The sequence below is a fragment of the Streptomyces sp. NBC_01803 genome (genome assembly GCF_035917415.1).
GTDB lineage: Bacteria > Actinomycetota > Actinomycetes > Streptomycetales > Streptomycetaceae > Streptomyces.
In genome coordinates this window covers 3,544,422-3,640,000 of the sequence record NZ_CP109073.1, presented here as the reverse complement: position 1 = coordinate 3,640,000, position 95,579 = coordinate 3,544,422, and the positions used below count along the sequence as shown (strand labels likewise).

General features: G+C 72.7%; 97 protein-coding genes, 4 pseudogenes and 1 riboswitch (1 of these 102 only partly in view). Of the genes and pseudogenes, 41 read left to right on the top strand and 60 right to left on the bottom strand.

What is annotated here, in order from left to right; all coding sequences use genetic code 11:
* Positions 1 to 188 precede the first annotated feature (188 nt).
* Complete coding sequence (locus tag OIE51_RS26990) at positions 189 to 269, bottom strand: ArsR family transcriptional regulator (RefSeq protein ID WP_442812058.1); 81 nt, start codon at positions 267 to 269, stop codon at positions 189 to 191.
* A gap of 649 nt (positions 270 to 918) precedes the next feature.
* On the opposite strand from OIE51_RS26990, the gene OIE51_RS16485 reads away from it, so the two are divergent.
* The 5 genes from OIE51_RS16485 (at position 919) to OIE51_RS16465 (ending at position 6,970) form a co-directional block, all read left to right on the top strand.
* Positions 919 to 1,731 (top strand): ABC transporter permease, encoded by an 813-nt coding sequence (locus OIE51_RS16485; protein WP_326598460.1) that lies wholly within the window; start codon positions 919 to 921, stop codon positions 1,729 to 1,731.
* Between the two features lie 31 nt (positions 1,732 to 1,762).
* On the top strand, positions 1,763 to 2,527 hold the full coding sequence (locus OIE51_RS16480) for an ABC transporter permease (RefSeq protein WP_326600658.1): 765 nt from the start codon (positions 1,763 to 1,765) through the stop codon (positions 2,525 to 2,527).
* 5 nt (positions 2,528 to 2,532) lie between these two features.
* Entirely contained in the window at positions 2,533 to 3,537 is a 1,005-nt protein-coding gene (locus OIE51_RS16475) for an ABC transporter ATP-binding protein (RefSeq protein ID WP_326598459.1), read from the top strand.
* A gap of 122 nt (positions 3,538 to 3,659) precedes the next feature.
* Positions 3,660 to 4,415 (top strand): ABC transporter ATP-binding protein, encoded by a 756-nt coding sequence (locus OIE51_RS16470; protein ID WP_326598458.1) that lies wholly within the window; start codon positions 3,660 to 3,662, stop codon positions 4,413 to 4,415.
* Complete coding sequence (locus tag OIE51_RS16465) at positions 4,412 to 6,970, top strand: ABC transporter permease (protein WP_326598457.1); 2,559 nt, start codon at positions 4,412 to 4,414, stop codon at positions 6,968 to 6,970. Before OIE51_RS16470 ends, OIE51_RS16465 begins: the two co-directional genes overlap by 4 nt.
* A 238-nt stretch (positions 6,971 to 7,208) precedes the next feature.
* Here the strand turns inward: OIE51_RS16465 and proC are convergent, their stop codons facing one another.
* The 3 genes from proC to OIE51_RS16450 all read right to left on the bottom strand — a co-directional run bounded on the left by proC (position 7,209) and on the right by OIE51_RS16450 (position 9,072).
* Positions 7,209 to 8,015 (bottom strand): pyrroline-5-carboxylate reductase, encoded by an 807-nt coding sequence (gene proC, locus OIE51_RS16460; RefSeq protein WP_326598456.1) that lies wholly within the window; start codon positions 8,013 to 8,015, stop codon positions 7,209 to 7,211.
* A 70-nt stretch (positions 8,016 to 8,085) separates the two neighbouring features.
* Positions 8,086 to 8,244, bottom strand: a complete 159-nt coding sequence (locus OIE51_RS16455; protein WP_326598455.1) for a hypothetical protein — start codon at positions 8,242 to 8,244, stop codon at positions 8,086 to 8,088.
* A 276-nt stretch (positions 8,245 to 8,520) separates the two neighbouring features.
* Entirely contained in the window at positions 8,521 to 9,072 is a 552-nt protein-coding gene (locus OIE51_RS16450) for a hypothetical protein (protein WP_326598454.1), read from the bottom strand.
* Positions 9,073 to 9,215: 143 nt separating this feature from the next.
* Between OIE51_RS16450 and OIE51_RS16445 the strand changes: the two genes are divergently transcribed.
* Positions 9,216 to 11,357: a protein kinase domain-containing protein gene (locus OIE51_RS16445; RefSeq protein ID WP_326598453.1), complete on the top strand. Its 2,142-nt coding sequence runs from the start codon at positions 9,216 to 9,218 to the stop codon at positions 11,355 to 11,357.
* A 13-nt stretch (positions 11,358 to 11,370) separates the two neighbouring features.
* On the opposite strand, the gene ilvD is transcribed toward OIE51_RS16445, so the two are convergent.
* The 5 genes from ilvD to OIE51_RS16420 form a co-directional block, all read right to left on the bottom strand.
* The gene (gene ilvD / locus OIE51_RS16440) at positions 11,371 to 13,215 is read right to left on the bottom strand and encodes a dihydroxy-acid dehydratase (RefSeq protein ID WP_326598452.1); all 1,845 of its coding nucleotides are present in this window, start codon (positions 13,213 to 13,215) and stop codon (positions 11,371 to 11,373) included.
* Between the two features lie 101 nt (positions 13,216 to 13,316).
* Entirely contained in the window at positions 13,317 to 14,189 is an 873-nt protein-coding gene (efeU, locus tag OIE51_RS16435) for an iron uptake transporter permease EfeU (protein WP_326598451.1), read from the bottom strand.
* A complete protein-coding gene (efeB, locus tag OIE51_RS16430; protein WP_326598450.1) occupies positions 14,189 to 15,478 on the bottom strand; it encodes an iron uptake transporter deferrochelatase/peroxidase subunit in 1,290 nt (429 codons plus the stop codon). The genes efeU and efeB overlap by 1 nt, the downstream gene beginning before the upstream one ends.
* 39 nt (positions 15,479 to 15,517) lie before the next feature.
* Positions 15,518 to 16,657, bottom strand: coding sequence for an iron uptake system protein EfeO (efeO, locus tag OIE51_RS16425; protein WP_326598449.1), 1,140 nt, complete (start codon positions 16,655 to 16,657; stop codon positions 15,518 to 15,520).
* Between the two features lie 94 nt (positions 16,658 to 16,751).
* The gene (locus tag OIE51_RS16420; protein WP_326598448.1) at positions 16,752 to 17,678 is read right to left on the bottom strand and encodes a hypothetical protein; all 927 of its coding nucleotides are present in this window, start codon (positions 17,676 to 17,678) and stop codon (positions 16,752 to 16,754) included.
* Between the two features lie 36 nt (positions 17,679 to 17,714).
* Between OIE51_RS16420 and OIE51_RS16415 the strand changes: the two genes are divergently transcribed.
* Positions 17,715 to 18,647: a Ppx/GppA phosphatase family protein gene (locus OIE51_RS16415; RefSeq protein WP_326598447.1), complete on the top strand. Its 933-nt coding sequence runs from the start codon at positions 17,715 to 17,717 to the stop codon at positions 18,645 to 18,647.
* Between the two features lie 593 nt (positions 18,648 to 19,240).
* Here the strand turns inward: OIE51_RS16415 and OIE51_RS16410 are convergent.
* Complete coding sequence (locus OIE51_RS16410; RefSeq protein WP_326598446.1) at positions 19,241 to 19,978, bottom strand: ABC transporter permease; 738 nt, start codon at positions 19,976 to 19,978, stop codon at positions 19,241 to 19,243.
* Complete coding sequence (locus OIE51_RS16405; protein ID WP_326598445.1) at positions 19,975 to 20,775, bottom strand: ABC transporter ATP-binding protein; 801 nt, start codon at positions 20,773 to 20,775, stop codon at positions 19,975 to 19,977. The genes OIE51_RS16410 and OIE51_RS16405 overlap by 4 nt, the downstream gene beginning before the upstream one ends.
* Before the next feature lie 60 nt (positions 20,776 to 20,835).
* Between OIE51_RS16405 and OIE51_RS16400 the strand changes: the two are divergent.
* Both OIE51_RS16400 and OIE51_RS16395 read left to right on the top strand, forming a co-directional pair.
* Positions 20,836 to 21,648, top strand: a pseudogene (locus tag OIE51_RS16400) (sugar phosphate isomerase/epimerase family protein); the annotation flags it as partial.
* Between the two features lie 248 nt (positions 21,649 to 21,896).
* Positions 21,897 to 22,568, top strand: coding sequence for a TetR/AcrR family transcriptional regulator (locus OIE51_RS16395; protein WP_326598444.1), 672 nt, complete (start codon positions 21,897 to 21,899; stop codon positions 22,566 to 22,568).
* 17 nt (positions 22,569 to 22,585) lie between these two features.
* Here OIE51_RS16395 and OIE51_RS16390 read toward each other — a convergent pair whose 3' ends face one another.
* Positions 22,586 to 24,229, bottom strand: coding sequence for a BACON domain-containing protein (locus tag OIE51_RS16390; RefSeq protein WP_326598443.1), 1,644 nt, complete (start codon positions 24,227 to 24,229; stop codon positions 22,586 to 22,588).
* A gap of 128 nt (positions 24,230 to 24,357) precedes the next feature.
* Between OIE51_RS16390 and radA the strand changes: the two genes are divergently transcribed.
* Together radA and disA are read left to right on the top strand one after the other, a co-directional pair.
* Positions 24,358 to 25,755, top strand: a complete 1,398-nt coding sequence (gene radA, locus OIE51_RS16385; protein WP_326598442.1) for a DNA repair protein RadA — start codon at positions 24,358 to 24,360, stop codon at positions 25,753 to 25,755.
* 42 nt (positions 25,756 to 25,797) lie between these two features.
* Positions 25,798 to 26,928, top strand: coding sequence for a DNA integrity scanning diadenylate cyclase DisA (gene disA, locus OIE51_RS16380; protein ID WP_326598441.1), 1,131 nt, complete (start codon positions 25,798 to 25,800; stop codon positions 26,926 to 26,928).
* Positions 26,929 to 26,981: 53 nt separating this feature from the next.
* On the opposite strand, the gene OIE51_RS16375 is transcribed toward disA, so the two are convergent.
* Positions 26,982 to 27,797, bottom strand: a complete 816-nt coding sequence (locus tag OIE51_RS16375) for a hypothetical protein (protein ID WP_326598440.1) — start codon at positions 27,795 to 27,797, stop codon at positions 26,982 to 26,984.
* Positions 27,798 to 27,953: 156 nt separating this feature from the next.
* On the opposite strand from OIE51_RS16375, the gene OIE51_RS16370 reads away from it, so the two are divergent.
* Together OIE51_RS16370 and OIE51_RS16365 are read left to right on the top strand one after the other, a co-directional pair.
* On the top strand, positions 27,954 to 28,946 hold the full coding sequence (locus OIE51_RS16370) for an A/G-specific adenine glycosylase (protein ID WP_326598439.1): 993 nt from the start codon (positions 27,954 to 27,956) through the stop codon (positions 28,944 to 28,946).
* 4 nt (positions 28,947 to 28,950) lie between these two features.
* Positions 28,951 to 29,790, top strand: a pseudogene (locus tag OIE51_RS16365) (AraC family transcriptional regulator); the annotation flags it as partial.
* A 190-nt stretch (positions 29,791 to 29,980) separates the two neighbouring features.
* Here the strand turns inward: OIE51_RS16365 and OIE51_RS16360 are convergent.
* Together OIE51_RS16360 and OIE51_RS16355 are read right to left on the bottom strand one after the other, a co-directional pair.
* Positions 29,981 to 30,406, bottom strand: a complete 426-nt coding sequence (locus OIE51_RS16360) for an ATP-binding protein (protein WP_326598438.1) — start codon at positions 30,404 to 30,406, stop codon at positions 29,981 to 29,983.
* A 214-nt stretch (positions 30,407 to 30,620) separates the two neighbouring features.
* Positions 30,621 to 31,007, bottom strand: coding sequence for a hypothetical protein (locus OIE51_RS16355; RefSeq protein ID WP_326598437.1), 387 nt, complete (start codon positions 31,005 to 31,007; stop codon positions 30,621 to 30,623).
* A 135-nt stretch (positions 31,008 to 31,142) separates the two neighbouring features.
* Between OIE51_RS16355 and OIE51_RS16350 the strand changes: the two genes are divergently transcribed.
* A complete protein-coding gene (locus OIE51_RS16350; protein WP_326598436.1) occupies positions 31,143 to 32,096 on the top strand; it encodes an AraC family transcriptional regulator in 954 nt (317 codons plus the stop codon).
* A 159-nt stretch (positions 32,097 to 32,255) separates the two neighbouring features.
* On the opposite strand, the gene OIE51_RS16345 is transcribed toward OIE51_RS16350, so the two are convergent.
* From OIE51_RS16345 to OIE51_RS16335, 3 genes are all read right to left on the bottom strand, one after another.
* Complete coding sequence (locus OIE51_RS16345) at positions 32,256 to 32,735, bottom strand: tetratricopeptide repeat protein (protein WP_326598435.1); 480 nt, start codon at positions 32,733 to 32,735, stop codon at positions 32,256 to 32,258.
* The gene (locus OIE51_RS16340; protein WP_326598434.1) at positions 32,732 to 33,319 is read right to left on the bottom strand and encodes a DNA-3-methyladenine glycosylase I; all 588 of its coding nucleotides are present in this window, start codon (positions 33,317 to 33,319) and stop codon (positions 32,732 to 32,734) included. The genes OIE51_RS16345 and OIE51_RS16340 overlap by 4 nt, the downstream gene beginning before the upstream one ends.
* Positions 33,320 to 33,386: 67 nt before the next feature.
* The gene (locus OIE51_RS16335; protein ID WP_326598433.1) at positions 33,387 to 33,608 is read right to left on the bottom strand and encodes a hypothetical protein; all 222 of its coding nucleotides are present in this window, start codon (positions 33,606 to 33,608) and stop codon (positions 33,387 to 33,389) included.
* 132 nt (positions 33,609 to 33,740) lie between these two features.
* Between OIE51_RS16335 and OIE51_RS16330 the strand changes: the two genes are divergently transcribed.
* From OIE51_RS16330 to OIE51_RS16320, 3 genes are all read left to right on the top strand, one after another.
* Positions 33,741 to 34,019 (top strand): type II toxin-antitoxin system Phd/YefM family antitoxin, encoded by a 279-nt coding sequence (locus tag OIE51_RS16330; protein WP_326598432.1) that lies wholly within the window; start codon positions 33,741 to 33,743, stop codon positions 34,017 to 34,019.
* A gap of 7 nt (positions 34,020 to 34,026) precedes the next feature.
* Positions 34,027 to 34,437, top strand: a complete 411-nt coding sequence (locus OIE51_RS16325; protein WP_326598431.1) for a type II toxin-antitoxin system VapC family toxin — start codon at positions 34,027 to 34,029, stop codon at positions 34,435 to 34,437.
* 79 nt (positions 34,438 to 34,516) lie between these two features.
* Positions 34,517 to 37,663 carry an NACHT domain-containing protein gene (locus tag OIE51_RS16320; RefSeq protein WP_326598430.1) on the top strand — a complete coding sequence of 1,049 codons (3,147 nt, stop codon included), beginning with the start codon at positions 34,517 to 34,519 and terminating at the stop codon, positions 37,661 to 37,663.
* 63 nt (positions 37,664 to 37,726) lie between these two features.
* On the opposite strand, the gene OIE51_RS16315 is transcribed toward OIE51_RS16320, so the two are convergent.
* The 13 genes from OIE51_RS16315 to OIE51_RS16255 form a co-directional block, all read right to left on the bottom strand.
* Positions 37,727 to 40,252 carry an ATP-dependent Clp protease ATP-binding subunit gene (locus tag OIE51_RS16315; protein ID WP_326598428.1) on the bottom strand — a complete coding sequence of 842 codons (2,526 nt, stop codon included), beginning with the start codon at positions 40,250 to 40,252 and terminating at the stop codon, positions 37,727 to 37,729.
* A 551-nt stretch (positions 40,253 to 40,803) separates the two neighbouring features.
* On the bottom strand, positions 40,804 to 41,154 hold the full coding sequence (locus OIE51_RS16310; RefSeq protein ID WP_326598427.1) for a histone-like nucleoid-structuring protein Lsr2: 351 nt from the start codon (positions 41,152 to 41,154) through the stop codon (positions 40,804 to 40,806).
* Between the two features lie 161 nt (positions 41,155 to 41,315).
* Complete coding sequence (locus tag OIE51_RS16305; RefSeq protein WP_326598426.1) at positions 41,316 to 41,834, bottom strand: amino-acid N-acetyltransferase; 519 nt, start codon at positions 41,832 to 41,834, stop codon at positions 41,316 to 41,318.
* 10 nt (positions 41,835 to 41,844) lie between these two features.
* Positions 41,845 to 42,255 carry a BlaI/MecI/CopY family transcriptional regulator gene (locus OIE51_RS16300; RefSeq protein ID WP_326598425.1) on the bottom strand — a complete coding sequence of 137 codons (411 nt, stop codon included), beginning with the start codon at positions 42,253 to 42,255 and terminating at the stop codon, positions 41,845 to 41,847.
* A gap of 113 nt (positions 42,256 to 42,368) precedes the next feature.
* A complete protein-coding gene (locus OIE51_RS16295) occupies positions 42,369 to 42,569 on the bottom strand; it encodes a hypothetical protein (RefSeq protein ID WP_326598424.1) in 201 nt (66 codons plus the stop codon).
* A 45-nt stretch (positions 42,570 to 42,614) separates the two neighbouring features.
* The gene (locus OIE51_RS16290; RefSeq protein ID WP_326598423.1) at positions 42,615 to 42,836 is read right to left on the bottom strand and encodes a hypothetical protein; all 222 of its coding nucleotides are present in this window, start codon (positions 42,834 to 42,836) and stop codon (positions 42,615 to 42,617) included.
* A gap of 131 nt (positions 42,837 to 42,967) precedes the next feature.
* Entirely contained in the window at positions 42,968 to 43,765 is a 798-nt protein-coding gene (locus OIE51_RS16285) for a type III pantothenate kinase (RefSeq protein ID WP_059010786.1), read from the bottom strand.
* Positions 43,766 to 43,767: 2 nt separating this feature from the next.
* A complete protein-coding gene (gene nadC / locus OIE51_RS16280) occupies positions 43,768 to 44,793 on the bottom strand; it encodes a carboxylating nicotinate-nucleotide diphosphorylase (protein WP_326600657.1) in 1,026 nt (341 codons plus the stop codon).
* Between the two features lie 23 nt (positions 44,794 to 44,816).
* Entirely contained in the window at positions 44,817 to 46,574 is a 1,758-nt protein-coding gene (locus OIE51_RS16275; protein ID WP_326598422.1) for an L-aspartate oxidase, read from the bottom strand.
* A complete protein-coding gene (panC, locus tag OIE51_RS16270) occupies positions 46,571 to 47,437 on the bottom strand; it encodes a pantoate--beta-alanine ligase (protein WP_326598421.1) in 867 nt (288 codons plus the stop codon). The genes OIE51_RS16275 and panC overlap by 4 nt, the downstream gene beginning before the upstream one ends.
* On the bottom strand, positions 47,434 to 48,399 hold the full coding sequence (locus tag OIE51_RS16265; protein ID WP_442811938.1) for a Rossmann-like and DUF2520 domain-containing protein: 966 nt from the start codon (positions 48,397 to 48,399) through the stop codon (positions 47,434 to 47,436). The genes panC and OIE51_RS16265 overlap by 4 nt, the downstream gene beginning before the upstream one ends.
* Before the next feature lie 74 nt (positions 48,400 to 48,473).
* Positions 48,474 to 49,151 (bottom strand): response regulator transcription factor, encoded by a 678-nt coding sequence (locus tag OIE51_RS16260; protein ID WP_326598420.1) that lies wholly within the window; start codon positions 49,149 to 49,151, stop codon positions 48,474 to 48,476.
* An 18-nt stretch (positions 49,152 to 49,169) separates the two neighbouring features.
* Complete coding sequence (locus OIE51_RS16255) at positions 49,170 to 50,381, bottom strand: sensor histidine kinase (RefSeq protein WP_326598418.1); 1,212 nt, start codon at positions 50,379 to 50,381, stop codon at positions 49,170 to 49,172.
* Between the two features lie 104 nt (positions 50,382 to 50,485).
* Between OIE51_RS16255 and OIE51_RS16250 the strand changes: the two genes are divergently transcribed.
* Positions 50,486 to 51,463: an SAM-dependent methyltransferase gene (locus tag OIE51_RS16250; RefSeq protein WP_326598417.1), complete on the top strand. Its 978-nt coding sequence runs from the start codon at positions 50,486 to 50,488 to the stop codon at positions 51,461 to 51,463.
* A 4-nt stretch (positions 51,464 to 51,467) separates the two neighbouring features.
* On the opposite strand, the gene OIE51_RS16245 is transcribed toward OIE51_RS16250, so the two are convergent.
* Positions 51,468 to 52,619, bottom strand: a complete 1,152-nt coding sequence (locus tag OIE51_RS16245; protein WP_326598416.1) for an NADH-quinone oxidoreductase subunit D — start codon at positions 52,617 to 52,619, stop codon at positions 51,468 to 51,470.
* A gap of 64 nt (positions 52,620 to 52,683) precedes the next feature.
* Between OIE51_RS16245 and OIE51_RS16240 the strand changes: the two genes are divergently transcribed.
* Positions 52,684 to 53,229: a PH domain-containing protein gene (locus OIE51_RS16240; protein ID WP_442811937.1), complete on the top strand. Its 546-nt coding sequence runs from the start codon at positions 52,684 to 52,686 to the stop codon at positions 53,227 to 53,229.
* Positions 53,230 to 53,234: 5 nt separating this feature from the next.
* Positions 53,235 to 54,575, top strand: a complete 1,341-nt coding sequence (locus OIE51_RS16235) for a PH domain-containing protein (protein WP_326598415.1) — start codon at positions 53,235 to 53,237, stop codon at positions 54,573 to 54,575.
* 244 nt (positions 54,576 to 54,819) lie between these two features.
* Here the strand turns inward: OIE51_RS16235 and OIE51_RS16230 are convergent, their stop codons facing one another.
* The 8 genes from OIE51_RS16230 to folP form a co-directional block, all read right to left on the bottom strand.
* A complete protein-coding gene (locus OIE51_RS16230; protein ID WP_326598414.1) occupies positions 54,820 to 55,170 on the bottom strand; it encodes a hypothetical protein in 351 nt (116 codons plus the stop codon).
* Positions 55,167 to 55,775, bottom strand: coding sequence for a hypothetical protein (locus OIE51_RS16225; RefSeq protein WP_326598412.1), 609 nt, complete (start codon positions 55,773 to 55,775; stop codon positions 55,167 to 55,169). The genes OIE51_RS16230 and OIE51_RS16225 overlap by 4 nt, the downstream gene beginning before the upstream one ends.
* Positions 55,768 to 57,132: a hypothetical protein gene (locus OIE51_RS16220; protein WP_326598411.1), complete on the bottom strand. Its 1,365-nt coding sequence runs from the start codon at positions 57,130 to 57,132 to the stop codon at positions 55,768 to 55,770. Before OIE51_RS16220 ends, OIE51_RS16225 begins: the two co-directional genes overlap by 8 nt.
* Positions 57,129 to 58,640: a putative T7SS-secreted protein gene (locus tag OIE51_RS16215; protein ID WP_326598410.1), complete on the bottom strand. Its 1,512-nt coding sequence runs from the start codon at positions 58,638 to 58,640 to the stop codon at positions 57,129 to 57,131. Before OIE51_RS16215 ends, OIE51_RS16220 begins: the two co-directional genes overlap by 4 nt.
* On the bottom strand, positions 58,640 to 58,927 hold the full coding sequence (locus OIE51_RS16210; RefSeq protein ID WP_326598409.1) for a hypothetical protein: 288 nt from the start codon (positions 58,925 to 58,927) through the stop codon (positions 58,640 to 58,642). The genes OIE51_RS16215 and OIE51_RS16210 overlap by 1 nt, the downstream gene beginning before the upstream one ends.
* A 37-nt stretch (positions 58,928 to 58,964) precedes the next feature.
* The gene (locus OIE51_RS16205) at positions 58,965 to 59,621 is read right to left on the bottom strand and encodes a hypothetical protein (protein ID WP_326598408.1); all 657 of its coding nucleotides are present in this window, start codon (positions 59,619 to 59,621) and stop codon (positions 58,965 to 58,967) included.
* 93 nt (positions 59,622 to 59,714) lie between these two features.
* A complete protein-coding gene (locus tag OIE51_RS16200; protein ID WP_326598406.1) occupies positions 59,715 to 60,191 on the bottom strand; it encodes a nuclear transport factor 2 family protein in 477 nt (158 codons plus the stop codon).
* Positions 60,188 to 61,099: a dihydropteroate synthase gene (gene folP, locus OIE51_RS16195; protein WP_326598405.1), complete on the bottom strand. Its 912-nt coding sequence runs from the start codon at positions 61,097 to 61,099 to the stop codon at positions 60,188 to 60,190. Before folP ends, OIE51_RS16200 begins: the two co-directional genes overlap by 4 nt.
* A 158-nt stretch (positions 61,100 to 61,257) precedes the next feature.
* Here folP and folB point away from each other — a divergent pair, with 158 nt between their 5' ends.
* The 3 genes from folB (at position 61,258) to OIE51_RS16180 (ending at position 62,920) form a co-directional block, all read left to right on the top strand.
* Entirely contained in the window at positions 61,258 to 61,617 is a 360-nt protein-coding gene (gene folB / locus OIE51_RS16190) for a dihydroneopterin aldolase (RefSeq protein WP_326598404.1), read from the top strand.
* Complete coding sequence (folK, locus tag OIE51_RS16185; RefSeq protein WP_326598403.1) at positions 61,614 to 62,222, top strand: 2-amino-4-hydroxy-6-hydroxymethyldihydropteridine diphosphokinase; 609 nt, start codon at positions 61,614 to 61,616, stop codon at positions 62,220 to 62,222. The genes folB and folK overlap by 4 nt, the downstream gene beginning before the upstream one ends.
* Positions 62,223 to 62,413: 191 nt before the next feature.
* Positions 62,414 to 62,920, top strand: coding sequence for a DUF3180 domain-containing protein (locus OIE51_RS16180; RefSeq protein WP_326598401.1), 507 nt, complete (start codon positions 62,414 to 62,416; stop codon positions 62,918 to 62,920).
* Positions 62,921 to 62,950: 30 nt separating this feature from the next.
* On the opposite strand, the gene OIE51_RS16175 is transcribed toward OIE51_RS16180, so the two are convergent.
* Entirely contained in the window at positions 62,951 to 64,114 is a 1,164-nt protein-coding gene (locus tag OIE51_RS16175; RefSeq protein ID WP_326598400.1) for an ABC transporter ATP-binding protein, read from the bottom strand.
* A 41-nt stretch (positions 64,115 to 64,155) separates the two neighbouring features.
* On the opposite strand from OIE51_RS16175, the gene OIE51_RS16170 reads away from it, so the two are divergent.
* The 4 genes from OIE51_RS16170 (at position 64,156) to OIE51_RS16155 (ending at position 67,450) form a co-directional block, all read left to right on the top strand.
* Positions 64,156 to 64,893, top strand: coding sequence for an ABC transporter permease (locus OIE51_RS16170; protein ID WP_326598399.1), 738 nt, complete (start codon positions 64,156 to 64,158; stop codon positions 64,891 to 64,893).
* A 1-nt stretch (position 64,894) separates the two neighbouring features.
* A complete protein-coding gene (locus OIE51_RS16165) occupies positions 64,895 to 65,650 on the top strand; it encodes an ABC transporter permease (protein WP_326598398.1) in 756 nt (251 codons plus the stop codon).
* On the top strand, positions 65,647 to 66,624 hold the full coding sequence (locus OIE51_RS16160) for an ABC transporter substrate-binding protein (RefSeq protein WP_326598397.1): 978 nt from the start codon (positions 65,647 to 65,649) through the stop codon (positions 66,622 to 66,624). The genes OIE51_RS16165 and OIE51_RS16160 overlap by 4 nt, the downstream gene beginning before the upstream one ends.
* Positions 66,625 to 66,721: 97 nt before the next feature.
* A complete protein-coding gene (locus OIE51_RS16155) occupies positions 66,722 to 67,450 on the top strand; it encodes a hypothetical protein (protein WP_326598396.1) in 729 nt (242 codons plus the stop codon).
* Positions 67,451 to 67,598: 148 nt separating this feature from the next.
* Here the strand turns inward: OIE51_RS16155 and folE are convergent, their stop codons facing one another.
* The 6 genes from folE to dacB all read right to left on the bottom strand — a co-directional run bounded on the left by folE (position 67,599) and on the right by dacB (position 74,935).
* Positions 67,599 to 68,240 (bottom strand): GTP cyclohydrolase I FolE, encoded by a 642-nt coding sequence (folE, locus tag OIE51_RS16150; protein WP_326598395.1) that lies wholly within the window; start codon positions 68,238 to 68,240, stop codon positions 67,599 to 67,601.
* Positions 68,241 to 68,345: 105 nt separating this feature from the next.
* On the bottom strand, positions 68,346 to 70,364 hold the full coding sequence (ftsH, locus tag OIE51_RS16145; protein ID WP_326600654.1) for an ATP-dependent zinc metalloprotease FtsH: 2,019 nt from the start codon (positions 70,362 to 70,364) through the stop codon (positions 68,346 to 68,348).
* A gap of 193 nt (positions 70,365 to 70,557) precedes the next feature.
* Positions 70,558 to 71,112: a hypoxanthine phosphoribosyltransferase gene (hpt, locus tag OIE51_RS16140; protein WP_326598394.1), complete on the bottom strand. Its 555-nt coding sequence runs from the start codon at positions 71,110 to 71,112 to the stop codon at positions 70,558 to 70,560.
* A gap of 35 nt (positions 71,113 to 71,147) precedes the next feature.
* Entirely contained in the window at positions 71,148 to 72,173 is a 1,026-nt protein-coding gene (tilS, locus tag OIE51_RS16135) for a tRNA lysidine(34) synthetase TilS (RefSeq protein ID WP_326598393.1), read from the bottom strand.
* Between the two features lie 153 nt (positions 72,174 to 72,326).
* On the bottom strand, positions 72,327 to 73,457 hold the full coding sequence (locus tag OIE51_RS16130; protein WP_326598392.1) for a zinc-dependent metalloprotease: 1,131 nt from the start codon (positions 73,455 to 73,457) through the stop codon (positions 72,327 to 72,329).
* Positions 73,458 to 73,522: 65 nt separating this feature from the next.
* Positions 73,523 to 74,935 carry a D-alanyl-D-alanine carboxypeptidase/D-alanyl-D-alanine endopeptidase gene (dacB, locus tag OIE51_RS16125; protein WP_326598391.1) on the bottom strand — a complete coding sequence of 471 codons (1,413 nt, stop codon included), beginning with the start codon at positions 74,933 to 74,935 and terminating at the stop codon, positions 73,523 to 73,525.
* Between the two features lie 90 nt (positions 74,936 to 75,025).
* Here dacB and OIE51_RS16120 point away from each other — a divergent pair, with 90 nt between their 5' ends.
* Both OIE51_RS16120 and OIE51_RS16115 read left to right on the top strand, forming a co-directional pair.
* The gene (locus tag OIE51_RS16120) at positions 75,026 to 75,520 is read left to right on the top strand and encodes an inorganic diphosphatase (RefSeq protein ID WP_326598390.1); all 495 of its coding nucleotides are present in this window, start codon (positions 75,026 to 75,028) and stop codon (positions 75,518 to 75,520) included.
* 30 nt (positions 75,521 to 75,550) lie between these two features.
* A riboswitch (guanidine-III (ykkC-III) riboswitch) is annotated at positions 75,551 to 75,614 on the top strand.
* A 9-nt stretch (positions 75,615 to 75,623) separates the two neighbouring features.
* A complete protein-coding gene (locus OIE51_RS16115) occupies positions 75,624 to 75,938 on the top strand; it encodes a DMT family transporter (RefSeq protein ID WP_326598389.1) in 315 nt (104 codons plus the stop codon).
* Positions 75,939 to 76,008: 70 nt separating this feature from the next.
* On the opposite strand, the gene OIE51_RS16110 is transcribed toward OIE51_RS16115, so the two are convergent.
* From OIE51_RS16110 to OIE51_RS16095, 4 genes and pseudogenes are all read right to left on the bottom strand, one after another.
* Positions 76,009 to 77,643 carry a threonine/serine ThrE exporter family protein gene (locus OIE51_RS16110; protein WP_326598387.1) on the bottom strand — a complete coding sequence of 545 codons (1,635 nt, stop codon included), beginning with the start codon at positions 77,641 to 77,643 and terminating at the stop codon, positions 76,009 to 76,011.
* A 71-nt stretch (positions 77,644 to 77,714) separates the two neighbouring features.
* Positions 77,715 to 78,019, bottom strand: a pseudogene (locus OIE51_RS16105) (MerR family transcriptional regulator); the annotation flags it as partial.
* 63 nt (positions 78,020 to 78,082) lie between these two features.
* Positions 78,083 to 78,898 carry an ABC transporter permease gene (locus OIE51_RS16100; protein ID WP_326598385.1) on the bottom strand — a complete coding sequence of 272 codons (816 nt, stop codon included), beginning with the start codon at positions 78,896 to 78,898 and terminating at the stop codon, positions 78,083 to 78,085.
* Positions 78,898 to 79,869, bottom strand: a complete 972-nt coding sequence (locus tag OIE51_RS16095) for an ATP-binding cassette domain-containing protein (RefSeq protein WP_326598384.1) — start codon at positions 79,867 to 79,869, stop codon at positions 78,898 to 78,900. Before OIE51_RS16095 ends, OIE51_RS16100 begins: the two co-directional genes overlap by 1 nt.
* A gap of 175 nt (positions 79,870 to 80,044) precedes the next feature.
* Between OIE51_RS16095 and OIE51_RS16090 the strand changes: the two genes are divergently transcribed.
* Positions 80,045 to 80,656, top strand: coding sequence for a PadR family transcriptional regulator (locus OIE51_RS16090; protein ID WP_326598383.1), 612 nt, complete (start codon positions 80,045 to 80,047; stop codon positions 80,654 to 80,656).
* A gap of 260 nt (positions 80,657 to 80,916) precedes the next feature.
* Here OIE51_RS16090 and OIE51_RS16085 read toward each other — a convergent pair whose 3' ends face one another.
* A complete protein-coding gene (locus tag OIE51_RS16085; RefSeq protein WP_326600653.1) occupies positions 80,917 to 82,374 on the bottom strand; it encodes an aldehyde dehydrogenase family protein in 1,458 nt (485 codons plus the stop codon).
* A 45-nt stretch (positions 82,375 to 82,419) separates the two neighbouring features.
* Positions 82,420 to 83,313, bottom strand: a complete 894-nt coding sequence (locus OIE51_RS16080; RefSeq protein ID WP_326598382.1) for a helix-turn-helix domain-containing protein — start codon at positions 83,311 to 83,313, stop codon at positions 82,420 to 82,422.
* 295 nt (positions 83,314 to 83,608) lie between these two features.
* Between OIE51_RS16080 and OIE51_RS16075 the strand changes: the two genes are divergently transcribed.
* Positions 83,609 to 84,097, top strand: coding sequence for an ATP-binding protein (locus tag OIE51_RS16075; protein ID WP_326598381.1), 489 nt, complete (start codon positions 83,609 to 83,611; stop codon positions 84,095 to 84,097).
* Here the strand turns inward: OIE51_RS16075 and OIE51_RS16070 are convergent.
* The 4 genes from OIE51_RS16070 to rpmG all read right to left on the bottom strand — a co-directional run bounded on the left by OIE51_RS16070 (position 84,094) and on the right by rpmG (position 86,240).
* The gene (locus OIE51_RS16070) at positions 84,094 to 84,330 is read right to left on the bottom strand and encodes a DUF397 domain-containing protein (RefSeq protein ID WP_326598380.1); all 237 of its coding nucleotides are present in this window, start codon (positions 84,328 to 84,330) and stop codon (positions 84,094 to 84,096) included. The genes OIE51_RS16075 and OIE51_RS16070 overlap by 4 nt on opposite strands.
* A gap of 268 nt (positions 84,331 to 84,598) precedes the next feature.
* Positions 84,599 to 85,777 carry a CobW family GTP-binding protein gene (locus OIE51_RS16065; protein ID WP_326598379.1) on the bottom strand — a complete coding sequence of 393 codons (1,179 nt, stop codon included), beginning with the start codon at positions 85,775 to 85,777 and terminating at the stop codon, positions 84,599 to 84,601.
* Positions 85,777 to 86,049, bottom strand: coding sequence for a type B 50S ribosomal protein L31 (locus OIE51_RS16060; protein ID WP_326598378.1), 273 nt, complete (start codon positions 86,047 to 86,049; stop codon positions 85,777 to 85,779). Before OIE51_RS16060 ends, OIE51_RS16065 begins: the two co-directional genes overlap by 1 nt.
* 26 nt (positions 86,050 to 86,075) lie before the next feature.
* Positions 86,076 to 86,240: a 50S ribosomal protein L33 gene (rpmG, locus tag OIE51_RS16055; protein WP_326598377.1), complete on the bottom strand. Its 165-nt coding sequence runs from the start codon at positions 86,238 to 86,240 to the stop codon at positions 86,076 to 86,078.
* Between the two features lie 52 nt (positions 86,241 to 86,292).
* On the opposite strand from rpmG, the gene rpmB reads away from it, so the two are divergent.
* The 9 genes and pseudogenes from rpmB to lpdA all read left to right on the top strand — a co-directional run bounded on the left by rpmB (position 86,293) and on the right by lpdA (position 94,275).
* On the top strand, positions 86,293 to 86,529 hold the full coding sequence (gene rpmB / locus OIE51_RS16050; protein WP_326598376.1) for a 50S ribosomal protein L28: 237 nt from the start codon (positions 86,293 to 86,295) through the stop codon (positions 86,527 to 86,529).
* Positions 86,529 to 86,834, top strand: a complete 306-nt coding sequence (rpsN, locus tag OIE51_RS16045) for a 30S ribosomal protein S14 (protein ID WP_326598375.1) — start codon at positions 86,529 to 86,531, stop codon at positions 86,832 to 86,834. The genes rpmB and rpsN overlap by 1 nt, the downstream gene beginning before the upstream one ends.
* A 115-nt stretch (positions 86,835 to 86,949) precedes the next feature.
* Positions 86,950 to 87,900 (top strand): DUF3048 domain-containing protein, encoded by a 951-nt coding sequence (locus tag OIE51_RS16040; protein WP_326598374.1) that lies wholly within the window; start codon positions 86,950 to 86,952, stop codon positions 87,898 to 87,900.
* Between the two features lie 332 nt (positions 87,901 to 88,232).
* Entirely contained in the window at positions 88,233 to 90,212 is a 1,980-nt protein-coding gene (locus OIE51_RS16035; protein WP_326598373.1) for an ABC transporter ATP-binding protein, read from the top strand.
* A 101-nt stretch (positions 90,213 to 90,313) separates the two neighbouring features.
* Positions 90,314 to 91,309 (top strand): annotated as a pseudogene (locus OIE51_RS16030) (rod shape-determining protein); the annotation flags it as partial.
* A 300-nt stretch (positions 91,310 to 91,609) separates the two neighbouring features.
* The gene (gene crcB, locus OIE51_RS16025; protein ID WP_326598371.1) at positions 91,610 to 92,062 is read left to right on the top strand and encodes a fluoride efflux transporter CrcB; all 453 of its coding nucleotides are present in this window, start codon (positions 91,610 to 91,612) and stop codon (positions 92,060 to 92,062) included.
* On the top strand, positions 92,059 to 92,412 hold the full coding sequence (locus tag OIE51_RS16020) for a DUF190 domain-containing protein (protein ID WP_326598369.1): 354 nt from the start codon (positions 92,059 to 92,061) through the stop codon (positions 92,410 to 92,412). Before crcB (OIE51_RS16025) ends, OIE51_RS16020 begins: the two co-directional genes overlap by 4 nt.
* Positions 92,409 to 92,783: a fluoride efflux transporter CrcB gene (gene crcB, locus OIE51_RS16015; RefSeq protein ID WP_326598368.1), complete on the top strand. Its 375-nt coding sequence runs from the start codon at positions 92,409 to 92,411 to the stop codon at positions 92,781 to 92,783. Before OIE51_RS16020 ends, crcB (OIE51_RS16015) begins: the two co-directional genes overlap by 4 nt.
* Before the next feature lie 82 nt (positions 92,784 to 92,865).
* Entirely contained in the window at positions 92,866 to 94,275 is a 1,410-nt protein-coding gene (lpdA, locus tag OIE51_RS16010) for a dihydrolipoyl dehydrogenase (protein WP_326598367.1), read from the top strand.
* 140 nt (positions 94,276 to 94,415) lie between these two features.
* Here the strand turns inward: lpdA and OIE51_RS16005 are convergent, their stop codons facing one another.
* From OIE51_RS16005 to OIE51_RS16000, 3 genes are all read right to left on the bottom strand, one after another.
* Complete coding sequence (locus OIE51_RS16005) at positions 94,416 to 94,625, bottom strand: DUF6009 family protein (protein ID WP_326598366.1); 210 nt, start codon at positions 94,623 to 94,625, stop codon at positions 94,416 to 94,418.
* Positions 94,597 to 94,728 (bottom strand): hypothetical protein, encoded by a 132-nt coding sequence (locus OIE51_RS26985; protein ID WP_442811936.1) that lies wholly within the window; start codon positions 94,726 to 94,728, stop codon positions 94,597 to 94,599. The genes OIE51_RS16005 and OIE51_RS26985 overlap by 29 nt, the downstream gene beginning before the upstream one ends.
* Positions 94,729 to 94,854: 126 nt before the next feature.
* A complete protein-coding gene (locus OIE51_RS16000; protein ID WP_326598365.1) occupies positions 94,855 to 95,415 on the bottom strand; it encodes a TetR/AcrR family transcriptional regulator in 561 nt (186 codons plus the stop codon).
* Positions 95,416 to 95,499: 84 nt separating this feature from the next.
* Here OIE51_RS16000 and OIE51_RS15995 point away from each other — a divergent pair, with 84 nt between their 5' ends.
* Positions 95,500 to 95,579 carry the beginning of a hypothetical protein gene (locus OIE51_RS15995; protein ID WP_326598364.1) on the top strand. 499 nt of this gene lie beyond the right edge of the window, so only the first 80 of its 579 coding nucleotides appear in the window; its start codon is at positions 95,500 to 95,502; the stop codon falls past the right edge of the window.

Genomic DNA, 95,579 nt, shown 5'->3' with positions numbered 1-95,579 from the left:
GCTTACTACCGTAGAGGATTCTGTCGGCCGAGCCAAATCGGCGTTGGAGTCCGTATTCCGGGCAAGCTCGAAGGACCCTACGGACCGGCTCCTACGGTGTCAAGTTGGGGCTGATCAGCGCCGGATCGACTCCAGGAGTTCGCCGCCGAGGCGGGCCACCGCCGTCATTGTCCCGCCGGTGCTGGGGCCTAGCGTCCGCGCCGACTCGTCGTCACCAGGCCCGCGTTGCGCATGACCGCCAGATGGCGGGAGACCTGGGGCGCGGACATCCGGGGTGACGACGAGGTACTGGATGAGGGACCGTCGGCCCACGGCGTGCGGGCCCAGCGGGTGCGGGCTGCCGAAGAGCGGGGGGAGGAAGGCGACGCCTCGCCCGGCGCGCGGATCGGTCGCGGTGGTCCGCCCGTCCGCGAGGATCCGGGGGCGGTATCGACCGACGGCCGTTCGCCGAAAGACAGGGTCAACCGGCCTCGCGCGGGTGCCCGTTCGCGTGCCCGGTCCCGTTCGGCCGGCTCGGTGGGGATGAGGGACCGCTGCCGCGGGCGGTGTCCGGGCGGAAGATCTCCAGGCCGCTGTGACGTATGGCTCATCGGGCATCGGGCATCGGGTCGAGCGAGTCCAGCTGAGTTCGCGCGCGATCGGTGCCGGGTGGTCCGCACCGGTGGGGGCTCGTGCCATCCGTGCCGCGTCGCGGGCGGGGGGCGGGAGAGGCGTACGGGGACGTGTTCCCTCAACACCTCCGACGGCTCCGGCCTCCGCTCCGGCGACGGCGACGGCGACGGCGACGGCGACGGCGACGGCGACGGCGACGGCGACGGCGACGGCGAAAAGCGGTAGCCGTCGACGGGCGCCCGCCGCTAAGCTCTGCCGCTTTGTGGTGGTGGTCCCGAGTACGGGAATCGGCGCGGGGAGAAGGCGATGCGGCAGGCGTCCGGGCTCTACCGGGCAGTTTCGGCCAGCGGTTTCCGGCGTTACGCGACCTATCGGATCGCGACGGCGGCCGGGATTTTCACCAATACCGTCTTCGGTTTCATCTTCGCCTACACGTTTATCGCCCTCTGGTCGCAGCGCCCGGGGCTCGGCGGCTACGACCAGGCGGAGGCGCTCACGTTCGTCTGGGTCAGCCAGGCGCTGATCGGCGCGGTGTCGCTGCTGGGCGGCGGATTCCAGGAGGAGCTGCAGGAACGCATCCGCACCGGGGACGTGGCCATCGACCTTTACCGGCCCGCCGATCTGCAGATGTGGTGGCTGGCGTCCGACCTGGGGCGCGGGGCGTTCCAGTTTCTGGGGCGGGGCGTGGTGCCGCTCGCGGTGGGCGCGGTCGCGTTCGAGCTGGCGCTGCCGACGCGGCCGGGGCCATGGGCGCTGTTTCTCGGCTCGGTGGCGCTGGCGGTCCTCGTCAGTTTCGCGATCCGGTATCTGGTGGCGCTCGCCGCGTTCTGGCTGCTGGACGGGTCCGGTGTGAACATGCTCGGCACACTGCTGGCCATCTTTTTCTCGGGGATGCTGCTACCGCTGACGGTGTTCCCGGGGGTGCTCGGCGAGGTGGCGCGCTGGCTTCCGTGGTCGGCGCTGCTCCAGGTGCCGGCGGATGTGCTGCTGGAGCGACACGAGGGGCCTCGGCTGGCCGGTGCGCTGGCGTTCCAGGCGGGGTGGGCGGTGGTGCTGCTCCTGGTGGGGCGGGTGGTGCAGTCCCTGGCGACGCGCAAGGTGGTGGTCCAGGGTGGGTGAGGGGCTGCGTGCCTACGGGCTGATCGTGGCGATGTGGATGCGGTCGGCGATGGCGTACCGGGTGTCGTTCGCGCTGATGACGCTGGGCAGCGCGGTGTCGTCGCTGCTGGATTTCGTCGCCATCCTGATCATGTTCGCGCACGTGGAGGAGTTGGGCGGCTTCACGGTCGAGGAGGTCGCGCTGCTGTACGGCACGACGAGCGTCTCGCTGGGGCTGGCCGATCTGTCGCTGGGGAATCTGGATCGGGTCGGTAGCCGGGTCAGGGACGGCACGCTGGATGTGTTGCTGGTGCGGCCGGCGCCGGTGTTCGCACAGGTGGCGGCGGACCGGTTCGCGCTGCGGCGGATCGGGCGGGTGGCGCAGGGACTCTTCGTGCTGGGCTGGGCGTTGGTCGGGCTGGAGCTGGACTGGTCGGTGGGGCGGGTGCTGCTGCTGGTGGTGATGGTGGCGGCGGGTGCGGTGATCTTCGGAGCGGTGTTCGCGATCGGGGGCGCGTTCCAGTTCTTCGCGCAGGACGCGGCGGAGGTGCAGAACTCGTTCACGTACGGCGGGAACACGCTGCTCCAGCATCCGCCGACGATCTTCGCGAAGGAGCTGGTGCGCGGGGTGACGTTCGTCGTGCCGCTCGCCTTCGTCAACTGGCTGCCCGCGCTGCGGCTGCTGGGCCGGGGCGATCCGCTGGAGCTGCCGGGATGGGTGGACTTCGCGTCCCCGGCGGTGGCGGCGGTGATGTGCGCGGTGGCCGCGCTGGTGTGGCGGGTGGGTGTGCGGAGCTATCGGAGTACGGGGAGTTGAGCGGTGTGGGCGAGGGTGACGGCGGCGAGGCGCTGATCGAGCTGGAGGGGCTGGAGAAGGTGTTCCAGGTCCGTCGTCGGCGGCGGGGCGGCGGGCTGCGGCGGGTGCGGGACGAGGTGCGGGCGGTGGACGGGATCTCGTTCCGGGTGGCGCCCGGGGAGATGGTGGGCTACATCGGGCCGAACGGCGCGGGGAAGTCCACGACGATCAAGATGCTGACGGGCATTCTGACCCCGAGCGGCGGGCGGCTGCGGGTGGCCGGATTCGATCCGTCGCGGGAGCGGACCAAGCTTGCGCGGCGGATCGGTGTGGTGTTCGGGCAGCGGACGACGCTGTGGTGGGATCTGCCGCTGCGGGATTCCTACGGTCTGGTGCGGCGGATGTACCGGGTGGAGGAGGCGCGGTTCCGGCGGAATCTGGACCGGTGCGTGGAGCTGCTGGATCTGGGGGCGCTGCTGGAGGTGCCGGTGCGGCAGCTCTCGTTGGGTCAGCGGATGCGGGGGGACATCGCGGCGGCGCTGCTGCACGATCCGGAGGTGCTGTATCTGGACGAGCCGACGATCGGGCTCGATGTGATCAGCAAGGCGAAGGTGCGGGGGTTCCTGCGGGACCTGAACGCCGAGTTGGGCACGACGGTGCTGCTGACGACGCACGATCTGACGGACATCGAGCAGCTGTGCCGCCGGGTGATGGTGATCGACCACGGACAGCTGATGTACGACGGGGCGCTGGCGGGGCTGCACGAGGTGGGTGAGAGCGAGCGGACGCTGGTGGTGGATCTGGAGCGGGAGCTGGCGCCGATCGAGGTGGCGGGGGCGCGGACGGTGCGGGTCGAGGGACCGCGGCAGTGGCTGGCGTTTCCGGCGTCGGCGAGCGCGGCGCCGTTGGTGGCGCGGATCGCGGAGGGATATCCGCTGGTCGACCTGTCGCTGCGGGAGCCCGACATCGAGGACGTGATCGCGCGGATGTACGCGCTGGGTGGGGCTGCCGGGGGCGAGGAGGTGGGGTAAACCCCCGGCCGGATACGGCGACGCGCACCATCGTGCGCGGATCCCGCTGAACGGCACTGTTGCGTGCGTACCTGACAAGGCGTTTCAGCAGCAGTAGAGGGGATCCGGTCGTGGCGACGGTTATGAGGGGGACTCGTACGGCGGTGGCCGCGCGGGCCGAGGGTGTGGTCAAGGCGTACGGAACGGGTGAGACGCGGGTTGTGGCGCTGGATGGCGTGTCGGTGGATGTCGAGCGTGGGGTGTTCACGGCGATCATGGGTCCGTCGGGGTCGGGGAAGTCGACGCTGATGCACTGCCTGGCGGGGCTGGACACGGTCACGAGCGGCCGGATCTGGGTGGGGGAGACCGAGATCACCGGGCTGGGGGACAAGAAGCTGACGAGGCTGCGGCGGGACGGCATCGGCTTCGTCTTCCAGGCGTTCAACCTGCTGCCCACGCTCAGCGCCGGCGAGAACATCACCCTCCCGATGGACATCGCCGGCCGCACACCCGACCCCGACTGGCTGCGGCGGGTCGTGGAGACCGTCGGTCTCACCGACCGCCTGCGCCACCGGCCCGGCGAGCTGTCCGGCGGCCAGCAGCAGCGCGTCGCCGTCGCCCGCGCCCTCGCCGCCCGCCCCGGGATCATCTTCGCCGACGAACCCACCGGCAACCTCGACTCCCGCACCGGCGCCGAGATCCTCGGCTTCCTGCGCCGCTCCGTCGACGACCTCGGCCAGACCATCGTCATGGTCACCCACGACCCCGTCGCCGCCGCCCACGCCGACCGCATCGTCTTCCTCGCCGACGGCCGCGTCGTGGACGAGATGCGCGAGCCGACCGCCGACCGGGTGCTGGACCGCATGCGCCGCTTCGACGCGCGGGGGAGGGCGGCATGACGGTCATGCGGACGTCCCTGCGGAGCTTCTTCGCGCACAAGGGACGCATGGTGCTGTCGGGCATCGCGATCGTGCTGTCCGTGGCGTTCGTCTGCGGAACGCTGATCTTCACCGACACGCTCAACAAGACGTTCGACACGTTCTTCGACGCCGTCTCCGCCGATGTGACGGTCGATCCGGCGGAGGAGGAGCACGCGCAGGACACCGGCCGCGAGGCGACGCTGCCCGCGGAGGTGGTGGAGCGGGTGCGCGCCGTCGACGGCGTGGAGCGGGCCGACGGGCTGGTCCTCACCGACGACGTCACGGTGGTCGACGCCGACGGCGACGACATCGGCGCCTCGGCCGGACCGACGTTCGGCGGCGACTGGGGCGCCGCCGCGCAGCGCACGATGGAGCTGGCGTCCGGCGAGGCGCCGGGCGGGCCGGGCGAGGCGCTCGTGGACGTGGACACGGCGGAGCGGCACGATGTGGCGATCGGCGACGAGCTGGAGATCATCGCGGTGCCGGGCCGGTTCCGGGTGGAGGTGACGGGCTTCGCGGAGTTCCGCAGCACGAACCCGGGCGCGGCGTACGTGCTGCTGGAGCCGGAGACGGCGCGGACCGAACTGCTCGGCGGGCCGGGGCTGATCAGCTCGATCGACGTGCTGGCGGCCGACGGCGTCGCCGACGACGAGCTGAAGCGCCGGATCGGGGAGGGCCTCGGCGCGGACTTCGACGTGGAGACGCGGGCGGAGAACATGGAGCAGATGAACGAGGACCTCGGCTTCCTCGACATCATCCGCTACGCGATGCTCGGCTTCGCGGGGATCGCGGTGCTGGTGGGCATCTTCCTGATCGTCAACACCTTCTCGATGCTGGTCGCGCAGCGGACCCGGGAGATCGGGCTGATGCGGGCGATCGGCGCCGGGCGGCGACAGGTGACCCGCTCGGTGCTGATCGAGGCGTTGCTGCTCGGGGTCATCGCGTCGGCGGTCGGCGTCGGCGCGGGCGTCGGGCTCGCGATCGGGCTGATGCGGCTGATGAGCGGGCTCGGGGTGAACGTGGACACGTCCGAGCTGACGGTGACCGCCACCACGCCGGCCGTCGGCGTCGCGGTGGGTGTGCTGTCCACGGTGGTCGCGGCCTGGCTGCCGGCGCGGCGGGCGAGTCGGGTGTCGCCGATGGAGGCGCTGCGGGACGCGGGCACGCCGGGGGACGTGGCGACCGGGAAGGTGCGGGCGGCGCTGGGTCTGCTGCTGACCGGCACGGGCGTGGCGGCGCTGTTCGAGGCGGGGTCAGCGGACGAGGCGTCGGAGGGGTCGCTCTATCTGGCGGCCGGTCTGCTGCTGACGCTGATCGGCGCGGTCGTGGTGGGGCCGCTGCTGGCGAGCGGTGTGGTGCGGGTGCTGAGCGCGGTCGTACTGCGGATGTTCGGCCCGGTGGGCCGGATGGCCGGGCGGAACGCGCGGCGCAACCCGCGGCGTACGGGGGCCACGGCGGGCGCGCTGATGATCGGGCTGGCGCTGGTCGGGTCGCTGTCGGTGGTCGGCTCCTCGGTGGTGGCGTCGGCGTCCGACCAACTCGACCGGTCGGTGGGCGCGGACTTCATCGTGGACACGACGTCGGAGCAGCTCATCACGCCGGAGGCGGCCGAGGCGATCCGGTCGACGCCGGGGCTGGCCCATGTCACGGACTACACGTCGGTGATGGTGGAGCTGACGACGGCGGACGGCGGGACGTCGGTGGAGGAGATCGTCGCGGCGGATCCGACGTACGCGGAGGATCTGCGGACGGACACGGTGGCCGGCGAGCTGTCGGCGGCGTACGCCCCGGACCACATGTCGGTGAGCGAGTCGTTCGCCGAGGACCACGGGCTGGTGGTGGGCGACGGGCTGACCGCGCGCTTCGTGGGCGGTGAGACGGTGACGCTGACGCTGGGCGCGATCACCTCGGAGGACACGGTCTTCGACAAGGGCGCGATGTATCTGAGCCAGGACACGGCGCGGGCGCATCTGCCGGCGGAGCTGATGCCGTTGAACGAGGTGATGTTCGCCAGCGCGGAGGAGGGCCAGGAGGCGGCGGCGTACGCGGCGCTGAAGGAGAGCCTGGAGCCGTTCCCGCAGTACGAGGTCTCCGACCAGGCCGACTACAAGCAGCTGCTGGAGGACGAGATCGGGGGGTTGCTGAACCTGGTCTACGGGCTGCTGGCGCTGGCGATCATCGTGGCGGTCCTGGGCGTGGTGAACACCCTGGCCCTGTCGGTCATCGAACGGACCCGGGAGATCGGGCTGATGCGGGCGATCGGCCTCTCGCGCCGCCAACTGCGGCGGATGGTGCGGCTGGAGTCGGTGGTGATCGCCCTCTTCGGCGCGCTGCTCGGCCTCGGCCTCGGCCTGGCCTGGGGGGCGACGGCGCAGCGGGTGCTGGCGCTGGAGGGCTTCGGGGTGCTGGAGATCCCGTGGGTCACGATCGCGGTGGTCTTCGCCGGCTCCGCGGTGGTGGGCCTGGCGGCGGCCCTCCTCCCGGCCTTCCGGGCCGGTCGGATGAACGTGCTCCGCGCGATCGCGACGGACTGAGATCCCCCGCCCACCCTCCCTTCACGGGGAGGGTGGGCGGGCTTTTTCGTTGGTGGGGAGGGCCGCAGGCCGAACCAGACCGCAGGCCGAACCAGACCGCAGGCCGAACCAGACCGCAGGCCGAACCAGACCGCAGGCCGAACCAGACCGCAGGCCCGCCCGGGCTTCGCCGGGCGGGCCCGCGGGCGCTTCGCGCGCAGCCCACCGACCGGGGCCGGGAAAGGGCGGGGGGTGGGGGCTACTTGCCGGTGGCCAGTTCGCGGCTGCGGTCGCGGGCCGCTTCCAGGGCGGCGATCAGGGCGGCGCGGACGCCGTGGTTCTCCAGTTCGCGGATCGCGCTGATCGTCGTGCCGCCCGGGGAGGTGACCGCCTCGCGGAGGGTCACCGGGTGTTCGCCGCTGTCGCGCAGCATCACGGAGGCACCGATCGCCGCCTGCACGATCAGGTCGTGGGCCTTGTCACGCGGCAGGCCGAGGAGGATTCCGGCGTCCGTCATGGCCTCGACCAGGTAGTAGAAGTAGGCCGGTCCCGAGCCGGAGAGCGCGGTCGCCGCGTCCTGCTGGGACTCGGGCAGCCGCATGGTCTTGCCGACGCCGTTGAAGATTTCCTCAGTGTGCGCGAGGTGTTCCTCGGTGGCGTGCGTGCCGCCGGAGATGACGGACATCGCCTGGTCGACCAGGGCCGGGGTGTTGGGCATCACCCGCACCACCGCGGTGCCCGGCGTGAGGCGGGACTCCACGGAGGCCGTGGTGATCCCGGCAGCCGCGGAGATGATCAGCCGGTCGGCGGGGATGTGCGGGGCCAGTTCGTCCAGCAGCGTGCCCATGTCCTGCGGTTTGACGGCGAGGATGAGGGTGTCGGCGGTCTTGGCGGCCTCGGCGTTGCTCACGATCTCCACGCCGTGCCGGGCCCGCAGCGCCTGGGCCCGGTCGGCCCGGCGCACGGTGGCCAGCAGGTCCGCGGGTGCCCGGCCGGCCCGGAGCATGCCGCCGAGCAGCGCCTCGCCGATCTTTCCGGTGCCGAGGACGGCGATCTTGTGGGTCATGACGCGGCTCACCTTGTCCGTGCGGAGGAAGAGGGAGGGGCTGTGCTGCGCTCATCCTCCCACGCGCCCCTCAGGCCGGATCGGCTCCCGGGGACGGCCGCCCGGTGTCACGCGGCTCGGCGCCGCGGCCCGGCCGGCGGCGGGGGTGTTCGACGGGGAAGCCGTCGTTGGCGTAGTCGCCGCGCGGTGTGGGCCGCAGGCGGCGGACGAGTCTGTTCAGGCCGCGCATGGTTTCCTCTCCTCCCCCGCGAGCGTCTCGGCCGCCTCCGCGACGGTGTACGGGGTCGGTTCGTGGAGAAAGGGCGCCACTTCGAAAAGACTCATGGCCTTGCCCCGGTGCACGGCGGAAGGCGGCTCACGCCGATCCGACGGCGAGCGTCGTACCCGCTCATCGCGACCCTTCCGTTCCCAGGCGGTGCCGCTTCAGGCTGGCAGCGCGCCGGGGGGCGTGTCAATCGGAGCCGACACATGTGGGGGTCCGCTCAGGGGCGTTCCCCGAGAGTCCCTAAGAGGTCGTGCGCCTCTTCCGCCGGGCGGGGTTCCGTGACCGCTTCGCGGTCAGCCGCAGGTGGCGCGTGAGCGCCTCGTCGTAGTCCATGCGCCGCAGCTTCTCGCCGGGCGCTTCCACCAGCGTGCGCAGCGCGTACGCCAGGAGCACGCCGACGAAGCCCACCACCTTGATGCTGCGGAACGCCGACTCGTCCACCGCGTTGTCGGCGGGCCGGGCGTACGCGGCCCAGGTGCGCATGAACGCCATGACCGCGCAGACCACGAACGCCAGCACCACGAGGGCGCGCAGCCACCCGGCCGTCCCGGAGTCGCGCAGCCCGAGGTAGCCGAGCCACAGCACCAGCGCGCCCGCCGCCGTCAGCAGGAGGGTCCCCACGGCCAGCCCGGCGCGGCGTACCGCGTAGCCGTCGGTGTGCTCGACCCACGAGGTGCCGTAGAACCGGATCGGGTCCGGCCGGGGTTCGTCGTCGGGTCCGTCGGGCCCGACGGGCCCGACGGGCCCGACGGTGCGTGGGGTCCGGGGGCTCTGCGGCTGCGAGGTGGACATGCGGTCGATTATGACCGGCGCCTTCCGGCCTCCCGACACCACCGCCTTCACACCGGCTTCGCACCAGCTTCGCACCGGCCCCGGCACCCGTCTCGGCGCGCGTCGTAGGCTGTCCCGGGTAGATGGGCACTTCGGGGGGCGCCATGACGGAGCACCGCGGCACGGCGGGCGGCGGTGCGCCGCCCGAGCGGCTCGGCGACTACGTGCTGGAACGGCGGCTGGGCAGCGGCGGCATGGGCGTCGTCTACCTCGCCAGAACCGTGGCGGGGCGGCAGTTGGCGGTGAAGGTGATCCGCCGCGAGTACGCCGAGGACCCCGGCTTCCGTGACCGGTTCCGGCGCGAGGTGGCGGCGGCCCGGCGCGTGAGCGGGGCGTTCACCGCGCCCGTCGTCGACGCCGACCCCGAGGGCGATCCGCCGTGGCTGGCGACGCTGTACGTGCCGGGCGGCTCGTTGACCGACCGGGTCCAGCACGAGGGCCCGATGACCGCGCGCGAGGCGGCCCGTGTCGGCGCGCAGCTCGCCGAGGCGCTCCAGGACATCCACCGCTGCGGGCTGGTGCACCGGGATCTGAAGCCGGGGAACGTGCTGCTCGCCAAGGACGGTGTGCGCGTCATCGACTTCGGGATCTCCCGGGCGCTGAGCGACAGCCACCGGCTGACGGAGCGCGGCGCGGTGCTGGGTTCGCCGCCGTTCATGGCGCCCGAGCAGCTCACCGGGGAGAGTGAGGTGACCACGGCGGCGGACGTCTTCGCGCTGGGCGCGGTGGTGGCGTTCGCGGTGACCGGGCACAGCCCGTTCGAGGCGGGCGGGCTGCCGGGCGGCGACCCGCTGGCGGTGGCGTACCGGGTGGTGCACGAGGAACCGGACCTGGGCGATCTGCCGGACTCGCTGCGCGATCTGGTGAGCCTGTGCCTCGCGAAGGACCCCGAGCGGCGGCCGGAGGTGTCCGCGCTGCTGCGGATGGCGGAGTGGGCGGACACCCGCGCGCAGGCGGCGGTGATCCGCGCGTCGCCGGTGTGGCGCGGCGGGCAGGCGGAGCGGCGTCAGGACGACACCCCGGCGCGGGCCACGCCGCGGGCGCGCCGTCGGCGACGCCTGATGATCGGCGCCGCGGCGCTGGCGGTGGCCGTGGCGGGGTTCGGGGGCTGGCTGGCCGGGGTCTCGAACACGGACGCGGACGCCGACGGCGACATGAGTGCGGGTACCGGGCCGCCCCGGGCCACGCCGGTCGAGCCGTGGGAGCTGGCCCTCCAGGACATCGGGGTGCGGGACGCGGCCACCGAGGGCTTCTCCTGCCGGCCGACGACCACGTACCTGCTGTGCTCGGCGGGCGGCGCGCTGGCCGTGGTGCTGGACCGGGACGGCACGGAGCTGTGGCGGCACACCGGTCCGCGCGACGCGATCGGCGGCCCCTCCGCCTTCACCACGGGCGGGGCCGTGCTGGTCCGCTCGGACAAGGGTGTCGCGACGTTCTCCGAGGCCGGTGACGAGCTGTGGGAGATCGACGCGCCGGAGCTGACCGGCGAGCTGCTGCGCGTGCGGGGCACGCTGGTGCTGCAGAACGGCGACAGCACGCTGCGGTTCTACTCCGTGGACTCCCCGGCGCAGGTCGGTGAGTGGTCGACGCCCGGTCGCTATCTCACCGAGGCGGTGAGCAGCGGCTCCTACGCGCTGGTGGAGAGCCGCACCGAAGAGACGGGGGCCGATCCGCAGTTGATGCTGCTCGACGCGGACGGCCGGGAGGCGTGGACCGCGCCGCGCCGCCCGCCCGCAGAGGTCACCGGCTATCTGGAGACGATCGGCATGGACCAGGAGGCGGCGTACTTCCAGGAGCTCGACGCCGATCTGCCGGTCGTGACGGCCGTCGTGCGCCTCGATCTGTCGGACGGCACGTGGACGCGCACCGAGCTGTCGCGGTCCGCCGATCCGCGCGGTGTGGTGGCGGACGGTGTCGTCTACGCCTCCGACACGGCGGGCGTGATCACCGCCGTGGACGCGGCGGCGGGCGAGGAGCTGTGGACGGCGGAGACCGGCATCGGGACGGCCTCGGAGCCGGCGGTCGCGGACGGCCGGCTGTACCTGTCGGACGGCGAGGGCCGGCTCTACGAGGTGAACGCGGCGGACGGCGAGGTGCTGCGGAGCGGCGAGGTCCACGCGGGCACGCCGGGTCCCGGCTCCGACGCCTGGGCGCCGGCCCCGGTGATCGCGGACGGCGTGGCGTACGTGGTGACCCTGGGGAACACGCTGTACGCCACGCCGCTGGACGACCTGCGGGAGCCGTGAGGCCCCCGGCCGGTCAGCCCTCCAGCTTGCTGACGTCCCGGACCGCGCCCTTGTCCGCGCTGGTGGCCATCGCCGCGTACGCGCGCAGTGCCAGGGACACCTTGCGGTCGCGGGCGACCGGCGCGTACCGGTCGGCGAGCGCCTCACGGCGGGCGGCCAGCTCGTCCTCGGGGACCAGCAGCTCGATGGCCCGGCCGGGGATGTCGATGCGGATCCGGTCGCCGTCGCGGACCAGGGCGATGGTGCCGCCGGCCGCCGCCTCGGGCGAGACGTGGCCGATGGACAGCCCGGAGGTGCCGCCGGAGAACCGGCCGTCGGTGATCAGCGCGCATTTGGCGCCCAGGCCGCGGCCCTTGAGGAACGCCGTGGGGTAGAGCATCTCCTGCATGCCGGGGCCGCCGCGCGGGCCCTCGTAGCGGACGACGACGACGTCGCCCTCCGTGACGCGCTTGGTGAGGATCGCGTCAACGGCCTCCTCCTGGGACTCCACGACCACGGCCGGTCCCTCGAAGGTCCAGATCGACGGGTCGACGCCGGCCGTCTTGACGACGCAGCCGTCCGCCGCGAGGTTGCCGTGGAGGACCGCGAGGCCGCCGTCCTGGGAGTAGGCGTGCGCGACGTCGCGGATGCAGCCGTTCCCGGCGTCGGTGTCCAGCGACTCCCACCGCTCGGACTGCGAGAAGGCGGTGGCGGACCGGACGCAGCCGGGGGCCGCGTGGAACATCTCGACCGCCTCGGGCGAGGGCGAGCCGCCGCGGATGTCCCACCGCTTGAGCCACTCGGCGAGCGAGTCGGCGTGGACGGTGTGGACGTCCTCGTTCAGCAGCCCGGCGCGGTGGAGCTCACCCAGGATGGCGGGGATACCGCCGGCCCGGTGGACGTCCTCCATGTGGTAAGCGCCGTTGGGGGCGACCTTGCAGACGCACGGCACGCGGCGGGAGACGGCGTCGATGTCGCTCAGGGTGTAGTCGAGTCCGGCCTCCTGGGCGGCGGCCAGCAGGTGCAGCACCGTGTTGGTGGAGCCACCCATGGCGACGTCGAGCGCCATCGCGTTCTCGAAGGCGGCGCGGCCGGCGAGGGCGCGCGGCAGGACCGTGGTGTCGTCCTGGTCGTAGAACCGCTTGGTGATCTCCACCACCGTGCGGCCCGCCGCCTCGTACAACGCGCGGCGGGCGGTGTGGGTGGCGAGCACCGAGCCGTTGCCCGGGAGGGCCAGGCCCAGCGCCTCGACCAGGCAGTTCATCGAGTTGGCGGTGAACATGCCGGAACAGGAGCCGCAGGTGGGGCAGGCGGCTTCCTCGATGCGCAGCAGGTCCTCCTCCGACGTGGTGTCGGCGACCGCCTCGGACATCGCGGAGATCAGATCCAGGTTGGAGCGGACCGTGCCGTCGACCAGCGTGGTCTTGCCGGCCTCCATCGGGCCGCCGGAGACGAAGACGGTCGGGATGTTCAGCCGCAGGGCGGCCATCAGCATGCCCGGGGTGATCTTGTCGCAGTTGGAGATGCAGATCAGGGCGTCGGCGCAGTGCGCCTCGACCATGTACTCCACGGAGTCCGCGATCAGGTCGCGGGACGGCAGCGAGTAGAGCATGCCACCGTGGCCCATGGCGATGCCGTCGTCGACGGCGATCGTGTTGAACTCGCGGGGGATGCCGCCCGCCGCCGCGATCGCCTCCGAGACGATCCGGCCGACCGGCTGGAGGTGGGTGTGGCCGGGGACGAACTCGGTGAAGCTGTTGGCCACGGCGATGATCGGCTTGCCGAAGTCCTCACGCGCTACGCCGGCGGCCCGGAGGAGGGCGCGGGCGCCCGCCATGTTGCGGCCGTGGGTGACTGTGCGGGACCTCAGCGTCGCCATGATCTTGTGTCCTCTCCTGGGGAGGCCGGTGCGGCTACCCGTCCGAGGCTACGCCTCCCGCCCGGCTTTCGGGACGCCGATACCGGGATGCGAGACGGCGCTCAGCCGGCCGCGGTGGCCTCCTGGCCGGCCGCGGACGCGGACGCGGGCGCCGGGGCCGGTGCCGGGGGCTGCTTTCCCGGCGAGGGCCGGAAGTACAGCACGAGCACCGGGACGAGGTACAGCGTCCACATCACGACCTGGAGGACGGTCGGGTCGGGCTGGAAGTTCACCGTGCCCTTCAGCAGGGTGCCGTACCAGCTGTCCGGCGGGATCTGTTCGCTGATGTCGAACGCCTTGGTGGACAGACCCGGCAGGAACTCGGCCTCCTGGAGGTCGTGGAAGCCGTACGCCAGGACGCCCGCCGCGACGACGATCAGCGCGCCGCCGGTCCAGGTGAAGAACGTGGCGAGGTTGATCCGCACCGCGCCCGTGTAGAACAGCCAGCCCAGCGCCACCGCCGTCAGGAGGCCGAGGACCGCGCCGATCAGCGGGTCGGTGCCGTTGCCCGTGGCGTCGACCGCCGCCCAGATGAACAGCGCCGTCTCCAGGCCCTCCCGGCCGACGGCCAGGAAGGCGGTGAGGACCAGGGCGCCGGTGCCGATGGCGAGCGCCTCGTCGAGCTTGCCGTGCAGTTCGGCCTTGAGGTGGCGGGCGGTGCGCCGCATCCAGAAGACCATCCAGGTGACCAGGCCGACGGCGATGATCGACAGACTGCCGCCGAGGAGCTCCTGCGCCTCGAAGGTGAGCTGCCGCGAGCCGAACTGGAGCGTCGCGCCGAACGCCAGGCTGATGGCGACCGCGATGCCGACGCCGGTCCACACCGGAAGCAGCGCCTCGCGTCGGCCGGTCTTCACCAGGTAGGCGATGAGGATGCTGACGACGAGCGCGGCCTCCAGTCCCTCGCGCAGCCCGATCAGGTAGTTGGCGAACATCAGGAGAACAGCCCCTTTCCCCACCAGTCATCGGTGTCCCGGACGCCGGGCGGGATCGCGAAGACAGCGGAACCGACGTGCTGGATGTACTCGTTGAGGACGTCCGCGCGGGCCAGCGACTGCTGGACCGGGACGAAGCCCGTCCTGGGGTCGCGCTGGTAGGCGAGGAAGAACAGGCCGGCGTCGAGCCGGCCGAGGCCGTCCGTCCCGTCGGTGAACGAGTAGCCGCGGCGCAGCATCCGCGCGCCGCTGTTGCTGTCCGGGTGGGCGAGCCTGACGTGGGCGGTGGGGAGCATCGCCTGGAGGTCGGGCTCGTCGCGCTCGCGCGTCCCGCCGATCGGGGCGCCCTCGCCCTTGTCCCGGCCGATGATCGACTCCTGCTCGGCGAGCGAGGTGCGGTCCCAGGTCTCGATGTGCATCCGGATGCGGCGCGCCACGAGGTAGGAGCCGCCCGTCATCCACTCCGGGCCGTCCGGCGCCGCGACCCAGACGTCCTGGCCGAGGGCGTCGGTGTCGGTGCCGGCGATGTTGCGGGTGCCGTCCTTGAAGCCCATGAGGTTGCGCGGGGTCTGGGCCTCGGGGGTGGTGGACGACGTCTTGCCGAAGCCGAGCTGGGACCAGCGGACGGAGACCTTGCCGAAGCCGAGCCGGGCCAGGTTGCGGATGGCGTGCACGGCGACCTGCGGATCGTCGGCGCACGCCTGGACGCACAGGTCGCCGCCGCTGCGGGCCGGGTCGAGGTTGTCGCCGGGGAAGCGCGGCAGGTCGATGAGCGCCTCGGGTCTGCGGTCGGCGATGCCGAAGCGGTCGGTGCCGTCCTTGGTGAAGAGGGTCGGGCCGTAGCCGATGGTGAGCGTGAGGCGGGACGGGGGCAGCCCGAGGGCCTCGCCGGTGTCGTCCGGCGGGGCCTCGGGCGTGCCGCCGGCCGCGCCCGCGCCGACGGTGGCGCCGGCCGTCATCAGCTCGGCGGCCCGCGACCAGTCCTTCAGCAGCTCGGCCAGCTCGGCCGGATCGTCGGTGCCGACGTCGAACGCGGCGAAGTGCAGGCGGTCCTGGACGGGAGTGGCGATCCCGGCCTGGTGGGCGCCGTGGAACGGCACCTCCTCGCCGACCGGTCCCGCCGTGTCCGTGCCGTCGCCGCCCACGGCCGCCGCGGCGGCTCCGGCGGCGCCCGCGCCGAGCGCGATGCCGGCGCCGCCCCAGCCGAGCAGCGCCCGCCGGGACGGGCTGCGCCAGCCGGTCTTCTCTTCCGTTCCGGCCCGGTTTCCGGTGCTCTCGGTGTCGCTCATGGACCGCCCTCCCGTCCTGTTGGATGCCGCCCGGTCCGGCTAGACGACCACGGCGGCGGCGAGGTTCGACAGCGGCTCCGCGAGGGCGTTGACCGCGTCGGAGAGCGTCCGGCGCTCGGCGTCGCCGACCGTGTCGTAGGAGACGAAGTCATAGGGGTCGTCGCTCTGGGTGTACTCCTCCAGGAGCACGTAGAGGTCCGCGAACGCCGCGTCCAGCTCCTCGGTGAGCTCGGAGTCGTTCTCGGCGGCGGTCGGCTTCAGCAGCAGGTACGCCTGCTCGGCGCCCTCCACGTTGGCCCGGAAGTCGACCAGGTCCGTGTGGCTGTACCGCTCCTCCTCGCCGGTGACCTTGCCGGTCGCCACCTCGTCCAGCAGCTCCTTGGCGCCGTTGGCCATGCTGGTCGGGGTGATCTCGGCGGAGCCGACGCGCCGCTGCCAGTCCTCCAGGTCGGTCACCAGCCGGTCCGCGAGCGCGCGGTCCTCGTCGGTGATCTCCTCCTGCTCCCACAGGGCCCACTCCAGCCGGTGCCAGCCGGTCCAGTCCTGGCCCTCCTCCAGGCCGTCCTCGCGGAGGTCGACCAGGGGGTCGATGTCGCCGAAGGACTCGGCGACCGGCTCGGTGCGCTCCCAGCCGATCCGGGAGATGGCGTAGGCGGCCCGGGCGGCCTCGATGTCGCCGGCCTCGACGGCGTCGCGGAACTCGTGGACCAGCGGCAGCGTTTCGTCGGCCTGGGCCTGCACGTAGGCGCGGTACTCGGCGACGGCGTCGGCCAGTTCGGGCGCGATCTCGGCCTCGGTGCTGTCGCCGGTGGCGGTCACGTCCTGGCGGATGCCGTCGCCGACCATGCCGGGCTTGCAGGCGATCTGGTACGAACCGGCGGAGACCTCGGCGGTGATGGTGGCGGAGGTGCCGGGGCCGATGTTCTCGCGCTCGGTCACGATCCGGTCGCCGGGGGCGTAGATGTAGACCTCGGTGACCTTCGAGCCGTCGTTCTGGATGGCCAGCTCCACGACACCGGCGGGGAATTCGGTCGCCGAGACCTCACAGGAGTCGTCCGAGGCGGTCACGGAGATCGTCCCCTCGCCCTCCGCGTCCGCGTCGCTCTGCTCGGTGCAGCCGACGACCGCGGTCAGGGCGACCGCGGTGACTATGACACCGGGGATGCGGGCCGCTCTCATATGTGCTCCAGACGTGAAGGCGCCACGATGTGGGTAAGGCGGCCCTAATTTAGCTGAGGCTTACCTAATACGTTTTCCGTCCGGCTGTGATTTGTCACACATCTGAGCGCTCCGGCCCGGGTTCCGGGCCGCGCTCCGGCCCATGCTCCGGGTCGGCGGGATGCGACGCGAGGAGCGGCAGCGGCCTGACCCCGGCGGGGAGCACGGCGGTCTGGGCGGCCAGGCGCGTGGCGCACAGGTCGGCGAGCCGGTCGTATCCCTCCTTGCCCATCAGCTCGGTCAACTCGGGGCGATACGTGACATACAGCGGCTCACTCGCGCCGTGCGCGGCGGGCGCGCCGGTGCACCACCAGTGCAGATCGTGACCGCCCGAACCCCAACCGCGCCGGTCGTACTCGCCGATCGACACGTACAGGAGCTGCTCGCCGTCCGGCTGTTCCACCCACTCGTACGTCCGCCGGACCGGGAGCTGCCAGCAGACGTCGGGCTTGGTCTCCAGCGGCTCGCGGCCCTCGCGCAGGGCCAGGGTGTGCAGCGAGCAGCCCGAGCCGCCGGGGAATCCGGGCCGGTTGAGGAAAATGCAGGCGCCCTCGTGGCGACGGGTGCGGCGTTCGCCCTCGTCGTCCAGCTCGACCCAGCCGCCCTCGCCGGTGCCCGCGGCGTGGAACTGCCAGGTCTCGGGCGTCAGCCGGGCGGCGTGCCCGGCCACCCGGCGTTCGTCGTCCTCGTCGGAGAAGTGCGCCCCGAGGGTGCAGCAGCCGTCGTCGGCGCGGCCGGCTTCGATGCCCTGGCAGCCGCGCCCGAAGACGCACTGCCAGCGGGAAGTCAGCCAGGTGAGGTCGCAGCGGAACACCTGCTCGGCGTCGGCGGGGTCGGGGAACTCGATCCACGCCCGCGCGTGATCGAGCGCCACCTCGTCCCCGGCCGCCCTGCGCCGCGCGCCGTCGAGCTGTTCGACGACCGTGACCGCCTTGGCCGGCTTGGCTGTTCTGCCCGGCTTCGCCCTCTTCGTCTTCGCCACACCGCCAGGGTAGAGGGCGGGGTAGCGTTGACGTTCATGAGGCTCGGTGTTCTCGACGTGGGTTCCAATACCGTCCACCTGCTGGTCGTCGACGCGCACCCCGGTGCACGCCCGCTGCCCGCGTACTCGCACAAGGCGGAGCTGCGGCTCGCCGAGTTGCTGGACGAGGACGGCGCGATCGGCGCGGAGGGTGTGGACCGGCTGGTGGCCACGGTCCGGGAGGGGCTGGAGGTAGCGGAGGACCAAGGCGTCGCGGAGCTGCTGCCGTTCGCGACGTCCGCGGTGCGGGAGGCGACCAACGCGGACGCCGTCCTGGCGCGGGTGGCCGAGGAGACCGGGGCGGAGCTCCAGGTGCTCTCGGGGGCCGAGGAGGCCCGGTTGACGTTCCTGGCGGCGCGGCGGTGGCTGGGCTGGTCGGCGGGGCGGCTGCTGATGTTCGACATCGGCGGCGGCTCGCTGGAGATCGCGCTCGGCGTGGACGAGGCCCCGGACGTGGCGGCCTCGCTCCCCCTCGGCGCGGGCCGCCTGACGGCGTCCCGGCTCCCCGGCGACCCGCCGTCTTCGGCGGACGTACGGTCGCTGCGGCGCGACGTGCGCTCCGGGATCGCGGGCGTGGTCGGCGACTTCGCCCGCTTCGGGACGCCGGACCGGGTGGTGGGCACATCGAAGACGTTCAAACAGCTCGCGAGAATCGCCGGCGCGGCCCGCACGGGCGACGGCCTGTACCTCCGGCGGGAGTTGAGCCGCCAGGACCTGCGCGTCTGGGGCCCGAAGCTGGCGGAGCTGTCCGTACGGGAACGCCGCGAGCTCCCCGGCGTCTCCGAGGGCCGGGCCCACCAACTCCTGGCGGGCGCGCTGGTGGCTGAGGCGACGATGGACCTGTTCGGCGTGGAAACCCTGGAGATCTGCCCCTGGGCCCTGCGCGAGGGCGTGATCCTCCGCAACCTGGACCACATGCGCCCCGCCTGACCGGCGGACGTGCCCGGCAGGCCACGAGGCCCCGGCCGGGCACGCGCCGCGGAACGGCGGTGGTCCCGGCCCGAGCCGACCCACGAGCACGGCCGTCAGGGCCGGAGCCACCACGGCGCCGACGACGCGCGGGTGACGGCGACCACGAGGCGAACGCGCCCGGACCGAACGACCCGGGACGCCGCCGAAGGGGTTCGGGCACCGCGGCCCGCGACCTGCCTCGGGATGCGGCGATCACGCACGGGACCTCCCGGGACCCCCGGCCCGCGGGGCGTCGGCCTCGGCCTCGGCCTCGGCTACGGCTACGGCTACGGCTACGAACCGACTGGCGGGCACGAGCCATGGGAGGCGGAGCCACCCAAGCCCCCACCGCCGGCCGACCCACGCCGGACACCAGGAGAACGTCGCCCGGCCCGAACGGTGAAGCCCCCGCCGGAAGGCGGGGACGTCGACCCGCGACCGGCCCGAGGGCCGACGGTCACGCGACGGACCCGCCCGGACCGGAAGGCGACGGTCACCACCGGGACGACGGCCGGGCAGCGGCGGGCGCCAAGAGGCCCCGCCCGGCCGGGCCGTCGCGGGGCTAGGCCGGGCTAGGCCGTGCGGCGGCGCAGCGTCACCGCGCCCAGGGCCAGGACTCCCAGCGCCACCGCCGTGACCACGATCACGTCCCGGACGAAGTCGCCGGTGACGTCCGTGCTGTGCAGAACCTCCGTCATGCCGTCCACCGAGTACGACATGGGCAGCACGTCGGAGGCGTACTCCAGCACCGGCTGCATCGTGTCGCGCGGCGCGAAGAGGCCGCACAGCAGCAGTTGCGGGAAGATCATCGCGGGCATGAACTGCACCGCCTGGAACTCCGAGGCGGCGAACGCCGAGACGAACAGGCCGAGCGCCGTGCCCAGCAGCGCGTTGAGCAGCGCGACGAGCAGCAGCAGCCAGGGCGAGCCCGCGATGTCCAGGTCCAGGAACCACAGCGCCACGCCCGTGGCCAGGCCGGCCTGGGCGACCGCGAAGACCCCGAAGGCCAGCGCGTACCCGGCGATCAGGTCGCCGCGCCCCAGCGGCATGGTCATCAGCCGCTCCAGCGTGCCCGAGGTGCGCTCCCGCAGCGTGGCGATCGACGTGACCAGGAACATGGTCACCATCGGGAAGATCCCTAGCAGCGAGGAGCCGATGAAGTCGAACGAGTCGCGGTCGGCGTCGTAGACGTAATACAGCAGCACCAGCAGCAATACGGGCACCAGCAGCAACAGCGCGATCGTGCGCGGGTCGTGGCGGAGCTGCCGCAGCACGCGCCGGGCGGTGGCGAGGGTCCGGGTCGCGTTCATCGGGTGATCATCTCCGTCTCGTCCAGCCTCGCGTCCGCGTCCACCAGCCGCAGGAACGCCTCCTCCACCGAGGCCCCGCCCGTCCGCCGGCGCAGCTCGTGCGGGGTCCCCTCGGCGAGAATCCGGCCGGCGCGCATGAGCAGCAGCCGGTCGCAGCGGTCGGCCTCGTCCATCACGTGCGACGAGATCAGCAGCGTCGTACCGCGCTCGGCGGCGAGCCGGTGGAACAGCTCCCACAGGCCGCGCCGCAGCACCGGGTCCAGGCCGACGGTCGGCTCGTCCAGCACCAGCAGCTCGGGGGTACCGAGCAGGGCGACGGCGAGCGAGACGCGGGAGCGCTGGCCGCCCGAGAGGTTGGCGGCCAGGGCGTCGGCGCGGGCGGTCAGGTCCACGTCGGCGAGCGCCGCGTCGACGGCGGCCCGCCGCCCCGTGCGCGGGACGCCGAGGACGGCCGCGTAGTAGTCGAGGTTCTGCCGGATGGTCAGGTCCAAGTAGACCGACGGCGCTTGCGTGACATAGCCGAGTCGGTGCCGCAGCTCCGGGCCGCCCGCCGGCCGGCCGAGCGCTTCCAGCGAGCCGGTCACCTTCGCCTGGGCGCCGACGACCGCCCGCATCAGGGTGCTCTTCCCGCACCCGGACGGCCCGAGCAGCCCGGTGACGCTGCCGCGTTCCACCGTGAAGTCCAGCCCCTTGAGCACCTCGGCGCCACCCCGCGCGACCCGCAGCCCGCGCGCCGCCACGGCGGGCGGCGCCTCGGCCCGCCGTTCCCCGGCGCCCCTCCGCGTTTTATTAATCATGTGTTTAATATCTCCCCGCGCACCGGCTCCGGTCAAGCGGGTGCACGTAGGCTTGGCGCCGTGGCACATCAGGTACACGTTCCGGACGCCAAGGTCGCCCTGTCGACCGCGTCCGTGTATCCGGAGAACACGGCGGCGGCCTTCGAGATAGCCGCTTCGCTCGGCTACGACGGCGTCGAGGTCATGGTGTGGACGGACCCGTTGAGCCAGGATCTCGACGCCCTGCGACGCCTCTCCGACGACCACGGCGTCCCGATCCTCGCGATCCACTCGCCCTGCCTGCTGATCACCCAGCGTGTGTGGGGCACCAACCCCTGGCGCAAGCTGCTCCGCACCCGCGACGCCGCCCGGCGGCTGGGCGCGACCACCATCGTCGTCCACCCGCCGTTCCGCTGGCAGCGCGGCTACGCGCGCGACTTCGTCCGGGGCGTCCAGCGCCTCCGGAACGAGACGGACATCAGGTTCGCCGTGGAGAACATGTATCCCTGGCGCTACCGGGACCGCGAGATGCTCGCCTACGCGCCCGGCTGGGACCCCACCGAGGAGGACTTCCCGCACTTCACGATCGACCTCTCGCACACCGCCACCGCGCGCAACGACGCCCTGGCGATGGTCTCCCGGATGGGCGACCGGCTCGGGCACGTGCACATCGCCGACGGCAGCGGGTCGGGCAAGGACGAGCACCTCGTCCCGGGGCGCGGCAGCCAGCCCTGCGCCGCCCTGCTGGAACAGCTCGCCGCCACCGGCTACGACGGGCACGTCGTGGTCGAGGTCAACACCCGCCGCGCCTTGTCCGCCGCCGCCCGCCGCGCCGACCTCGCGGAGGCGCTGGCGTTCACCCGGCTGCACCTGGCCACGGCCGCGCCGTCGTGGAACGGGGACACACCGACCCCGGGCAAGGACATCCCATCGTGGGACGGGGACACACCGACCCCGGGCAAGGACATCCCATCGTGGAGCGGAGACACACCGACCCGGGGCAAGGACATCCCATCGTGGGACGGGGACACACCGACCCCGGGCAAGGACATCCCATCGTGGAGCGGAGACACACCGACCCCGGGCAAGGACATCCCATCGTGGAGCGGAGACACACCGACCCCGGGCAAGGACATCCCATCGTGGGACGGGGACACACCGTGACCTCCGCCTCGGCCGCTCCCGACCGGCCCGCCCGCAGGCGCGGCCGTCCCTCGCGCGCGGAGACCGCCGAGGGCGCGCCCGGCGCCAGGGACCTGATCCTGGACTCGGCGCGCACCGAGTTCGCCGAACGGGGCTACGACAAGGCGTCGATCCGCGCGATCGCGCGCGGCGCCGGGGTGAACCCGGCGCTCGTCCACCACTACTTCGGCACCAAGGAGCACGTCTTCGCCGCCGCCGTGGCCGACGCCGCCGCGCCCGCCACGGAGAACCTGCCCGCCGCCACCCGCTACCCGGTCGAGGAGCTGGGCGAGCGTCTCACCCGGGTGTTCTTCGGGGTCTGGGAGAACCCGGCGACCCGTCGCCCGCTGCTGGCCGTCGTCCGCTCGGCGGTCAGCAACGAGACGGCCGCCGCCATCTTCCGCACCTTCGTCGCCCGCCAGCTGCTGGGCCGCGTCACCGACACCCTCGACGCCCCCGACGCCGAGCTGCGCACCGAGCTGGCCGCCGCGCAGCTCATCGGCGTCGCGTTCCTGCGCTATGTCTTCCAGGCCGAGCCGATCGCCGGCGCCGACGCGGAGGAGCTGATCCGCCGCGTCGCCCCCGTCGTCCAGCACCACCTGACCACCGAGGCGCTGCCGCCGCCGGCCTAGCTCCCGCGCCTGACCAGCTAGGGAGTGTCCGCGCCGGGCTCCGGGGCCGGGTCGTGTGGTCCGGTGGGCGGCGGCTCGGAGGGCCCGGGCTCGGCCGGAGGCGGCTCGGAGGGCTCGCGAGCGGCCGGACCCGCGCCCTCGACGGTGATGACGGCGGCGGCCGGCTCGACCGTGATCCGGCCCTGCCACGGTCCGGAGGGCTCGCGCGCGTGGTCCACGGTGACCATGATCACGGCCGTCTCGCCCGGCCGCAGGGTGCCCGAGGTCTGGTTCAGCGCCAGCCAGTCCGCGTCCGTGGCCGCCGTCCAGCGCACGGGCTCGTCACCCGAGGCGGTCAGCGTGATCCTCGTGCCCGTCTCCGTCGGCACCGCGTCCACCGCGAGCCGGCCCGGCACGACCGGCCCGTCGCCCCCGGCGTCCGCGCCTTCCTCGTCCCCGCCGCGCTGCCCCGGCTCCGTACCGTCGGCGCCGGAGGGGTCACCGGCCTCGTCGTCGCGCCGCCCGTCCCCGTCCCGTTCTCCGTCCGCGTCCCCGTCCCGGCGGTCCCGCTCCGCGTCCGCCCCCGCACGGCCGGGCTCGGAGCGGCCCGCGTTCTCGTACGGATACTCCTGAACGACGTCCGCGCGGTACTCGCCGTCCTCGGCCGCCGCCGCGGCGGGGTCGTCCCGGCCGGCCGTCTCGCCGATGACCGGCACCGCGCGGCCGACCGCCCAGAGCGCGAGCACCGGCGCGGCCAGCGCGGCGGCCACCACGGTGGTGGTGACGGCCCGGCCGCGCAGCCGCTCCCCGCGCGCGGCCCGGTCCCGGTCCACGAACGGGAAGCCGGCCCGGTCGTAGCGCGGCGCGTGCTGCGCGCGGGCGCGCCGGACGGCGAGCCGGGCCGCGTGCACGGCCGCGCGCGGGGCGGGCAGCACGACCAGCCGGGACGCCCCGGCGGCCCCCGCCGCGCCCGCGCCGGCGATCGCCCGCTGGGCGAGCAGCCGGCACGACGGGCACTCGGCGACGTGCCGCAGCAGCTCGCGACGCAGGCCCGGGCCGAGCAGCAGGGCCGGGTCGTCGCCGGAGAGCGCGGCGGCGGCCGGGCAGCTCCCGGCCGACACGGCGGCCAGCGCCGCCCGGGTGCGCTCCACCTCGCGGGCGCCGCCGGTCAGCAAGGTCCGCACGGCCTGCTCCGGCAGCCGCAGCACGCGGGCCACCTCGTGCGGGGCGAGCTGGTGCCGCACGGCCAGCTCCAGCGCCTCCCGCTGCTCAGGGGTGGTGCCCGCGGCCTCCGGCCAGCCGAGCGTGGCCAGCTCGCGGCGGCGGTGCTGGGCGTCCTCGCCGGCGGCGCGCGGCACGGCCCGGCCCGCCGCGCGCCCGTCACCCGTGCCGAGGCGGCGCAGGCACGCCCAGCGGGCCAGCGCGTACAGCCAGGGGCGCAGCAGCGCGGGGTCGGCGGGGCACCGGCCGCGCTCCTGCCGCCGCTCGGCCTGGGCCAGGGCCTCGCCGAGCGCGGCGGTGGCCGCGTCGTGCTCGCACATGACGGACAGGCAGTAGGTGAACAGGCCGTCCAGATGGGCGTCGTCGTAAGCCGCGGTGGCACGGTCCCGGGACGGGAGCGTGGTGTCCGAGCCGCGCGAGGCGCGGGCGGCGTGCGTGGGGCGTTCGCGGCGACCGGTCATCACCCGGTGACGTTAAGCGCCCGCCGGGCGCCCGCCCGCGCCACCGCCGCCAGGTTCCCCCTATCGGGTGATGCGGGGGGAGTCGCACGGGGCGTCGGCTGTCAGTGGCGGGCGGTAGCGTTCCGGACATGGCACGTAAAACTGACCGCCCGTCGTATCGGTGCAGCGAGTGCGGCTGGTCGACCGCGAAGTGGCTGGGCCGCTGCCCCGAGTGCCACGCCTGGGGCACGGTCGAGGAGGTCGGCGCCACGCCCGCCGTGCGCACGGTGCCGGCCGGCCGGGTGGCGCAGCCCGCCGTGCCCATCGGGGAGGTGGACGGCCTCGCGGTGGCGGCGCGCGGCACGGGCGTGCCGGAGCTGGACCGGGTGCTGGGCGGCGGACTGGTGCCGGGCGCGGTGGTGCTGCTGGCCGGGGAGCCGGGGGTGGGGAAGTCGACGCTGCTGCTGGACGTGGCGGCCAAGGCCGCGTCGGCGACGCACCGGACGCTGTATGTGACGGCTGAGGAGTCGGCCGGGCAGGTGCGGATGCGGGCCGACCGGATCGGCGCCATCCACGACCATCTGTTTCTCGCGGCGGAGACGGACCTCGGCTCGGTGCTCGGGCAGCTGGACGTGGTGAAGCCGTCGCTGCTGGTCCTGGACTCGGTGCAGACGGTCGCCTCGGCCGAGGTGGACGGCGCGCCGGGCGGGGTGGCGCAGGTGCGGGAGGTGGCCGGGGCGCTGATCCGGGCGTCCAAGGAGCGCGGGATGTCCACGCTGCTCGTCGGGCACGTCACCAAGGACGGCGCGATCGCGGGGCCGCGCCTGCTGGAGCATCTGGTCGACGTGGTGCTGCAGTTCGAGGGCGACCGGCACGCGAGGCTGCGGCTGGTGCGCGGCGTGAAGAACCGGTATGGAGCGACCGACGAGGTGGGCTGCTTCGAGTTGCACGACGAGGGCATCACGTCGCTGGCCGATCCCTCGGGCCTGTTCCTCACCCGCCGCGACGAGCCCGTGCCGGGGACGTGCCTGACGGTGACGCTCGAAGGGCGCCGGCCGCTGGTGGCCGAGGTGCAGTCGCTGACGGTGGCCAGCCAGATCCCGTCGCCCCGGCGCACGACGTCGGGTCTGGAGACGTCCCGGGTGTCGATGATGCTGGCCGTGCTGGAGCAGCGCGGCCAGATATCGGCCCTGGGGAAGAACGACATCTATACCGCGACCGTGGGCGGCGTGCGGCTGTCGGAGCCGGCCGCGGACCTGGCCGTGGCGCTGGCGCTGGCCAGCGCGGCGAGCGACACCCCCCTCCCGAAGAACCTGGTGGCGATCGGCGAGGTCGGGCTCGCGGGCGAGGTCCGCCGGGTGACCGGCGTGCAGCGGCGGCTGGCGGAGGCGGCGCGGCTGGGCTTCACGCAGGCGCTGGTGCCGGCCGACGCGGGTGGGGCCCCGCCGGGGATGCGGGTGCTGGAAGTCGCGGACATCGGGGAGGCGCTCAGGGTGTTGCCCGCCCGCTCCCCCGAGTCAAGCAGGCGTGAGGAGGTGCGCCGGTAGACTCGTGTGCGCACAGCGCGGAATCGTCCCCCGGAGGATTGCATGGCAGCCAGCGATCGGCCGGCGAGTCCGGGCAGGGCGGGGAGCGGTCTCGGAGGCGATGGCCTGCTGCGGGCCACGCTGAGCGCGGTCGCCCCGGGCACGCAGTTGCGCGACGGCCTGGAGCGGATCCTGCGGGGGAACACGGGCGGGCTGATCGTGCTGGGTGTCGACCGCACGGTGGAGTCGCTGTGCACGGGCGGTTTCGTGCTGGACGTGGAGTTCACGGCCACGCGGCTGCGTGAGCTGTGCAAGCTGGACGGAGCGGTCATCGTGGACCGGGACATCTCCCGGATCGTGCGGGCCGGTGTGCAGCTCGTGCCGGACCCGAGCATCCCGACCGAGGAAACCGGCACCCGGCACCGCACGGCGCAGCGGGTCTCGATCCAGACCGGCTTCCCGGTGGTCTCGGTCAGTCAGTCGATGCGGCTGGTCGCGCTCTATGTGGACGGCCAGCGTCGGGTGCTGGAGGACTCGGGCGCCATCCTGTCCCGGGCCAATCAGGCGCTGGCGACCCTGGAGCGGTACAAGCTGCGGCTGGACGAGGTGACCGGCACGCTGTCCGCGCTGGAGATCGAGGACCTGGTCACCGTGCGGGACGTGGCGGCCGTGGCCCAGCGCCTGGAGATGGTGCGGCGGATCGCCGCCGAGATCGCCGAGTATGTGGTGGAGCTGGGCACGGACGGGCGGCTGCTGTCGCTCCAGCTGGACGAGCTGATCGCGGGTGTGGAGCCGGAGCGGCAGCTCGTCGTCCGGGACTATCTGCCGGACACGGGCGGCGGCGGCAAGCGGTCGCGCAAGGTCAGCACGGCGCTGGCCGAGCTGGACGGCCTCGGCCACGGGGAGCTGATCGAGCTGTCGCTGGTGGCGAGATCCCTGGGGTACAGCGCCTCCCCCGAATCGCTCGACACGGCCGTCTCGCCACGCGGCTTCCGGCTGCTGGCGAAGGTGCCGCGTCTGCCCGGCCTGGTCATCGACCGCCTGGTGGACCACTTCGGCGGGCTGCAGAAGCTGCTGGCCGCCAGCGTGGACGACCTCCAGGCGGTGGACGGCGTGGGCGAGACGCGGGCCCGCTCGGTGCGCGAGGGCCTGTCGCGGCTGGCCGAGTCCTCGATCCTCGAACGGTACGTGTAGCCGGCCCGGCGAGCCCGTCCGCTCGGCCCGTCCGCTCAGTCCGCTCAGTCCGCTCAGTCCTCGTCGAGGCGGAAGGACGTGGCCACCACCGGATAGCCGGACAGCTCGGCCTCCGCCAGGTAGGTGCCGGACTCCGCCGCCTGCCCCCGGGCGTCGCAGTCATCGGCACTGTGCCGCCGGTCCCAGGTCACGGGGTGGGTGGCCGAGCGACCGCCCGGGATGACCTCGGGGGCGGAGTCGGCGCCCTGGGGGCAGTCGGCCGAGGACCAGACGCGCTCGTCGGCGGCGTCCGCGAGCGTGAGGGTCAGGGCGTCGTGGCCGAAGTCCACCCGGCAGGCGCTGCCCGAGGAGTTCTGCACGGTGAGCCGCAGCTCGGGCTCCTCGCCGGGGGCGTAGGCGTTGGCGTCAGACCGCAGCGAGAGCGTCACGTCGGACTGCTCGCACACCGGCACCCCGGCCGGGTCGAGGCCGCCGTCGCCGCTTCCGCCGTCGCCGTTCCCGCCGTCGTCGGGCGCCGCCTCGTCGTCCTCGCCGTCTCCGGCCCGCGCGCCGCCGTCCGTCTGCCCGCCGTCGCCGGCCTCGCCGCTCCCGCTGCCGCCGTCCTCGCCCCCCTCGTCCGGGGACTCGTCACGGCCGCCCGGCCGTTCGTCGATCAGGGACTCCGAGGGGGTGGGACCCGGAGTGATGGACTCGGCGGGACCGCCCGCGCCGTCGTCGTGCCCGGCCGGTTCGTCGTCTCCGCCGCCCCCGGAGCGCAGCGCCCAGAAGACGAGCAGCACGACCAGCGCGATCAACAGCAGCACGACGGCCCTCCGCCGCCAGTAGATGGAGGAGGGCAGCGGGCCGACCGGAGTGCGCAGAGATCCCACGCGGAAACCTTACGAGACTTCGGTCACCCCGTAGCGCCCTACCCTGGGCTTGCCAGGGCACCGTTCTGTATCAACAACCGCCAACACGCGCGTCAACACGCGCGGAAGGCGGACCGCTTTGTGCCGTGCCCGCGCCGTGCCAGGATCGGCTTTGCCATGACTGCGACGACATCGACGACAGCGACGACGACAGTGACAGCCGCGGCGACGGCGACGGTCACGGAGATCGCGGCCGGGACCGCGACCCCGGACACCGACGCCCCCGCGCCCGCCCCCACCACCCTGCACGCCCCGGTCATCGAGTGGTTCGACGAGCATGCCCGCGACCTGCCCTGGCGCCGCCCCGAGGCGGGCGCCTGGGGCGTCATGGTCAGCGAGTTCATGCTCCAGCAGACGCCCGTGAGCCGCGTGCTGCCGGTCTACGAGGAATGGCTGCGCCGCTGGCCGCGCCCCGCCGACCTGGCCACCGAGGCCCCCGGTGAAGCCGTCCGCGCCTGGGGCCGCCTGGGCTACCCGCGCCGGGCCCTGCGCCTGCACAGCGCCGCCGCCGCCATAGCGGAACGGCACGGCGGCGAGGTCCCGACGGACCATCACCAGCTCCTCGCGCTGCCCGGCGTCGGCGAGTACACGGCGGCGGCGGTCGCGTCGTTCGCCTACGGGCAGCGGCACGCGGTGCTGGACACCAATGTGCGGCGCGTGTTCGCCCGCGCGGTCGCCGGCACCGAGTACCCGCCGAACGCGACGACCGCCGCCGAACGCAAGCTGGCCCGCATGCTCCTGCCCGAGGACGCCCCGACGGCGGCCCGTTGGGCGGCGGCCACGATGGAGCTCGGCGCCCTGCTGTGCACGGCGCGCGGCCCCGAGTGCGGGCGCTGCCCGATCGCCGAGCAGTGCGCCTGGCGTCGCGCCGGCTCCCCCGCCCACCAGGGTCCGCCCCGGCGCGGCCAGACCTACGCCGGAACGGACCGGCAGGTGCGCGGCAAGCTGCTCGCCGTGCTGCGGGAGGCGGTCGCTCCGGTGCCGCGCGCCGTGCTCGACCGCGTGTGGCACGACCCGGAGCAGCGGGCCCGCGCCCTGAACGGACTGGTCGGCGACGGTCTGGCGGAGCGCCTGCCGGACGGCAGGTACCGGCTGCCGGGAGCGGACTGACCCGGCTCACCCTTTCGACGATCTCCTGCGGGGCGTGCGCACCGAGGGCGCCCTGTTCGGCCGCTCCGAGCCGGCCCCGCCCTGGACCCGGCGCTTCGCGGACGGCGCGTCGATGACGCTGTACGTGCCGCTGCGCGGTGAGGGTCGGCTGGCGGGGCGGCCGATACGGCTGGGGCGAGGCGGCGATCGTGCGCGGGCCGGAGCCGTTCGACGCGATGGGGGACATGACGCTGCGGTCGGCGCCTACCGGGTGCGGGGGGAGGTACCGGGCCGCCTGCTGCGGGTGCTGCCGCCGGTGCTCGTGGTTCCGGACGAGCACGACTGCGCGGCGATGCGCGACTGTCTGGAGTTCCAGCTCGCCGAGGGGCGTCCGGGGCGGCAGATCGTGCTGGACCGGCTGCTCGACTGGCTGCTGGTGTGCACGCGGCGGGACTGGTTCGACCGGCCGGAGGCCGAACCCCCGTTCTGGTAGCGGGCGTTGGGCGACGACGTGGTGGGTCCCGCGCTGCGCGCGACGTACGCCGCGCCGTGGACGCTGGCGGCGCTGGCGGCGGAGGCGGAGGCGGAGGCGGAGGCGGAGGCGGGGGTGGCGCGCACGACGCTGGCGAAGCGGTTTCCCGAGCTGGTGGGCGCATCGCCGCTGGCATAGCTCACGGGCTGGCGGATGGCGTTGGCGGCGGATCTGCTGGCCGCCCTGGGAACGACGGTCGCGGCGGTGGCGCACCGGGTCGGGTACGCGGACCCGTTCGGCTTCAACGCGGCGTTCAAACGGGTGCGGGGCGTGAGCCCGAGCGCGTACCGCGCGACGGTCGCGGCTCCTGCCGTGACTCCCGTGGGCGGGTGACCTCGGAGTTCCTGGATGAGGAGTTCTCCGCCGAGCGGATTCCCGGCGGTCCCCGGCACCTCGCTGGTCCTCATCGACGAGCGGACGGATCTCCACGGCCTCGAAAGGGATGGGGCCGCGGGGCGGGCGCGCGTACCGCGTCACCCCGCCTTCCCTCACGTCGCCGACAGCCGGCTCCTACAGCCGGCTCCTACAGCTGGAACCACACCATCTTCCCCGGCCCCGGCGCGTGCCGGCAGATGTCCCACTTGCGCGCGCAGCGCGTCAGCAGCAGCAGTCCTCGGCCGTGCTCCTTGTCATCCGAGGGGGACCGCTCCGGAACGTTCGGCTCCCCGGGGGCGCGGTCGTAGACGTTGACCTGGAGGTCGCCCTCCGGTGACCAGCAGGCGTGGATGTCGACCGGTGGCGGGGTCGGGCAGCTCCGGGACGCGCGGATCGCGTTGCTCACCACCTCCGACGTCAGCAGGACGGCGGTATCGATGAGCTCGTCGTTCCCCGGAACCGCCGTGCTCAGCGCCGTCCGCATCGCGTCGCGGGCGTTGCGCACCCACACGGGATGGGCCGGGAAGCGCAAGGCGAAGTCGGCGGTCCCGGACCGCACAGGGACAAGGCACATGCCACGCTCCTCAGTTACTCATCCGTCAACCTCCCTACGAGTTTCATCTCTTGCCCGAACCAACCCGCCTTGCCCGCTTCCTGGCCAGAATTTCTACCGGAGAGTGAACTTCCCCCTCCGGGGCCGCTCGGCCGCATAGCCGCGAGTATCCGTGCCGGACGGCCCGACACCCGCTCCACCGTGTCCGTGACCGGCGCGTTCCCGCCCGCCCGCATCAGGTCGAACGGTGCCAGCTGCCAAGCGATCGCCCGCTCCCCGGCACCGGCCGCCCGCACGTCCGCCGGCCAGTCCCCTCCGGCGCGCGCGCCTCGTAGCGCGGCTCCCGCCCGGCCGCCGCGCCCCGCACCGACAGCAGCAGCGGGCGCGGCAGCGCCTCCGCGTCCGGCTCGGCGAACGGGCCCACGACGTACAGCGCTTCGGCCCCGTCCAGCGCCGACTCCGATGTCCGCCGGTCGGCCCAGTCACCACGCATCGCTCCCCGCCCGCCCTCCCCGCAACGGAGGTGGCGGCCGGCCGCGCACACCTTCGCGCCACCCGCCCGCAGCGCCTCGGCGACCGGCCGTCCGGTCTTCCCCGTGGCCCCGATCACCAGAAAAGTCATGACCCCAGCCTTCATCGTGTGATGACCTCGTGCGGCCAATCCGGGGACACCTTCACGGACGATGAATGTCTCCACATCCTTACTTCATATCCAATCCTCCGAGAGCAGTGGATCGTTGACCGTAGAATTACCCTCATGGATGTCCTGGCTGATGCCTTGTCCGTGATGCGCGTCGGCACCTCCGCCTCGGCCAGGACCGAGGCGCGCGCGCCGTGGGGGCTGCGGTTTCCCGCGATCAACGGGGCCTCGTTCCACGTCGTCCTCCAGGGCACCTGCTGGCTCGTGCCCGAGGGCGACCGCGAGCCGCTGCCGCTGACCTCGGGCGACATCGTGTTCCTGCGCGAGGGAAGCGCGCACGGGCTGGCCGACGACCCGGCCACGCAGCTGGCCGACTTCGCGCCGAGCCGCCAGGACCCGTCGTCCCCGATCGGCCAGGTCACCGTCGACGGCCCGGGAGCGCGCACCATGCTGCTGTGCGGCGCCTACCAGCTCGGCAACGCCCGGCCGCACCCGCTGCTCCGCGAGCTGCCGGAGATCGTGCACCTGCCCGCCCGGCCGGGACGGCACGGCGCGCTGCACTCGATGATCGGGCTGCTCGGCGCCGAGTTGGACGAGCGGCGGCCGGGACGGGACGGCGTGGTGCCCGCGCTGGTGGACGCGATGCTGCTGTACATCCTGCGCGCCTGGGTGGACGACCGGGCGGCGGAGGAGGCGCGGCAGCGCGTGGCGGACGGCCGGGGGCCGGCGGGCTGGGCCGTCGCGCTCACCGACCCGGCGATCGGCCGCGCGCTGGAGGGCATCCACGCCGAGCCCGCCCGCCCCTGGACGGTGGAGGAGCTGGGCACGCGCGGCGGGCTGTCGCGGTCGGTGTTCGCCCAGCGCTTCACCACGCTCGTGGGCGAGTCGCCGCTGGCCTACCTCACCTGGTGGCGCATGACGATCGCCGGGCGGCTGCTGCGCGAGTCGGACGCGCCGCTCAGCACGGTGGCCCAGACCGTCGGGTATTCCTCGGAGTTCGCCTTCGCCAAGGCGTTCAAGCGCGAATACGGCCTGGCTCCTGGCCGCTACCGACGCGGCGCCGCGCACTGAGCCACCGCTTTCCCCGCCCGTCGGTGCCGGACGATCGCCCCGGGCCGGTGGCCAGGAGAAACGGCAGCCCGGCGCGCGGCGGTCCCGTGCCGGGGGTCGTCCGACGGCCGGTCAGGCGATCCGACGGCGGGTCAGTCAGCCGGTCAGGCGGTCAGGCGGTCAGGCGGTCAGGCCAGACGCTCGGCTCTCCACCGGATCGCGGTAGCGCGGCAGGTGCGGGGCCAGGGCGCGCAGCAGCAGGGCCACCGCCTCGCGCTCACGACCCGCGTCCGTGAGCGCCAGGGCGAGGAAGGCGTCCACCGCGCCATCCAGCTCGTCCGAGCCGGCGGCCCGCTCCTCGCTCAGCAGCGCGATGCTCTCCCCGGCCTGCCCCAGATTCCGCAGAGTGCTGGCGAGCTGGATCACCGCCTGTCGCCGCAGGTCCGCGCCCAGCCCGGCGGCCAGCGCCCGCCGGTACAGCACGGCGGCCTCGGCCTCCCGGTCCGTGGCGTCGTGCGCCGAGGCCAGCTCGAACAGCCCCACCGGATCGCCCACGGGCAGCTCGGCGACGAGCCGCCGCATCGCCTCCCGGAACCCGGCCGGGCCGTGCGCGTCGAAGGCCGCCCACAGCCGCGCCGCACGCTCCTGCCAGTCGCTCACACCCGCACCCTGATGTGGCAGTCGGCAAGGTGGTCGTTGACCAGCCCGCATGCCTGCATCAGGGCATACGCCGTGGTCGGCCCGACGAAACGGAAGCCGCGCTTCTTGAGCGTCTTGGACAGCGCCTCGGACTCCGGCGTCGTCGCCGGTATCTCCCCCGGCCCGCGCGGCATCGGGCGGGCCGCCGCGTCCGGCGCGAAGGACCAGACCAGCTCGGTCAGCTCGCCCTCGGCCCACCCGGCGGCCACCCGGGCGTTCCCGAGGGTGGCCTCGATCTTCGCGCGGTTCCGGATGATGCCCGGGTCGCCCAGCAGGCGCGTCACGTCGGCGTCGGTGAACGCCGCCACCTTCGCGATGACGAAGCCGTCGAACGCGGCCCGGAAGCCGTCTCTGCGACGCAGGATCGTCAGCCACGAGAGCCCGGACTGGAACGCCTCCAAGCACAGCCGCTCGAAGAGCGCGTCGTCCCCCCGCACCGGGCGCCCCCACTCCGTGTCGTGATACTCGCGGTAGTCCTCGGGGGCCACGCCCCACGGACAGCGCGGCAACCCGTCGGCCCCGGCAACGGCCAGCGTCGTTTCCATGCCCCGCAGTCTGCCAGCGGGGTCTGACAGTCGTCCCCCACCCGGAGGTGGCGGGGGTGTGGGCGGCTCAGGGCACCTCGCGCAGATACAGCGCGCCGCAGGTGTGGCAGAACGGCTCCGCCGTCCGGCCCCACTCCTCGTCCGACAGCGCCTCGGCCCCCGGCTGGAGCACCCGCCCGCACATCGCGACGGCATCCTCGCCCCGGACCATGTGCCAGGTCTTCACCGGCCCCGGCCGGCCGGTCCCCGGTTCGGCGTCCTCGTACTCGGCACGCATCAGATGCCGCATGGCGACCGACCTCCGTCCCTCAGCGTCCGGCCCTCTCCCATCCTCGGCCCACTCCAGCGCCACCGCACCCTGCTAGAGTGGGTTCAGGTCTGTCTAGACTGGACAGAAGAGGGGGTGAAGGAGGTGGGCGCGGTGCACTGGCAGGTACAGGAAGCCAAGCAGCGGTTCAGCGAGGTGCTCCGGCAGGCGAGCGGCGGAGAGCCCCAGCTCGTCACCCGGCACGGCGAGGAGGTCGCCGTGATCCTCGACATCAGGGAGTATCACCGGCTCCGCGGCGAGCGCCTCGACCTGCGGGACTTCCTGCTGGAAGGCCCGGACGACGAGCTGGCGGCCGAGTTGGAGGCCACGGTGGCCGCCCGGGATCTGCCGCGCCACGTGGACTTCGGACACGTGGACTTCGGAGAGGACTGAGCGCGCGATGTATCTGCTCGACACGAACGTGGTGTCCGAGCTGCGCAGGCACCGCCCCGATCCGCACGTCGCCGCGTGGATCCGCGAGGTCCCGGACCGTTCGGTCTTCCTCAGCACGCTGATCATCGGCGAGATCCGCAAAGGCATCGAGAACGTCCGGCACCGGGACGGCGCGCGGGCGAGGACGCTGGATCTCTGGCTGGAGGACCTCCGGCACCGTTACGCGGACCGCGTCCTGCCGGTGACCGCCGACATCGCCGAGGCGTGGGGACGGCTCAGCGCCCCGCACCGGGTGCCCGTCATCGACGGCCTGCTCGCGGCCACGGCCCTGGTCCACGACCTGACGCTGGTCACCCGGAACGTGAAGGACGTCCGACGCACCGGAGTCCGCCTCCGCGACCCCTTCCAGCCCGGCTGAACGGCCAGCCCGGCTGAACGGCCAGCCCGGCTGAACGGCCGACCCGGCTGAACGGCCACCCCCGCCGTACCCTTCTGCCATGGAACTCACGGGGGCGGGGCTGCGGTTGGCGTCGAGCGCGTTCACGCCGCTGATCAAACGCCTCTTCCGCCAGGACGGCCCGGGAGCCGCCCTGGTCGACAAGCCGGTCCGGATAGCGGCGCTGGTGTCGTTCGGGGGCGAGAAGCGGTCCCTGACCGAGCGGGATCTGCGCACGCTGTGCGACGCGCTCGTCCGCCGGGCCGTCCGGGAGATCGGCCCGCACGACGCGCCGTCGGAGGACGAGCTCATCGAGGCGACGGGGCTCCTGGCACGCTCACTGCTGCGCCTGGGCGAGCTGGACATGGATGACATCCAGGCGGTGCGGCTGGGCCACCGGACCTGGGCCCGCCAGCTCATGATCCCCCTCGGCCACGGCCGACCGTGGGAGCTCGACAGCTCTTCCATGCCCGCACACGCCCTGTACGCCCGGGTGCTGGAGTCCACCTGCCTGCACATCCTGAACTTCTTCACCCAGCGCTCCACCTTCGTCGCCCGCACCCTCGTGGAACAAAGCCGCGACCTCGACCGGCTGATCCGCACCGTCGACCTGCTCATCGAGCGCGTCCCCCACCAGTCCGTCGAGGACGCCGCCTTCGAGACCCGCTACGCCGACTACGTCCGGCGGGAGCAGGGCCGTCTCGCCGTCTACGGTCTCGACCTCCGGCAGGCCCGTGAATGGCCGCTGGACGACGCCTACCTGAGCCTGGAGACCCACCACACGTCCGGTGCGGCGGACGCGCCACCGCAGCGCGCCGAGCAGGCGCTCAGCGGCCACAGCCGCGTCCTGCTGCGCGGCCACGCCGGATCGGGGAAGACCACGCTGGTCCAGTGGCTGGCCGTGGCGACCGCCCGCCGGGACCCCGGGGACGGCCTGACCCACCTCATCGGCCGCGTCCCCTTCGTTCTGCCCATGCGCACACTCACCCGCGACCGACGCCGGCTGCCCGACCCGGACGGGTTCCTCGCCGCCGTGGACTGCCCGCTCGCCGCCGGCCAGCCCGAGCGGTGGGCCCACCGGGTGCTGACGGCGAAGCGTGGCCTGCTCCTCGTGGACGGCATCGACGAGATCCCGGAGGCCGAACGCGAGGAGGTCCGCCGCTGGCTGCGCCGCCTGGCCGCCTCCTACCCCGGCAATCTCTGGCTCGTCACCGCCCGCCCGTCCGCCGTCGCCGAGGACTGGCTGAGAGCCGAGCAGTTCACCGAGCTGTCGCTCGCGCCGATGAGCCCCACCGACGTCGCCGCCTTCGTCCACCGCTGGCACGGGGCGGTCGGTGCCACGCGCGAGGAGGCCGGCACCCTCCTCGACCTCGTCGGCGCCCGCGCGGATCTGGCCACGCTGGCCACCAATCCCCTGATGTGCGCGCTGATCTGCGCCCTGCACCGGGAGCGGAACGGCTACCTGCCGCGCGGCCGGAAGGCCCTGTACGACGCCGCGCTCGCGATGCTGCTCGAACGCCGCGACCGCGAGCGCCCCGACCCGCCCCGCGGCGGTGTGGAGCTGGACGCCGAGACGCAGATATCGCTTCTCCAGAAGCTGGCCTACTGGCTGATCACCAACGGCCGCTCCGAGATGACCGCCTCCCTGGCGACCACGCTCATCGACAACGCCCTGCCCGCCCTGCACCGGGGCGACCGGCTCGGCCCGGCCCAGGCCGTGCTGCGACACCTGATCGAACGCTCCGGCGTCGTACGCGAACCCGTTCCCGGCGCGATCGATTTCGTGCACCGGACATTCCAGGACTATCTCGGCGCCCGCGAGATCGTGGAATGGCAGCACTTTCCCGCGCTGGTCGAAAAGGCCCACGAGGACCAATGGGAGGACGTGGTCCGGATGGCCGTCGCGCACGCCCAGCCGATTCAGCGCGGCGAGCTCCTCACCGACCTGATCGAACGCGGCGACCGCGACCCCGGGCACCGCGTCCGGCTCCACCTTCTCGCGACGGCCTGCCTCGAACACGCCAGCCAGCTCCGCCCGGAAATCCGCGCCGCGGTGGTGAGCCGCGCCGAACGCTACATTCCTCCCCGGGTGCGCGCCGAGGCCGTCAAGCTGGCGGAGATCGGCTCGGTGGCACTGGACTTACTGCCGGGTCCGGATGAGCTCACCGACGCGGAGGCCCTGGAGGTGGTATTCACGGCGGCCCGCGTCGGCACGGACGCCGCGCTCATCAAGCTGCGCGCCTTTCGCCACCATTCCTCGACCCTCGTGCGCCATCTGCTGGCGGTGAGCTGGTATCGGTTCGACACCACCCGCTACTTCACCGAGATCGTCTCTCATCTTCCTCGCGACGACGCCGACCTGACCTTTCCGGCCACCACCGGGGAAGAGCTCGGATATCTCGGCACGCTGACCGGTCTGGCACGGGCGGATCTGCGCGGCGACTTCACGGCGGAGGACATCCTCTCCGCCCTGGCCGACCGACCGCTCGTGTCCCTGTCGCTCCGGGATTGCGCGACGATCGGTGATCTGGACTTCGTCGGCCGATTGCCCGGCCTCCGATCGCTCCTGCTGGACAACTGCCCGCACATCCCCGATCTCGCTCCCCTGGCCGGGACATCGGTGCGGGTCCTGAATCTCTACCCCAGGACCGAGGGCTGGGAGCCCGAGGGATTGCCGGGGCTCGACGGGTTGGAGGGCCTCATCATCGGTTCTCCGGGCCGGCTCGATTCACTGCTCGATCTGCCACAACGGGCGCCCCTGAAGTCACTCGGCCTGCCGTCCCACGTTCCGGACCTCACCGGGATCCGGACGTGGCCCGGGCTGACGGAATTGGCGGTGCACCACACCGACCGCGCTCTCGCCCGGGAGGAATGGCACGCGATCGCCGGATTGCCGTCCCTCCGGAACCTCCTGCTCCATGAGCGGGTGCTGAGCGATCTCACGTCCACCGACGCGGACTTCCCCACCGTGGAAAGGCTGCTGCTCTTCCGGAACGCCCAGGAAGAGCGGCGCTTCTCCGCCGACCTGGACATCCTGCCCACGGTGTTTCCCGGCCTCCGCACACTGGCGCTGAGCCACGGCTCGGAGGACTTCTCCCCGCTTTCCGGACTTCCGGAGCTGCGGTCGGTCCAGGTCCATCAGCCGTCGGCCGGACCCGGCCTCCCCTCCCACGTCCAGTTCACCGCCCCGCCGGCTCCCCGGTACTGAAACGCCGACGCCCCCCGTGGCCCTGATCGGGCCACGGGGGGCGTCGCGGTGGGTCAGCTAGCGCTACTCACCCTTGGACAGGTTCGGACCGCCCTTGGCCGCCTGCTCCACGAGCGGGGCGTCCGGCAGGGAGGACTTCTCCTCACCCCGGAAGGTGAAGATCTGCTCCTTGCCCTCACCCTCGGTGTCCACGACCACGATGTGGCCGGGACGCAGCTCACCGAACAGGATCTTCTCCGACAGGATGTCCTCGATCTCCCGCTGGATCGTCCTGCGCAGCGGCCGGGCGCCCAGCACCGGGTCGTAGCCACGCCTCGCCAGGAGCTGCTTGGCCTCGGTGCTGAGCTCGATGCCCATGTCCCGATCCCGCAGTCGGTCGTCCACCTGGGCGACCATCAGGTCGACGATCTTGATGATGTCGTCCTGCGTGAGCTGGTGGAAGACCACCGTGTCGTCCACCCGGTTGAGGAACTCCGGCCGGAAGTGCTGCTTCAGCTCATCGTTGACCTTGGCCTTCATACGCTCGTACCCGGTGGTCACGTCGCCGGCCACCGCGAAGCCCATGTTGAAGCCCTTGGAGATGTCCCGGGTGCCGAGGTTCGTCGTCATGATGATGACGGTGTTCTTGAAGTCCACGACCCGGCCCTGGGAGTCGGTCAGGCGACCGTCCTCCAGGATCTGGAGCAGCGAGTTGAAGATGTCCGGGTGGGCCTTCTCGACCTCGTCGAACAGCACGACCGAGAACGGCTTCCGGCGCACCTTCTCCGTGAGCTGGCCGCCCTCCTCGTACCCGACGTAGCCGGGCGGGGAGCCGAAGAGCCGGGAGACCGTGTGCTTCTCGCCGAACTCCGACATGTCGAGGGAGATCAGCGCGTCCTCGTCGCCGAACAGGAACTCCGCCAGCGTCTTGGACAGCTCCGTCTTACCGACACCGGACGGGCCGGCGAAGATGAACGAGCCGCCGGGCCGCTTCGGGTCCTTCAGACCCGCACGGGTCCGCCGGATGGCCTGGGAGAGGGCCTTGATGGCGTCCTCCTGGCCGATGACGCGCTTGTGCAGCTCGTCCTCCATGCGGAGCAGGCGCGAGGACTCCTCCTCGGTGAGCTTGAAGACCGGGATGCCGGTGGATGCGGCCAGGACCTCGGCGATGAGCTCCTCGTCCACCTCCGCCACGACGTCCATGTCGCCGGACTTCCACTCCTTCTCCCGCTGTGCCTTCGCGGCGAGGAGCTGCTTCTCGTTGTCGCGCAGCGACGCGGCCTTCTCGAAGTCCTGCGAGTCGATCGCGGACTCCTTCTCGCGGCGCACGTTGGCGATCTTCTCGTCGAACTCCCGCAGGTCCGGCGGCGCGGTCATCCGGCGGATGCGCATCCGGGAGCCGGCCTCGTCGATGAGGTCGATGGCCTTGTCCGGCAGGAACCGGTCCGAGATGTACCGGTCCGCGAGCTGGGCCGCGGCCACCAGCGCCGCATCGGTGATGGAGACCCGGTGGTGCGCCTCATACCGGTCGCGCAGACCCTTCAGGATCTCGATCGTGTGCGGCAGGGACGGCTCCGCGACCTGGATCGGCTGGAAGCGGCGCTCAAGGGCCGCGTCCTTCTCCAGGTACTTGCGGTACTCGTCCAGCGTGGTGGCACCGATGGTCTGGAGCTCGCCACGGGCCAGCATCGGCTTGAGGATGCTGGCGGCGTCGATCGCGCCCTCCGCGGCACCCGCGCCCACCAGGGTGTGCAGCTCATCGATGAACAGGATGATGTCGCCGCGGGTGCGGATCTCCTTGAGCACCTTCTTCAGGCGCTCCTCGAAGTCACCGCGGTACCGGGAGCCGGCGACCAGGGCACCGAGGTCCAGGGTGTAGAGGTGCTTGTCCTTGAGGGTCTCGGGCACCTCGCCCTTGACGATGGCCTGGGCCAGCCCCTCGACGACTGCGGTCTTGCCGACGCCGGGCTCGCCGATGAGAACCGGGTTGTTCTTCGTGCGGCGCGAGAGCACCTGCATGACCCGCTCGATCTCCTTCTCGCGCCCGATGACCGGGTCGAGCTTGGATTCGCGGGCGGCCTGGGTGAGATTGCGGCCGAACTGGTCCAGCACCAGGGAGGTCGACGGAGTGCCCTCGGCGGGGGCGCCCGCGGTCGCGGCTTCCTTGCCTCCGGAGTACCCGGAGAGCAGCTGGATGACCTGCTGCCGGACCCGGTTGAGGTCGGCGCCCAGCTTCACGAGGACCTGGGCGGCGACGCCCTCGCCCTCGCGGATCAGGCCGAGCAGGATGTGCTCGGTGCCGATGTAGTTGTGGCCGAGCTGGAGGGCCTCGCGGAGCGAGAGCTCCAGCACCTTCTTGGCCCGGGGGGTGAAGGGGATGTGACCGGACGGGGCCTGCTGGCCCTGGCCGATGATCTCCTCGACCTGCTGTCGGACCGCCTCAAGCGAGATCCCGAGGCTCTCCAGGGCCTTAGCGGCGACACCCTCACCCTCGTGGATCAGGCCCAGGAGGATGTGCTCAGTGCCGATGTAGTTGTGGTTGAGCATCCGGGCTTCTTCCTGAGCCAGGACGACAACCCGCCGCGCGCGGTCGGTGAACCTCTCGAACATCGTTAATCGCTCCTCAGAGCGGTCAGGCAGTAAAGGGGTCGGTCCCCTCCCTGTCCTTCCGCAGCTTAGTCCCGCAACGGGGGACCGCTCATTCCAACTGTCCGCTCCTGTCCCCGGCGGCGTGCCCCGAACAGGCGACAACAGTTCCAACCCGATGGTGCGAGACGATGTTCCCGCAGGCCAAGCATCAGCACTCCGAATGACTACGCCGTCGGCGAACGCCACCGTGCGTCACATCCGGACCCACCGCTACCGCCCCCTTGTCATGAGTGGCCCATCGTCCGTTATGAACTGCCTACCCCTCCAGGCTGACACTCCATGCCGTGTCAGCCATGGACATCCGCTACAGGCGAACGTGAACACCTGGTGCGGTCGGACGCAGACACGGCGTAACTCTTCCGTACCGGAGCGGGTCGCTCACCGTATGACACTCGCGATTCGGCCCCCGGACACACCTCGGAGGGCCGCCCACCGGGTGCGGCCCCCCGGACACGGGCACGGCCGAGAGGCCGGGCCCGGCTCGCCGGACGCGCTCCGGCCGGTGTGCGACTTCAGACGCCTGCCTTCTCGTATGCCTCACGAATGTTGGCGGGAACACGGCCCCGGTCATTGACCTCGTATCCGTTTTCCTTGGCCCAGGCACGGATTTTCGCGGTGTCCTGTCCCGCGGCGCCACCGGCGGCGGGAGCCGCGGGCGTACGGGTACGACCGCGGGCGGCCCGCGCCCCACCGGCGCGACGGCCGGCCTTGACATAGGGCTCAAGGGCCTCACGGAGCTTGTCCGCGTTATCGGAGTTGAGGTCGATCTCGTAAGTCTTGCCGTCGAGCGCGAACGTTACTGTCTCGTCCGCCTCGCCGCCGCTGAGGTCATCGAGGAGAAGGACCTGAACCTTCTGTGCCACGGGGCTGCTCCTCATTCATGTCGCCGAATACCACTGTTGTTGTACTGCGGATGTAATCAAACCGCTATTGCCGGGAAAACACAAACCCCCGGCTCGGGATTACCGGGTATCCGATAAGACACGATAGGACGATCCGGACATAACGACCATCGACCCATCAATCAGAGATGCAGCAGCATCCTGCTGTTACCCAATGTGTTGGGCTTGACCCGTTCCAGCCCCAGGAACTCCGCCACACCCTCGTCATAGGAACGCAGCAGCTCGCTGTAGACATCGCCGTCGACCGGGGCCTCCCCGATCTCCCGGAAGCCGTGCCGAACGAAGAACTCCACTTCGAAGGTGAGGCAGAAAATACGCCGGACACCGAGCCACCGGGCCGTCTGGAGCAACTTCTCCAGCACCCGATGCCCCACTCCGTGCCCCTTCAGCAGCGGATCGACGGCAAGTGTGCGCACCTCGGCCAAGTCTTCCCACATCACATGCAGCGCGCCGCACGCGACTACCTGCGCATCATGGTCCCGCTCCGCCACCCAGAACTCCTGAATGTCCTCGTAAAGCGTCACCGTCGCCTTGTCGAGCAGGAACCCGTCGCGTGAGTAGACATCGATGAGGCGGCGCACCGAGCGGACATCTGTAGTCCTGGCACGGCGGACAGTGACTTCTGCTGAGGTTTCCGACACAAACGAGAGGCTATCGCTGTACGGCTTCCCCTTCGCCTTCGGGGGCGGCGACCTGCACTCCGGCGACATCCACGACGCGCAGCGCGTCGCGCAATGCCTCGGTCTGCTCGGCCGACATCATCCCGAAGAAAGCGACGAGCGCCGCCGCCGCGTTGTCGCTCTCGGACCAAGCGTCATTCATCAAAGCCGCCGAGTACGCGGCGCGCGTGGAGACCGCCTCATAGCGATAGGCCCGGCCCGCCTGCTCGCGGCGGACCCAGCCCTTCTGGTGGAGGTTGTCCAGGACGGTCATCACCGTCGTATAGGCGATCGAACGCTCACGCCGCAGATCTTCGAGAACTTCCCGCACGGTGACGGGCCGGTTCCACTCCCATACGCGAGTCATCACCGCGTCTTCCAGTTCTCCCAAAGGCCGTGGCACATGAGGAAGAATAGCCGCGTGGCGACAAAACGGGCGTGTGTGACGTTTGCGGCCACGCGGTATCGAAGCGGGCGGAAGGGGTGGGGCGTGCGAGGGGGGCGGGCAGGAGAGGGTCAGGAGTGACCGGCGGCCGGCTCCTCGCCGTTCCCGGCGGGGTGGGCGGCCTGGGCCGCGCGGGCCGCGAAGGCCGCGTCCACGGCGGCGTCCTCCTTGTACTTGTTGCTGCCGCCCTGGGATCGCACGATGGTCACGATCAGCCAGGTGAAGGCGACGGCCATCACGGTGGGCGGGAAGAGTGCGGCGACGTAGTCCACAGCGGTCGGCCTCCTAGGACGTGCTCGGGCGAGCCGCCTGACAGCCTACCGACCGCTCTGGGCGGAGCTCTCCCCGCGCCCCTCGCCCTCCCCCTCCTGCCCCTGCGGCGGCGGCCCGGGCGGCGCGACCGGGGCGGCCGGGCGCTTGCGGCGCGGCGGGAAGACCTCCGCCGGGGTCGGCACGGGGCGGCGCGGGCGCTGCTGGGCGTTCTGGTCCCCGTCACCGCCTGGCGTGGGGGAACCCTGGGAACCGTTGGACGTAACCATAAACCGACATTAAGTGGTAAGCAGACAAATCGCCCGCCATTGCGTGGTGACGGCGTGTTCCAGCGGCTCCCCGGGAGGGGAGCCCCGGGAGCGGGCGACTCAGGAACGAGCGACTTCAGGAGGGGGAGACTTCAGGAGCGGGAGACGTTCCGCTCGTAGACCAGCCGGAGGCCCACCAGGGTCAGCCAGGGTTCGTGCTCGTCGATGACGGTGGACTCGCGCAGCACCATCGGGGCCAGGCCGCCCGTCGCGATCACCGTCACGTCGTCGGGGTCGTCGGCCAGCTCGCGCGACATCCGCTCGACCATGCCGTCCACCTGGCCCGCGAAGCCGTACAGAATGCCGGACTGCATCGACTCCACGGTGTTCTTGCCGATGACGTGGCGCGGCCGGGCCAGCTCCACCTTGCGGAGCTGGGCGCCGCGCAGGCCCAGGGCCTCCACGGAGATCTCGATGCCGGGCGCGATCGCCCCGCCCGCGTACTCACCGCGCGCGGAGACGGCGTCGTAGGTGGTGGCCGTGCCGAAGTCGACGACGATGCAGGGGCCGCCGTACAGCTCGACCGCCGCCACCGCGTTGATGATCCGGTCGGCGCCGACCTCCTTGGGGTTGTCGGTGAGGATCGGCACTCCGGTCTTGACGCCCGGTTCCACCAGCACGGCCGGGATGTCGCCGTAGTACCGCCGGGTCACCTCGCGCAGCTCGTGCAGCACGGAGGGCACCGTGGAACAGATGGCGATGCCGTCGATGCCGTCCCCCAGCTCCTCCCCGAGCAGCGGATGCATGCCCATCAGGCCCTGCAGCAGCACGGCCAGCTCGTCGGCGGTGCGGCGGGACTCGGTCGAGATGCGCCAGTGCTCCACGATCTCCTCGCCGTCGAAGAGGCCGAGGACCGTGTGGGTATTGCCGACGTCGATAGTGAGCAGCATCGTCAGTCGCGCCTCTCGGGGCGGAGGTCGAGCCCGATGTCGAGGATCGGGGAGGAGTGGGTGAGCGCGCCGACCGCCACGTAGTCGACCCCGGCCTCGGCGTAAGCGCGGGCGTTGTCCAGGGTGAGGCGGCCGGACGACTCCAGGACCGCGCGGCCGGCGACGAGTGTCACGGCCCGCCTGGTCTCGTCGGGCGTGAAGTTGTCCAGCAGGATCAGGTCCGCGCCCTCGGCGAGGACGGGCTCGATCTGGTCCAGGCGGTCCACCTCGACCTCCACCGGCACACCGGGGAATTCCTCACGGACCTTGCGGAACGCCGCCGCCACGCCGCCCGCCGCGATCACGTGGTTGTCCTTGACCAGGGCGGCGTCCGACAGCGACATCCGGTGGTTGACGCCGCCGCCGCAGCGGACGGCGTACTTCTCCAGGGCGCGCAGGCCGGGAGTCGTCTTGCGGGTGTCGCGGACGCGCGTGCGGGTGCCGTCCAGCACGTCGGCCCACGCGCGGGTGGCGGTGGCGATGCCGGAGAGACGGCACAGCAGGTTGAGGGCGCTGCGCTCGCCGGTGAGCAGGTCGCGCGTGCGGGTGGTGACCGACAGCAGCACCTGGCCGGGCTCGACGCGGTCGCCGTCCGCGACATGGCGCTCGACCTCGAACTCGTCGGTGCAGACGATCGACAGCACGGCCTCCGCGACGTGCAGCCCGGCGACGGTGCCGGCCTGGCGGGCGACGAAGTCGCCGGTGGCGACCGAGTCCTCCGGGACGGTGGCGACGGTGGTCACGTCCACGCCGTCGTCCAGGTCTTCCTCGACCGCCAGGTGCGCGATGTCCTCCACCCGCACGGGGTCGAGCCCGCCGGCCGCGAGCAGCTCGGCGAGATCGGGGTCGAGACCGCACTCCATGGGGTCGTGCGCGGCCGAGAACTCCTCACCGCCGCAGCCGCAGCCCGCTCCGCAACCGTCGCCGTCGGCCGGCTCGGCCTCGCCCGGCCTGCTGCCGATGGGCAGCAGGGTGAGCTCTACGGGCATGACCCGGGGGAAATCGGGGCTGGTCACGGCTGGTGGGTCTCCTCGGTGGCGGTCGCGTCCGTCGGCGGGAACGCGGTGGTGTCGGTGGTGACGAAGTGCAGGGTCGAGCCCTCGTCCCCGGACCGCAGGGTCAGGACGAGGTGGCGCCGCCAGTGGGCATCGTCCCGCTCCTGGTGGTCCTCGCGCCAGTGACAGCCGCGCGTCTCCGCGCGGTGCCCGGCGGCGGCGGCCAGCACCCGGGCGACCAGATGCAGATTAGCCGTCTCCCAGGTGTCGGCGCCCGGCTCGGCCGGCTTACGGTCGGCATCGCCCGCCAGCGCGTCCAGGGCGCGCTCGGCGTCGGCCAGACTCCGGGCGGAGCGCAGCACTCCGGCGCCCTCGGTCATGACGCGCTGGATCGTGGCGCGGGCCTCCGGCGGCAGCAGGCCGGGGTCGGCCGCGGCGGGGGCGGCGGCCGGGGCGGGAGCGCCCCGGGCCGGGTCGTCGGCGGTGACGGCCGCCGCGATGCGCTCGGCGAAGACCAGCCCTTCGAGCAGAGAGTTCGACGCCAGGCGGTTCGCGCCGTGCACGCCCGTGCAGGCGGTCTCGCCGCAGGCGTACAGGCCGGGCACGGTGGTGCGGCCGGCCAGGTCGGTGCGGACGCCGCCGGAGGCGTAGTGCGCGGCGGGGGCGACGGGGATCGGCCCGGTCACCGGGTCGATGCCGTGGGCACGGCAGGCGGCGAGGATGGTGGGGAAGCGGCTCTCCCACATCCGGGCGCCGAAGTGCCGGGCGTCGAGGAACATGTGTGCGGCACCTCGCTCGCGCATGCGGCGGGTGATGGCCTTGGCGACGATGTCGCGGGGCGCCAGCTCGGCCAGCTCGTGCTGTCCGAGCATGAACCGCACCCCGTCCGCGTCCACCAGGTGCGCGCCCTCGCCGCGCACCGCCTCCGAGATCAGCGGCTGCTGGCCCTCGGCGTCCGGGCCCAGATACAGGACGGTCGGGTGAAACTGCACGAACTCCAGGTCGGAGACCTCCGCGCCGGCCCGCAGCGCCAGGGCCACGCCGTCCCCGGTGGAGACGGACGGGTTGGTGGTGGCGGAGAAGATCTGGCCCATACCGCCGGTGGCCAGCACCACGGCCGGCCCGTGCACGGCGCCCACGCCGTCGTGCCGACCCTCGCCCATGACGTGCAGGGTCACCCCGGCGGCCCGTCCGGCGGCGTCCTTGAGCAGGTCGAGCGCGAGGGCGTTCTCGACCGTCTCGATGCCGGCCGCGCGGACGGCGGCCACCAGCGCGCGGGAGATCTCCGCGCCGGTCGCGTCGCCCCCGGCGTGCGCGATGCGGCGGCGGTGGTGACCGCCCTCGCGGGTCAGCGCGATCGAGCCGTCCGGATCGGCGTCGAACCGGGCGCCCAGCGCGATCAGCCGCCGCACGGCGGCCGGGCCCTCGGTGACCAGCGCCTCGACGGCGGCCTCGTCGCACAGCCCGGCGCCCGCGACCAGCGTGTCCGCCAAGTGCTGGGCGGGGGTGTCGCCGTCGCCCAGCGCGGCGGCGATGCCGCCCTGCGCCCAACGGGTCGAGCCGTCGTCCAGCCGCGCCTTGGTGACAATGACGGTCCGGCGGCCGGCGGCGGCGCAGCGCAGCGCGGCGGTCAGGCCCGCGACGCCGGAGCCGACGACGACGACCTCGGCCTCGATGGCCCAGCCGGGCGCGGGCGCGGGCAGGGCGGTGGGCAGCGGGATCGGGACCGGCGCGGGTGCCGGCCGCGGGCCGGGTATCGCCCCGGGACTGGTCATGCGGGGTCTCCCAGGGTGAGGCGGGCGTTGTCGATCAGGCGGGTGGTGCCCACCCGGGCCGCGACGGCCAGGACCGCGTCGCCGCGGTGGTCGCCGGGGACCTCGGTGAAGTCCGCCGGGTCGACCAGCGCCAGGTAGTCCGGGACGAGCGGCGGCTCGGCTCTGGCGGCCTCGTCCAGCACGGCGCGAGCGGCGGCCAGCGCGCCGCCCGCGTCGGCCCGGCCCGCCGCGGCGGCGGTCAGCGCCCGGGACAGGGCCAGGGCGGTGACGCGCTCGGGCGCGGACAGATACCGGTTGCGGCTGGAGAGGGCGAGGCCGTCCGGCTCGCGGACGGTGGGCACGCCAACGATCTCGACCGGGAAGTTCAGATCGGTGGTCATCCGGCGTATCAGCGCGAGCTGCTGGGCGTCCTTCTCGCCGTACAGGGCGAGGTCGGGCCGGGTGAGGTGGAGCAGCTTGGCGACGACGGTCAGCATCCCGTCGAAGTGCCCGGGGCGGAACGCGCCCTCCAGTCGCTCGCCCAGCGGCCCGGCCGCGATCCGCACCCGGGGCTCGCCGCCCGGATACATCACGTCGTCGGTGGGGGCGAAGACGGCGTCGGCGCCGGCCGCCCCGGCGACCTTCACATCGGCGTCCAGCGTGCGCGGATAGCGGTCGAAGTCCTCGCCCGCGCCGAACTGGAGCGGGTTCACATAGACCGTCACCACGACCTGGCCGCCGGGACCGACCCGCTCCCGGGCGGTCCTGATGTTCGCGGCGTGGCCCTCGTGCAGGGCGCCCATCGTCATCACCACGGCCCGGCGCGCGCCGGGGGCGGCGGGCGCGGGCAGCTCCTCGGCGCGGCGCGCCACCGGCAGGGTCATCGCTCTCCTCCATCCGTGCCCCGCTCGCCGTCCGCGAGGACACCAAGCAGGGCCTCCGCCAGCTCCGGCTTCAGCAGCCCATGGTCCAAGGCGCGGTCCGCGGTGGTGCGGGCCATCGCCAGGTACCCCGCCAGGGCGTGCGGGGCGTGGGCGCGCAGCTCGGCGACGTGGGCCGCGACCGTGCCGGCGTCGCCGCGGGCGACCGGGCCGGTCAGGGCGGCGTCGCCGGAGCGCAGCGCGTTGTCCAGGGCGGCGCCCAGCAGCGGGCCGAGCATCCGGTCCGGGGCGGCCACGCCCGCGGTGCGCAGCAGCTCCATGGCCTGGGCGACCAGGGTGACCAGGTGGTTGGCGCCCAGCGCGAGGGCCGCGTGGTAGAGCGGGCGGGCGCTCTCCTCGACCCACTCGGGTTCGCCGCCCATCTCGATGACCAGCGCCTCAGCCGCCAGTCGCAGCTCGGCCGGGGCGGTCACGCCGAACGAGCAGCCCGCCAGCCGCTGCACATCGACGGCGGTGCCGGTGAACGTCATCGCCGGGTGCAGCGCCAGCGGCAGCGCCCCGGCCCGCAGCGCCGGGTCGAGCACGCCCGTGCCGTACCGGCCGGAGCAGTGCGCCAGGAGCTGTCCGGGCCGGACCGCGCCGGTCTCGGCCAGCCCGGCGATCAGGCCCGGCAGGGCGTCGTCGGGCACGGTGAGCAGCACCAGATCCGCGCGGGCCAGCACCTCGTCGGGCGCGACCAGCGGCACCCCGGGGAGCAGCGCCTCGGCGCGGCGGCGGGAGGCGTCGGAGACCCCGGACGCGGCGACCGGCCGGTGGCCCGCGATGCGCAGCGCGGCGGCGAGCGCCGGGCCGACGCGGCCCGCGCCCACGACGCCGACCCGCAGCCGGGCGGGGCGGTCGCGCGCCTCGGTGCCCCGGGGGGCGTTGGCGGCGGCGTTCACGACGGCTCGTGCCTCTTTCGTCAAGCGTTCCGGTCCGTGTGTTCGGTACCGGACGTCGCTCCATGCTACGGCGGCCCACCGCCCCCGGACGTACGGTGTCAGCGCCCGCCGGCGCGCACCAGGCCCGTCTCGTACGCCAGAACGACCGCCTGCACACGGTCCCGCAGGCCCAGCTTGGCGAGGATGCGCCCGACGTGCGTCTTGACCGTGGCCTCCGACACGAAGAGCCGCTTGGCGATCTCGCCGTTGGACAGGCCCTGCGCGATCAGCATCAGCACCTCCCGCTCCCGGTCGGTGAGCTGGTCCAGCTCTGGGTGGGCCGAGCCGTCCGGGGCGGGCAGCAGCGTCATGAAGCGGTCCAGCAGGCGCCGGGTGGTGGACGGCGCGACCACGGCGTCGCCGCTGTGCACGGCCCGGATCGCGCCGAGCAGCTCGTCCGGCGGCACGTCCTTGAGCAGGAAGCCGGCCGCGCCCGCCTTGAGGCCGGAGAAGGCGTACTCGTCGAGGTCGAAGGTGGTGAGAATCAGCACCTTGGGGTCGCCGGGGCCGCCGCCGCCCTCCTGGCAGACGCGCCGGGTCGCCTCCACGCCGTCCAGGCGCGGCATCCGCACGTCCATCAGCACGACGTCGACGGCGGTGGACCGCAGCACCTCCAGCGCTTCGAGGCCGTCCCCGGCCTCCGCCACCACCTCCATGTCCTGCTGGGCGGCGAGCACCATCTTGAATCCGGTCCGCAGCAGGGCCTGGTCGTCCACGAGCATCACTCGGATCGACATCGGGCAATCCCCCATCGGCTAGTCGTTGGCTGCCAGGGGCAGCGTGGCACTGATACGGAAGCCGCCGCCCGGCCGGGGCCCCGCCGTGAGGACGCCGCCGACCATGCCGACCCGCTCGCGCATGCCGATCAGCCCCTGGCCGAGGCCGTCGGCCCCGCGGTCGTCGTACAGCCCGTGCCGCGCGCCCCGGCCGTCGTCCTCGGCGAGGACGGTGAGCGCGTCACCGCCGTACTCCAGCCTGACCGTGGCGCCGACGTCCGGGCCGCCGTGCTTGCGCGTGTTCGTCAGGGCCTCCTGGACGATCCGGTACGCGGTCAGCTCGACGCCGCTGGGCAACGGTCTGGGCGTGCCGTCGATGCGGAAGTCCACCGGCAGCCCGGTGTCCCGGACCTGGTCCACCAGGTCGGCGAGCTGCTCGACGCCGGGCTGCGGCACGTAGTCCAGGGCGGTGGCGGTGCCGTCCTCGCCGCGCAGCACGCCCAGCAGTCTGCGCATCTCGGTCAGCGCCTGGCGGCCGGTGCCGGAGATGGTGTGCAGCGCGCTGCGGGTCTGCTCCGGCGCGCTGTCCAGGACATACGCGGCGCCGTCCGCCTGCACGACCATCACCGACACATTGTGCGCGACGACGTCGTGCAGCTCGCGGGCTATGCGGGCCCGCTCGGCCGCGACGGCCATCCGGGCCTGCGTCTCGCGCTCCTGCTCCAGCCGCGCGGCGCGCTCCTCCAGCTCCGCGTAGTACGCCCGGCGGGTGCGCAGCGAGTCCCCGAGGACCCAGGCGAGGCAGAACGCGATGGTGAGCAAGAGCACGGAGACGAGGGTCTCGGTGGTGGTCTCCCCGTCGGACTGCTCGGGCCAGCGGAGCGTGGCGATGGTGGGCGCCGCCAGGGAGCCGGCCAGCGCCAGCCGGGAGGGGGCGCGCTCGCCTCCGGAGGCGACGGTGAAGGTGATGACGAGGAACGCCAAGTTCGACGGGAGCGGCGGGACGTCGGACACGAGCTGGAACAGCCCGGTGGCGATGGCGAGTCCGAGCATCCGCCGGGGCGCCCGGCGGCGCCACGTCACGATGACGGCGTGCGCGAGGGCGGCGGCCATGCCGCGCAGCTCGGGGCCCTCATACCCCGATTCGCCCTGCATGGCGATGGTCAGGAAGGATGAGATCAGCAGTACGAAGGCCCAGGAGCCGTCGACCCACGTGGGGTGACGGCGCAGGAAATCGTAGAGCCTGTTCACGTCACCCAGAGTAGGCACCGCATGCGGCTGGGGAGTCAACCGGACGGCCGATACGTGAAGGGGTCAACTACTCCTCAAGGTGGACGGTGGGGTGGACGCGGACCGTGGATGACGAGGCGGTCGGCTGGCGCGCGGCGGCGGAGCGGGCGCTGTACGGGTCGGACGGGTTCTTCCTGCGCGAGGCGCCGGCCGCGCATTTCCGGACGGCCGTGCACGCATCGCCGCTGTTCGCGGGCGCGGTGGCGGAGCTGCTGCTGCGGGTGGACGAGGCGCTGGGCCGCCCGGCGGAGCTGGCGTTCACGGACGTCGGCGCGGGCCGGGGCGAGCTGGTCGCCGGGGTCCTCGCCGCGCTGCCGCCCGCCGTCGCGGCCCGGGTGCGGCCGTGCGCGGTGGAACGGGCCGCCCGTCCGGCGGGTCTCGATCCCCGGATCGCGTGGCGGCCGGAGCCGCCGGCCGGCGCGGTGGGCCTGCTGTTCGCGAACGAGTGGCTGGACAACGTGCCGCTCGACGTCGCCGAGACCGACGAGGACGGCGTGGCCCGTTACGTCCTGGTGGTCCCGGCCACCGGGGAGGAACGGCTCGGCGCGCCCGTGGCGGGCGCCGACGCGGCGTGGCTGCGCCGCTGGTGGCGGCTGCCGGACGGGCCGGGGGCACGCGCCGAGATCGGGCTGCCGCGCGACCTGGCGTGGGCGCGGGCGGTGGGCAGCCTGGCCCGGGGCCTGGCCGTCGCCGTGGACTACGCGCACGTCCGCGCGGCCCGGCCGCCGCTGGGCACGCTGACCGGCTACCGGCACGGGCGGGTGGTGCCACCAGTGCCGGACGGGACCCGGGATCTGACCGCGCACGTGGCGCTGGACGCGTGCGCCGGGCCGGACGCGGTGCTGCTGCCGCAGCGCGAGGCGCTACGGGCGCTGGGCGTGTCGGGGCGGCGCCCGCCGCTGGAGCTGGCGACTGCCGACCCGGCCGCGTATGTCCGGGCGCTGGCGGGCGCGGGCGAGGCGGCGGAGCTGACGGACCCGGCGGGCCTGGGCGGCTTCACCTGGCTGCTCCAGCCGGTGGGCGTCGCCGGTCCGCCGCTCTGAGGCGTTATTTGTCGATGTCGCCGACGATGAAGAAGAACGAGCCGAGGATGGCGACCATGTCGGCCACCAGCGTCCCCGGCAGCAGCTCCCCGAGCACCGAGATGTTGTTGTACGAGGCGGACCGGAGCTTCAGCCGGTACGGCGTCTTCTCGCCCTTCGACACCAGGTAGTAGCCGTTGAGGCCCAGCGGGTTCTCCGTCCAGGCGTAGGTCGCGCCCTCCGGGGCCTTCAGCACCTTGGGCAGCCGCTGGTTGACGGGCCCCGGCGGCAGCTCGGCCAGCCGGTCCAGGCAGGCGTCCGCGAGATCCAGGGAATTCGCCGTCTGGTCGAACAGCACCTCCAGCCGGGCCCGGCAGTCCCCCGCCTCGCGGGTGGCGACGCGCAGCACGTCGCCCAGCTCGCCGTACGCCAGATACGGCTCGTCGCGCCGCAGGTCGAAGTCGACGCCGCTGGCCCGCGCGATCGGGCCCGACACCCCGTAGGCGTGCGCCAGCTCCTGGCTGAGCACGCCGACGCCGGTGGTGCGGGCCTGGAACACCTCATTGCCCAGCACCAGGTCGTCCAGCTGCCGCAGCCGCGTGCGCACCGCCGCCACCGCCTGCCGCGCCCGGCCGGTCCAGCCGGCGGGCAGCTCCTCCTTCAGGCCGCCGACGCGGTTGAACATGTAGTGCATCCGACCGCCCGAGACCTCCTCCATCACCTGCTGGAGGCTCTCGCGCTCGGTGAAGGAGTAGAAGATCGGCGTGATGCCGCCCAGCTCCAGCGGATAGGAGCCGAGGAACATCAGGTGGTTGAGCACCCGGTTCAGCTCGGCGAGCAGCGTCCGCAACCACACCGCGCGCTCGGGCACCTCCATGCCGAGCATCCGCTCGACGGCGAGGACCACGCCCAGCTCGTTGGAGAACGCGGACAGCCAGTCGTGCCGGTTGGCCAGCACGATGATCTGCCGGTAGTCGCGCGCCTCGAAGAGCTTCTCCACGCCCCGGTGCATATAGCCGACGACCGGCTCGGCCCGCGAGATGCGCTCGCCGTCCAGCGTCAGACGCAGCCGCAGGACACCGTGGGTGGCCGGGTGCTGGGGGCCGATGTTCAGCACCATGTCGGTGCTCTCGGCGGCCCCGCCGATGCCGACCGTCGTGTGCGCCGTCTCCGCCATGCGCGTCAGTCTCGCACTTCTTCCGACCTCTTCCGGCTCCCCGGTCCGGCTCTAAGCTTCGGACATGGACACGGTGGCACAGGGACCGGCACCGGACGGGGGGTCCGAGGCGGGCGGCGGCGAGGCGGGCGGCGGCGAGGCGGGCGGCGGCGAGGAGTGGCGGCCGATCGAGCCCGGGCTGCTGCGCATGCGGCGGCTCCTCCTCGCGCTCTGGCTGGGTCCGCCCGCGCTGGCCGCCGCCGTGCTGCCGCCGCTGATCGCGGACGGGGGGTGGGCGCTCCTGGCGGTGCCGGTGGTGGCGGTGCTGATATGGGGCTGGCCGGCCCTGGGCCGCAACTGGCGCTCCTGGCGCTATCTCGAACGCGACGACGACCTCCTCATCAGCCGGGGCGTGCTGTGGCGGCAGCTCACGGTCGTGCCGTACGGGCGGATGCAGCTCGTCGAGGTCACCTCCGGGCCGCTGGAGCGCAGGTTCGGCCTGGCGCGGCTTCAGCTCCACACGGCGGCGGCGGCCACCGACGCCACGATCCCCGGTCTGGCCCCGGCGGAGGCGGAACGGCTGCGCGACCGGCTCACGGAGCTGGGCGAAGCCCGCTCGGCGGGGCTGTGACGGCCGTGCCGGACGCCGATGAGGGCATTCCCGCCGGACGGGGCAAGCGGCTGCACCCGCTCACCCCGTGGCGCCGGGCCTGGGCGCCGCTGGCCGGCCTCTTCGCCGTCGCCGCGCAGAACGCCGAGCAGCTCCGCGCCTGGACCACCTCGCTCGGCCTCGGCCCGCTGCTCCTGCTGCTGGTGACCTTCTGCGCCTGCGCCGCCGGCTACGGATGGCTGTCCTGGCGGGTCACCCGCTATCTGGTGACCGACACCGAGCTGCGCATCCGCACCGGGCTGCTGTTCCGCCGCACCGCGCACCTGCGGCTGGACCGCATCCAGTCCGTCGACATCACCCGGCCGCTGCTGGCCAGGGCGCTGGGCGTGGCCAAGCTGAAGATGGACGTGGTCGGCTCGGGCTCGGCGGACGAGCTGGCGTTCCTCGACGAGAACGAGGCCCGCGACCTGCGCGCCGAGCTGCTGGCCCGCGCCGCCGGGATCGCGCCGGAGGCGGCGCCCACGGCGGGCGAGGCACCGGCCCGGGTGCTGTACCGGGTGGAGTCGAAGGCGCTGGTGTGGGCACTGGCGCTGCTCGGCGGCGCCTGGGGCTTCCTGCTGGCGGCGCTGGTCGTGACGCCGCTGATCTGGGTGGCGACCGACAGCGTCTTCGCGGCCGTGGTCGTGGTGCTGCCGATGCTGGCCGCGATCTGGCGGGCGAGCCTGGGCGGCTTCCTCACCCAGTACGGCTGGACGGTGAGCGAGTCCCCGGACGGGCTGCGCCTGGACCACGGCCTGCTGCAGCGCGACCACGCCACCGTGCCGCCCGGCCGCGTGCAGTCGGTGCGGATCGTGGAGCCGCTGCTGTGGCGGGCGCGCGGCTGGGTCCGGGTGGAGCTGGAGGTCGCGGGCGGGGGCAACGAGGGCGGCCTGCTGGTCCCGGTCGCGCCGCGTCCGGTGGCCGCCGCGCTGATCGGCCGCATCCTGCCCGCCGTCGACATCGACCAGGCCCTCGCCTCGGTCCACGCCGCGCCGCGCCGCGCCCGCTGGGCGGTCCCCTTCTGGCGCGTCGGCTACGGGCACGGCGTGACGGACGCGGTGTTCGTGGCCCGCCAGGGCCGTCTGCGGCGGCGGCACACGCTGGTGCCGCACGCGAAGGTGCAGAGCGTGCGGCTCACCCAGGGGCCGTGGGCCCAGCGGCTGCGGCTGTCCGACATCCACGTGGACCACGGCGCGAACGGCACGGCGACCGCGCGCCTGCTGGACGCCGACTACGCGACACGGGAGGTCGCCACCCAGGCCACCCGCTCCCGGCTGAACCGCCGCCGGGCCGCCCCGGAACGCTGGCTCACCGGCGGCACGGGCTGAGCCCGCGCGCGAGCCGGGCGGCACCCGCGCGGCGCGACGCCGACCCACCGGCCCCGGACCCGGCGTTCCGCCCGCGCGAGCCGGGCGCCACCGCCTCACGAGGAGTACCGGAGCCCGCGCGGCACGACGCCGACCCACCAGCCCCCGACCCGGCGTTCCGCCCGCGCGAGCCGGGCGCCACCGCCTCACGAGGAGTACCGGAGCCCGCGCGGGCACGACGCGCGTGCCGGAGCCCGGGCGGGCGCTAGGCCCCCTCGGTGCCGGCCGATTCGATGAGGCGCAGCAGGGCCTGGGCCGCCGTCTTCACGTCGCCCGTCGTGCCCGCGATCGGGAAGCCGACATGGCGGCCCCACCCCGGCGAGACGCTGTACTTCGTGCCGTTCACCGTCACCGCCAGCGTCTTGCCGCGCGTGAAGCGGATCGGGGCCGCCGTGATGTCCGTCAGCGGGGCGCTGTCGATGAGCTGACGGTCGCTGCCGAGCAGCGTCAGCACGCCGCCGTCGATCACCACGAAGCCGTGCTGGGCCAGCGGGCGCACGCCTTTGCCGATCTGGACCTGGTCGAAGACGTACTCGGGCTCCTGGCCGGCGCTCACGCGGCGTCCTCCGTCCGGTTCACGGTGAGGGTGGCGGCCATCTCGTCGGCCGTCTCCACCATCACGTCGCCGACCGCCGGGCTGGCCCAGGTGACGGTCATCTCGATCACGCCGTCCGGGTAGCCGGGCGGGATCACGTAGTACGACACGTACTCCATCAGCGTCTGCCGGTCGTCGTCCCCGGCCTCGTTGACCACCAGCTCGTGCACCCGGCACGCCGGGCCCGCCGGGAGGTCCACGGTCCGCACGTCCGGCTCGCGGAAGCGGTACGGGCGCGGCTGCCGGGCCAGCCCGGTCAGCGTCTCCAGCGTGCGCCGCTCCTCCGGCAGCTCCCAGGGCGCCACGAACGCGCTGACCGGGACCATCGGCAGCGACTGCGGCGGGGCCTCGGGCACGTAGACGACCACCGGCGAGGCGTCGCGCTCCAGCGCGCCGTCCCGGATCACCTTCAGCTCCTCGTACACCGCCTCCGCGTACGCCTGGTCGTGCTCGCCGCCCCGGTCGGCGACGAGTTGCGCGGCCTGCTCGGCCACGTCGGTCTCGCCCATGTCGAGCTGGATCCACCCCTCGTCGGGATAGTCGAATCCGGCCACCCAGTCAGCCATCGCGCCACTCCTTCGCCGGCTCGCGCCGGTCCGTCACCATCTGGTTCAGCCGGAATCTCCGCCAGCAGGCGCGCACGGCGTACGGCACGCAGCCGATCGCGAACGCCAGGCCGGCGCAGAGGTAGTAAGGGGCCCAGTCGAACCCGGCCCACGCCCCGAACCCGACCTGGAAGGCGGTCAGGAACAGGACCACGAACGCCGTCCAGGCGGGGTACGCGGACGTGTCGGAGGTGTAGTCGCGGTACGTCCACCGCCGCGCCGTCCGGTCACCCCCGTCGGCCGTGCCGTGCCGGGAGCGCCGCAGCGCGTGCCGGCGCACCGGGATCCCGGTGGCGTCGCAGAACGCGCGCAGCCGCGCCTGCCCCGGGTCTCCGCCGCACCAGGTGTCCCAGTGCAGGAACGCCTGCACGCTCTCCCGCCCGTCGACCAGCGCGACGCCCCAGGGCCGCCCCCGGTCCTCCAGGATCAGCGCCTCCCGCACCCCGAGGACGGGATCGGCGGGGCCGCGCATCAGACGGGTGACGTTCTGCGCGGTCCGCAGCTCCAGGTCCTCGCCCACCGCCCGCACCGAGGCGCGGGCGAGGAAGGCGCGGGTGACGGGGATCGCGGGGGCGGGCCGCAGCTCGGCCACCGCCCGTCCGCCACGCGACGCCAGCGCCCCGAGCACGGCCGCGAGCCCCGCCGTGAGCAGGGCGAACACCAGGGTGGAGCCGGACATCAGGAGCAGCGCGGCCCGCTCGGCGCCCTCGCCCGAGCCGAGGCCGCCCACGAAGAACGCCGCGAGCCAGCCCACGACGAGCTGGGCGACGGCCAGCAGGGCCGGGAGCCCGAAGGCGCTCTTCGCGCCGGGCCGCAGCGTTCCCGCGAACGTCGCGGCGGGCGGCGGCGCCTCGCTCACTTCGCGGACGGGAACGTCGTGGTACCGCAGGAAGTCCCCGAGTCCGCTCAGCCGCAGGAAGTCGTCGGTCTTCGTGTCGTCCACCGGCACCGACAGCCCGTCGGGGTGGGCGAGGGTCAGCGGCGTCGGGCCGACGGGCACCCAGTCGGACACGATGAGGCAGGCCAGGCCCGCCCCCGCGCTGTCGCACAAATGGAGGCAGCCACCGGCCTTGTTGGGTTCGCCGCTGCCGATGTCACCCCATCCGGCGTGCCCGGCGGCGGGGCACAGCCGCCCCTTGAGGTGCGCCGCGGACACCACGCCACCGCCTCCCGCGCCGAGCTCCCAGGTGTGGGTACGGCCACGGGTGCGGACCGTGAGCCGGCGCTCCCGGGCGGTGACGCCGGCCCACCGGAGCACGCTCCGGCGGACCAGCGGACGCTGTCCGGCGCGCACCAGCGGCGCCACCGCCGCGTTCATCGGGCGGGCACCGGCATGGCCTCGCTCTCCTGGTAGGAGAAGTCACCGGCCGCGACCGCGTCGCCGGGCAACGGGTTGTCGCCGCCGACCGACAGCGAGGGCCAGTTCCAGATCGAGTCCACGCCGTCCTTGAAGATCAGGCCGCCCATGCCGGAGACGGCCCCGGCGCCGCCGCTGCCCCACTGCGCGGCGCTGGCGCCCGCGAAACCGGAGAAGCTGGCGCCGTTCTGCGCGGCCCGGCCCAGCGACAGCGCGTCCGCGGCGGCACCGGGCGCGCCGAAGAACTGGTGCGCGCCCGCCTGGAGCGCGCCGCCGGGACCGGCGGTGCGGAAGTTCTGCGGGATGTTGCGGAACATCGAGCCCGTGTCCGGCAGCACCCGGCTCCAGGGCGCGTCGCGCAGCGCCCGGAAGTTCTTCGCGAAGTCCAGGCCGCCGCCGAACGCCTCGCGGCCCCAGCCGAGCAGCCCGGAGGGCTTGGTGAACGCCCGTGCCTCGACGCTGAGTCCGTGCAGCCGCCCGGCGGTGTTGCCGACGATGCCCTCGGCGCGCGCGGTCCTGGCCGCCCGGTTGCCGAACTGCGACATGCCGCGCAGGCTCCGGAACGCCTGGAACCGCGTCGACTGGCCGGCCGCCTTCAGCAGACCGCCCGCGGCGCGGCCGATGCCGAAGGTCGCGATGCCGACGATGTCGATCAGGGCGCCGAGCCAGTCACCCTTGAGGATGTTGCCGACCAGCGAGAACACGCTCGCGATCAGGGCGATGGCGCCGAGGATGCCCGCCAGGGCCTGGCCGATGATCGGGATCCAGCCGACGAGCAGGGCCAGCACGCCCGCGATCGCGGCCACTCTGGCCGCCCATTCCCCGATGGTGATCAGCACGTTCTTCAGGACGTCGAGGACCGTGCCCAGCCGGTCCTTCCAGCCGTCCTCAAGGCCGTCGTCGTCGATGAAGTCGCCGATCGCGTTCGCCGCCGCCTGAGCCGCGTTGTCCTTGGCCGCCACCACCTCGGCCAGCCGCGCGCGGGCCGCGTTCAGCATGTCCTGGGCCTCGCCGAGCCGCTCCTGGGCCTGGTCGAGCCGGCGCTGCGAGTCCTCCTGGTCCTCGTCGGTGCCGGTGTCGGTGTCGATGCCGTCGATCTGGCCCTGGTGGGAGCTGATGTCGGTCTGCGCGTTCTGCGCCCGGGTGCGCAGCTCCAGGCTCTCCTCCTGCGCGTCCTGGAGGGCCGGCCAGTATCCGGCGAGCGCGTTGGCGGTGGCGTCGTAACGGCCGTGCGCCTTGAAGATGTTGTCGGACAGCTCGGTGGCCTTCTCGCGGAAGGCGTCGCCCGCCCGGCCCTCCCAGCCGTCGCTGGTCTGCGTCGTGTTGCTCAGCAGCGTGCGGGCACGCTCGATCGAGTCGGCGGTGCGGCGGTAACGGGCCGCGGCCTCCTTGACCATCTCCCAGTCGCCGGGGACCGGGTCCCGGCCGTCCTCCGTGAGCGGATGCCAGTCCGCCGGCCGGTTTCCCATCAGCCGTCTCCTTCAAGGGCGTTGACGAGCTCGTCCTCGATGCCGTCGAAGGCGTCGGCCGATTGCTTGGCCGCCTCGGCGAAGCTCTGCAGGTTCTCCATCAGCGCGCGCCGTTTGTGGTGCCAGTTCTCCGCGAAACGCTCCAGCTCGTCGGCGAGACCGCCATGGCCGACGTCCTCGGCATAGTCCGAGGCGATCGACTCCGATCCCTCGAACTCGCTGGCTATGAAACGCAGTTGATTACCGAGCTCACGTACGTCCGCGGGAGTGACCGAGATGTCGGCCATGCCTCACGCCCTCCTTACAGCTTTCGGTCCTTCGGTGCTACGCCCATCGCAGCGATCCCGCGATGGCGTCGAACATCTCCACCTGCGCGTCCGCCAGCTCCGGAATCGGGGTGCTGAACGTCAGCAGCAGCCAGGCCCCCGTGTTGGGCACCGGCAGGTAGAACTCAAGCAGTGTGTTGGGACGCTCCTCCGGCTGGCCCAGTTCCCTGGCCTCCGGGGTCAGCTCCTGACGGCGGCTCCTGACGGCGGGGCCCGAGCCGAGGGCCACCACCGACACCTGGGCGCTCTCGCCGTACTTGTCACGGATGCCGTCGGCCAGCATCTCCGGCGGCAGACTCACCGGGTGCTCCGGGTCCTCCGGCTCGGCGGTCACCAGCAAGGTGGCCGGAATCGGTACGCCGAAGACGCCCTGCGTGGAGATGTAGAGCTCGACCCCGTCCCGCTGGGCGGCGTCGGCGACGACGGTGCTCAGCAGCTCCTTGAGGTCGTGCCGCCGCGCCGCGTCCTGGTCCCGGTTGGGGTAGGTCATGTCGACCAGCGTCTGAACCGATCTGTCCCGCTTGGCAGTTGACAGCAGCGGGACGCGGAACCAGTCGGTGGGCGTGATCACCCGGTAGCTCGACGGCGGCTTGGGCTCCGCCGGCGGCCCGTCCTCGCCCGCCTGTCCGGGCACCTGCTCGTTTGCGACCGCCACGCCGAACTCCCCCTGCCGCGCAAAGATTGCTTCGAGTAAGGGAAGACCGTATCCCGCCATTCGGCGACGAGGCAACGGACGGAGCGACCCGCCTCAGGCGCCCTCGCCGGCGCCCTCGCCGTCCGCCTCGTCCTCGTCGTCGTCCTCGCCGTCGATCAGCACCGGCGATCCGTGGTGGGACCAGACCCTCCAGGCGCCGTCCTCGGTCCGGCGGAAGACATTCGTCGCCACGACCAGGCCGCCGACCAGCGGCCCGGCGGTGCCGTCGGCCTCGGCGGGACCGCCGCTGAGGATGTTCTCCGTGCAGGTCACCAGGGCCGTGTCGCCGAGCACCGAGACCTCGACGTCGGTCAGGAAGAACTGGATGTACTCGGTGTTCGCCATGATCAGCGCGTAGGAGCGGATCACCTCACCACGCCCGTTGATCACCGGCCAGCCGGGGTGGACGACGCTGACGCCGTCCTCCAGCCACTGTGCGGCCAGCGCGTCGAGGTCGCCCTGCTCCAGGGCGTCGTAGAGCGCGGTGTTGGCGGCCGACACCGCCTCGATGTCCGTCTGGGCGCCGCTCATCCCGCTCCTTCCAGGGCCGTGCCCGCCGCCGCGTCCGGCCCACCCCTCCCGCCGGTCGCCGCCATCACGGCCCGCGCCACCCGCACCGCGTCCGCGCTGGCCCGTACCTCGTGCACCCGCACCGCCCAGGCGCCCGCGCGGGCGGCCAGCGCCGTGACGGCGGCGGTGGCGGCGTCACGCTCGCGGGCGGGCGGCGGCGTGCCGTCGGCTCTGACCAGCGCCCGGCCCAGGAAACGCTTGCGGGAGGCGGCGATCAGCAGCGGCCGGCCCAGCTCGGCGCGCAGCCGGTCCATCGCGGCCACCAGCGCGAGATCGTGCTCGGCCCGCTTGGCGAAGCCGAGCCCGGGGTCGGTGATGATCCGGTCCGCCGCGATCCCGCCGGCCACCGCGGCGTCCAGGCTCTCGCGCAGCTCGCCGATCACCTCGCCCACCACGTCCCGGTAGACGGCGCGGTCGTTCATGTCGACGCTCTGGCCGCGCCAGTGCATCACGACGAACGGCACCCCCGCGTCCGCCACCGCCGGCACCATCCGGGCGTCGGCGCGACCGCCGCTGACATCGTTGACCAGCCGGGCGCCCGCCGCCACCGACCGCTCCGCGACCGAGGCGCGCATCGTGTCCACGCTGACGACGACGCCCTCGGCGGCCAGCTCCCGCACCACCGGGATGACCCGGCGCAGCTCCTCGGCCTCGTCCACCCGGGTCGCGCCGGGGCGGGTCGACTCGCCGCCGACGTCCACGAGATCCGCGCCCTGGGCCACCAGATCCATGCCGCGCTTGATCGCGGACTCGACGTCGAACCACCGTCCGCCGTCGGAGAAGGAGTCCGGTGTGACGTTGACCACCCCCATGACCGCGCAGCGGTCCCACCGGGGGAGACCGGTCACCTGGCCGTGCGAGATGCTCATGCCACCAGGGTAGGGGCAGCGGCCACCGCTCCGAGGCTGTCCGGCGGGAACACCGCACGGGCGGGCGGCGCTGACAAGGTGGTCCAGGTGTCGCAGGTAGATTCGAATGCCGGACCGAGGCGTCATGCCGCCGCCACCTGACCGAGGGAGACACCGCCGTGGACAGAATCGCCCTGCGCGGACTGCGTTCCAGAGGCTTCCACGGCGTGCTTCCGAGGGAACGCGCCGAGGGCCAGCCGTTCGTCGTCGACGTCGTCCTCGGCGTCGACACGCGCCCCGCCGCCCAGTCCGACGACCTGGCCCGGACCGTGCACTACGGCGTCGTGGCCGAGCAGGTCACCGCCCTGATCGCGGGCGAGCCCTGCGACCTGCTGGAGACGCTGGCCCAGCGGATCGCCGACCAGTGCCTGACGCACGACGCCGTACGCGAGGCCGAGGTGACGGTGCACAAACCGGAGGCCCCGATCACCGTTCCCTTCGACGACGTGACCATCACCATCAAGCGGAGCCGAGCATGACCCCCAATGCCCCGTCCTCCCCCGATCCGACCGTCCAGCCGGTGCCCGCGTCCGTCGTACGTCAGGTCGACGCCGCCGACTCGACCCTCCAGAATCCCAGGACCGCCGTGCTGTCCATCGGCAGCAACCTCGGCAACCGCCTGGACACTCTCCAGGGCGCGGTCGACGCGCTCGCCGACACCCCCGGACTGAAGATCAAGGCCGTCTCCCCCGTCTATGAGACGGAGCCGTGGGGGGTCGAGCCCGGCGCCCAGGCCGCCTACCTCAACGCCGTGGTGCTGCTGCGGACCACCCTGCCGCCGTCCTCGCTGCTGGAGCGGGCGCACGCGGTGGAGGAGGCGTACCAGCGGGTACGGGACACCCACTGGGGACCGCGCACCCTCGATGTCGACATCGTGGCCTACCAGGACGTCATCTCCGACGATCCGGCGCTCACCCTTCCCCATCCGCGCGCCCACGAGCGGGCCTTCGTCCTGGTGCCGTGGCACGATGTCGAGCCCGACGCCGTTGTCCCCGGACAGGGACCGGTCGCCGAGCTGCTGCCCGGACTGACCGGACAGGACGTGACACCTCGGGCGGATCTCACGCTCGTCCTGCCGGACTGACCGGCACCGACGCCGGGCTCCGGGCCTGGTTTGGGGCCTGGGCTCCGGGCCTGGTTTGGGGCCTGGGCTCCGGGCCTGGTTTGGGGCCTGGGCTCCGGGCCTGGGCTTTGGGTTTCGGGCTCCCGGCTCCCGGCGGGACACGGCAGACTTCAGCTTCCACTCCAGCTTTCAGACGAGGGGCGCGCACAGCGGTGAACCAACTGCGGATCGCGACATTGGCCGGACTGTTCGCCGCCGCCGCGGCCCTGGCCTGGGCCGCGGCCGGGCTGTGGGACTCCCTCGGCAACACGCTGCCCGCCGTGCCGCTGCTCGCCCCCGTCATCCTCGGCCTGATCGCCGCCACCCTGCTGGCCACCGCCCTGTCGCTGCGCGTCCGCCTGCGGGCGCAGCGCGAGCGGCAGCCGGGCGCCAGGCCGGTGGACCGGCTGATGGCGGCCCGCGCGGTCGTCTTCGGCCAGTCCAGCGCGCTGGTCTCGGCGCTGATGGCCGGCGGGTACGGCGGCTTCGGTCTCTTCCTCGCGATGGAGCGCCTGGACGTGCCCAACCGCAGGGACCAGGCGATCTACGCCGGGCTCGCGGTGGTCGCGGGCTTCGCCGTGGTCGCGGCGGCCCTCTTCCTGGAGCGTGTCTGCCGCCTCCCGGACGGCGACGAGAACGGGGAGGGCGGCGGCAACGGCCCGATGGGCTCGCCCATCTGACCCGGGCCGGCCCGCGCCGCCGCTCCGCCGCTACCGCCCGTCGACGATGTCCAGCTCGACCGCCGACCGCTCGACGGCCCGCCCGTCCGCGTCGATCGAGCGGCGCAGCGCCTCGTGCAGGCCGCCCGGCGTGAGAACACCGAGGAAACGGTCCTCCTCGTCCAGCACCGCGATCCAGCCCGCGTCGTACTGGAGCATCGTGGCGAACGCCTGCTTCAGCGAGGAGCCCAGCGGCAGCCACGCCTCCATCCGCCGCGCGCGGTCGGCGACCCGCCCGTCCCCGGCGTTCTCCGCGTCCGGCAGCGGCAGCCAGCCGTGCAGGCCGTCGGCGTCGTCCAGGACCACGGCCCAGCGCGCGTCGTCCGCGCGCATCCGGTCCGCCGCCACGGACAGCGGGTCGCCGAGGTGGACCACCGGCGGCTGCTCCAGGTCGCCGCGCTCCAACGGGGTCACCGACAGCCGCTTCAGCCCGCGATCGCTGCCGACGAACGACGCCACGTAGTCGTTGGCCGGGGCGCCGAGCACGGCGGCCGGCGAGTCGAACTGCTCGATCCGGCCCTGCCCGTACACCGCGATACGGTCGCCGAGCCGCACCGCCTCCTCGATGTCGTGCGTGACGAACAGCACCGTCTTGCGCACCTCGGCCTGGAGCCGCAGAAACTCCGACTGGAGCCGCTCGCGCACCACCGGGTCCACCGCGCCGAACGGCTCGTCCATCAGCAGCACCGGCGGATCGGCCGCCAGCGCCCGCGCCACCCCGACCCGCTGCCGCTGCCCGCCGGAGAGCTGATCGGGATACCGGCCCCCGTACACCGACGGGTCGAGACCGACCAGCTCCAGCAGCTCCGCCGCCCGCTTGCGGGCGTCCACGCGCCGCCAGCCCAACAGATGCGGAACGGTCGCGGTGTTGTCGAGCACGGTCCGGTGCGGGAAGAGACCGACCTGCTGGATCACATATCCGATGCGGCGGCGGAGCTTCACCGGGTCGTATTCGGCGATGTCCTGGCCGTCGAACAGAATGCGCCCCTCGGTGGGCTCCTCCAGCCGGTTGACCATCTTCATGGTGGTGGTCTTGCCGCACCCGGAAGGCCCCACCAGCGTGACCAACTCCCCTTGTCCGACTTCGAGGTTGAGGTCGTCCACCGCTACGGTCCCGTCGGGATAACGCTTGGACACATGCTCGAAGCGCAACATGTTCATCATTCTGTCAGGTTCAGAGGCTAGGGTGTCGGAACATGAGTGCGGCCACTGCCGAAAGCTGCCTTACGGCGAACGAGTGGATCTGCGGTGCATACGTGCGCACCCGCGCCGAGGAGCTCACGGACGCCACTGTGGAGCACGTCCTGATCACGGTGACCGCCGTCGCCATCGCCATCGTCGTCTCGTTCCCACTCGCGCTGCTGGCCCGCCGCTGGCGGCCGGCGGCCGGCGGCATCCTCGGTCTGACCACCGTGCTTTACACGATCCCGACGCTCGCCATGTACGCGCTGCTGCTGCCGGTCTTCGGCATCTCCGCCTCGGTGGTGATCTGCGGCCTGGTGCTGTACTCGCTGACGATCCTGGTGCGCAACATGCTGACCGGCCTGGACTCCGTCCCCGAGGAGGCCCGGGAGGCCGCGCGCGGCCTCGGCTACGGCCGCGGGCGCATGCTGTTGGCCATCGAACTACCCCTGGCCCTCCCCGCGTTGATGGCCGGGATACGCATCGCCACCGTCTCCGCCGTCTCCCTGGCCACGGTCGGCGCGATCGTCGGCCACGGCGGCCTCGGCAACCTCATCTACAGCGGCATGCACAGCTACTTCAAGGCCGAGGTGCTCACCGCCTCAGTGCTGTGCGTCGTGCTCGCCGTGCTGGCCGACGTGACGCTGCTCGTGGTGCAGCGGCTGATCACGCCGTGGACGCGCGCGGGCGGGAAGAAACGACGCGGGCCCGTGCCGAGGGACTCGGTGCTGGACGTCCCGGGGACGGTGTGACGTGGGAGTCATCGGCGATGCCTGGACCTGGCTGACCACCGGGTCCCACTGGTCGGGCGAATCGGGGGTCTCGCACCGGCTGGCCGAGCACCTCTATCTCACCGGCGTCTGCCTCCTGCTCTCCTGCGCCGTCGCCCTGCCGCTCGCCTTCTGGCTCGGGCACGGCGGTGGACGGCGCCTCGGCGGCGCCCTGGCCATCAACATCTCCAACGCCGGGCGCGCGATACCCACCTTCGCCGTCCTGGTGCTGCTCACCCTCAGCCCGCTGGGCCGCCACGGGGACCTGCCCACCATCCTGGCGCTGGTCCTCTTCGCGGTGCCGCCGCTGCTGACCAACGCCTACGTCGGCATCTCCGAGGCCGACCGCGGCGTCGTGGAGGCCGCCCGCGGCATGGGCATGTCGCGCCGGCAGCTGCTGGCCCGCGTCGAGCTCCCGCTGGCCTTCCCGCTGATCATGACCGGGATCCGCACCGCCGCCGTACAGATCGTCGCGACCGCCACGCTCGCCGCCCTGGCCGGCGGCGGCGGCCTCGGCCGCATCATCACCGCCGGCTTCGCCCGGTACCACACCGAGCAGGTCGTCGCCGGCGCCATCGTCGTCGCCCTGCTCGCGCTGGTGGTCGAAGGGGTGCTGGTCCTGGCCCAGCGCCTGCTCGACCCCCACCGCCGCCCCCGGCCCGGCGACGCCGCCGCGCCGCCCCCCGGGTCCGAAGCCCGGACTGAACCCCGACCCGATGTCGAACGGAGACTCCCGTGACCGCGACTCCCACCCCCCGCAGACGCCGCACCCTGCTGGCCGTCGGCTCCCTCACCGCTCTGGCGCTCTCGCTGGCCGCATGCGGTGGCGACGAGTTGGAGGAGGAAGGCACGGGCGGCAGCGGCGAGGAGGGCGGCGGCGGCTCGCTCACCATCGGCGGCGCGAGCTTCACCGAGGCCACGATCATGACCCAGCTCTACGCGCAGATCCTGGAGGACGCCGGGTACTCCACGACCATCGAGACGGTCGAGGGCCGCGAGCTGTACGAGCCGGAGCTGGAGAGCGGCGGCATCGACATCGTGCCCGAATACGCCGCCACACTCGCCGAGTTCCTCAACGCCGATGTCAACGGCCCCGACGCCGGGCCGGTCGCCTCCTCCGACGTGGACGCCACCGTCACCGCGCTGCGCGAGCTGGCCGAGCCCCGGGGCCTGACCGTGCTGGACGCGGGCGAGGCCGTGGACCAGAACGCCTTCGCGGTCACCGAGGAGTTCGCCGCGGAGCACGACCTCCAGACCCTCACCGACCTCGGCGAGTCCGGCCTGCCGATCCGCTTGGCGGCGGGCGAGGACTGCCCGGAGCGGCCGTTCTGCGAGCCGGGCCTGGAGGAGACGTACGGCATCGACATCACCGAGGTCGACCCGCTGGGCGTGGACACCATCCAGGGCAAGCAGGCCGTCCAGAACGGCGACGACGACATGGCCCTGGTCGTCACCACCGACGCCACCCTGGAGGACTTCGGCCTGGTCCTGCTGGAGGACGACAAGAACCTCCAGCTCGCGGACAACCTGTTGCCCGTGCTGAACACCGAGAGCGCCGGTGACGAGGGTGTCGCCACCGCCCTGAACCGGCTGACGGCGGAGCTGACCACCGAGGACCTGATCGAGCTGAACCGGCAGGTCGACTCCGAGCGCCGCAAGGCTGAGGACGTCGCCCGCGATTACCTGGAGGAGCACGGCCTGCTGGAGAACTGACCGGCCCCCGGCCTTGTCGATAACTCCCCGGCCACAACCGGGCCACAACCCCCGGACACCCTCCCGTCGGCTGTCGGCGTCACGGTAAGTTTCGACCATGGCACGTGGACGTCACCGCTCCTCAGCACTTCACCAGGTGCTGGCCCCGGCCACCCTGGGCGGCCTGGCGCTGCTCTGCGCCGGCGGCGCCCTGCTGCTGAGCGACGAGGACGCGCCCGCCCTGCGCGTCCTCGTCGCCGTGGCCGCCGCCGCCGCGACGACCTGCGCGGCACTGCTGCGCCGCTGGGACCTGGAGGCCGGGCGGCAGGTCGCCCGCGAGCGCGCCGCCAAGGCCGGGATGACCTGGCAGGTGGAGGAGAAACAGGCGGAGCTGGAGGAGTCGCAGGAGCTCATCGGGGTGCTGGAGGCCAAGGTCCGTGCCAAACGAGCCGATCTCGGCACCACACGGCTGGAGTTGGCCAGTCTCCGCACCGAGCACGCCGACCTGCTGCGCCGCTACGCGACGGCCGAGACCGAGCGGGCCAAGGCCCTGGAGGGCCGTCGGCTGCTCGCCCTGGAGGCCGCGACCCCGGCCAAGGCGCTGACCGCCGACGCCACCGACCACCGCACCTCGCGCGGCGCCCCCACCCAGCTCACCTACCGGCAGGCGTACGAGGCGCTCGGCCGTCTGTCCCGCAACGCGGCCCGGCAGCGGGAGGCGGCGAGCCGGCCCCAGCAGGTCCCGGAGCAGCCGCGTCAGCCGCAGCAGTCCGCCGTGACACCGCCGTCGCCCTCACGGCAGATGGGCGGCTTCGACTTCTTCGGCACAGGCGCCCAGCAACGCTGACGGAGCGACCGCCCCTCCATCGGGATCGGGCGGGCCCCTCCTATCGGGCGGGACTCCTCTGTTCAGCAGGACTCCTCTATCGAGCAAGGCCCCTCTATCGAGCAAGGCCCCTCTATCGAGCAAGGCCCCTCTATCGAGCAAGGCCCCTCTATCGAGCAAGAATGAGGCTCATCGCCTCAGCCCGGGTGGCGGCGTCCCTGAGCTGACCCCGGACGGCCGAGGTGGTGGTCTTCGCCCCCGGCTTCCGCACTCCGCGCATGGTCATGCACATGTGCTCGCACTCCACGACCACGATCACCCCGCGCGGCTCCAGAATCCGCATCATCGAGTCCGCGATCTGCGTGGTCAGCCGCTCCTGCACCTGCGGCCTGCGGGCGAACACGTCCACCAGGCGGGCCAGCTTGGACAGGCCGGTGATCTTGCCGCTGGCCGACGGGATGTAGCCGATGTGCGCCTGGCCGACGAACGGCACGAGGTGGTGCTCGCAGGACGACATCACCTCGATGTCCTTCACCAGCACCATCTCGTCGTGGCCGAGGTCGAAGGTGGTGGTGAGCACGTCCTCGGGCCGCTGCCAGAGCCCGGCGAATATCTCCCGGTAGGCCCGCGCCACCCGCGCCGGGGTGTCCCGCAGACCGTCGCGGTCCGGGTCCTCCCCCACCGCGAGGAGCAGCTCACGGACCGCCTTCTCCGCGCGCTTCTCGTCGAACTCGCCGATCGGCGTCTGTCTCGGCTCGCCCTCCGGGTCGGGGGCAAGGCCAGGGCCCGTCAGGGGCAACGGGTCGGTCATGTGATCCTCGTTCCTCGTCCGGGCGCCCGCGTCCACACACGGCCGCGCCCCTCACAGTAGAACGTGAGGGGCGCGGGGAGCATTTCCGGTCCGCCGGTCGGTCGGTCAGTCCTCGGAGCCGGACCCCGAGCCACCGTTCTCGTCCACCGATTCGAGCGGGGCCTTGCCCTTCTCCAGGCTGCCGTTGGCCAGGTTGATCCCCTTGGTCGGGAAGGTGACCGGGGGCCTTGTCGACGGAGTGCGGCGGGTGGAGCCGGTCCACGCCGGGCGCGGCGGGCGCTTGACGACGGGCTTGAAGATCTCGGCCAGCTCCTCCTTGTTGAGAGTCTCCCGCTCCAGGAGCGCCAGCACGAGGTTGTCCAGGACGTCGCGGTTCTCCACCAGGATTTCCCAGGCTTCGTTGTGCGCGCCCTCGATCAGCTTCTTGACCTCCTCGTCCACCAGCCCGGCGACCTCCTCGGAGTAGTCGCGCTGGTGGCCCATCTCCTTGCCGAGGAACGGCTCGGAGCTGTCCTGGCCGAACTTGATGGCGCCCAGCCGCTCGGTCATGCCGAACTGGGTGACCATCGCGCGGGCCGTGGACGTGGCCTTCTCGATGTCGTCGCCCGCGCCCGTGGTCGGGTCGTGGAAGACCAGCTCCTCGGCCGCCCGGCCGCCCATCATGTAGGCCAACCGGTCGAGCATCTCGTTCCGCGTCGTGGAGTACTTGTCCTCCTCCGGCAGCACCATCGTGTAGCCGAGGGCACGACCGCGGGAGAGGATCGTCACCTTGTGCACCGGGTCGCTGTTGGGAGAGGCCGTCGCGACCAGGGCGTGTCCGCCCTCGTGGTACGCGGTGATCATCTTCTCCTTCTGGCTCATGATCCGGGTGCGCTTCTGCGGACCGGCCACGACGCGGTCGATCGCCTCGTCGAGGAACTTGTTGTCGATCAGCTTGGCGTTCCCCCGGGCGGCCAGCAGCGCCGCCTCGTTCAGCACGTTGTTCAGGTCGGCGCCGGTGAAGCCGGGGGTCCGCCGGGCGACGGCCGCGAGGTCGACGTCGGGCGCGACGGGCTTGCCGCGCTGGTGGACCTTGAGAATCTCCAGCCGGCCGTTCATGTCGGGGCGGTCCACCGCGATCTGCCGGTCGAAGCGGCCCGGGCGCAGCAGCGCCGGGTCGAGGATGTCCGGCCGGTTCGTCGCGGCGATGAGGATCACGCCGCCCTTGACATCGAAGCCGTCCATCTCGACCAGGAGCTGGTTCAGCGTCTGCTCCCGCTCGTCGTGCCCGCCGCCCATGCCGGCGCCGCGATGGCGGCCGACCGCGTCGATCTCGTCCACGAAGACGATCGCCGGGGCGTTCGCCTTGGCCTGCTCGAACAGGTCGCGGACGCGGGAGGCGCCGACGCCGACGAACATCTCCACGAAGTCGGAGCCGGAGATCGAGTAGAACGGGACGCCCGCCTCGCCCGCGACCGCGCGGGCCAGCAGCGTCTTACCGGTGCCGGGCGGGCCGTAGAGCAGCACGCCCTTGGGGATCTTGGCGCCGACGGCCTGGAACTTCGCGGGCTCCTGGAGGAACTCCTTGATCTCCTCCAGCTCCTCCACGGCCTCGTCCGCGCCCGCCACGTCGGCGAACGTCGTCTTGGGGGTGTCCTTGGTGATGAGCTTGGCCTTGGACTTCCCGAAGTTCATCACCCGGGAGCCGCCGCCCTGCATCTGGTTCATCAGGAAGAGGAACACGATGATGATCAGCAGGAAGGGCAGGATCGACAGCAGCATCCCCACGAAGGGGTTCTGCGACTTGGGCGAGACGGTGTACCCGTCCGGCAGCTGGTCGTCCTGGTACTTGGCCTGGAGGTCGCGGGCGAGCACTTCGCCCTGACCGTCGATGTAGCTGGCCTGGACCTTGCTGCTGCCCTCGATCTCCTGCCCCTCACGGAGCTCGACCCGGATCATCTGTTCGTCGCCGGTGGTGAGCTCGGCGGAACGCACCTGGTTCTGGCTGATCGCCTGGACGACCTCGCCGGTGTCCACCTTCTTGTAGCCCTCGGACGAGCTGAACACCTGCATCAGCAGAATGACTGCGAGGACGGCCAGCACGATCCACATCACTGGCCCACGGAAATAGCGCTTCACGTCTATCCATACGGGGCGGCGCGGCCCCGTCCCTCCTGCCACGTAGAGGCACAGCCCCCGGAAGGGATCCGCTGTGCGCGCGGTGTCGGCCGACTCGCGCCCGGCCTTGTCTCAGCTTGACCTATCGCGACCGTACCCCAGCGTGGGGTGCCGTCGCCTCTCCCCGACTCAACGGTAGGGCATCCCCCGGTGTTCCCGGCTATCCGTTGTAGACGTGCGGCGCGAGCGTGCCGACGAAGGGGAGATTGCGGTACTTCTCGGCGTAGTCGAGGCCGTATCCGACCACGAATTCGTTCGGGATGTCGAAGCCGACCCACTCCACCTCGATATCGACCTTCGCGGCGTCCGGCTTGCGCAGGAAGGTGCAGACCCGCAGCGAGGCCGGCTCCCGGGAGCCGAGGTTCGACAGCAGCCAGGAGAGAGTGAGCCCGGAGTCGATGATGTCCTCGACGATCAGCACGTGCCGGCCGGCGATGTCGGTATCCAGGTCCTTGAGAATCCGCACGACACCCGACGACTGGGTGCCGGCGCCGTAGGAGGACACCGCCATCCAGTCCATGGTGATGGGCGAGGCGAGGGCGCGGGCGAGGTCGGCCATGACCATCACCGCGCCCTTGAGGACCCCGACGAGAAGGAGGTCCTTCCCCGCGTACTCAGCGTCGATCTTCGCGGCCAGCTCCCCGAGCTTGGCGTCGATCTCTTCCTTGGTGATGAGCACCGACTCCAGGTCGGCCCCCAGGTCCGTCTCTCGCACCCGTGCCACTGCTCTCTACCGGGACGCGCCCGGCGCTACTGGTTCGCCTGCTGGAGGACCAGTCTGCCACCCTGCCGTTTCGCCTCGACGCGGCCCGGCAGATTCAGCGGGCGCTGGCCGCGCCAGGCGGTGATCAGGCGATCGGTCTCCTCGATGTGCCGGGCGAACAGCGAGCCGGCCGGGGCGCCCGCCGCGATGGCGGCGCGGCGCAGCACGCGGCGGCGGACGGCGGGGGGCAGGGCGTGCAGGGCGGCGATGTCGAGCGTGCCGTCGGGGCGGGTCGCCGCCCGCTGGGCCTCCAGGGCCCAGGCGTCGAGCGCGTCGGCGTCATCCCTGGACAGCTGTGCGGTGCGGGCCAGGGCCTCCACGACGCCCCGGCCGAGGGCCTTCTCCAGGACGGGAAGGGCCTCGTGCCGCACGCGGGAGCGGGTGAAGGAGGGGTCGGCGTTGTGCGGGTCGTCCCAGACCGGGAGGGCCTGGACGAGGCATGCCTTGCGCGTGGTCTGGCGGTCGACGGCGAGAAACGGGCGCCGGTACCGGCGGTCCGCGTCCGAGGCGCCGGACAGCCCGCCGGAGACGGCGGCCATCCCGGCGAGCGAGCGGGTGCCCGAGCCGCGGGCCAGGCCCAGCAGCACGGTTTCCGCCTGGTCGTCCCGGGTATGGCCCAGGAGCACGGCGGTCGCGCCATGACGTTCGGCGGCGTCGTCGAGCGCGGCATACCGGGCGGCGCGGGCCGCCGCCTCGGGGCCGCCCGCGCGACCGACGGTGACCGCGACGGTGTCGACGGGGTCGAAGCCGAGGTCGGTCAGCCGCTCCGCGACCTCGTGGGCGCGGACGTCGGAGCCGGCCTGGAGGCCGTGGTCGACGGTGATCCCGCCGGCCCGGACGCCCAGCCGGGGCGCCTCGAAGGCGAGGGCGGAGGCGAGGGCCATGGAGTCGGCGCCGCCGGAGCAGGCGACGAGCACCAGCGGGGGCCGACCGGGGAGCGAATCACTCAGAACGTCGTGCAGAACGCGGCGGACCGCCAGGCGTATCGCGGCGACCGCAGGATGGGGACCCATATCCGCATCACTTCTCTCTCGGGGCTTCAGGCTCGGAAGCGCTGTCACGCAGCGTACGTAAATGGTGACAGAGGAGGTCTGTTACCCGAGCATCGCACGCCAGACATGGCCCGACGGTCCCTCGTACGGGTGATTTTGGAGGAATGCGGCAACCTAGGACCCACTGGGCCGCACCCGGGCGAGCCAGCGCTCCGGGTGGGAGATCTCTTCCTTCGTCGGCAGGGTGTTGGGCGAGGTCCACACCTTGTTGAGACCCGCCATCCCGGCGTCCTCGACCACCATCCGCACGAACCGCTCCCCGTCGCGGTACTGGCGGAGCTTGGCGTCCATCCCCAGCAGCCTGCGCAGCGCCCGGTCCAGCCGCCCGGCGCCCGTCTGCCGCCGCTTGGTGAACTTCTCCCGGATCTCCCCCACCGACGGCACGACGGCGGGCCCGACGCCGTCCATCACGAAGTCGGCATGCCCCTCCAGCAGCGACATCACGGCCGTGAGGCGATCCAGGATCTCGCGCTGGCGCGGAGTCTGCACCAGGTCCACGATGCCGAGCCCGGGGTCGGCCTCGCGCCCCTCCTCACCGCCGCGCCCGGTCATCGACTGGGCGGCCTGCCGGAACCGCTCCAGCAGGGTGGCGGGATCGACGTCGGCCTCCAGCAGAAACGCCTGGATCTCGCTCTTGAGGTGGTCCTGGAGCCACGGCACGGCGGTGAACTGCGTGCGGTGGGTCTCCTCGTGCAGGCAGACCCACAGTCTGAAGTCGTGGGGGTGAACGTCGAGTTCGCGTTCGACGTGGACGATGTTGGGCGCGACCAGCAGCAGTCGGCCGGCGCCCGGGACGAGGCCGTCGCCGCCCGGCAGGTCCGGGCTCGGCGGGGCGAACGTCTCGTACTGGCCGAGCACCCGGGAGGAGAGGAACGACAGCAGCATCCCGACCTCGATGCCGGTGACCTTGCTGCCCATCGCGGTGAGCGCGGCGCCGCCGGGCATGGCGGCGCGGCGCTCGCGCATCTTGGCGGTCAGCGGCAGCAGCACCTCGCGGAACCCCGCCACGTTCGCCCGGACCCAGCCGGGGCGGTCCACGACCAGGACCGGGGTGTCCGCGGCGCCGGAGTCCATACCGGTGAACTCCCGGACGTGCCGCTCGGCCGCGAGGGCGTGGCGGCGCAGCTCGGCGACGACCTCGCGCGCCTCGTCACGGCTGACCTCGGGGCCCGGCCGCGCGATGCGAGCAGCGGTGGACACCGCCAGATTCCAGTCGACCAGGTCCGTACCGCCGAGACTCGTCATGCCGTCCACGGTACGGCGCCCGCGCGCGGAGCGGATAGGGGACCGCGCGCGGGGCGGCGCCCGGGTCAGTGGCAGACGCAGGTGGCCAGCGCGGTGGCGGCGGCGTCGAGGGCGGCCTCGGCCTCGCCCGCGTTGGTGGTCTCGTTGGCCATGAAGGCGAACGCGAGGACGCGGCCGTCCGGGGTCATCGCCGTGCCGGCCAGGGTGTTCACGCCGGTCAGGGTGCCGGTCTTGGCCCGGACCAGGCCCGCGCCCGCGCCGTCCGACTCGTCGAAGCGGCCGGCCAGCGTGCCGCTGAAGCCGGCGATCGGCAGGCCGGTGAAGATGGCGCGCAGCTCGGGCCGGGCGGGGTCGGCGGCGGTCGCGAGGGCCTGGGTGAGCAGTCGGGCGGTGATCCGGCCGTGGCGGTCCAGGCCGCTGGCGTCGGCGACGCGCACCCCGCCGAGCGGCAGGCCGAGCTCTTCGAGCTGCCCGGTGACGGCGCGGCGGACGCCGTCGAAGTCGGCGTCGTTCCCGGTGGCGACGGCGGTAGCGCGGGCGATGGCCTCGGCCAGGTCGTTGTCGCTGTTGGTCAGCATCCGCTCGACGAGGGAGGAGAGCGGGGCCGAGCGGTGCCGGGCGAGCCGCTCGGCACCCTCCGGGGCGGTGCGGCGGGCGGCGGCGCCGCCCTTCACGTCGACGCCCGCGTCCGCGAGGTGCCGGGCGAACGCCTCGGCGGCGTCGGCGGCCGGGTCGGTGGAGCGGGGGGCCGGGCCCTTGGTGCTGTCGTCCAGGCGGCCCTCGTTGATCTGGAGCGGGGTGATGGGCGCGATGTTGGTGTTGACCCCGATGGGGTGATCCTCTTCCCGGGCGTACCGGGAGACGTCGTAGCCGACGCGGACGGTGCCAGCGCCGCGGTCGGCCAGGGCCTCGGCGGTGCGCTCGGCGAGGGCGCGGAGGTCGTCGTCGGTGAGGGTGACGTCGCCGCCGCCGACCAGGATCACCCGGTCCTCCTCCGCGTCGAGGACGGCGGTGGTGGTCAGCCGGTGGTCGGGGCCCAGGGCGTGCAGGGCGGTGACGGCGGTGATCAGCTTCACGGTGGAGGCGGGCGCGCGGCCGGAGCGGGCGCCCTTGGCGTAGAGGGAGGCGCCGGTGGTGACGTCCACGACGGCGGCCGTGACGTGGTCACCGAGCGCGGGGTTCTCCAGCAGGGGGACGAGCTCGCGTTCGAGGGCGGCGGGCGAGCTCTCGCGGGCGGCGGCGTCGAGGGGGGCGAGCACGGGGTCGGCGGCGGGTACAGTGACGCCCACACGTTCCGCATCGGAGCCGTAACGCTCCGCGTCGGCGGCGGCATCGCGTTCAGCCGTGCGCTGGCCCGCGTCCCAGGGGCCGGCCAGCGCGATCGCCCCGGTGGCCACCGCGAGTCCCGCGGCGGCCGAGCCGGCGACGAGCCGCCAGACCGCGCGGTGCCGACGTAGCAATTCCGCTGCCCTGCGCACTGTAAGGCCAGCCCCTTTCGCGTCGCGACACCTGCGTGAGAGACACTTAACCACCTGTCGCGTGCACAGATCGGTTAAGGAGTGTCACCCGTGGAGTTCGACGTCACCATCGAGATTCCGAAGGGTTCGCGGAACAAGTACGAGGTGGACCACAAGACCGGGCGGATCCGGCTGGACCGTCACCTGTTCACCTCGACTGTCTACCCCGCCGACTACGGATTCGTGGACGGCACGCTGGGCGAGGACGGCGATCCCCTGGACGCACTGGTGCTTCTGGACGAGCCGACGTTCCCCGGCTGTCTGATCCAGTGCCGCACGATCGGCATGTTCCGGATGCGGGACGAGGCGGGCGGCGACGACAAGCTGCTGTGCGTGCCGGCCGGCGACCCGAGGATGGAGCACCTGCGCGACATCCACCATGTGAGCGAGTTCGACCGGCTGGAGATCCAGCACTTCTTCGAGGTCTACAAGGACCTGGAGCCCGGGAAGTCGGTCGAGGGCGCCAACTGGGTGGGCCGTGCCGAGGCTGAGGCCGAGATCGAAGCCTCGATCAAGCGGGCCGCCGACGCGGGCGGGAGCCACTGAGCGACACCCGTGGTCCCGTGAGAGCCTGACGATCAGAGCTCGACCAGCTCCTGGACGAGGTGCGCCGTACCCAGTCACGACAAGACGGCGCGGGGAGTCTGTGATGGCCTGGGTGGTTCTGATGATCTCCGGAGTGCTGGAAGCCGTGTGGGCGACCGCACTGGACAAGTCCGAGGGGTTCAGCCGCCCGGTGCCGAGCGTGGTGTTCGGCATCGGGCTGGCCCTCAGCATGACCGGTCTCACCCACGCCCTGCGGTCGCTGCCCGTGGGCACCGGCTACGCGGTGTGGGTCGGCGTCGGCGCGGTGCTGACGGCCGGCTGGGCGATGGCGTTCGAGGGCGAGCCGGTGTCGGCCCTGAAGCTCGCGCTGCTGGCGGGCATCGTCGGCTGTGTGGTCGGCCTGAAGCTGGCCCACTGAGACCTTCCCGGCCGGTTGGTAGGCCGGACCGGCGGCCGGACCGGCGGCCGGACCGGCCGATGAGGCGTCGTCAGAAGCCGCGGGTGCGCTTGGCGCCCCGGCGGGGGGTGGGAGTCGGGGGTCGGATGAAAAGGCGCGCCGTCTCGCTGCCGAGGTTCACTCCGATGGCGATGGCCAGGGCGAGAGTGACGGCCGTGAGCAGACTCTCCACGCCCGCGTCCACGTTGCCCTGGGCGAAGCCGAGCAGGCCCAGGTAGACCGCGCCGCCCGGGAGCAGCGGGCCGATCGCGGCGGTGACGTAGGGCAGCGACGACGTGAACCGGTACCGGGACTGGAGCTGGCCGAACAGGCCGACCATCCCGGCGCCCACCGCCGTCGCGGCGAAGGGCGACAGGCCCGCCGTGTCGTGCATCGCGCCGTATATCAGCCAGGCGACGCCGCCGTTGAGTGTGGCCGGCAGCACGGTGCGGCGCGGCTGCTGGAGCAGCACGCAGAAGGTGAGCGAGAGCAGCAGCGCGGCGCCGAGCTGGATGCCGGGGCGGGTGGCGCGTTCGATCACGTCGGGGTCGAGCCGCACGCCCGAGATCTCGCCGACGTAGAGGACGCCGATCACGCCGACGACGATGCCGACGCCGAGGTAGGCGACTTCCAGAAGCCGCGCCGAGGCGGTGAGGTAGTAGCCGGTGAGGCCGTCTTGAACGCCCGCGACCAGGGCCCGGCCGGGGATGAGGGCGAACAGGCCGCCGGTGATCATCGCGGCGGCCTGTCGCTCGTCCGCGCCCGAGGTGTGGCCCGCCGCCCAGGCCATGCCGACGAAGGCGGGGGCGATCGCCGCGGCGACGAACTGGTAGAACTCCGGCAGTCCCCGGCCGGCCGCCAGCCACGCCAGCCGGTCGCCGAGCATCGCGCCGATGGCGGCGAGCAGGAAGACCTGCCAGTTCCCGCCGACCAGGGTGCTGGCGGCGCCGGCCAGCAGTCCGGAGGCGATGGTGAGCTGCCAGGTGGAGAAGGGGTGGCGGTTGCGCCGGATGGTGGCCAGCCGGCCGTAGGCGTCCTCCAGTGTCGTCTCGCCGCGCGAGATGTCGTCGACGAGTTGGAAGACAGCGGTGAGCCGGGTGTAGTCGGTGCCCCGGCGGCGGACCGTGCGGCTGAGGGAGACCGGCGCCTCGACCAGGGAGGGCTGGTGGGTGATCGAGAGCAGGGTGAACGTGACGGTCGCCTCGCAGCGGGCCAGGCCGTAGGCGTGCACGACGCCGAACATCGCGGCCTCGACGTCCTCCGCCCCCTCGCCGCCGGCCAGCAGCAGCTCCCCGATGCGGAGCGTCAGGTCCAGCACCCGGGGCACGGCCGAGGCCGCGTCCTCGGCGCGGGCCGGCGGCTCGGGCGCGGGACGTTCGGCCAGCGGCAGCCGCACCAGGCTGCGCATCCGGTCCTGCCAGAACATCCCGGGTCCCAGCACCGGGATGCCCTGGGCAGGCGTGAACTCGCTGTGCGGGCGGGTGCGGGGAGGCAGCCGCAGCCCCTCGGGAACGGCGAACTCGGAACTCGGGTGGTCCCGTCCGCCCAGCGGCGGCTCCATTCCCCGGGGAACGGCGAACCCGGAGCCCCGCTCCTGCTCCGCCGGCTCCGCGCCGCCCGGCCGTCCGCTGTCCCCGGCCACCTGTGATCCGCCCCTTCCCACTCGCCGCTCCTCCCCCGCGAGCATAGGATCATCTGTCCATCTGTTCACTCGGAGCGGCGTTCCGGGGCGCCGGGCGCGGTCAGGTGTGGCGTCGCACGGTCCGTCAGCAGCGCGTGCCGCCGCCGGAGGTGCTCCCGGGGATCGCGCGCGGATCGTCCAGGAAAACAGCGATCTCCTCCCGCGGGAACCCTAGCTCCCGGTAGAACCGGTAGAACCGGTGGAAGAGGATCCGCGGCGATCGGTCCAGGTCCGCGTCGCTGCACTTTCCGGTGCCCGGCGTGCGTGCGCTCGCCCGGCACCAGCGGCCCGATCTCGTCGTAGTGGTGCGGGGTGGCACCGTCACTCCGGCGAAGCCGCCGACCTCGCCGACCTCGCCGACCTCGCCGACCGAGTGGTTCACGTCCGTCTCCTTCCTGGTCGCGTACGGCTCCGCGGTGAGCCCTCACGCGGCGTGAGGCGCGAGTCAGTCGCTCAGCCGGGCGTAGCGTCCCACGGCCAGCGGGACGAAGACGGCGAGCAGCAGCAGCGGCCAGGCGACGGCCAGCGCCACGGTGTGGCCGGCGGCCCAGGAGTCGGTGGTCCAGCCGGGGTTGGCGAACAGCTCCCGGACCGCGCCGGCCGTCGCGGACATCGGGTTCCAGTCGGCGATCGCGCCCATCCAGCCCGGCATGGTGCCGGGCGAGGTGAAGGCGTTGGAGAGGAACGCCACCGGCCAGACCAGGATCTGCACGGCCTGGACCAGGTCCGGCTTGCCCGCGACCAGAGCCAGGTAGATCCCGGCCCAGAGCATCGCGAACCGCAGCAGGAGCAGCAGGCCGAGAGCGGCGGCGGCTCCGGCGGCGGTGCCGTGCCAGCGCCAGCCGATGGCCAGGCCCGCGCCGGTCATGATCAGCAGGCTCACGGCCGAGCTCAGCATGTCGAGCAGGCTGCGGCCGACGAGGATCGAGGAAGGGCTGATGGGCATGGAGCGGAAGCGGTCGAGGATGCCCCGGTTGATGTCCTGGGCGAGCTCGATCATCGTCCCCTCCAGGCCGAAGGCCATGGTGAGCGTGAGCATGCCGGGGACGAGGAACTCGGTGTAGTCGCCGCCGCCCTCGACGGCCATGCCACCGCCGAGGAAGAGGGCGAACACCACCAGCATCATCACCGGAAAGGCGAGACCGACGGCGAACCGGCCGGGCCGGCGGGCCCAGTGGGCGAAGCCGCGCCGGGTCATGGTGAGGGCGTCGGTCACGGAGTGGGGCAGGGCGTGGGCGGTCATGCGCCGTGACGACGGCATCAGGCGGCGGGCTCCCGTTCGGTGTGGCGGTCGGTGAGGTGGAGAAACGCCTCGTCCAGGGTGGGGCGGCGCAGGGCGATGTCCTCGGCGACGATCCCGGCCGCGTCCAAGGCTCGGACGATCTCGCTCAGCGCCGCCATCCGGTCGGTGACGGGGGCGCTGATCAGGCGGCGGTCGGGGTCGGTGGTGGTGTCGGCCGCGCGGACGGCCATGCCGACGACGGACGCGGCGGCGGCGAGTCGGTCGGCGTCGCGCACGACGACGTCGACGCGGTCCCCGCCGACCACCGACTTGAGCTCGTCGGCGGTGCCCTCCGCGATGCGCCGACCGCCGTCGAGCACGGAGATGCGGTCGGCGAGCTGGTCGGCCTCCTCCAGGTACTGGGTGGTGAGAAGCACGGTCGTGCCGCCGCCGGTCAGCGAGCGGACGGCGTTCCACACTTCGGTGCGCCCGCGCGGATCGAGGCCCGTGGTGGGCTCGTCCAGGAAGAGGATCTCCGGCCGGGTGAGAAGGCCGGCGGCGAGGTCGAGCCTGCGCCGCATGCCGCCGCTGTACTGGCGGACCGGCTTGTGCCCGGTGTCGGCCAGGCCGAAGCGGTCGAGCAGCTCACCGGCCCGCTGGACGGCGGCGCGTCCGCCGAAGTGGTGGAGGCGGCCGAACAGCTCCAGGTTCTGCCGGCCGCTCAGCTCCTCGTCCAGGGCGGCGTGCTGGCCGAGGAGCCCGATCCGGCGCCGCACCCGGTCGGGATGGGCCGTCACGTCGACGCCCGCCACCTCGGCCCGGCCGCCGGTGGGGCGCAGCAGGGTGGTGAGGATACGGACGGCGGTGGACTTGCCCGCGCCGTTGGGGCCGAGCACCCCGTGCACGGTGCCGCGCGCGATGGTGAGGTCGAGTCCGCTCAGGGCGGCCCTGGCCGCCTTCCCCTTGCCGAATGTCTTGCGGAGATCCTCGACGAGGATCGCTGTGTCCACTCGCTCCCCTTCCGTGCGCCCCGGGGCGCATTAGTCAAATTTGATTAGTGGTCCGGGGCGTGAGGGTAGCCGCACGGCCCCGTCTAGTCAAACTTGATTAGAATGTGGCGGTGAGACACTGCTCACGGCGGACCGGGCCGATCCCCGGCGGCCTGGCGGAGGAGGGCGAAGGCGGATGTCGGTCATGCGGCTGCTGGTACTGGGGGCGGTGCGCCAGCACGGTCGGGCGCACGGCTACCAGGTGCGCAACGATCTGGAGTTCTGGGGCGCCCACGAGTGGTCGAGCGCCAAACCGGGCTCGATCTACCACGCCCTGAAGCAGATGGCGAAGCAGGGCCTGCTGCTGGCCCATGACACCGCCAGGAGCACGGCCGGCGGCCCGCCGCGCACCGAGTACGAGCTGACCGAGGCGGGCGAGGAGACCTATCTGGAGCTGCTGCGGGAGTCGCTGCGCGCCCACGACCAGCGCATCGACGTGCTGACCAGCGGCGTCGGCTGCATCGTGGACCTGCCGCGCGCCGAGGCGATCGACCTGCTGAAGGAGCGCGTGGCGGCGCTGGACGCCTGGCGCGAGGAGGTCCTCAAGCACTGGACCCCGCAGGCGACGCCCGCCGAGTGGGGCCACATCGGCGAGATCATGCGGCTGTGGATCCACAACGCCGACAGCAGCGCGGAGTGGACGCGCGGCCTGATCGACCGCCTGGAGAGCGGCGCGTACGTGATGGCAGGCGAAGGCGAACGCAGCATGGACGTGCTCCCCGCCGGGATGGAGAACCCATTCGGCTAGATGCTCCCTCCGGGCGGCTTCTCCAGCCCGGCGACTGGGGGCACCTCCCAGCCGCCAGGCTGGGGGAGGGATGGAGAACCCATTCGGCTAGATGCTCCCTCCGGGCGGCTTCTCCAGCCCGGCGGCTGGGGGCACCTCCCAGCCGCCAGGCTGGGGGAGGGATGGAGAACCCATTCGGCTAGGTGCGCCCTCGGGGCGGCTTCTCCAGCCCGGCGACTGGGGGAGGGATCAGGGAACCCGTTCGGGCAGGTCCTGTCGGCTTAGAACGGGAACGTGGTACGGCCGTGCTGGATGGTGATGGTCTTGGTCGTGGTGAACGCCTCGACCGTGGCCTCGCCGTTGAGCCGGTCCATGCCCGAGCACTTCGCCCCGCCGAAGGAGACCAGGGGCTCGTCCGCGACGGTCGAGTCGTTGACATGGATCATGCCGGTATCGATCCGCTGGGCGAGCCGCACCCCGCGCTCGGTGTCGGCCGTGTGCACCGCGCCGCTGAGGCCGTAGGGCGTCGCGTTGGCGAGGCGGACCGCCTCGTCCTCGCCGTCGAAGGGGATGAGCAGCGCGACCGGGCCCATGATCTCGCGCGCCAGCAGGGTGGAGTCCTCGGGGACGCCGGTGAGCACGGTCGGCGGGACCACGTTGCCCACCGTAGCGCCGCCGACGAGCGGGGTCGCGCCCTCGCGGACCGCCTCCTCGATCATCGCGGTGACGGACTCGGCCTGGGCGGGGCTGATGAGCGGGCCGATCTGGACCTCCGGATCGGCCGGGTCGCCGGTCCGCAGCGCGCGCACCCTGGCGGTGAACTTCTCGGTGAACTCGGCCAGCACCGAGCGGTCCACCAGCACCCGGTTGGCCGCCATGCACACCTGCCCCTGGTGGATGAAGCGGCTGAAGACGGCGGCGTCCACCGCGTAGTCCACGTCGGCGTCGTCCAGCACGATCAGCGCGCTGTTGCCGCCCAGCTCCAGCACGCACCTCTTGAATCCGGCGGCGGCGACCGTGGCGACGTGGCGGCCGACCTTGTCGGAGCCGGTGAAGGAGATGACGCGCGGCACCGGGTGCTCGATGAGCGCGTCGCCGATCTCGGCGATGTCGGTGATGACGACGTTGAGCAGGCCGGGCGGCAGGCCCGCCGCCTCGAAGATCCGCGCGATCAGCGCCCCGCCCGTCATCGGGGAGTGCTGATGGGGCTTGAGGACCACCGCGTTGCCCAGGGCCAGGGCCGGGGCGACGGACTTCATGGCCAGGAAGAGCGGGAAGTTGAACGGTGAGATCACGCAGACGGTGCCCACCGGCAGCCGGTAGACGCGGTTCTCCTTGCCGTCGGTCAGGGAAGGCAGGATGCGTCCCTCGGTCCGGGTGGCCCAGTGTGTGGACTCCCGCAGTATCTCCTTGACCAGCGCGATCTCGAAGGCCGCCTTGAGGTGGGTGCCGCCGAGCTCGGCCACGATCAGCTCGGTGAACTCGGCCTCGCGCTCCTCGACGACGCGGATCGCCCGCTCGAACACCCGCCTGCGGACATAGGGGTTGGTCCGTGCCCAGGCGCTCTGCGCGCGCTCGGCCGCCCGGTACGCCTCGTCCACCTCGTCGGCCGTGGCCACGGTGATGGCGGCCAGCTTGTCGCCGGTATAGGGGTTGAAGTCGATGATGTCCCACGACCCGCGGCCGGGGCGCCACTCACCCGCGATGTACTGGAGAGCGAGATCCGAGAACGAAGCCATCGCAGCCATGGACCGTTATTCTACGCGCGACAACCGCCTTTTGGCTTAAAGAACTTGACGAATCTCGGTGAGCAGCCTCCGGGTCGCTCCCGGGTCCAGCGTCTCCTGGGTCAGCCGGTCGAGCACCCGCTGGTAGGCGGCGACCTCCTCGCGCTTGTCGAGGTAGAGGGCCCCGGTGAGCTGTTCCAGGTAGACCAGGTCGGGCAGTTCTTCCTCGGCGAAGCGCAGCAGGGTGAACGCGCCGGACTCCGCGACGTGCCCGCCGCTGGCGAACGCGGCGATCTGGAGGGTGATGTTGGGGTACTCGGAGAACTCCAGGAGCATCCGGAGCTGTTCGTCCATCACCTGGCGCCCGCCGAAGGAGCGGCGCAGCGCGGCCTCGTCCAGGACGCAGTGCAGGTGCGGCGCGTTCTCCGAGACCAGCAGCTTCTGGCGGCCGAGGCGCAGCGCGATGCGCCGGTCCACCTCGGGCTTGGGCAGCCGACCCTGGTGGCCGCTGACCATGACGGCATGGGCGTAGTCCTCGGTCTGGAGCAACCCGTGGACGAACTGGAGCTCATAGGTGCCGATCCGCTCGGCGGCGGCCTCCAGTCCGACGTAGGTCTGGAACCAACTCGGCAGCACGTCGCTGTAGCTGTGCCACCAGCCGGCCTGGCCCGAGGAACGCGCGAGGCCGAGCAGCGGCTCGCGCTCGGCCTCGTCGGTCACGCCGTACAGGGTCAGGAGATCGGCGACGTCCCGCGGTTTGAAGCTCACCCGCCCCAGCTCCATCCTGCTGATCTTCGACTCGGACGCCCGGATCGAATACCCGGCTTCCTCCCGGGTCACTCCGCATGCCTCACGGAGCCGGCGCAACTGTGAGCCGAGCAGGATGCGGCGCACCATCGAGCCACCCGGAACGGCTCCGCCGGCGGCGCCGGAGCTCAGTCCCCCCGCCATCCGCTGAGTATTCATACGTTCAACTACCCTCCGGTTCTCCGAAGGAAGTCTGCCACCTCCGTGCTTCGTTCGGTGTGCGGTTGATTACGGTCGATCAAATTTTTTCGTGCACGTGCATCTGCCCTTGCATTTGCCGTAAGCCTTGGGAAGCATGAGTTCCACGCGCCGTGTCACCGGCGTGGCAGTACAACCCCGCCACCATCACGTCGGCGTTGGCGGGGTACGGGGGTGGTTGCCCATGACGTCAGCCGCCGAGGACGACAGTGCCGCCGCAATGCCAGGAGTGTGCCGCGCCATGGGGACCAACGGAACGCCCATGCTCGACCTGTTAGGGCGACAGTTCCTGCCTGCCGACCTGCGAACGCTGTCCAGCACCGCGACCCTCGGCCTGCCACCCCGGCCCGAATCCGTGCGTCAGGCACGCGACTTCACCCGTAACACCCTGCAAGGGTGGCGGCTGCCCGAGCTGTTCGACGGGGTCGCGCTGGTCGTCTCCGAGCTGGTGACGAACGCGCTGCGGCATGGCGCGCACACCCGGGAGGCGGACTTCGAGCCGGCGGCGCCGTCCACGGTCGAGCTGGAACTCATGCGCTGCGCACGGCGGTTGATATGCGCCGTGCAGGACCCGAGTGACGCCTCGCCGCGCCTGGGCTCGGTGGACGGCTCGGCCGAGTCCGGGCGCGGGCTGCACCTCGTGGAGTGTTTCAGCGACGGCTGGGGCTGGCGCCCGCTGACGGGCGGTCGGCATGGCAAGGTGGTCTGGGCGGTCTTCCAAACCGTCTAGCCGATCAGGTGGTCGAACTCGCCGTCCTTCACGCCACGCAGTAGAGCCTCCATCTCGGCCGGTGTGTAGACGAGCGCCGGCCCTTCGGGGAAGCGCGAGTTGCGCACGGCGACATCTCCGCTGGGAAGCTTGGCGAACTCGGCGCACGTGCCCTGCGAGTTGCTGTGGCTGCTCTTGAGCCACAGGACATCCCGGAGCAGATGTGCGGCGATGCCGTTGTAAGCGTCGGGCACTGGTGTCTCCCGGTCGTGCGGTGCGGCGCAACAGGGGTCCCGGATAGATATGGCCATAGGACCCGACTGTCCACGATCATAACGGTGTTCCCGTGCATATGCACGGGAACAATGCACGTGCACGACGCGGTGTCGCCACGCCGTCACACGTGGTCCAGGCCACCTGTGAGACGGGCCTTGTCCCTCCCCGGTTCCCCGGCGGGAATGAATTGGCGCGAATCAGGCGGCTCCGGCCACGGTGAACACCCCGGAAACAACCGGAAGTTGATCAGGAAACCGGGTCCAGCAGGTCGTCGAACGCGGACGCCAGCCGACGCCAGGCGGCGCGGCCCGCGGCGTACTCGCCGTCGGTGAGCAGGCACGACGCCAGCAGCGCGCGCAGGGCGTCGGCGTCCAGGCCAGGGCCCGTGAAGACCAGGTGCTGCACGCGGTCGCCGCACTCCGGATCCCAGTCGAGCGCGGCGGCGGCCCGGCGCGTGGCCGGGGCCAGCTCCCAGGCGGCGTCCGGCAACGCGGCCAGCCACGGCCCGGTGTTCTCCACGCAGAGCGCTCCACCCGCCGCGTCCCACGACAGCAGCGTGTCCGGGCGGTCGGCCAGCCAGAAACGACCCCGGCTGCGCGGCGCGCCGCAGGTCAGGTCCTCCAGCGCGGCGTACAGCCGACCGGGGTGGAACGGCCGCCGGTGCCGCCAGACCAGCGTGCCGACGCCGTCGTGCTCGGTCTCCTGCGGCAGCTGCGCGGTGGCCGGGTTCAGCCGGGCCGCCGCGGCCTCCACGTCGAACCCGGCGGTGGCCAGCCGCGCGAATCCGGGATCGCCGGCCCGCACCCGGCGCGCGGTCGGGTGGAGCTGGGCAAGCAGCGCGTGGTCGGTCCCGTCCGCCGGCTCCGGGCCCTCGGCCAGCGCCAGCAACGGCGCGTATTCGAGCTGCCGGGCCCAGGTGTCGGCGACGGTCCGCCGGTCGCTCGGAGCGGCGGCGAGCCCGACCTCCGCCAGGTCGTCACCGCACGCCAGATACGGCAGCACCAGCGCGGGGTCGACGGCGGTCACCACACCGCTCAAGCGGAGGCGGTCCGCGCCGTGCTCGGCGATCACCTCGGCCATGGACGCCGGCTCCACCGAGTCCCACAGCTCGACGACGGCGAGCCGGCACGCGCCATCATCGGCCAGCCGGATCAGCTCGGGGACCAGGTCGGCGCGGAGCGCGCAGCAGGCGCAGTCGTTGACCAGCGGGGTCTCGTCGGCGCCCAGGGTGCCCCCGGCGTCGCGCACGGTCCTGGTGACGGTCGACCGGGCGGCCCCGGCCAGGTCGTGGTGGAGGGCGAGGCTGCCCGGCACGGCCCGCAGCAGCCGTGCGACGGCGGTGCGGCGGGCGTCGGCGTGCAGCCCGCCGACCAGCACCACGGGCAGCGGGGCGGCCGGGGCGCGCGGGGTGGGCGACGGCTCCATCAATGGTCCTCGGGCTTCTCGGGCTTCTCACGCCTGCCATAGCGGCGCTGGAACCGCTCCACGCGGCCGGCGGTGTCCAGCACGCGCGCGGTGCCGGTGTAGAAGGGGTGACTGGCCGAGGAGGTCTCGACGTCGACCACCGGGTAGGTCCTGCCGTCCTCCCACTCGATCGTGGTGTCGCTGGTCGCGGTGGACCGGGTCAGGAACGCGAAGCCGGCGGCGCGGTCGCGGAAGACGACCGGCCGGTACTCCGGGTGAATACCGTCCTTCATGGCGGTGCTCCTTACGTGCTCGCGCCTCAGCGCTCTTCGCGGAAGACGACGTGCCGACGCGCGACCGGATCGTATTTCCGCAGCTCAAGGCGGTCGGGATCGTTCCTGCGGTTCTTGCGGGTCACGTACGTGTACCCGGTGCCCGCCGTGGATCTCAGCTTCACCACGGGGCGTATCTCGTCTCTGGCCATGCCGCTACTATACCAAAACGAGAACCATTTTCATTAAGGGAAGGATCACATCGTGGCCGCCCACTGCCAGCTCACCGGCCGACAGCCCCGCTTCGGCAAGACCATCTCCCACTCGCACGTGCGCACCTCGCGCCGCTTCGACCCCAACATCCAGCGCAAGCGGTACTGGCTGCCCAGCGAGGGCCGGTACGTGCGGCTCACGCTCAGCGCCAAGGGGATCAAGACGGTCGACGCCATCGGCGTCGAGGCGGCCGTCGCCCGCGTTCGCGCGCGGGGAGGCCGGGTCTGATGGCCAAGAAGAGCAAGATCGCGAAGAACGAGCGGCGCGAGGAGATCGTCGCGCGGTACGCCGCGCGACGGGCGGAGCTGAAGGCGCTGATCCGCGCCCCGCGGACGCCCGAGGCCGAGCGGGAGGCCGCGTGGCGGGAGCTGCGGCGCCAGCCCCGGGACGCCAGCGCGACCAGGGTGCGCAACCGGGACAGCGTCGACGGCCGCCCACGCGGGCACCTGCGCGCGTTCGGGCTCTCCCGGGTCAACCTCAGGCGCCAGGCGCACGCCGGATTCCTGCCGGGGGTGCGCAAGTCGAGCTGGTGACCCCGGCCCTGAGCGGCGGGCCCGTGAGCGGGCATCACTCCCGCGAGAAGCGTGGCGCGTCGATCCATGGTGCACTGGTGCATGGTGGACAAAAGGGGCTATTGGGGTGATTGAGGTGGCTGGGAACATACGAACCTTCGCCGTGGTCCTGGCGCTCGGAGCGCTGGTGACCGGGTGCGGGAACGATGGCGACAACGGGGACCGGGGCGGCGGCTCGGCCGACCGGGCGGACGTGTCGCCGTTCACCGGCGAGGAGGCGGAGAGCGGTCCGGTGCTCGCGGTCAAGATCGACAACTCGCCGGACGCCCGACCGCACACCGGGCTCGACCAGGCCGACATCGTCTATGTCGAACAGGTGGAGGGCGGCAGCAGCCGGCTGATGGCGGTGTTCTCCAGCCACCTCCCCGATCTCACCGGGCCGGTGCGCAGCGCGCGCGAGTCGGATCTTGAGCTGCTGCGGCAGTTCGGGGAGCCGGCCCTGGCGTACTCCGGGGTGCAGACGAAGCTGAAGCCGCTGATCGCGGACGCCCCGCTCTTCGCGGAGTCGCCGGACGCGGTGCCCGACGCCTATGTGCGCGACGACGCGCGGGAGGCCCCGTACAACCTCTACGTCAAGCCCCAGCAGGTGCTGGACGCGGCGCCCGACGCGAGCGAGGCGTCGGACATCGGCTTCCGCTTCGGGGACGCGCCGGGCGGGGGCGAGCCCACCGAGCGGTACGACGTCAGCTTCCCCGCCGCCGGGTTCTCCTTCACCTGGTCCGCCGACGAGAAGCGGTGGATGGTCGCCATGGACGGCACGGCCACCGACGTGGGCGCGGCGACGGTCGTCGTCCAGGAGGTGACGATCCGGCAGTCCCAATACCACGACGTGCTGGGAAACTTCACGCCCTACACCGAGACGGTCGGCTCCGGCGACGCCACGGTGCTGCGCGACGGGCAGGCGTTCCCGGCCGAGTGGGAGCGGTCGGGCGAGGAGGACGGCACCGAGTTCACGACGCCGGACGGCGACCCGATGCGGTTCGCGCCGGGCCCGGTGTGGGTGGTGCTCGCCGAGAAGAGCGGCTGAGCCCACCACGTGGTCTCGGTCCGGCGCCCGCGAGAAGATGCGTTTTCGCGGGGAGGCGGAACGAACCATGGGTGGCTGGCTGATCGGCGTGGAAACGCCGGCAGGCGGCCGTTTCGCGGTGCCCGCGCTCCGCGGGACCGTGGCCGCGCCTGAGACGCGACGGTGCCGCGCTCCCCCGCGTCGACGATCACCTCGCGGGGGGCGCCGTTGTCAGTGGTGCCGTCCATGATGTACCGCATGACCCGACTCCCTCACGGCGGCCGTCCGGCCCGGCCGTGCGCCCCTGGGCGACGCTTGACTTCAAGTAATGTTGAGCTTCTAGGCTTCCTCCCATGAGCATGGAGATGACCGCCTGGCACGCGCTGTACAACGCCCGCCATGCGAAGGACGACCAACGCCCCTTCACCCGCGAGACGTTCCGCCGTATCGCCCGTTTCGCCCAGCCGCACCGGGCCTCGCTCGTCACGTTCCTGGTGCTCAGCGTCGTCACCGCCCTGCTCGCCGTCGCCACGCCGGTCCTCGCGGGCCGGGTGGTGGACGCGATCGTCGACGACGCCGCCGAGCGCACGGTCGTCGTCCTGGCGCTGCTGATCGCCGCCATCGCCGTCGCCGAGGCCGGGATCGGGCTGCTCGCCCGCTGGCTGTCGGCGCGTATAGGGGAGGGGCTGATCTTCGACCTGCGGACCACGGTCTACGACCACGTGCAGCGGATGCCGATCGCGTTCTTCACCAGAACCAGGACGGGCGCCCTGGTCAGCCGCCTCAACTCGGACGTGATCGGCGCCCAGCGCGCGTTCTCCGGCACCCTCTCCGGCGTGCTGAGCAACGTGGTGATGCTCCTGCTCACCCTGGGGGTGATGCTCAGCATCAGCTGGCAGATCACGCTGCTGGCGCTGGTCCTGCTGCCGGTCTTCGTGCTGCCCGCCCGCCGGACGGGCGCCCGGCTGGCCCGGCTCTCCCGCGAGGCCGCCAACCACAACGCCATCATGTCCACCCAGATGACCGAGCGTTTCTCCGCGCCGGGCGCCACGCTGGTCAAGCTGTACGGCCGGCCGGCCGAGGAGTCCGCCGAGTTCGCCCTGCGGGCCGCACGGGTGCGGGACATCGGCGTGCGCACCGCCATGCTCCAGATGGTGTTCGTCACCGCGCTCACGCTGGTCTCCGCCCTCGCGCTCGCCCTCGTCTACGGCCTCGGCGGCTTCTACGCGCTGCGCGGCAGCCTCGACTCCGGCGCCGTCGTCGCCCTGGCCATGCTGCTCACCCGCCTCTACGCCCCGCTGACGGCGCTCGCCAGCGCCCGCGTCGAGGTGATGAGCGCGCTGGTCAGCTTCCAGCGGGTGTTCGAGGTGCTGGACCTGAAGCCGCTGATCGAGGAGCGGCCGGACGCCCGCGCGGTGCCCGAGGGGCCGGTGTCGGTCGAGTTCGACGCCGTCGACTTCGCCTACCCGGCCGCCGACAAGGTCTCGCTGGCCTCCCTGGAGGAGGTCGCCACGCTGGACACCCGCGGCGGCGAGCAAGTGCTGCACGGCGTCTCGTTCCGCGCGGAGCCGGGCCACCTCGTCGCGCTGGTCGGCTCCTCGGGTGCCGGGAAGTCCACCATCGCCCAGCTCGTGCCGCGCCTCTACGACGCCGACGCCGGCGCCGTGCGGGTGGGCGGAGTGGACGTGCGGGAGCTGACGGCCGAGTCACTGCGCCGGACGCTGGGCCTGGTCACCCAGGACGGGCACCTCTTCCACGACACGATCCGCGCCAACCTGCTGCTGGCCCGGCCGGAGGCGACCGAGGACGAGCTGTGGGACGTGCTGTGCCGGGCCCGCCTCGACGCGCTGGTCGCCGGGCTGCCGGACGGCCTGGACACGGTCGTCGGCGAGCGCGGCTACCGCCTCTCGGGCGGCGAGCGGCAGCGGCTGACGATCGCCAGGCTGCTGCTGGCCCAGCCCCGGGTGGTGATCCTGGACGAGGCGACCGCGCACCTGGACGCCACCTCGGAGGCATCCGTGCAGGAGGCGCTGGCCGAGGCCCTGGCCGGGCGCACCTCGGTGGTCATCGCGCACCGGCTCTCCACGGTGCGGGCGGCCGACCAGATCCTGGTGGTCGAGGCCGGCCGGATCGTCGAACGCGGCACGCACGAGGAGCTGCTGGCGGTCGGCGGGCGGTACGAGGAGCTGTACCGGACGCAGTTCGACACGGCGGAGGAGGCGGCGGACGGGCCGGAGGAGGACGAGGCGGCGGAGGCGGCGGACGGGACCGCCGGAGGGCCGGCCGGAGAGCCGGTCGCACAGCCCGTGGGGCCGGCCGTGCCCGCCTCCTGACACCCCGGCTGACGTCCCGTCGGGTGACGTGCGCCGGACACTACCCCCGGTCGGCGCACTCCGGCGGGCGTCCCGGGTCGCGGGCACACAACATGATCAGTATGACCCTCAGCCTTGATCATCTTCGCCGCTGCACCGTAGCCGTGGACCTCGGTGCCGCCCGTACCCGCGTCTATGTCAAGCAGCACGGCCTGATCGTCGACGAGCCGTCCGTGGTGGCCGTGAACATCACGACCGGCGCTCTGATCGCGTGCGGCACCCCGGCGGAGCGGATGGCCGGGCGCACGCCCGCCAACATCCGCGTCATCCGGCCCATCAACGGCGGCACGGTCGTCGACATCGAAATGGCCCAGCGCATGCTCCGCGCCATGGTCGGCACGAAGCTGCGCCGCATGTGGCGCTTCAAGCCGCTGCTGCGCGCCGCCGTGTGCATCCCGCACGACGCCGACCCACTGGCCCGCCGGGCCTCGCTGGAGACCCTGGTGGGGCTCGGCGCCCGCCGTGTCGAGCTGGTGGACAGCGTCATCACCGCCGGTATCGGCTCCGGCCTGCCGGTGGACGAGCCGGAGGCCACGCTGATCGTGCAGGTCGGCGCCGCGACCACCCAGGTCGCGGTGCTGTCGCTCGGAGAGATCGTCGCCGCCGACAAGGTACAGATGGGCGGCGAGACGTTCGACCGCGCCCTTGTCCAGCACCTGCGCAACCACCACGAGCTGGTGCTGCCCAGCCAGGCCGTCCGCCCGCTGCACGCCGCGCTGGCCGGGGACTTCCCCGAGATCACCGAAGTGAACGGCCGCGACGTGGCCACCGGGCTGGCCCGCACCGTGAAGGTGGACCCGGAGAGCCTGCGGGCCGCCGTGCTGCCGCCGTTCACCGCGCTGCTCGACGCGATCCGGGGCGTGCTGCACCGCTGCCCACCCGACCTGGTCGCGGACCTCGCCGACCGGGGCGTCATGCTGACCGGCGGCGCGGCGGAGCTGCCGGGACTCGTCACCACCGTCCGCGACAACACCGGGATGCCGGTGAACGTCGCGGACCAGCCGGGCCTGTGCGCCGTGCAGGGACTGGGCGCGCTGCTGGAGGGGCGGGTCAGGCCGCCGGCCAGGCCGGGCGCGCGGCCCTCGGGAAAGCCGGCGGGAAAGTCCTCGCTCCGGCCGGGCCGGGGCCGCCGGGCCGCTGCCGCTGCCGCCGCCGCGGCGCATGAGCCGCCGCCCGAGCCGCTGCCGGGGCTGTACGACGACCCGTTCACGGACGCCGACACCGGTGCCGTCGCGGTGGCCGGTCCCGACCCCGTCGCCGAGCCCGTCACAGGGTCCGGGGAGTTCGCCGCACCGGAAGCGGCCCGGTCCTGATCCGCTGACGGCGCCGGCGGCCGGGCGCGCGTACGATGCCCGGCCATGAGCGAACCCGATCCCGTGCCCCGGAGGCGACCGTCGCCGACGGGGCACGGGCAGGTCCCGGTACTGGCCGCCGTGGCACTGGGCGGCGGGCTCGGCAGCGCCGCCCGGTACGGCGCGCTGCGGCTGTGGCCGGTCCCGGCCCACGCGTTCCCCTGGACCACGCTGGCCGTCAACGCCGTCGGCTGCGCGCTGATCGGCGTGCTGATGGTCACGGTCACCGAGGGCCGCCGCCCGGCGCACCGGCTGGTGCGGCCGTTCCTCGGCACCGGCGTGCTCGGCGGGTTCACCACGTTCTCCACCTATACCCAGGACACCGAACGGCTGCTGTCCGCCGGCCGCGCGGCCCCGGCGCTGGTCTACCTCGCCGGGACCCTGGCGGCGGCGCTCGCGGCGGTGTGGCTCGCGTCCGCCGCGACCCGCCGGCTGCTCGTCCCCCGGAGGCTCTCATGACGGCTGAGGTGACGACTGAGGTCACGGCTGAGGTCACGGCGGTGCGGCTGACGCTCCATATGACGGAGACGGACACCTGGCACCACCGCCCGCTGGCCGCCGAGATCGTCCACCGGGCACACCGGGCCGGGCTCGCCGGGGCGAGCGTCTTCCGGGGCGTCGAGGGATTCGGCGGCTCCTGGCGCGTGCACACCGCCAGGCTGCTGTCGTTGAGCGAGGGCCTGCCGGTCGCGGTGGTGATCGTGGACGCCGGGGAACGGATCCGCGCGTTCCTGCCCGAGCTGGCCGAGCTCGCGGACGCCGGGATCGGCCTGGCCACCCTGGAGGAGGTCGAGGTGATCCGCTGGTGAGCTGGTTGCTGGTGGTCGTCGGCGGGATGGCGGGCGCGGTGCTGCGCTACCTGACCGACCGTGCGGTGAACGCGCGGCACGGCACGGTCTTCCCGTGGGGGACGTTCACCGTCAACGTGACTGGCTGCGTCCTCATCGGCCTGCTCACCGGGGCGGTCACGGCGGGCGCGGCCCCGGCCGGGCTGCGGCAGCTCGTCGGCACCGGCCTGTGCGGCGCGTTGACCACGTACTCCACGTTCTCCTACGAGACGTTGCGGCTGGCCGAGGGCGGCGCCCGCCGGCTCGCCGCCGTCAACGCCCTGGTCGGCGCCGGGGCCGGGCTGGGCGCGACGTTCGCGGGGGTCGCGCTGGCCGGAGCGGTGTGGGGCTGACGGTTCGGCCGGCCGCCGACCGTGATGTCATGGGACGCGCAAGGCGAAATGTCTGTCATCGGGAAAGAAGGCGTGAGAGTTCATGAGCACGCACTACGACGTCGTCGTCCTGGGCGCGGGCCCCGGGGGCTACACCGCGGCCGTCCGGGCCACCCAGCTCGGCCTGCGGACCGCGGTCGTCGAGGAGAAGTACTGGGGCGGTGTGTGCCTGAACGTGGGATGCATCCCCTCCAAGGCGCTGCTGCGCAACGCCGAGCTGGCTCACCTGTTCACGCATGAGCGCAAGACGTTCGGCATCCGCGTCGAGGGCGAGGTCAGCTTCGACTACGGCGAGGCGTACGCGCGCAGCCGGAAGGTGGCCGAGGGCCGCGTCAACGGCGTGCACTACCTGATGAAGAAGAACGGCATCACCGAGTACGACGGCCGCGGCACGTTCACCGACCCGCACACCCTCCAGGTGGCGCTGACGGCCGGCGGGACCGAGACGGTCACGTTCGACCACTGCGTCATCGCGGCGGGCGCCACCACCCGCCTGCTCCCCGGCACCGCGCTCAGCGACCGCGTCGTGACGTACGAGGAGCAGATCATGACCGACACGCTCCCGGGCAGCGTCATCATCGCGGGGGCCGGGGCGATCGGCGTCGAGTTCGCGTACGTGCTGCACAACTACGGCGTGAAGGTGACCATCGTCGAGTTCCTGGACCGGATGGTGCCGCTGGAGGACGTCGAGGTCGCCAAGGAACTGGCCCGCCAGTACCGCAAGCTGGGCATCGAGGTCCTCACCTCCACCCGGGTGGACGGGATCGACGACTCCGACCCGTCGTCGCCGGTGCGGGTGACGGTGACCGACGGCAAGGGCCAGCAGCGGGTGCTGGAGGCCGACAAGGTGATGCAGGCCATCGGCTTCGCGCCCCGGGTGACCGGCTACGGCCTGGAGAACACGGGCGTCCAGCTCACCGAGCGCGACGCGATCGCCGTGGACGGCCGCTGCCGGACCAACGTTCCGCACATCTTCGCCATCGGCGACGTGACGGCCAAGCTGATGCTGGCGCACGCCGCCGAGTCGATGGGTGTCGTGGCGGCCGAGACGATCGCCGACGCGGAGACGATGGAGCTGGACTACGTGATGATCCCTCGCGCCACGTACTGCCAGCCGCAGATCGCCAGCTTCGGCCTGACGGAGGCGCAGGCCCGGGAGCGGGGCTTCGACGTGAAGGTCGCCAAGTTCCCCTTCACGGCCAACGGCAAGGCCCACGGCCTCGGCCAGCCGTCGGGCTTCGTGAAGGTGATCAGCGACAACCGCCACGGCGAGCTGCTCGGCGCCCACCTGATCGGCCCCGAGGTGACGGAGCTGCTGCCTGAGCTGACGCTGGCCCAGCAGTGGGACCTGACGGTCCACGAGGTGGCCCGCAACGTGCACGCCCACCCGACGCTGGGCGAGGCGGTGAAGGAAGCGATCCACGGCCTGGCCGGCCACATGATCAACATGTGACCATCGGCTGAAACGGCCTTGGAAGGCCCGCTCCCGACCAGCACGGGGGCGGGCCGTTCCGGTTGTCATTGGTCGTCGTCGGTCGTCGTCGGTCGTCCCGGGCCGTCCCCGGACGGCCCAGAGACGGCCCCGGACGATCGTTATTCCTCTGGGAACGGGGAGCCCCACGCCCGCTCTGTCAGCTGTCCCCAGGCACCCGGTTCGACCGTCCGAGGATCTACGGCCTCACTCGGCGCCGAGGTCTTGTACAAGCCATTCGGCTGTTCGGAGCGGTCGTGATCCTTCACCCAGAAGACTCGACGGGCGAACGTGCCGGGTACCTCACCGCTGGGCGCGTCCGCTCGGAGCACCGCACAACCGACCCGCCGTCCCACCCCGGGCCCAGGAGACGGGCCGAGTGCGGGAGGCAGATGATCGATTCACGGACTGGCGCACGTAGTCGAATGCGCTCACGCCCTCCGTCCAAGCGATCGTTTCCTCGTGCTCCAGAGCCGATCGGTCTTCCTGCACTGCCCCTCCCAAAAGTCATGAGTCGGCGATCCGAAGGCGCGCCTGGGCCTCCCGCGCACGGGCGAGGCATCAGTCCTCGGCCGGGACGCCGAAGGCCCTCAGGATCGTGTCGATGTAGGCGGCCGGGTCGGCCGGGGCGCTGGGGGTGTGGCGGAGGGCCGCCGCGCCGAGGTAGGCGGAGTAGCCGGCCATCGCGTAGTGGCGGGCCGCCTCCGGGGGATGGCCGAGTGCGGTGAAGGCCGATTCCAGGACGGCGAGGCGGCGCTCGGTGACGCGCTCGGTGACCTCGCGTACCAGCGGGTCGGCGGATTCCGTCAGCAGGCGCAGGGCCAGGTCGCCCCGGCCGGTGGTGTCCGCGAAGGCGTGGTGGACCAGGCGGCGGAGGCGTTCGGCCGGGGGCAGAGCGGCCAGCCAGGGGAGGATCTCGTCGGTCTGGACGCGCTCCCAGCGTTCCAGAGCGGCGGCGAGCAGGGCCTGACGGTTGTCGAACAGCCAGTAGAAGCTGGACTTCGAGGCGCCGAGGCGGGCGGCGACCGGCTCGACGGCGACGGCCGGCGGGCCGCCCTCGGCGAGGGCGTCGAGGGCGGCGGCGGCCCAGTCGTCGCGGGTCAGGCGGGCGGTTCTCGGCATGGGGCCCCCGGGGAGAAAGCACTTCTGAACGGCCGCGTACACTAGCATTCTGGACGGTAGCGTCCAGAAAGGAAGGGTGACGGCATGACCACGATCCTCGATCAGCTCCTCCCGGTGTACGACTTCCGCACCCGCTACACCCGGCGCGTCGGCGCGTCGCCCGA

Excerpts from the sequence above, each read along its gene's own strand:
- OIE51_RS26990 (WP_442812058.1), bottom strand. The coding sequence starts at position 269 with ATGTCCGCGCCCCAGGTCTCCCGCCATCTGGCGGTCATGCGCAACGCG.
- OIE51_RS16485 (WP_326598460.1), top strand. The coding sequence starts at position 919 with ATGCGGCAGGCGTCCGGGCTCTACCGGGCAGTTTCGGCCAGCGGTTTC.
- OIE51_RS16480 (WP_326600658.1), top strand. The coding sequence starts at position 1,763 with ATGTGGATGCGGTCGGCGATGGCGTACCGGGTGTCGTTCGCGCTGATG.
- OIE51_RS16470 (WP_326598458.1), top strand. The coding sequence starts at position 3,660 with ATGAGGGGGACTCGTACGGCGGTGGCCGCGCGGGCCGAGGGTGTGGTC.
- OIE51_RS16465 (WP_326598457.1), top strand. The coding sequence starts at position 4,412 with ATGACGGTCATGCGGACGTCCCTGCGGAGCTTCTTCGCGCACAAGGGA.
- proC (WP_326598456.1), bottom strand. The coding sequence starts at position 8,015 with ATGACCCACAAGATCGCCGTCCTCGGCACCGGAAAGATCGGCGAGGCG.
- OIE51_RS16455 (WP_326598455.1), bottom strand. The coding sequence starts at position 8,244 with ATGCGCGGCCTGAACAGACTCGTCCGCCGCCTGCGGCCCACACCGCGC.
- OIE51_RS16450 (WP_326598454.1), bottom strand. The coding sequence starts at position 9,072 with ATGTCCACCTCGCAGCCGCAGAGCCCCCGGACCCCACGCACCGTCGGG.
- OIE51_RS16445 (WP_326598453.1), top strand. The coding sequence starts at position 9,216 with ATGACGGAGCACCGCGGCACGGCGGGCGGCGGTGCGCCGCCCGAGCGG.
- ilvD (WP_326598452.1), bottom strand. The coding sequence starts at position 13,215 with ATGGCGACGCTGAGGTCCCGCACAGTCACCCACGGCCGCAACATGGCG.
- efeU (WP_326598451.1), bottom strand. The coding sequence starts at position 14,189 with ATGTTCGCCAACTACCTGATCGGGCTGCGCGAGGGACTGGAGGCCGCG.
- efeB (WP_326598450.1), bottom strand. The coding sequence starts at position 15,478 with ATGAGCGACACCGAGAGCACCGGAAACCGGGCCGGAACGGAAGAGAAG.
- efeO (WP_326598449.1), bottom strand. The coding sequence starts at position 16,657 with ATGAGAGCGGCCCGCATCCCCGGTGTCATAGTCACCGCGGTCGCCCTG.
- OIE51_RS16415 (WP_326598447.1), top strand. The coding sequence starts at position 17,715 with ATGAGGCTCGGTGTTCTCGACGTGGGTTCCAATACCGTCCACCTGCTG.
- OIE51_RS16410 (WP_326598446.1), bottom strand. The coding sequence starts at position 19,978 with ATGAACGCGACCCGGACCCTCGCCACCGCCCGGCGCGTGCTGCGGCAG.
- OIE51_RS16405 (WP_326598445.1), bottom strand. The coding sequence starts at position 20,775 with ATGATTAATAAAACGCGGAGGGGCGCCGGGGAACGGCGGGCCGAGGCG.
- OIE51_RS16390 (WP_326598443.1), bottom strand. The coding sequence starts at position 24,229 with ATGACCGGTCGCCGCGAACGCCCCACGCACGCCGCCCGCGCCTCGCGC.
- radA (WP_326598442.1), top strand. The coding sequence starts at position 24,358 with ATGGCACGTAAAACTGACCGCCCGTCGTATCGGTGCAGCGAGTGCGGC.
- disA (WP_326598441.1), top strand. The coding sequence starts at position 25,798 with ATGGCAGCCAGCGATCGGCCGGCGAGTCCGGGCAGGGCGGGGAGCGGT.
- OIE51_RS16370 (WP_326598439.1), top strand. The coding sequence starts at position 27,954 with ATGACTGCGACGACATCGACGACAGCGACGACGACAGTGACAGCCGCG.
- OIE51_RS16360 (WP_326598438.1), bottom strand. The coding sequence starts at position 30,406 with ATGTGCCTTGTCCCTGTGCGGTCCGGGACCGCCGACTTCGCCTTGCGC.
- OIE51_RS16355 (WP_326598437.1), bottom strand. The coding sequence starts at position 31,007 with ATGACTTTTCTGGTGATCGGGGCCACGGGGAAGACCGGACGGCCGGTC.
- OIE51_RS16350 (WP_326598436.1), top strand. The coding sequence starts at position 31,143 with ATGGATGTCCTGGCTGATGCCTTGTCCGTGATGCGCGTCGGCACCTCC.
- OIE51_RS16340 (WP_326598434.1), bottom strand. The coding sequence starts at position 33,319 with ATGGAAACGACGCTGGCCGTTGCCGGGGCCGACGGGTTGCCGCGCTGT.
- OIE51_RS16335 (WP_326598433.1), bottom strand. The coding sequence starts at position 33,608 with ATGCGGCATCTGATGCGTGCCGAGTACGAGGACGCCGAACCGGGGACC.
- OIE51_RS16325 (WP_326598431.1), top strand. The coding sequence starts at position 34,027 with ATGTATCTGCTCGACACGAACGTGGTGTCCGAGCTGCGCAGGCACCGC.
- OIE51_RS16320 (WP_326598430.1), top strand. The coding sequence starts at position 34,517 with ATGGAACTCACGGGGGCGGGGCTGCGGTTGGCGTCGAGCGCGTTCACG.
- OIE51_RS16315 (WP_326598428.1), bottom strand. The coding sequence starts at position 40,252 with ATGTTCGAGAGGTTCACCGACCGCGCGCGGCGGGTTGTCGTCCTGGCT.
- OIE51_RS16290 (WP_326598423.1), bottom strand. The coding sequence starts at position 42,836 with ATGGTTACGTCCAACGGTTCCCAGGGTTCCCCCACGCCAGGCGGTGAC.
- OIE51_RS16285 (WP_059010786.1), bottom strand. The coding sequence starts at position 43,765 with ATGCTGCTCACTATCGACGTCGGCAATACCCACACGGTCCTCGGCCTC.
- nadC (WP_326600657.1), bottom strand. The coding sequence starts at position 44,793 with ATGCCCGTAGAGCTCACCCTGCTGCCCATCGGCAGCAGGCCGGGCGAG.
- OIE51_RS16275 (WP_326598422.1), bottom strand. The coding sequence starts at position 46,574 with ATGACCAGTCCCGGGGCGATACCCGGCCCGCGGCCGGCACCCGCGCCG.
- panC (WP_326598421.1), bottom strand. The coding sequence starts at position 47,437 with ATGACCCTGCCGGTGGCGCGCCGCGCCGAGGAGCTGCCCGCGCCCGCC.
- OIE51_RS16260 (WP_326598420.1), bottom strand. The coding sequence starts at position 49,151 with ATGTCGATCCGAGTGATGCTCGTGGACGACCAGGCCCTGCTGCGGACC.
- OIE51_RS16245 (WP_326598416.1), bottom strand. The coding sequence starts at position 52,619 with ATGGCGGAGACGGCGCACACGACGGTCGGCATCGGCGGGGCCGCCGAG.
- OIE51_RS16240 (WP_442811937.1), top strand. The coding sequence starts at position 52,684 with ATGGACACGGTGGCACAGGGACCGGCACCGGACGGGGGGTCCGAGGCG.
- OIE51_RS16225 (WP_326598412.1), bottom strand. The coding sequence starts at position 55,775 with ATGGCTGACTGGGTGGCCGGATTCGACTATCCCGACGAGGGGTGGATC.
- OIE51_RS16220 (WP_326598411.1), bottom strand. The coding sequence starts at position 57,132 with ATGAACGCGGCGGTGGCGCCGCTGGTGCGCGCCGGACAGCGTCCGCTG.
- OIE51_RS16215 (WP_326598410.1), bottom strand. The coding sequence starts at position 58,640 with ATGGGAAACCGGCCGGCGGACTGGCATCCGCTCACGGAGGACGGCCGG.
- OIE51_RS16210 (WP_326598409.1), bottom strand. The coding sequence starts at position 58,927 with ATGGCCGACATCTCGGTCACTCCCGCGGACGTACGTGAGCTCGGTAAT.
- OIE51_RS16200 (WP_326598406.1), bottom strand. The coding sequence starts at position 60,191 with ATGAGCGGCGCCCAGACGGACATCGAGGCGGTGTCGGCCGCCAACACC.
- folP (WP_326598405.1), bottom strand. The coding sequence starts at position 61,099 with ATGAGCATCTCGCACGGCCAGGTGACCGGTCTCCCCCGGTGGGACCGC.
- folK (WP_326598403.1), top strand. The coding sequence starts at position 61,614 with ATGACCCCCAATGCCCCGTCCTCCCCCGATCCGACCGTCCAGCCGGTG.
- OIE51_RS16175 (WP_326598400.1), bottom strand. The coding sequence starts at position 64,114 with ATGTTGCGCTTCGAGCATGTGTCCAAGCGTTATCCCGACGGGACCGTA.
- OIE51_RS16170 (WP_326598399.1), top strand. The coding sequence starts at position 64,156 with ATGAGTGCGGCCACTGCCGAAAGCTGCCTTACGGCGAACGAGTGGATC.
- OIE51_RS16155 (WP_326598396.1), top strand. The coding sequence starts at position 66,722 with ATGGCACGTGGACGTCACCGCTCCTCAGCACTTCACCAGGTGCTGGCC.
- folE (WP_326598395.1), bottom strand. The coding sequence starts at position 68,240 with ATGACCGACCCGTTGCCCCTGACGGGCCCTGGCCTTGCCCCCGACCCG.
- tilS (WP_326598393.1), bottom strand. The coding sequence starts at position 72,173 with ATGGGTCCCCATCCTGCGGTCGCCGCGATACGCCTGGCGGTCCGCCGC.
- OIE51_RS16130 (WP_326598392.1), bottom strand. The coding sequence starts at position 73,457 with ATGACGAGTCTCGGCGGTACGGACCTGGTCGACTGGAATCTGGCGGTG.
- OIE51_RS16115 (WP_326598389.1), top strand. The coding sequence starts at position 75,624 with ATGGCCTGGGTGGTTCTGATGATCTCCGGAGTGCTGGAAGCCGTGTGG.
- OIE51_RS16110 (WP_326598387.1), bottom strand. The coding sequence starts at position 77,643 with ATGCTCGCGGGGGAGGAGCGGCGAGTGGGAAGGGGCGGATCACAGGTG.
- OIE51_RS16100 (WP_326598385.1), bottom strand. The coding sequence starts at position 78,898 with ATGCCGTCGTCACGGCGCATGACCGCCCACGCCCTGCCCCACTCCGTG.
- OIE51_RS16090 (WP_326598383.1), top strand. The coding sequence starts at position 80,045 with ATGTCGGTCATGCGGCTGCTGGTACTGGGGGCGGTGCGCCAGCACGGT.
- OIE51_RS16085 (WP_326600653.1), bottom strand. The coding sequence starts at position 82,374 with ATGGCTTCGTTCTCGGATCTCGCTCTCCAGTACATCGCGGGTGAGTGG.
- OIE51_RS16080 (WP_326598382.1), bottom strand. The coding sequence starts at position 83,313 with ATGGCGGGGGGACTGAGCTCCGGCGCCGCCGGCGGAGCCGTTCCGGGT.
- OIE51_RS16075 (WP_326598381.1), top strand. The coding sequence starts at position 83,609 with ATGGGGACCAACGGAACGCCCATGCTCGACCTGTTAGGGCGACAGTTC.
- OIE51_RS16065 (WP_326598379.1), bottom strand. The coding sequence starts at position 85,777 with ATGGAGCCGTCGCCCACCCCGCGCGCCCCGGCCGCCCCGCTGCCCGTG.
- OIE51_RS16060 (WP_326598378.1), bottom strand. The coding sequence starts at position 86,049 with ATGAAGGACGGTATTCACCCGGAGTACCGGCCGGTCGTCTTCCGCGAC.
- rpmG (WP_326598377.1), bottom strand. The coding sequence starts at position 86,240 with ATGGCCAGAGACGAGATACGCCCCGTGGTGAAGCTGAGATCCACGGCG.
- rpsN (WP_326598375.1), top strand. The coding sequence starts at position 86,529 with ATGGCCAAGAAGAGCAAGATCGCGAAGAACGAGCGGCGCGAGGAGATC.
- OIE51_RS16035 (WP_326598373.1), top strand. The coding sequence starts at position 88,233 with ATGAGCATGGAGATGACCGCCTGGCACGCGCTGTACAACGCCCGCCAT.
- crcB (WP_326598371.1), top strand. The coding sequence starts at position 91,610 with ATGAGCGAACCCGATCCCGTGCCCCGGAGGCGACCGTCGCCGACGGGG.
- OIE51_RS16020 (WP_326598369.1), top strand. The coding sequence starts at position 92,059 with ATGACGGCTGAGGTGACGACTGAGGTCACGGCTGAGGTCACGGCGGTG.
- lpdA (WP_326598367.1), top strand. The coding sequence starts at position 92,866 with ATGAGCACGCACTACGACGTCGTCGTCCTGGGCGCGGGCCCCGGGGGC.
- OIE51_RS16000 (WP_326598365.1), bottom strand. The coding sequence starts at position 95,415 with ATGCCGAGAACCGCCCGCCTGACCCGCGACGACTGGGCCGCCGCCGCC.